Annotated in this window: 110 protein-coding genes and 6 tRNA genes (2 of these 116 only partly in view); 68 read left to right on the top strand and 48 right to left on the bottom strand. The window is 63.3% G+C overall.

The features are described from left to right. A protein-coding gene (locus ATN38_RS32350; protein ID WP_003942159.1) for an acetoin utilization protein AcuC crosses the window boundary here: on the top strand, positions 1–229 show its 3' end. The gene continues 1043 nt to the left of window position 1, outside the view; 229 of the gene's 1272 nt are visible here — the last part of the coding sequence; the start codon falls outside the window, past its left edge; the stop codon is at positions 227–229. Next, on the top strand, positions 222–2933 hold the full coding sequence (locus ATN38_RS32345; protein ID WP_030536893.1) for a bifunctional GNAT family N-acetyltransferase/acetate--CoA ligase family protein: 2712 nt from the start codon (positions 222–224) through the stop codon (positions 2931–2933). Before ATN38_RS32350 ends, ATN38_RS32345 begins: the two co-directional genes overlap by 8 nt. A gap of 124 nt (positions 2934–3057) precedes the next feature. Here ATN38_RS32345 and ATN38_RS32340 read toward each other — a convergent pair whose 3' ends face one another. The 3 genes from ATN38_RS32340 to ATN38_RS32330 all read right to left on the bottom strand — a co-directional run bounded on the left by ATN38_RS32340 (position 3058) and on the right by ATN38_RS32330 (position 6074). Further along, positions 3058–4029: a sigma-70 family RNA polymerase sigma factor gene (locus ATN38_RS32340; protein WP_003942639.1), complete on the bottom strand. Its 972-nt coding sequence runs from the start codon at positions 4027–4029 to the stop codon at positions 3058–3060. A 159-nt stretch (positions 4030–4188) separates the two neighbouring features. Then, positions 4189–5688 (bottom strand): class I SAM-dependent methyltransferase, encoded by a 1500-nt coding sequence (locus ATN38_RS32335; RefSeq protein ID WP_058038713.1) that lies wholly within the window; start codon positions 5686–5688, stop codon positions 4189–4191. A gap of 26 nt (positions 5689–5714) precedes the next feature. Continuing rightward, positions 5715–6074, bottom strand: coding sequence for a DUF3099 domain-containing protein (locus ATN38_RS32330; protein ID WP_003942638.1), 360 nt, complete (start codon positions 6072–6074; stop codon positions 5715–5717). Between the two features lie 83 nt (positions 6075–6157). Here ATN38_RS32330 and ATN38_RS32325 point away from each other — a divergent pair, with 83 nt between their 5' ends. After that, complete coding sequence (locus tag ATN38_RS32325; RefSeq protein WP_003942602.1) at positions 6158–6394, top strand: DUF3039 domain-containing protein; 237 nt, start codon at positions 6158–6160, stop codon at positions 6392–6394. On the opposite strand, the gene ATN38_RS32320 is transcribed toward ATN38_RS32325, so the two are convergent. After that, complete coding sequence (locus ATN38_RS32320; RefSeq protein ID WP_030536891.1) at positions 6367–7629, bottom strand: YihY/virulence factor BrkB family protein; 1263 nt, start codon at positions 7627–7629, stop codon at positions 6367–6369. The genes ATN38_RS32325 and ATN38_RS32320 overlap by 28 nt on opposite strands. Before the next feature lie 256 nt (positions 7630–7885). Between ATN38_RS32320 and ATN38_RS32315 the strand changes: the two genes are divergently transcribed. Beyond that, complete coding sequence (locus ATN38_RS32315) at positions 7886–9664, top strand: DEAD/DEAH box helicase (RefSeq protein WP_003942642.1); 1779 nt, start codon at positions 7886–7888, stop codon at positions 9662–9664. A gap of 133 nt (positions 9665–9797) precedes the next feature. On the opposite strand, the gene ATN38_RS32310 is transcribed toward ATN38_RS32315, so the two are convergent. Further along, positions 9798–9989, bottom strand: coding sequence for a hypothetical protein (locus tag ATN38_RS32310; RefSeq protein WP_003942643.1), 192 nt, complete (start codon positions 9987–9989; stop codon positions 9798–9800). Between the two features lie 234 nt (positions 9990–10223). Here ATN38_RS32310 and ATN38_RS32305 point away from each other — a divergent pair, with 234 nt between their 5' ends. From ATN38_RS32305 to ATN38_RS32290, 4 genes are all read left to right on the top strand, one after another. Continuing rightward, positions 10224–10601: a DUF952 domain-containing protein gene (locus tag ATN38_RS32305; RefSeq protein WP_070161439.1), complete on the top strand. Its 378-nt coding sequence runs from the start codon at positions 10224–10226 to the stop codon at positions 10599–10601. Positions 10602–10687: 86 nt separating this feature from the next. Continuing rightward, positions 10688–11170, top strand: a complete 483-nt coding sequence (locus ATN38_RS32300) for a cation:proton antiporter regulatory subunit (protein ID WP_021344116.1) — start codon at positions 10688–10690, stop codon at positions 11168–11170. A gap of 7 nt (positions 11171–11177) precedes the next feature. Next, on the top strand, positions 11178–12350 hold the full coding sequence (locus ATN38_RS32295; protein ID WP_003942634.1) for a cation:proton antiporter: 1173 nt from the start codon (positions 11178–11180) through the stop codon (positions 12348–12350). A 21-nt stretch (positions 12351–12371) separates the two neighbouring features. Further along, the gene (locus ATN38_RS32290) at positions 12372–13181 is read left to right on the top strand and encodes a tyrosine-protein phosphatase (RefSeq protein ID WP_030536889.1); all 810 of its coding nucleotides are present in this window, start codon (positions 12372–12374) and stop codon (positions 13179–13181) included. A 69-nt stretch (positions 13182–13250) separates the two neighbouring features. On the opposite strand, the gene ATN38_RS32285 is transcribed toward ATN38_RS32290, so the two are convergent. Continuing rightward, a complete protein-coding gene (locus tag ATN38_RS32285; protein WP_370333980.1) occupies positions 13251–14675 on the bottom strand; it encodes an RNA polymerase sigma factor in 1425 nt (474 codons plus the stop codon). 112 nt (positions 14676–14787) lie between these two features. Beyond that, positions 14788–15555, bottom strand: a complete 768-nt coding sequence (ppgK, locus tag ATN38_RS32280) for a polyphosphate--glucose phosphotransferase (RefSeq protein WP_042449945.1) — start codon at positions 15553–15555, stop codon at positions 14788–14790. 169 nt (positions 15556–15724) lie between these two features. On the opposite strand from ppgK, the gene ATN38_RS32275 reads away from it, so the two are divergent. After that, positions 15725–16603: an inositol monophosphatase family protein gene (locus tag ATN38_RS32275; protein ID WP_047269355.1), complete on the top strand. Its 879-nt coding sequence runs from the start codon at positions 15725–15727 to the stop codon at positions 16601–16603. A 6-nt stretch (positions 16604–16609) separates the two neighbouring features. Here ATN38_RS32275 and cei read toward each other — a convergent pair whose 3' ends face one another. Next, positions 16610–17293, bottom strand: a complete 684-nt coding sequence (gene cei / locus ATN38_RS32270; protein WP_003942618.1) for an envelope integrity protein Cei — start codon at positions 17291–17293, stop codon at positions 16610–16612. A 533-nt stretch (positions 17294–17826) separates the two neighbouring features. Between cei and ATN38_RS32265 the strand changes: the two genes are divergently transcribed. Then, complete coding sequence (locus ATN38_RS32265) at positions 17827–18129, top strand: DUF4193 domain-containing protein (RefSeq protein WP_003942593.1); 303 nt, start codon at positions 17827–17829, stop codon at positions 18127–18129. A gap of 80 nt (positions 18130–18209) precedes the next feature. Here the strand turns inward: ATN38_RS32265 and ATN38_RS32260 are convergent, their stop codons facing one another. After that, complete coding sequence (locus ATN38_RS32260; protein ID WP_003942596.1) at positions 18210–18707, bottom strand: DUF3093 domain-containing protein; 498 nt, start codon at positions 18705–18707, stop codon at positions 18210–18212. A gap of 41 nt (positions 18708–18748) precedes the next feature. On the opposite strand from ATN38_RS32260, the gene dut reads away from it, so the two are divergent. Together dut and ATN38_RS32250 are read left to right on the top strand one after the other, a co-directional pair. Continuing rightward, complete coding sequence (dut, locus tag ATN38_RS32255; protein WP_003942635.1) at positions 18749–19243, top strand: dUTP diphosphatase; 495 nt, start codon at positions 18749–18751, stop codon at positions 19241–19243. Positions 19244–19246: 3 nt separating this feature from the next. After that, positions 19247–20086 carry a DUF3710 domain-containing protein gene (locus ATN38_RS32250; protein WP_003942585.1) on the top strand — a complete coding sequence of 280 codons (840 nt, stop codon included), beginning with the start codon at positions 19247–19249 and terminating at the stop codon, positions 20084–20086. Positions 20087–20097: 11 nt separating this feature from the next. On the opposite strand, the gene ATN38_RS32245 is transcribed toward ATN38_RS32250, so the two are convergent. Then, a complete protein-coding gene (locus ATN38_RS32245) occupies positions 20098–20823 on the bottom strand; it encodes an alpha/beta fold hydrolase (protein ID WP_030536884.1) in 726 nt (241 codons plus the stop codon). A gap of 138 nt (positions 20824–20961) precedes the next feature. On the opposite strand from ATN38_RS32245, the gene ATN38_RS32240 reads away from it, so the two are divergent. Beyond that, on the top strand, positions 20962–21336 hold the full coding sequence (locus tag ATN38_RS32240; RefSeq protein WP_003942613.1) for an OB-fold nucleic acid binding domain-containing protein: 375 nt from the start codon (positions 20962–20964) through the stop codon (positions 21334–21336). A gap of 52 nt (positions 21337–21388) precedes the next feature. Then, positions 21389–22102 carry a DUF3159 domain-containing protein gene (locus tag ATN38_RS32235; RefSeq protein WP_003942611.1) on the top strand — a complete coding sequence of 238 codons (714 nt, stop codon included), beginning with the start codon at positions 21389–21391 and terminating at the stop codon, positions 22100–22102. On the opposite strand, the gene ATN38_RS32230 is transcribed toward ATN38_RS32235, so the two are convergent. From ATN38_RS32230 to ATN38_RS32220, 3 genes are all read right to left on the bottom strand, one after another. After that, positions 22095–22388 (bottom strand): GNAT family N-acetyltransferase, encoded by a 294-nt coding sequence (locus ATN38_RS32230; RefSeq protein WP_003942641.1) that lies wholly within the window; start codon positions 22386–22388, stop codon positions 22095–22097. The two genes, ATN38_RS32235 and ATN38_RS32230, sit on opposite strands and share 8 nt — an antisense overlap. Before the next feature lie 33 nt (positions 22389–22421). Next, the gene (locus ATN38_RS32225) at positions 22422–23084 is read right to left on the bottom strand and encodes a TrkA family potassium uptake protein (protein ID WP_003942632.1); all 663 of its coding nucleotides are present in this window, start codon (positions 23082–23084) and stop codon (positions 22422–22424) included. Between the two features lie 86 nt (positions 23085–23170). After that, the gene (locus tag ATN38_RS32220; protein WP_003942587.1) at positions 23171–23836 is read right to left on the bottom strand and encodes a TrkA family potassium uptake protein; all 666 of its coding nucleotides are present in this window, start codon (positions 23834–23836) and stop codon (positions 23171–23173) included. Positions 23837–24007: 171 nt separating this feature from the next. On the opposite strand from ATN38_RS32220, the gene ATN38_RS32215 reads away from it, so the two are divergent. The 4 genes from ATN38_RS32215 (at position 24008) to ATN38_RS32200 (ending at position 29614) form a co-directional block, all read left to right on the top strand. Beyond that, positions 24008–26002, top strand: a complete 1995-nt coding sequence (locus ATN38_RS32215; RefSeq protein WP_007732857.1) for an APC family permease — start codon at positions 24008–24010, stop codon at positions 26000–26002. 48 nt (positions 26003–26050) lie between these two features. Further along, positions 26051–27319 carry a class I SAM-dependent RNA methyltransferase gene (locus ATN38_RS32210; RefSeq protein ID WP_050656625.1) on the top strand — a complete coding sequence of 423 codons (1269 nt, stop codon included), beginning with the start codon at positions 26051–26053 and terminating at the stop codon, positions 27317–27319. A gap of 154 nt (positions 27320–27473) precedes the next feature. Then, positions 27474–27962 (top strand): MarR family winged helix-turn-helix transcriptional regulator, encoded by a 489-nt coding sequence (locus tag ATN38_RS32205; protein ID WP_003942624.1) that lies wholly within the window; start codon positions 27474–27476, stop codon positions 27960–27962. A 5-nt stretch (positions 27963–27967) separates the two neighbouring features. Next, the gene (locus tag ATN38_RS32200; protein ID WP_007732863.1) at positions 27968–29614 is read left to right on the top strand and encodes an MDR family MFS transporter; all 1647 of its coding nucleotides are present in this window, start codon (positions 27968–27970) and stop codon (positions 29612–29614) included. Positions 29615–29665: 51 nt separating this feature from the next. Here the strand turns inward: ATN38_RS32200 and ATN38_RS32195 are convergent, their stop codons facing one another. Both ATN38_RS32195 and glsA read right to left on the bottom strand, forming a co-directional pair. Beyond that, on the bottom strand, positions 29666–30295 hold the full coding sequence (locus ATN38_RS32195; protein WP_218749371.1) for an SIMPL domain-containing protein: 630 nt from the start codon (positions 30293–30295) through the stop codon (positions 29666–29668). Between the two features lie 9 nt (positions 30296–30304). Next, entirely contained in the window at positions 30305–32131 is a 1827-nt protein-coding gene (gene glsA, locus ATN38_RS32190; RefSeq protein ID WP_218749370.1) for a glutaminase A, read from the bottom strand. 252 nt (positions 32132–32383) lie between these two features. On the opposite strand from glsA, the gene dxs reads away from it, so the two are divergent. Further along, positions 32384–34330, top strand: coding sequence for a 1-deoxy-D-xylulose-5-phosphate synthase (gene dxs, locus ATN38_RS32185; protein ID WP_007732868.1), 1947 nt, complete (start codon positions 32384–32386; stop codon positions 34328–34330). An 88-nt stretch (positions 34331–34418) separates the two neighbouring features. On the opposite strand, the gene ATN38_RS32180 is transcribed toward dxs, so the two are convergent. Together ATN38_RS32180 and ATN38_RS32175 are read right to left on the bottom strand one after the other, a co-directional pair. Continuing rightward, positions 34419–35861, bottom strand: a complete 1443-nt coding sequence (locus tag ATN38_RS32180; protein WP_003942633.1) for a sugar porter family MFS transporter — start codon at positions 35859–35861, stop codon at positions 34419–34421. Between the two features lie 350 nt (positions 35862–36211). After that, entirely contained in the window at positions 36212–37228 is a 1017-nt protein-coding gene (locus ATN38_RS32175; protein WP_073513390.1) for an iron-siderophore ABC transporter substrate-binding protein, read from the bottom strand. A gap of 125 nt (positions 37229–37353) precedes the next feature. Here ATN38_RS32175 and ATN38_RS32170 point away from each other — a divergent pair, with 125 nt between their 5' ends. Then, the gene (locus ATN38_RS32170) at positions 37354–37905 is read left to right on the top strand and encodes a TetR/AcrR family transcriptional regulator (RefSeq protein WP_030536878.1); all 552 of its coding nucleotides are present in this window, start codon (positions 37354–37356) and stop codon (positions 37903–37905) included. A gap of 102 nt (positions 37906–38007) precedes the next feature. Beyond that, the gene (locus ATN38_RS32165) at positions 38008–39579 is read left to right on the top strand and encodes a GMC oxidoreductase (RefSeq protein ID WP_030536877.1); all 1572 of its coding nucleotides are present in this window, start codon (positions 38008–38010) and stop codon (positions 39577–39579) included. Positions 39580–39644: 65 nt separating this feature from the next. On the opposite strand, the gene ATN38_RS32160 is transcribed toward ATN38_RS32165, so the two are convergent. The 5 genes from ATN38_RS32160 to ATN38_RS32140 form a co-directional block, all read right to left on the bottom strand. After that, complete coding sequence (locus ATN38_RS32160) at positions 39645–41750, bottom strand: 3-hydroxyacyl-CoA dehydrogenase NAD-binding domain-containing protein (RefSeq protein ID WP_007732875.1); 2106 nt, start codon at positions 41748–41750, stop codon at positions 39645–39647. Continuing rightward, on the bottom strand, positions 41751–42971 hold the full coding sequence (locus tag ATN38_RS32155; RefSeq protein ID WP_003942598.1) for a thiolase family protein: 1221 nt from the start codon (positions 42969–42971) through the stop codon (positions 41751–41753). A gap of 161 nt (positions 42972–43132) precedes the next feature. After that, the gene (locus ATN38_RS32150) at positions 43133–44422 is read right to left on the bottom strand and encodes a ribonuclease D (protein ID WP_050656618.1); all 1290 of its coding nucleotides are present in this window, start codon (positions 44420–44422) and stop codon (positions 43133–43135) included. Between the two features lie 11 nt (positions 44423–44433). Next, the gene (locus tag ATN38_RS32145) at positions 44434–45840 is read right to left on the bottom strand and encodes a wax ester/triacylglycerol synthase family O-acyltransferase (protein WP_003942594.1); all 1407 of its coding nucleotides are present in this window, start codon (positions 45838–45840) and stop codon (positions 44434–44436) included. Positions 45841–45900: 60 nt separating this feature from the next. Then, positions 45901–46491, bottom strand: coding sequence for a DUF3000 domain-containing protein (locus ATN38_RS32140; protein ID WP_003942604.1), 591 nt, complete (start codon positions 46489–46491; stop codon positions 45901–45903). 168 nt (positions 46492–46659) lie between these two features. On the opposite strand from ATN38_RS32140, the gene hemE reads away from it, so the two are divergent. The 7 genes from hemE (at position 46660) to ATN38_RS32105 (ending at position 53926) form a co-directional block, all read left to right on the top strand. Further along, positions 46660–47757, top strand: coding sequence for a uroporphyrinogen decarboxylase (gene hemE / locus ATN38_RS32135; protein ID WP_030536874.1), 1098 nt, complete (start codon positions 46660–46662; stop codon positions 47755–47757). Further along, on the top strand, positions 47754–49115 hold the full coding sequence (locus ATN38_RS32130) for a protoporphyrinogen oxidase (protein WP_073513389.1): 1362 nt from the start codon (positions 47754–47756) through the stop codon (positions 49113–49115). The genes hemE and ATN38_RS32130 overlap by 4 nt, the downstream gene beginning before the upstream one ends. A 4-nt stretch (positions 49116–49119) precedes the next feature. Further along, entirely contained in the window at positions 49120–49815 is a 696-nt protein-coding gene (gene hemQ / locus ATN38_RS32125) for a hydrogen peroxide-dependent heme synthase (protein ID WP_003942644.1), read from the top strand. Positions 49816–49869: 54 nt separating this feature from the next. Next, entirely contained in the window at positions 49870–52146 is a 2277-nt protein-coding gene (locus ATN38_RS32120; protein WP_073513388.1) for a molybdopterin guanine dinucleotide-containing S/N-oxide reductase, read from the top strand. Positions 52147–52228: 82 nt separating this feature from the next. Then, on the top strand, positions 52229–52702 hold the full coding sequence (locus ATN38_RS32115; RefSeq protein WP_228402223.1) for a YbaB/EbfC family nucleoid-associated protein: 474 nt from the start codon (positions 52229–52231) through the stop codon (positions 52700–52702). Further along, positions 52695–53006 (top strand): hypothetical protein, encoded by a 312-nt coding sequence (locus tag ATN38_RS32110; protein WP_003942588.1) that lies wholly within the window; start codon positions 52695–52697, stop codon positions 53004–53006. The genes ATN38_RS32115 and ATN38_RS32110 overlap by 8 nt, the downstream gene beginning before the upstream one ends. Continuing rightward, positions 53006–53926 (top strand): hypothetical protein, encoded by a 921-nt coding sequence (locus tag ATN38_RS32105; protein ID WP_003942627.1) that lies wholly within the window; start codon positions 53006–53008, stop codon positions 53924–53926. Before ATN38_RS32110 ends, ATN38_RS32105 begins: the two co-directional genes overlap by 1 nt. A gap of 54 nt (positions 53927–53980) precedes the next feature. Here the strand turns inward: ATN38_RS32105 and msrB are convergent, their stop codons facing one another. From msrB to ATN38_RS32085, 4 genes are read right to left on the bottom strand one after another with little or no spacing between them, the layout of a single operon-like run. Beyond that, positions 53981–54412, bottom strand: a complete 432-nt coding sequence (gene msrB, locus ATN38_RS32100; RefSeq protein WP_003942631.1) for a peptide-methionine (R)-S-oxide reductase MsrB — start codon at positions 54410–54412, stop codon at positions 53981–53983. A 9-nt stretch (positions 54413–54421) separates the two neighbouring features. Then, a complete protein-coding gene (locus tag ATN38_RS32095) occupies positions 54422–55705 on the bottom strand; it encodes a glycosyltransferase family 87 protein (protein WP_007732903.1) in 1284 nt (427 codons plus the stop codon). A gap of 60 nt (positions 55706–55765) precedes the next feature. Then, complete coding sequence (locus ATN38_RS32090; protein ID WP_073513386.1) at positions 55766–57319, bottom strand: alpha/beta hydrolase; 1554 nt, start codon at positions 57317–57319, stop codon at positions 55766–55768. A gap of 19 nt (positions 57320–57338) precedes the next feature. Next, positions 57339–58088 carry a pyrimidine reductase family protein gene (locus tag ATN38_RS32085; protein ID WP_007732907.1) on the bottom strand — a complete coding sequence of 250 codons (750 nt, stop codon included), beginning with the start codon at positions 58086–58088 and terminating at the stop codon, positions 57339–57341. 43 nt (positions 58089–58131) lie between these two features. Between ATN38_RS32085 and zapE the strand changes: the two genes are divergently transcribed. Then, the gene (zapE, locus tag ATN38_RS32080) at positions 58132–59148 is read left to right on the top strand and encodes a cell division protein ZapE (RefSeq protein ID WP_003942629.1); all 1017 of its coding nucleotides are present in this window, start codon (positions 58132–58134) and stop codon (positions 59146–59148) included. 12 nt (positions 59149–59160) lie between these two features. Here the strand turns inward: zapE and ATN38_RS32075 are convergent, their stop codons facing one another. After that, a complete protein-coding gene (locus ATN38_RS32075; RefSeq protein WP_007732909.1) occupies positions 59161–59694 on the bottom strand; it encodes an N-acetyltransferase in 534 nt (177 codons plus the stop codon). 67 nt (positions 59695–59761) lie between these two features. After that, positions 59762–60958 (bottom strand): MFS transporter, encoded by a 1197-nt coding sequence (locus ATN38_RS32070; protein ID WP_007732911.1) that lies wholly within the window; start codon positions 60956–60958, stop codon positions 59762–59764. 116 nt (positions 60959–61074) lie between these two features. Here ATN38_RS32070 and ATN38_RS32065 point away from each other — a divergent pair, with 116 nt between their 5' ends. Beyond that, positions 61075–62460, top strand: coding sequence for a GH1 family beta-glucosidase (locus tag ATN38_RS32065; protein ID WP_050656610.1), 1386 nt, complete (start codon positions 61075–61077; stop codon positions 62458–62460). A gap of 174 nt (positions 62461–62634) precedes the next feature. Further along, a complete protein-coding gene (locus ATN38_RS32060; protein WP_003942597.1) occupies positions 62635–63111 on the top strand; it encodes an alpha-isopropylmalate synthase regulatory domain-containing protein in 477 nt (158 codons plus the stop codon). A 146-nt stretch (positions 63112–63257) separates the two neighbouring features. Here ATN38_RS32060 and ATN38_RS32055 read toward each other — a convergent pair. The 5 genes from ATN38_RS32055 to ATN38_RS32035 form a co-directional block, all read right to left on the bottom strand. Next, positions 63258–63332, bottom strand: a tRNA-Val gene (locus tag ATN38_RS32055). 16 nt (positions 63333–63348) lie between these two features. Further along, positions 63349–63424 (bottom strand) — tRNA-Gly (locus ATN38_RS32050). A 92-nt stretch (positions 63425–63516) separates the two neighbouring features. After that, positions 63517–63591, bottom strand: a tRNA-Val gene (locus ATN38_RS32045). Between the two features lies 1 nt (position 63592). Next, a tRNA-Cys gene (locus ATN38_RS32040) sits at positions 63593–63663 on the bottom strand. A 25-nt stretch (positions 63664–63688) separates the two neighbouring features. After that, positions 63689–63761, bottom strand: a tRNA-Gly gene (locus ATN38_RS32035). 293 nt (positions 63762–64054) lie between these two features. Here ATN38_RS32035 and ATN38_RS32030 point away from each other — a divergent pair. The 9 genes from ATN38_RS32030 to pdxS all read left to right on the top strand — a co-directional run bounded on the left by ATN38_RS32030 (position 64055) and on the right by pdxS (position 72372). Beyond that, a tRNA-Val gene (locus ATN38_RS32030) sits at positions 64055–64126 on the top strand. A 212-nt stretch (positions 64127–64338) separates the two neighbouring features. Then, positions 64339–64749, top strand: a complete 411-nt coding sequence (locus tag ATN38_RS32025) for a TIGR02611 family protein (RefSeq protein ID WP_085989954.1) — start codon at positions 64339–64341, stop codon at positions 64747–64749. Between the two features lie 133 nt (positions 64750–64882). Beyond that, positions 64883–66940, top strand: a complete 2058-nt coding sequence (gene thrS, locus ATN38_RS32020; protein WP_007732914.1) for a threonine--tRNA ligase — start codon at positions 64883–64885, stop codon at positions 66938–66940. Further along, the gene (locus tag ATN38_RS32015) at positions 66937–67491 is read left to right on the top strand and encodes an HIT domain-containing protein (RefSeq protein WP_003943307.1); all 555 of its coding nucleotides are present in this window, start codon (positions 66937–66939) and stop codon (positions 67489–67491) included. Before thrS ends, ATN38_RS32015 begins: the two co-directional genes overlap by 4 nt. Positions 67492–67572: 81 nt before the next feature. Beyond that, the gene (pgsA, locus tag ATN38_RS32010; RefSeq protein ID WP_037130749.1) at positions 67573–68250 is read left to right on the top strand and encodes a phosphatidylinositol phosphate synthase; all 678 of its coding nucleotides are present in this window, start codon (positions 67573–67575) and stop codon (positions 68248–68250) included. Then, complete coding sequence (locus tag ATN38_RS32005; protein ID WP_030536867.1) at positions 68247–69149, top strand: phosphatidylinositol mannoside acyltransferase; 903 nt, start codon at positions 68247–68249, stop codon at positions 69147–69149. The genes pgsA and ATN38_RS32005 overlap by 4 nt, the downstream gene beginning before the upstream one ends. Beyond that, positions 69146–70273 (top strand): glycosyltransferase family 4 protein, encoded by a 1128-nt coding sequence (locus tag ATN38_RS32000; RefSeq protein ID WP_003943332.1) that lies wholly within the window; start codon positions 69146–69148, stop codon positions 70271–70273. Before ATN38_RS32005 ends, ATN38_RS32000 begins: the two co-directional genes overlap by 4 nt. Further along, positions 70270–71292 (top strand): NUDIX domain-containing protein, encoded by a 1023-nt coding sequence (locus ATN38_RS31995; protein ID WP_042951805.1) that lies wholly within the window; start codon positions 70270–70272, stop codon positions 71290–71292. Before ATN38_RS32000 ends, ATN38_RS31995 begins: the two co-directional genes overlap by 4 nt. Before the next feature lie 171 nt (positions 71293–71463). Then, positions 71464–72372, top strand: a complete 909-nt coding sequence (gene pdxS, locus ATN38_RS31990) for a pyridoxal 5'-phosphate synthase lyase subunit PdxS (protein ID WP_003943338.1) — start codon at positions 71464–71466, stop codon at positions 72370–72372. A 101-nt stretch (positions 72373–72473) separates the two neighbouring features. Here the strand turns inward: pdxS and ATN38_RS31985 are convergent, their stop codons facing one another. Continuing rightward, on the bottom strand, positions 72474–72950 hold the full coding sequence (locus ATN38_RS31985) for a RidA family protein (protein WP_020969521.1): 477 nt from the start codon (positions 72948–72950) through the stop codon (positions 72474–72476). A gap of 197 nt (positions 72951–73147) precedes the next feature. Here ATN38_RS31985 and ATN38_RS31980 point away from each other — a divergent pair, with 197 nt between their 5' ends. Both ATN38_RS31980 and ATN38_RS31975 read left to right on the top strand, forming a co-directional pair. Continuing rightward, positions 73148–74659, top strand: coding sequence for an HNH endonuclease signature motif containing protein (locus tag ATN38_RS31980; protein WP_218749369.1), 1512 nt, complete (start codon positions 73148–73150; stop codon positions 74657–74659). A 113-nt stretch (positions 74660–74772) separates the two neighbouring features. After that, complete coding sequence (locus ATN38_RS31975; RefSeq protein ID WP_003943337.1) at positions 74773–75594, top strand: acyl-CoA thioesterase II; 822 nt, start codon at positions 74773–74775, stop codon at positions 75592–75594. A gap of 35 nt (positions 75595–75629) precedes the next feature. Here ATN38_RS31975 and ATN38_RS31970 read toward each other — a convergent pair whose 3' ends face one another. Next, on the bottom strand, positions 75630–76295 hold the full coding sequence (locus ATN38_RS31970; protein WP_256932260.1) for a hypothetical protein: 666 nt from the start codon (positions 76293–76295) through the stop codon (positions 75630–75632). 37 nt (positions 76296–76332) lie between these two features. Between ATN38_RS31970 and tesB the strand changes: the two genes are divergently transcribed. Further along, the gene (tesB, locus tag ATN38_RS31965; RefSeq protein ID WP_007732935.1) at positions 76333–77202 is read left to right on the top strand and encodes an acyl-CoA thioesterase II; all 870 of its coding nucleotides are present in this window, start codon (positions 76333–76335) and stop codon (positions 77200–77202) included. Continuing rightward, complete coding sequence (gene pdxT, locus ATN38_RS31960; protein WP_047269319.1) at positions 77202–77807, top strand: pyridoxal 5'-phosphate synthase glutaminase subunit PdxT; 606 nt, start codon at positions 77202–77204, stop codon at positions 77805–77807. Before tesB ends, pdxT begins: the two co-directional genes overlap by 1 nt. 25 nt (positions 77808–77832) lie before the next feature. Here pdxT and ATN38_RS31955 read toward each other — a convergent pair whose 3' ends face one another. Together ATN38_RS31955 and ATN38_RS31950 are read right to left on the bottom strand one after the other, a co-directional pair. Beyond that, positions 77833–78510: a response regulator transcription factor gene (locus tag ATN38_RS31955; protein WP_218749368.1), complete on the bottom strand. Its 678-nt coding sequence runs from the start codon at positions 78508–78510 to the stop codon at positions 77833–77835. Further along, positions 78465–79679 carry a sensor histidine kinase gene (locus ATN38_RS31950; protein ID WP_231917339.1) on the bottom strand — a complete coding sequence of 405 codons (1215 nt, stop codon included), beginning with the start codon at positions 79677–79679 and terminating at the stop codon, positions 78465–78467. Before ATN38_RS31950 ends, ATN38_RS31955 begins: the two co-directional genes overlap by 46 nt. Positions 79680–79790: 111 nt before the next feature. Here ATN38_RS31950 and ATN38_RS31945 point away from each other — a divergent pair, with 111 nt between their 5' ends. Next, complete coding sequence (locus ATN38_RS31945) at positions 79791–79991, top strand: hypothetical protein (RefSeq protein WP_218749367.1); 201 nt, start codon at positions 79791–79793, stop codon at positions 79989–79991. Position 79992: 1 nt separating this feature from the next. Then, positions 79993–80694, top strand: coding sequence for a GAP family protein (locus ATN38_RS31940; RefSeq protein WP_065352435.1), 702 nt, complete (start codon positions 79993–79995; stop codon positions 80692–80694). Between the two features lie 13 nt (positions 80695–80707). Here the strand turns inward: ATN38_RS31940 and ATN38_RS31935 are convergent, their stop codons facing one another. Together ATN38_RS31935 and ATN38_RS31930 are read right to left on the bottom strand one after the other, a co-directional pair. Then, positions 80708–81628 carry a hypothetical protein gene (locus ATN38_RS31935; protein WP_218749366.1) on the bottom strand — a complete coding sequence of 307 codons (921 nt, stop codon included), beginning with the start codon at positions 81626–81628 and terminating at the stop codon, positions 80708–80710. Then, complete coding sequence (locus tag ATN38_RS31930; protein WP_030536855.1) at positions 81625–81981, bottom strand: GntR family transcriptional regulator; 357 nt, start codon at positions 81979–81981, stop codon at positions 81625–81627. Before ATN38_RS31930 ends, ATN38_RS31935 begins: the two co-directional genes overlap by 4 nt. A 145-nt stretch (positions 81982–82126) precedes the next feature. On the opposite strand from ATN38_RS31930, the gene ATN38_RS31925 reads away from it, so the two are divergent. The 10 genes from ATN38_RS31925 (at position 82127) to ATN38_RS31880 (ending at position 93706) form a co-directional block, all read left to right on the top strand. Next, positions 82127–82879: a YebC/PmpR family DNA-binding transcriptional regulator gene (locus tag ATN38_RS31925; protein ID WP_007732951.1), complete on the top strand. Its 753-nt coding sequence runs from the start codon at positions 82127–82129 to the stop codon at positions 82877–82879. A 124-nt stretch (positions 82880–83003) separates the two neighbouring features. Then, positions 83004–83573 (top strand): crossover junction endodeoxyribonuclease RuvC, encoded by a 570-nt coding sequence (gene ruvC / locus ATN38_RS31920; RefSeq protein ID WP_003943325.1) that lies wholly within the window; start codon positions 83004–83006, stop codon positions 83571–83573. Beyond that, a complete protein-coding gene (gene ruvA / locus ATN38_RS31915; RefSeq protein ID WP_007732953.1) occupies positions 83570–84169 on the top strand; it encodes a Holliday junction branch migration protein RuvA in 600 nt (199 codons plus the stop codon). The genes ruvC and ruvA overlap by 4 nt, the downstream gene beginning before the upstream one ends. After that, on the top strand, positions 84166–85263 hold the full coding sequence (gene ruvB, locus ATN38_RS31910; protein ID WP_218749365.1) for a Holliday junction branch migration DNA helicase RuvB: 1098 nt from the start codon (positions 84166–84168) through the stop codon (positions 85261–85263). The genes ruvA and ruvB overlap by 4 nt, the downstream gene beginning before the upstream one ends. A gap of 138 nt (positions 85264–85401) precedes the next feature. Next, positions 85402–85749, top strand: coding sequence for a preprotein translocase subunit YajC (gene yajC, locus ATN38_RS31905; RefSeq protein WP_003943339.1), 348 nt, complete (start codon positions 85402–85404; stop codon positions 85747–85749). Between the two features lie 197 nt (positions 85750–85946). Then, positions 85947–87668 carry a protein translocase subunit SecD gene (gene secD / locus ATN38_RS31900; RefSeq protein ID WP_007732956.1) on the top strand — a complete coding sequence of 574 codons (1722 nt, stop codon included), beginning with the start codon at positions 85947–85949 and terminating at the stop codon, positions 87666–87668. Further along, positions 87665–88888: a protein translocase subunit SecF gene (secF, locus tag ATN38_RS31895; protein WP_007732958.1), complete on the top strand. Its 1224-nt coding sequence runs from the start codon at positions 87665–87667 to the stop codon at positions 88886–88888. The genes secD and secF overlap by 4 nt, the downstream gene beginning before the upstream one ends. A 2-nt stretch (positions 88889–88890) precedes the next feature. After that, positions 88891–90621: an ABC transporter substrate-binding protein gene (locus tag ATN38_RS31890; protein ID WP_218749364.1), complete on the top strand. Its 1731-nt coding sequence runs from the start codon at positions 88891–88893 to the stop codon at positions 90619–90621. Further along, on the top strand, positions 90618–91196 hold the full coding sequence (locus ATN38_RS31885; protein ID WP_007732962.1) for an adenine phosphoribosyltransferase: 579 nt from the start codon (positions 90618–90620) through the stop codon (positions 91194–91196). Before ATN38_RS31890 ends, ATN38_RS31885 begins: the two co-directional genes overlap by 4 nt. Positions 91197–91294: 98 nt before the next feature. Continuing rightward, positions 91295–93706, top strand: a complete 2412-nt coding sequence (locus tag ATN38_RS31880; protein WP_003943344.1) for a bifunctional (p)ppGpp synthetase/guanosine-3',5'-bis(diphosphate) 3'-pyrophosphohydrolase — start codon at positions 91295–91297, stop codon at positions 93704–93706. A gap of 52 nt (positions 93707–93758) precedes the next feature. Here the strand turns inward: ATN38_RS31880 and ATN38_RS31875 are convergent, their stop codons facing one another. Beyond that, complete coding sequence (locus tag ATN38_RS31875; protein WP_370333875.1) at positions 93759–94571, bottom strand: peptidylprolyl isomerase; 813 nt, start codon at positions 94569–94571, stop codon at positions 93759–93761. After that, on the bottom strand, positions 94571–95452 hold the full coding sequence (locus ATN38_RS31870) for a peptidylprolyl isomerase (protein ID WP_003943303.1): 882 nt from the start codon (positions 95450–95452) through the stop codon (positions 94571–94573). Before ATN38_RS31870 ends, ATN38_RS31875 begins: the two co-directional genes overlap by 1 nt. Before the next feature lie 195 nt (positions 95453–95647). Between ATN38_RS31870 and ATN38_RS31865 the strand changes: the two genes are divergently transcribed. The 4 genes from ATN38_RS31865 (at position 95648) to ATN38_RS31850 (ending at position 99290) form a co-directional block, all read left to right on the top strand. Continuing rightward, entirely contained in the window at positions 95648–96328 is a 681-nt protein-coding gene (locus tag ATN38_RS31865) for an MBL fold metallo-hydrolase (RefSeq protein WP_065455700.1), read from the top strand. 15 nt (positions 96329–96343) lie between these two features. Next, positions 96344–97615 carry a histidine--tRNA ligase gene (gene hisS / locus ATN38_RS31860; RefSeq protein WP_218749363.1) on the top strand — a complete coding sequence of 424 codons (1272 nt, stop codon included), beginning with the start codon at positions 96344–96346 and terminating at the stop codon, positions 97613–97615. After that, the gene (locus tag ATN38_RS31855) at positions 97605–98234 is read left to right on the top strand and encodes a hypothetical protein (RefSeq protein ID WP_007732974.1); all 630 of its coding nucleotides are present in this window, start codon (positions 97605–97607) and stop codon (positions 98232–98234) included. Before hisS ends, ATN38_RS31855 begins: the two co-directional genes overlap by 11 nt. Before the next feature lie 66 nt (positions 98235–98300). Continuing rightward, positions 98301–99290 carry a malate dehydrogenase gene (locus ATN38_RS31850; RefSeq protein WP_204855792.1) on the top strand — a complete coding sequence of 330 codons (990 nt, stop codon included), beginning with the start codon at positions 98301–98303 and terminating at the stop codon, positions 99288–99290. A 12-nt stretch (positions 99291–99302) separates the two neighbouring features. On the opposite strand, the gene ATN38_RS31845 is transcribed toward ATN38_RS31850, so the two are convergent. Further along, positions 99303–100538, bottom strand: a complete 1236-nt coding sequence (locus ATN38_RS31845; protein WP_308256719.1) for a hypothetical protein — start codon at positions 100536–100538, stop codon at positions 99303–99305. Further along, entirely contained in the window at positions 100535–100864 is a 330-nt protein-coding gene (locus tag ATN38_RS31840) for a type VII secretion target (RefSeq protein WP_037130770.1), read from the bottom strand. Before ATN38_RS31840 ends, ATN38_RS31845 begins: the two co-directional genes overlap by 4 nt. Before the next feature lie 173 nt (positions 100865–101037). Here ATN38_RS31840 and otsB point away from each other — a divergent pair, with 173 nt between their 5' ends. Beyond that, the gene (otsB, locus tag ATN38_RS31835) at positions 101038–101826 is read left to right on the top strand and encodes a trehalose-phosphatase (RefSeq protein WP_218960102.1); all 789 of its coding nucleotides are present in this window, start codon (positions 101038–101040) and stop codon (positions 101824–101826) included. 199 nt (positions 101827–102025) lie between these two features. Here otsB and ATN38_RS31830 read toward each other — a convergent pair whose 3' ends face one another. From ATN38_RS31830 to ATN38_RS31820, 3 genes are all read right to left on the bottom strand, one after another. After that, the gene (locus ATN38_RS31830) at positions 102026–102817 is read right to left on the bottom strand and encodes an ABC transporter permease subunit (protein ID WP_007732982.1); all 792 of its coding nucleotides are present in this window, start codon (positions 102815–102817) and stop codon (positions 102026–102028) included. After that, positions 102817–103791 (bottom strand): ABC transporter ATP-binding protein, encoded by a 975-nt coding sequence (locus ATN38_RS31825; RefSeq protein WP_218749362.1) that lies wholly within the window; start codon positions 103789–103791, stop codon positions 102817–102819. The genes ATN38_RS31830 and ATN38_RS31825 overlap by 1 nt, the downstream gene beginning before the upstream one ends. An 81-nt stretch (positions 103792–103872) precedes the next feature. Further along, on the bottom strand, positions 103873–104928 hold the full coding sequence (locus ATN38_RS31820) for a serine/threonine protein phosphatase (protein ID WP_065455701.1): 1056 nt from the start codon (positions 104926–104928) through the stop codon (positions 103873–103875). 466 nt (positions 104929–105394) lie between these two features. On the opposite strand from ATN38_RS31820, the gene ATN38_RS31815 reads away from it, so the two are divergent. Genes ATN38_RS31815 through ATN38_RS31805 form a run of 3 tightly spaced genes read left to right on the top strand, consistent with a single transcriptional unit; the run spans position 105395 to position 109476 of the window. Next, positions 105395–106015 (top strand): TetR/AcrR family transcriptional regulator, encoded by a 621-nt coding sequence (locus tag ATN38_RS31815; protein ID WP_039972893.1) that lies wholly within the window; start codon positions 105395–105397, stop codon positions 106013–106015. After that, positions 106015–107778 (top strand): 3-oxosteroid 1-dehydrogenase, encoded by a 1764-nt coding sequence (gene kstD / locus ATN38_RS31810; protein ID WP_218749361.1) that lies wholly within the window; start codon positions 106015–106017, stop codon positions 107776–107778. The genes ATN38_RS31815 and kstD overlap by 1 nt, the downstream gene beginning before the upstream one ends. Positions 107779–107793: 15 nt before the next feature. After that, positions 107794–109476: an ATP-binding cassette domain-containing protein gene (locus ATN38_RS31805; protein WP_081557828.1), complete on the top strand. Its 1683-nt coding sequence runs from the start codon at positions 107794–107796 to the stop codon at positions 109474–109476. A gap of 13 nt (positions 109477–109489) precedes the next feature. Here ATN38_RS31805 and ATN38_RS31800 read toward each other — a convergent pair whose 3' ends face one another. Continuing rightward, positions 109490–110137 carry a hypothetical protein gene (locus tag ATN38_RS31800; protein WP_054188192.1) on the bottom strand — a complete coding sequence of 216 codons (648 nt, stop codon included), beginning with the start codon at positions 110135–110137 and terminating at the stop codon, positions 109490–109492. A 440-nt stretch (positions 110138–110577) separates the two neighbouring features. Here ATN38_RS31800 and ATN38_RS31795 point away from each other — a divergent pair, with 440 nt between their 5' ends. Continuing rightward, on the top strand, positions 110578–111132 hold the full coding sequence (locus ATN38_RS31795) for a transglycosylase family protein (RefSeq protein ID WP_003944949.1): 555 nt from the start codon (positions 110578–110580) through the stop codon (positions 111130–111132). A 12-nt stretch (positions 111133–111144) separates the two neighbouring features. On the opposite strand, the gene ATN38_RS31790 is transcribed toward ATN38_RS31795, so the two are convergent. Beyond that, entirely contained in the window at positions 111145–111876 is a 732-nt protein-coding gene (locus tag ATN38_RS31790; protein WP_054188193.1) for a TetR/AcrR family transcriptional regulator, read from the bottom strand. Positions 111877–112073: 197 nt separating this feature from the next. Between ATN38_RS31790 and ATN38_RS31785 the strand changes: the two genes are divergently transcribed. The 3 genes in view from ATN38_RS31785 to ATN38_RS31775 are tightly spaced (at most 2 nt apart) and all read left to right on the top strand, a layout consistent with a single transcriptional unit that may run on beyond the window. Beyond that, the gene (locus ATN38_RS31785; protein WP_042951823.1) at positions 112074–113633 is read left to right on the top strand and encodes an amino acid permease; all 1560 of its coding nucleotides are present in this window, start codon (positions 112074–112076) and stop codon (positions 113631–113633) included. Positions 113634–113635: 2 nt separating this feature from the next. Further along, positions 113636–114469, top strand: a complete 834-nt coding sequence (locus ATN38_RS31780) for an urea amidolyase associated protein UAAP1 (RefSeq protein WP_064075360.1) — start codon at positions 113636–113638, stop codon at positions 114467–114469. Continuing rightward, positions 114466–114493, top strand: the 5' end (the start) of a protein-coding gene (locus tag ATN38_RS31775) for an urea amidolyase associated protein UAAP2 (protein WP_204855796.1). Its footprint extends 626 nt past the window's final position; only the first 28 of its 654 coding nucleotides appear in the window; it begins with the start codon at positions 114466–114468; the stop codon falls past the right edge of the window. Before ATN38_RS31780 ends, ATN38_RS31775 begins: the two co-directional genes overlap by 4 nt.

Here is a 114493-nt window from a genome sequence, read left to right as displayed (position 1 = left end):
AGACTGGAAGGAATCGACGAAGCTGCGAGCGCCGAGCGTCGACCTCCCGCCGACCATGGGGGACGGCGGCGATGTCGCCTACACGCCGTGGGACGGCCCGGGTGGTACACCGGAGACAGGTGTCGCCTCGGTGGACCGTGCACTCACCCGTATCGACTCGGCGATCATCGCGACACGTCGCGCTTCGTTCCCGCTACTCGGACTCGACCCGGAGGATCCCCGTGACTGAACAGTCCGATACCGAAGCTGCCGGCGGCGAGGCGAGCGGCCAGGCGCCGAAGACCGACCCCGCTCACACCTATCCCCATTCCTGGGTAGTCGATGTTCTCGCCTCCGACGGCGGAGCGGTGGCGTTGCGACCCATCGTTCCCGAAGACGCGGACAAGCTCGTCGAATTCCACGGCAAACTCTCCGAGCGCACCCGGTATCTGCGCTACTTCGGCCCGTACCCCACGATGTCGGCGCGCGACGTCAAGAACTTCACGACGGTCGACCACCACAACCGTGTGGCGTTCGTGATGATGCTCGGCGACGAGATCATCGCGGTGGGTCGATACGAGCGACTGCTCGACGTCGGTGACGGAAAGTCTGCCGAGGTCGCCTTCGTCGTCGCCGACGCACACCAGGGGCGCGGCCTCGGCCCGATCCTGCTCGAGTACCTGGCAGCGGCAGCGGCCGAGAACGGTCTGACGATGTTCGTCGCCGAGGTCCTCTCCGAGAACCGCAACATGGTGACGGTGTTCCGTGAGGCGGGGTATCAGGTGAGCCGCTCTTTCGACGGTGGCGTGCTGAGACTCGAATTCGCGATCGACCCGACGGAAGCGCTTGTTTCAGTACGCAATTCGCGTGAGCGGGCAGCTGAGGCCCGCAGCATGGGAAACGTGCTCAGCCCGCGATCGGTGGCGGTGATCGGCGCATCAGCGGACCCGGCCAAAGTGGGTAACGCGGTGTTGACCAACCTGCTGCGCGGCGGATTCACCGGACCGGTCTATCCCGTCAACGCGGAGCATCGTTCGGTACACGGCGTTCGGGCATATCCGACGGTTCGTGACATCCCCGACGACGTCGATCTCGCCGTCGTGGCTGTACCTGCAGAATCGATCAATTCGGTACTCGACGACTGCCTCGACAAGGGCGTCAAAGCGCTGGTGGTCGTCTCGTCGGGCTTCAGTGAGAGTGGTCCGGACGGGCGCTCGTCCGAACGCAAACTGGTCCATGCAGCGCGCGCTCACGGTATGCGCCTCATCGGCCCGAATGCGCTGGGTGTCGCGAACAACGACCCGGCGATTTCGTTGAATGCGACGCTCGCGCCGGTCTTGCCGGTGGCAGGCAACGTCGGCTTCTTCTGTCAGTCCGGCGCGCTCGGTATCGCCATTCTCGACGAAGCCGCTCGCAGCCGAATCGGATTGTCCGCCTTCGTTTCCGCCGGTAACCGTGCGGACGTCTCGGGTAACGACCTTCTGCAGTACTGGGATTCCGACCAGTCCACCGAAGTGGTCCTTCTCTATCTGGAGAGCTTCGGCAACCCACGGAAGTTCTCTCGCATCGCGCGTCGAGTTGCGCGGAAGAAGCCGATCGTCGCGGTGAAGAGCGGTCGGCACGCGGTTCCGCCGGTGCTCGCCGCCACCGGAGTCGAGATCGACGATTCGATCGTCCGCGCCCTCTTCGAACAGGCGGGCGTCATTCAGGTCGGGTCCATTTCACAATTGTTCGACTGCGCCTTGCTCTTCGGATACCAACCGTTGCCCGCCGGCCCCCGGCTTGCGGTCATCGGCAACTCGACCGCGCTCGGTGTCCTCGCTGCGGACGCGGCCCGCAGTGAAGGTCTGCAGGTCAGCGACCCGGTCGACCTCGGCGCCCAGGCGAGTCCGGAACTCTTCGCCACTGCCGTGCGCGACGCTTTGGCGTCGTTCGACGTCGATGCCGTCATCGCCGTCTTCGTTCCTCCGGTCGCCATTCCGGTCGAGCCGTTCGCGAAAGCACTCAAGGACGCCGTCGCAGGCTCGGACAAGCCGATTCTCACCACGTTCCTCGCAGCTGAGGGTGTGCCGGACGTCCTGGCAGTTCGTGACGAAGTCGGTAACCCGACCCGCGGTTCGGTGCCGTCCTACCCGGGGCCGGAGCGTGCCGCCCTGGCGTTGGCGAGGGCTTGGCGATATGCGGAGTGGCGCAGCAAGCCTGCGTCGAAGGTGGTTCGCCCCGTGGGTATCGACTCCGAGCGAGCCCAGAAGATGGTGGCAGATTGGCTTGAAAACTCTCCTGGCCGTTGGCTTTCAGATGTGGAAGCGGCGGCGCTGCTCGAGTGTTACGGGGTCGCCGTCGTCGAATTCCGTTCGGTCCTGAGCGAAGACGAAGCAGTAGAGGCAGCGGATGCTGTCGGCTACCCGGTCGCGGTCAAGGCAACCGGCGAAATGTGGCGACACCGACCGGATCTGGGCGGCGTCAGGCTGGATCTGAGTGGACCGGAATCGGTGCGCCTCGCTTACCGAGATCTTGCGGCCGCGTCGGGTGAACCGCTGCTGCACGTGCAGAAAATGGCAACCAAGGGCATCGGATGTGTGGTTGGTGTCCAAGACGACCCGTCGTTCGGTTCGCTGATCTCGTTCGGGCTTGCCGGTGTGATCTCCGATCTCCTCGGTGACCGTGCCTATCGCGTACTGCCTCTCACCGAGGACGCTGCTACGGAATTGATCGACGCGCCCAAGGCCGCGCCGCTTCTCTCCGGATACCGCAACGCCGTTCCGGTCAACAAGGGTGCGTTGGTTGATCTAGTTCAGCGCATCTCGGCGCTGGCCGACGACATTCCCGAAGTCCGCGAACTGGCCTGTGAGCCGGTACTCGCTTCGGCTACCGGCGCGGAGATCACCGATTCACGTGTCCGAATCGGACCTGAGCCGAGCGCAATCGACCTGGGGCCCAGGCGGCTGCGGTAGACACAGCGAACAACACCGGCCACCGCACATTCCCGAGGGGGAGGGAAGTAGCGGTGGCCGGTGCTTTGTGCGGTGCGTCAGCGCGAGTGGTGTGGCGCGCTGACGCACGTGCTGTGTTGTTTGATCAGCTCGCGTAGGACCGCAATTTCTCGGCGCGATCGCCGACGCGGAGCTTGCCCATGACCTCACGCTCGATCTGACGAACCCGCTCACGCGAGAGGCCGAAGAGCTTGCCGATCTGATCGAGGGTGCGGGGCTGGCCGTCGTCGAGACCGTAGCGAAGTCGGATGACCTGCTGCTCCCGCTCGTCGAGCGTCCCGAGCACGCTGCGCACATCGCTGTGCAGCAGACCGGCGATGACGGCGTTCTCGGCCGAGGTCGCCTCGGAATCTTCGATGAAATCGCCCAAGGGCGCTTCTTCGTCGTTGCCCACAGGCATGTCCAGGCTTACCGGGTCGCGGCTGTGGTCGAGCAGGTCGGCAATCTTGTGCGCCGGGATGCCCGACTCTTCGGCCAACTCGTCGTCCGTGGCTTCTCGCCCGAGCTGCTGGTGCAGTTCGCGCTTGATGCGGGCGAGCTTGTTGACCTGCTCCACGAGGTGGACTGGGAGCCGGATGGTGCGGCTCTGATCAGCCATTCCGCGGGTGATCGCCTGACGGATCCACCAGGTGGCGTACGTCGAGAACTTGAAGCCCTTGGCGTAGTCGAACTTCTCCATCGCACGGATGAGTCCGAGGTTGCCTTCTTGAATCAGATCGAGGAGCGGCATGCCGCGGCCGGTGTAGCGCTTGGCCAGCGACACGACGAGTCGCAGGTTCGCTTCCAGGAGGTGGCTACGTGCCGACTGTCCCTCGCGAACGATCGTTGCGAGATCCCTCTTCTTGGCGACTGTCAGGCGCTTTCCCGTGGCAAGGACGTGGCTGGCGTACAGCCCCGCTTCGATTCGCTTCGCCAGTTCGACCTCGTCTGCTGCTGTCAGCAGTGCAGTACGACCGATCCCGTTCAGGTAGACGCGGACCAGGTCTGCGGCCGGGCTCTGGGCGTCCAGATCTGCGGCGCTCGGACGAATGCGAGTAGTGGTGCTGGGGCTTGTCATGACTTGCCTCCCTATCGGCGGTCTCTCACACAGTTCAACGTGTGAGAGTTCCGGGAAAGTTCCCGTGCCGATTTCCGCTAAATCGCCGTGACCTGCAGTTATTTCCCAGTCGTCCTGAGAAGTTGCTGAGAACACAAAAATCTGCAACTCACCGGGAACTCAGTTCGTGACGGGAAGCACCAACCCGTGTCGAACCAGCGAGACCATCATTGTGACGACGGCCTCACGTAGCTGGTTCGGGTCTTCGCCGTTCGCCGCGGCAAGAAGTTCGATCAATTCGTCGACCACCAGTCCATCCGCTCGGAGTCCGGCCAACAGCGCAGCACCGAGCTCGTCGATCTCGTGCTGCCAGTGCGGTCCGTTGCCGCGGTGCACACGCGTGACCACTTGTTGCCATCCCTCGTCACCGGGGAGGTAGACGCGTTCGAGAGCCGTGTCCGGATCGAGGACGAAGCGTTCCTCGAGGACGTCGTGTTCACGCAACCAGGCAAGACGGTCGAAGTAAGCGAGCGCCTCGGCCCCGAGCGGGTCCGAGAAGCCGTGCATGAGGTCCTCGGCCATCAGGTCGGTGGGGGAGTCGGTGCGGCGAAGGAACACGAAACCGAAGCCGACGCCCTCGACGTCGGATTCTTCGAGGTGATCCAGCCAGGCGTTTGCTCTCGATGCCGTTTCAGGATCTCGCGGATCCTGCCCGCCGTCCTTGAGCCACGTACCGACGTACAGAGCCGGATCCGCGACATCGCGCTGGACCACCCAGGCATCGACGCCGTGGGCCGGCAGCCACGACGCGATCCGCGACCGCCAGTCCTGGCCTTCGACGTGCACCCAGGACGCCAGCAGAGCTGCCGTGCCGCCGGGGTTCAGGTAGTCGATCGATTGCGAGATCATCAATTCGCTCGCACCGTCGAGATCGAGGCCGGAATCGCGGTACGTGTGATGGACGCGTGCCTCGCCGACGACAAACGGCGGATTGGCGACCACCTGGTCGAAGGTTCGACCCTCGACGGGTTCGAACCAGGACCCTTGAAGGAGTTCGACGTCCAGTCCGTTGAGGGCCATGGTTGCTGCCGTGAGGTCGACAGCGCGTTGATTGATGTCGGTTGCGGTGACCGAATCGGCGTACGTGTTCGCGTGCAGGGCTTGGATGCCGCATCCCGTACCGAGGTCGAGCACGCTGCCGACCCTCGCGGTGGGCGTGGCCTGCAGCAAGGACAGTGACGCATGCCCGACGCCCAGCACATGATCGGCCGTGGCCTTCTTGGGACGGATTCCGCCGTCGAGATCCGAGATCACCCAACGATCGCCGTCGCCGACGTCGATGGGGCGAAGATCCACCGCGGCCCGCACGAGCGGATTCTCACTGTCGAAGTTCTCACCTTCGAGCAGACCGGCGTCGACGCACTGCGCGATTGTCAGCGGAGCCAGCGCCGCGGCGACGTCGCCCGCCGGGCAGTCATCGGCGAGAAGGAACAGTCTGATGAGAACGCCCAGGTCCCCGAGTTCTCGGGTGGCGCGGCGCACGGGCACCGGCTCACTTCGACCGAGAGCAGCGTGAACTTCGGGACCCAACGCCTCGAGCATGGTTCCGGTGTCGAATCGATTGCGAAGCAGAGCCTCACGCAGCGCAGGGGTGATGGACAGGAGCGTTTCGCTTCTCACCCTGTCATTCTCGCAGGCGGAACTTGTCAGCCTTCGATGGTGTGGTGCGTCGCGGATTCGATCTCGCCTGCGGTCTTCTTTCGTCCGTCGTATCGACTCGGTTCGTCCTTGGTGCGCGGTGGTCGGTCGTTGGCGATCAGGACGGCGATCCAGGGAAGCGGAATGGATGCACCGATGATGAGCATCGAGATCCAGGCGTTGGCCCAGATGCCGTACGCGATCGCCGCGAGGATCAACGCCGGGAACCGGAAGGACATGATGATCATGTACTTGCGCACTCGGGCTTTGTGCTGTTCTTCGACGGACTGCTGCGCTTCGGTGATCAGTACGGGATTGTCGGGAGTCCCGGCCTCGTCGGACCTGCCGAACGCGCCATTTCGTGCCATGACTCCACTGTTCCACTCTCGGCCGACAATTGCACACGACCCGTGGGTCGCACCGCTGTGACGGAGACGGCATTATTGGAGGGGTGAGCACTCAAACCAAGGAACGTCCCGACGTCTCCACCGACGAAACGACCGACGACGACACCCCGAAGTTCTTCCACTACGTGAAGAAGAACAAGATCGCCGAGAGCGCCGTCATGGGAACCCATGTCGTCGCGCTGTGCGGTGAGGTGTTTCCCGTGACGAAGTCCGCCAAGCCGGGATCACCGGTGTGCCCGGACTGCAAGAAGATTTACGAAGGACTCCGTAAGGGCGACTGACCTCGGGTCAGGCGAGCGGGAGTACTTCCGGAGCTCGGCGGATCGACAGCCTCGACGCAGTCGGCCGCCGGGCTCTTCGCGTCTGCGTGCGGTTCATCGCAGGGATCTTGGTCGACGCACGAGTTCTGGCGCGACTCCGATTGTCTGCTCTCGGTTTGTCTGCTGCGGGGCCGCCCGTACGAGGGGACCGTGGCCGGGTCCGCTTTGTCGCCCGAGATGCGGATCGGGCTGGTGGCCAGGTGCCAGGTCAGGTTGGTGACCGGACCGGTCTTTTCGTCGGTGTTCTGAGCCGCAAGCCACTCTCGCATCTGCTCCATCCGAGTGGCACGAGCGGGCCAGAACTCCTGAACCGTCGCGTTGAACTCGGCGCCGAGCACGACGGCAAAACCGAGGAAGAACGTGAAGAGCAGAAACGCGATCGGCGTTGCCAGTGCGCCGTACGTGTAGCCGGTGCTGGTGACGAATCCCAGGTACCAGCGCAATCCGGTGCTGGCGGCCATGAAGAACACACCGGCGACCAGGGCGCCCGCGAGCAGCCGATGCCACGGCAGCGACTTCGGCAGAGCGACTTTGTAGAGCGTCGTGAGGCCGATGATCACCAGCAGACCGACAGCGGGGTAGTAGAACGTGTCGACCAGATTCGATCCGACCACGTACCAGGAGGCCGGCAGTGCTCGCCCGACGAGCGTCGGCCCCAGAGCTACTAGCGGCAGGATGAACACCGCCATCACCAGGAACATCACGTAGAGCAGCAGGGCGAAGATGCGCTGCCAGATGGGATTGCGGGCATCCTGCTGCCCGTGTGCTTCCACGATCGAGTCGACGAACGTACTGATCGCCGATGATCCCGCCCACAGGGACAGCAGGAAGCCCACGGAGATGATCTCCGGGCGTCCGCGCTGAAGGACGTCCGTCACCGTCGGGCGGATGATCTGGTCGACGACGCTTTCGCTGAAGATCGTTCCGCTGAACGTGACGATCTTGGATTCGATGATCTCGACGGTGTTGGGTCCGAACCACCCACCGATGTAGCCGATCATTCCCAGAAGGCCGAGCAGCAGGGGAGCAAGCGACAGCGTTTGCCAGAACGCGGCCGTAGCCGCCTTTCCGAAGATGGAATCGTCCCAGGCCTTGCTCAGGGTTCGACCGATCAACTGCCCGGTGCGGCGTAGCGGATGCCATCTGCGGTGGTGCAGATCACTTCCGCTCGACTTCTCGCCTCGCGCTTCACTCATGATGTCTCCAGCATCCCTGACGACACACCCGGTTGCCCAACCATGGCGCCGACGTGTCGCACATTTCTGAGACAATTCGCGTGCAGGTCGGCAGGATGCGAGAGAAGCGAAACCTCGCCGGCCGGAGTGAGAACGGCCATGAGTACGCGCTTCGAGTGCGGCTTTCGTCGGTGGCGGCGGCTAGGCTCGTCGCCGGACATTGATGAAAATTCGAGGAGCGCGAGACAACAGTGCGATTCCAGTGGAGGCGCGGCCTATGACGTCTGAGACCGTGGCAGCCGAGTTCGGCAAGTCGCCCGAACCCGCCGGAGCTCAATCCGCGGGAACCCAACCTGGCGCCCCTACCGGTTCCCTTCGTGCATGGCAGCGCCGTGCACTGACCAAGTACCTTTCCAGCAGTCCGCGTGACTTTCTGGCGGTCGCAACGCCGGGAGCAGGTAAGACCACTTTCGCTCTGCGGGTAGCTTCGGAATTGCTCCGTGACCGGACGGTCGACCAGATAACCGTCGTGGCGCCGACCGAGCACCTCAAGCACCAGTGGGCGGAGTCCGCTCAGCGCTCCGGCCTCGCATTGGACTCGCGGTTCTCCAACTCGACTGGCCAGACCTCGAGTGACTATCACGGCGTCGTGCTGACCTACGCCCAGGTTGCCTCGCACCCGTCGAAGCATCGTGTGCGCACCGAGGGCCGCAAGACGCTGGTCATCCTCGACGAGATCCACCACGGCGGCGACGCCAAGAGCTGGGGCGACGCCATTCGTGAAGCTTTCGGCGACGCGACCAGGCGTCTCGCACTGACCGGAACCCCGTTCCGCAGTGACGACAGTGCCATTCCTTTTGTCGAGTACGAGCCGGACAAGGAAGGTCTGCTCCGCTCGAAAGCCGACCACTCCTACGGATATTCGGATGCCCTCAAGGACGGCGTGGTTCGCCCCGTCGTGTTTCTCGCCTACTCGGGCGAGGCACGGTGGCGAAACAACGCCGGCGAGGAATTCACCGCTCGACTCGGCGAGCCGCTGAGCGCCGAGCAGACGACTCGGGCCTGGCGTACGGCCTTGGACCCTGCCGGCGACTGGATTCCTGCCGTGCTGCAAGCAGCAGACACCCGTTTGGCGCAGCTGCGCAGTACCGGTATGCCCGATGCCGGCGGACTTGTCATCGCGACGGACCAGACAGTGGCCCGCGAGTACGCGAAGGCCCTGACCGCGATCACCGGCGAACAGCCGGCTGTCGTGCTGTCCGACGACCCCACCGCGTCCAAGCGAATCGCCGAATTCGGTGCGAGCGACCAGAAATGGATGGTCGCGGTCCGCATGGTGTCCGAGGGCGTCGACGTTCCCCGTCTGGCGGTCGGTGTGTACGCGACCAGCGCGTCGACTCCGCTGTACTTCGCTCAGGCGATCGGGCGCTTCGTACGTTCGCGTCGTAAGGGCGAAACTGCCAGCGTCTTCCTGCCGTCGGTGCCGGTGCTTCTCGACCTTGCCGCACAGCTCGAGGCCCAGCGTGATCACGTACTCGGCAAGCCGCATCGTGAGAAGGACGGCCTCGAAGACGACCTGCTCGCCGATGCGAACAAGCAGAAGGACGAGCTGGGCGAGGAGGAGAAGGCGTTCACGTCCCTGGGCGCCGATGCCGAACTCGACCAGGTGATCTACGACGGATCGTCCTTCGGTACCGCGACATTCGCCGGAAGTGACGAGGAAGCCGACTACCTCGGTCTGCCAGGTCTACTCGACGCCGATCAGATGCGGGCATTGCTGCGTCAACGCCAGCAGACGCAGGTCGAGGCCAACTCGGCCAAGGCCGCCGCCCCGCAACCCACGGCGGCAGTGGTATCCGATCGAGCGGCCACGGCAGATCAGCTCGGTGCGCTCCGCAAGGAGCTCAACGGGTTGGTGGCGATGAACGTTCACCGCACTGGTAAGCCGCACGGCATCATTCACGCGGAACTGCGCCGGGTGTGCGGCGGTCCGCCGACGGCCATCGCTACTGTCGATCAGCTGACCGAACGCATCGCGATTCTCCGCAGCTGGTAGCAGCCGATACCGGTCCCGCACGCTTCGCGTGCTTGCGGCCCCGGAACGGCAGAACGGGCGATCACAGTGACTGTGATCGCCCGTTCTGGCGTTCATGGCGCGCCTCGTGAAGAGGCCACCCCCGGCTGACAGGTCAGATTGCGGGTTCGCTTTCGGAGACGACGGCATTCATCTCGCGAAGTCGATCCGCGTGTTCGGTTGCGTGGTGTCCGCAGAAGAGAAGCTCGCCGCCGGTGGGAAGCACGGCGCGTACGCGTGCTCCGGCACCGCACCGGTCGCACCGGTCGGCAGCGGTCAACTGTGGGCTGGTCAGTGTTCCGGGCATGACTCCTCCGTACTGGCTTTGCGGCATTCGGGCCGCGTGCCTGGGGCCTGGTCCGCCGCGTCGGAATGGCGCGGTAGATCCACTCTTACAGACGTTTGGGGTTTACGGGTTGTTCCCGAAGGCGTTTCTTAGTGTTGTGTCTCACTGGAAATGCGCTGGGCAGGCATTCTCGGGTGAGGATTGTTCGCTGACAGCTGATTCGGATCGCCGACCTCAGCCCGATATTCTGGGCGGATGAACCCGGGACGCGAACCACTTGTCGACGAGAGCGTCGAGTTGCTCCACATGTGCACGCGCGAGGAGTGGGCGCGGGCACAACAGCTCGGTGAACGTATCCCCGACGGATTCGAGGCGGAGGGATTTGTCCACATGTCGACTCCGGCGCAAGTTCATCTCCCGGCCAATCGGATCTTTGCCGGCCGTGACGACATAGTCCTTCTGGCTATCGATCCGGCCTTGCTCGGCGGTCAGGTCAAGTACGAACCGGGTGTCCCCTCGGACCCGGAATCGATGCGATTCCCGCATCTGTACGCCCCGATTCCCGTCGCAGCCGTCACCGCTGTCGTCGAGTATTTTCCGGGCGAGAACGGCGCGTTTTCGCCGGTTCGGTAGGTCGCCGGTTGGCCGGTCGTGAACTGTGCCCCGCGGATTACGGCCCTCCCGCGATGCAGGTCACCGATCGGCGCTACCGTTGGTATATGAACGTAGAAGTCACCCCACTACCGGGGATCGGGACGCGCAAGGATTTTGTTCTGTCTTCCGGTCGTCGCGTGGGTGTCGTCACCCATCGGGACGGTCATACCGACCTCATCGTTTCCAAGGCAGACGACCCTGACGCGTGTGCTGCTTCGCTGCCTCTGACCACCGAGGAAGCGGCAGCGCTCAGCAATCTCCTGGGTGCCCCACAGCTCGTTGCTCAGCTCGAGGAAGAGCACCGTGATCTTCCGGGCATTCGAACCAAACAGCTCTACATCAAGGACGGTTCTCGCTACGACGGACAGACCCTCGGGGACACCGGCATGCGCACGCGTACCGGAGTGTCCATCGTCGCCGTCATGCGGGCAGGACAGGTGAGCCCGTCTCCGAACCCCGACTTCACGTTCACCGGGGGAGACCTTCTCGTGGCAGTCGGAACGCCGGACGGTTTGGCTGCAGCGGCAAAAATCTTGGCCAACGGCTGACTGGCGCGTGGACACAACCACCCTCGCACTGATCGAACTCGGCGCGGTCTTCTTCGCGCTCGGACTGCTCGGACGGCTCGCTGCTCGCGTCGGCATGTCGCCGATCCCGTTCTACCTGATCGGCGGCCTGTGCTTCGGACAGGGCGGTTTCATCCAGCTCGGCGACATCGGCGAGTTCTCCCATCTGGCAAGTGAGATCGGGATCGTCCTGCTCTTGCTGCTGTTGGGGCTCGAATACACTGCGGCCGAGCTCGTCACCGGTCTCAAACGCTCGCGGGTAGCCGGCATCGTCGACATCGTCCTCAACGCCACACCTGGCGCGGTTGTCGGCTTGATGCTCGGCTGGGGCGTCGTGGGGGCGACGGTCATGGCCGGCGTCACCTACATCTCGTCTTCGGGAATCATCGCCAAGGTGCTCAGCGACCTGGGGCGCCTCGGTAACCGCGAGACACCGGTCGTGCTGTCGATTCTGGTGTTCGAAGACCTGGCGATGGCGCTGTACCTGCCGATTCTGACCGCGATGCTCGCGGGCGTGAGCTTCATGGGCGGGCTCGAAGCGGTCGGGATCTCGTTGTTGGTCATCACCGTGGTTCTTGTCGTGGCCCTCCGATACGGACGGTACGTCTCCGCCCTCCTCGACAGTCCCGACAGTGAGACGCTCCTGCTCAAGCTGCTCGGTGCCGCACTGTTGGTCGCCGGCATCAGTTCGGCGATGCAGGTGTCGGCGGCTGTGGGCGCATTCCTCCTCGGAATCGCGATCTCGGGGTCGACGGCGCACAATGCCAGTCGCGTGCTCGAGCCCCTTCGAGATCTGTTCGCCGCAATGTTCTTCGTGGTCTTCGGTCTCAACACCGATCCCAGTTCCATTCCGCCAGTCCTCGGATGGGCCGCGATCCTGGCAGTGGTCACGGCGATCACGAAGCTGGTAACCGGCGCTTGGGCGGCCAGACGTCAGGGTGTCGCGCGAATGGGTCAGGCGCGCGCCGGTGCCGCTCTGATCGCCCGCGGTGAGTTCTCCATCATCATCGCAGGCCTCGCGGTGTCCGCAGGCGCCGTCGACGCCGAACTTGCCGCATTGGCAACTGCTTACGTGCTCCTGATGGCGGTCATCGGCCCGGTGGCGGCAAGAGTTATCGAACCGGTCGCCTCGTTGTACATCAAGGTTCGTACGAAGTCCTGATTGCGGTCCTATTCTGTCCGGATGTCGAACAGAATCGCCCGTCCCGCCGCGACCGCTCTGTGTGCGCTGATCATCTCGTGTGCACCGGTCCCGGCGCTCGCCGGTGGAATTCCCGCTCTCGACCACGCCGGACCCACAGCTGCGCAGGTTGCCGCGGATCGATCGCTACACCTCGAGGGTGCGTCGAACGCGCGTGACATCGGTGGCTACGACGCCGCGGACGGGCAGACCGTTCGGTGGGGGAAGGTATTTCGCTCGAATGCCCTCGACAAGCTGACACCGTCGGATCTCGCGTCGTTGAGCGAACGCGGAGTGGAATCGGTCGACGACTTCCGTACGGTCGTCGAACGAACGCTCTCGCAGGATCGCCTTCCGAACGGGGCGCGAAGCAACTGGTTCGACGTCATCGGAACCAACCCCGCCAACCTCCCGGCGCTGGTGGACATGCCGACGATGTACGCGTTGATGGTGACCGATCCGGGGGCGAGCCGCGCATTCCACGACGCGCTGGTGAACGTCGCGAACACCGACGGTTCAGTCCTCTACCACTGCTCGGCGGGCAAGGACCGTACCGGTTGGATGACCGCAGTTCTCCTGACCGTCCTCGGCGTGAGTCGCACCGACGTGAACGCCGATTACATGCTCAGCAATCAGTACCTCACCGGACCCCGCACGGGGAGCGCGTTCATCGACGGCGTCGAACAGTCTTGGCTGGACACGTCTTTCGCCACGGTGGATCGGGTGTACGGCAACTTCGACAACTACGTCCGGGACGGCCTTCAGTTGAGCGAGGACGATGTCGCACAACTCCGGGACACACTCTTGGTCTGAGGCGGCAAACGCACAAGAGCCGCTCTCCGGCGATCCGGAGAGCGGCTCTTGTGTGCATAGCTGGTGTGACTAGTCGAGGTAGTCGCGCAGAACCTGCGAACGCGACGGGTGGCGCAGCTTCGACATCGTCTTCGATTCGATCTGGCGGATACGCTCACGCGTGACGCCGTAGACCTGTCCGATTTCGTCTAAAGTCCTCGGCTGACCGTCGGTGAGACCGAAGCGGAGGCGAACCACGCCGGCTTCGCGCTCGGACAGCGTCTCGAGTACCGACTGCAGCTGATCCTGCAGCAAGGTGAACGAGACGGCATCGACTGCGACAACAGCTTCGGAGTCCTCGATGAAGTCACCGAGCTGGCTGTCGCCCTCGTCGCCGATGGTCTGGTCGAGAGAGATCGGCTCACGCGCGTACTGCTGGATTTCCAGCACCTTCTCCGGCGTGATGTCCATTTCCTTGGCGAGCTCTTCCGGCGTGGGCTCACGGCCCAGGTCCTGGAGCAGCTCACGCTGGATACGGCCGAGCTTGTTGATGACCTCGACCATGTGCACCGGGATACGGATGGTGCGAGCCTGGTCGGCCATTGCGCGGGTGATGGCCTGACGGATCCACCACGTGGCGTAGGTCGAGAACTTGTAACCCTTGGTGTAGTCGAACTTCTCGACTGCACGGATCAGACCGAGGTTGCCTTCCTGGATGAGGTCCAGGAACGCCATGCCGCGGCCCGTGTAGCGCTTGGCCAGCGAGACGACCAGGCGGAGGTTGGCCTCGAGGAGGTGGTTCTTGGCGCGGTTGCCGTCGCGGCAGATCCAGCTCATGTCGCGTCGCTGAGCCGCAGGCAACTTCTCGCCCTTGTCAGCGAGGTCCTGCATGATCTGCACGGCGTAGAGGCCGGCCTCGATGCGCTTGGCCAGTTCGACTTCCTCTTCGGCGTTGAGGAGTGCGACCTTGCCGATCTGCTTGAGGTAGGCGCGAACCGAGTCGGCGGACGCCGTCAGTTCGGCATCCTTGCGTGCCTGACGGAGAGCTTCGGACTCTTCCTCGTCCCAGACGAAGTCGCCGGAAGCCTTGTCCTTCTCGGACGGCTCTGCAGCGGTCTCTTCGTCTTCGCCGACTGCTACGACCTCGACGACATCGGACTCGACCTCGGCAAGGTCGCCGTCCGTGATGTCGATGTCTTCCAACTCGACATCGCCGTCTTCGGCGTCAGGATCGCCGGCCTTCTTGGGGCTGGCCTTCTTAGCTGCTGCCTTCTTGGCCGGAGCTTTCTTGGCCGGAGCTTTCTTTGCTGCTGCCTTCTTGGCGGGGGCCTTTTTCGCCGGAGCCTTCTTGGCTGCCGGAGCGGTGACGGTGGCCGCCTCCACGGCTGGAGATTGTGGCTCTGACTCTGATGGAGAATCAGCAGTCTGACGTGTATCGGTGGCTGCCACGTACGCCCTTTCGTGACGGTGTCGTGCGGCGTCACGCCAGAGTGGTGATCCGGCGGAGAGGTCAATGGTTGTTGGCCGGCGCGCAGCCGGACTTCACCATTGTAACGACTCTCAGGAAACTCTTACGTCACGGCGGGCCGTAACAGGTAGATTTTCCGCTTTTCACGTGCGGGTTTTCTCATCCGGCGACGGAGGCCGGCCTAGTCAGTCCGACCGATGCGAGCGCAGCTCCGGCAATTCCCGCGGTGTTGAGAAGGGTGGCGGGGACGACCTTGGTGCGGTTGGTCAGATGCGGAATCCACTTCTCGTGCTTGCGGCTTATACCGCCTCCGGCGATGAAGAGGTCTGGCCAGAGCAGGTTCTCGAAGGTGGTCAGAACTCGCGAGACCTCGACGGCCCACTCCTTGTAGCTCCAGTCCTTCTTCTCCTTCACCGACGACGCCGCCCGGTGCTCGGCTTCCTTGCCGTCGACCTCGAGGTGACCGAACTCGGTGTTGGGCAACAGAACTCCGTTGTGCAGCACGGCAGATCCGATTCCGGTGCCGAAGGTCAACAAGATCACGACGCCGGAGGTGTCCTTACCCGCTCCGAACGAGTCCTCGGCGATTCCGGCAGCGTCGGCGTCGTTGAGGACGGTGACCTCGCGCCCGCCCAGCGCCTTGCCGAACAGAGCGGCGGCGTCGGTGTCGATCCAGGACTTGTCGATATTCGCGGCGCTTCGCGCGACGCCGCCGGTCACGACAGCGGGCAAGGTGATGCCGACCGGACCGGTCCACTTGGCCTGCTCGACGATCTCGGCGACAGTGCCCGCGATCGCATCGGGTGTGGACGGCTGCGGGGTCAGGATCTTGATGCGGTCACCGATCATTTCCCCGGTGCTCAGGTCGATCGTGCCGCCCTTGACGCCGCTGCCGCCGACGTCGATCCCGAAACCTGTGGTTGTCATCGTCCTGCGCTCCTGAGTGTCGAATTCGAGGTCACGATCTACCGTTGCAAACACTAACCCGAACAAGGACCCGGGCGCGTCCTCTCGAACCGTCCACCTCGAGACGTTCGAGTGGTGCCCCTCGGTAGAGATGTGTTGCGATGGTCCGGTGCGCCCTTCAGAAAGAACGTTGCCCGACTTTTCCGCTGATTCTCTGGACCCCGCACAGTTGCGGGAAGTAGCCGTAGCCGTCGCCGAACGCGCAGCCGAACACGTCCGCTTGCGTCGGCCCGAGGTATTCGGCCTGGTGGGTTCCGGTGCCGCCGAGGGTGGTTCGGTTGCGGCGAAGAGCACACCCACCGATCCCGTCACGGTGGTCGATACCGAAACCGAACAAGTGATTCGCGACCTTCTGGCGCAATTGCGCCCTGCAGATTCGATCCTGGGTGAGGAAGGTGGCGGAGACACCGACGATTCCGCGGGAGTTCGATGGGTTGTCGATCCCATCGACGGCACGGTGAATTTTCTCTACGGAATCCCCGCGTTCGCCATCTCGGTGGCCGTACAGATCGACGGGGTCTCGGTAGCCGGGGCTGTCGTCGACGTGTCGTTGGAAACCACGTACGCCGCGCATCGGGGCGGCGGTGCAACCATGACCACGGCCGACGGCGTCGTCAGCGACCTGCAAGCCAATGAGGTGACCGAGCTGTCAATGGCGCTGTTGGCCACCGGCTTCGGTTACGGAGCGGATCGCCGGAAGGTGCAGGGCACGTTGATCGGGCAGATCCTGCCGCAGGTCCGCGACATCCGACGCATCGGTTCGGCTGCGTTGGATCTGTGCATGGTTGCCACCGGCCGGGTCGACGCTCACTTCGAACACGGACTGAGTCCGTGGGACTGGGCAGCCGGCTCCTTGATCGCTTCCGAAGCGGGCGCCGTGATCAACGTCCCGGCGCCCAATTCCACGTCCGCCGACGGCGATGTCGTTTACGCAGTCGCTCCGGCGATCGCCGAGCAGTTCGCGCACATGCTCAGTTCGATCGGCGCAGATCAGCCGATTCCGAGCTGAGGCCTGTCAGCAGCGCGCCGTGCGCGCTGCTTTGAGCAGTGCGATGTCCATCGGAGCGACTTCGGCGTTTGCGGGCTGCTCGGCCAGAGCATGCAAGATCGCGGTGGCGTCGGTGTTGGGGGTCAGGGCGCCCTTGTTGTAGGTGCCGAGAGCCAGGTCGACGGTGTCGTCGCCGCGGCCGTCCTGGACCAGTTCGGCGCAGGGGGCGACCAGCCAGACGGAACTAGCGGCGGCGAGGCCGTTCGCTCCGAATCGGATCTGACCCTGGCACTCCATGTTCTGGTCGACGTAGACGGGGTCGTTTCCGACCTGGACGTCCGGCGCGCTGGAGAAGCCGAACTCGCTCAGTTGCGCTGCCACCTGGGCCGCCTGGCCGTGTTCACCGTTGGCGTTGAACACACGAACCTTGGTGGCGGCGAGGGGAGCGGGATCCACGTCGAGCAGCTTCGAGCGGTCGACGACGGTTCCCAGCGGTAGTGGCGCCGCTGCCGAAGGATCGGACGAAGGTTGCGGCAGGTTGCAGGCGACGGTGTCACTGACTTCCGCCTCGGCGCTCAGGATGCGGACCCACAAGACACTGCCGATCAATGCGAGTACCGCGAACACGGCGATCACCGGCCACGCGCGCCGACGGCGGAACGGACGTCCCTGGTCATCGGTAGAGCTGCCTTCGGTGATCAGAGAAACCACGGTATCCCTCGACTTTCTTGACGAAACTTCTACTTCGCCATCGGGCCGAGCGGCGCCGGCATGACGTTCGGTGCCTACCTTAGAGGGCCTGTGTGACGAGACAGCCGAAGCGAGGCTCGACGCGTCGAGTCCTTGTCGATTGCGAAACGGCAGTTGGCCGATTACCGGCCTGTTTCTACCCGGATTCGGCCCGAAAACATCGTGGAAAGGTCACAGCTTGCTCTTGCCTTGGTGACAATTCGCAGTCATTTTTCGGAAATTTCCGATTCGGTTACTACTTTCGTGCTCACGTCGGCTACTGTCTGGCGGCCCAGGTCGTTCAACTGGGCATCGGCCGGACGCCGAAATGACAACCAAATGAGGCGCAGATCACGTTCTCGGAAGGAACTTCCGGGCACTAATTCCGGTCCTGCAGCGTTATGCAGCGACAGGGAATGATCTGGATGCCACGGCGGTTTCCATGCGCATCAAGGATCTACCGGATTCTCGGCGCACACGGGACCGGGATACACGAAGAGGATGGGGTAGACGAGATGGCAACTGACTACGACGCACCGAGGCGTACAGAGTCCGACGAGGTTTCGGAGGACTCGCTCGAGGAGCTGAAGGCGCGACGCAACGAAGCGCAGTCAGCCGTCGTCGACATCGACGAGACGGACACCGCGGAGTCCTTCGAGCTGCCGGGTGCCGACCTTTCCGGCGAGGAACTCTCGGTTCGAGTTGTTCCGAAGCAGGCAGACGAGTTCACGTGTTCGAGCTGCTTCCTGGTTCATCACCGCAGCCGCCTGGCCAGTGATGCCAACGGACAGCTCGTATGCATGGACTGCGCTGCCTGATCTCCCTTCCCGGTGGTCGACCCGTCAGCGCGAGGGTCGACCAAGGGTCGGGAAGTACTGCTTTGCTGTGACCGCGCTGGTCAGAGATCCAGCGCAGCCAGCAGATCAGCGGGACGACGTGTGCTCACCAACCAGTACGGCGTGGGATCCTCCGGGTCGTCGAGCACGATCAACACCATTGTCTTGACCCATGGGCGATGCTGGACGAACGCCGACGGATCGAGTTGGCGCCCCATCGCAGCACTCTTCGCGGAAGCCGGCACTGCTGCCGCCCGTGAAATCAATTCGACCGGCAGGTGGGCTCTACCCACGTGCAGTTCCTTCACCCCTGCTGTCTCCACCACCTCGACGCGCATCCGGCTGAGCCAGAATGCCGCCCAGATCGGGATCGGGAGTAGTACGACGTACGCCAGGTACGAGAGAAGCCCCGGGCGGCCCATGTGGACCTCGGCCGCGAGGAGTCCGGCTACGGCCAACCCGGCGATCCACCACCAGATCGGCACCCACAGGCGCTCGGAGTACAGCGTCGTGGACGGGGGCGTTGTGGTGGCGACGTCAGGTCGAGATGTTTCGGGCACCTGTCAAGGATAGTCCGTCGCTACGAGTAGTCTTGGCCCACGTGAGCGACCATCTCTCCATCGCCTTGAAGCGACTGGATCCAGACCTGCCCGTTCCACAGCGTGCGCATCCCGGAGATGCGGGTGTGGATCTGTGCTCCACCAGCGACGTCACCATCGAACCCGGACACCGAACACTGGTCGGAACGGGGATCGCGATCGCTTTGCCGGTGGGCACCGTCGGGTTGATCCATCCGCGTTCCGGACTCGCCGCCAAATCGGGACTGTCGATCGTGAATGCGCCCGGAACCGTGGACGCGGGATACCGGGGCGAACTCAAGGTCTGCTTGATCAATCTCGATCCGGCCACAGCCATCGACATCCGCCGCGGTGACCGAATCGCTCAGCTCGTGGTTCAACGAGTCGAACTTCCGGTTTTCGAGGAAGTCGAATCGCTGGACGACACGACCAGAGGAACCGGAGGCTACGGTTCCAGCGGCGGGCACGCGATACTCGATACCGATGCGCCTGGCGCGGTAGTCGGAGAGGGAGTCTGAATCATGTTCGGACGCAAGAAGAAGACAGATGTCGACGAGGAAACCACCAGCTTCTTCGGTGACGAGAACGACGAGTCGGTGGAGATCGACGAGGTCGAAGACGATCTCGAAGTCACCGGCGACGAGTTCGGTGACGAATCGGAAGGCCCTTACGACATCTCGGAGATCGATTCCGACGATCCGACGGCAGGCCGTGACGGTCAGCGTCTTGATCTCGGTTCCGTTCTGGTGCCGATGCCGACCGGCGGGCAGTTGCAGGTCGAGATGGCGCCCAACGGTTCGCCGCAGGCCGTGCACCTGGTCACCGAGCACGGCCGCATCACGGTTGCTGCCTACGCCGCCCCGAAATCGCCCGGTCAGTGGCGTGAGGTCGTTGCCGAGCTCGCGCAGTCGCTTCGCGACGACAATTCCGCGGTGAGCGTCGAGAACGGCCCGTGGGGCCGTGAACTGGCTGCTGTGACGGCCAACATGGACCTGCGGTTCATCGGCGTCGACGGTCCCCGGTGGATGGTGCGCTGCGTGGTCGCGGGTCCGAGTGGATCCACCGCCGCGAACGCCCCTCTGGTGGCAATCGCACGGGACATCTTGCGTGACACCGTCGTCAACCGAGGATCAGAGCCGCATCCGGTGCGGACACCGCTGCCCGTGGTGCTCCCGCAGGTGCTCGCCGAGCAGTTGGCGGCCGCACACGAGCAGCAGTTGGCGGCAGCGCAGCAGCAACAGGTCGCCGCCCAGCAGCAACAGCAGTCAGCACCGCCCGCTCCGCCGGCACCTCCAGCACGGCCGACCCCGCCGCCTCGTAGCGGCGAATCCGGTTCTGCCATGCAGCAATTGGGTCAGTAACAGGATTTTCTTCAGGCGCTCGCGGTGGTATCGGATTCGATCGCCGCGAGCGCTTTGATGCAGGTGGACCCGAGAACCGCGGGGTCGCGCCCGATCATGTCGAGCGTCGTCGTGGCGACTGCGCCGCGGGGGAGTGAAGCCGCCCAGGCCTGCGCCACTGACGCGGGATGAACCGGATCGTCCACCGCCGACGCAATGCCGACCGGAACGCCTACCGCGCGTAGCGCGCTCTCGCCGAGTGAGTGGTACGACGCCGCCTCGTCGAGCGCAGCCGGGAGATCGGGCCACTGAGAGCGCCAGGAGCGCTCGAGTTCGGCTCCGAGCCACGCCGGACTCGACGCGAGCATCGCAGCGATCACCGACTCCAAGCCTTCGGAGCGCAGTTGCCCGGCGGTGAACCGCGCGCTCGCTGCTGCGGGGGCGTCGTCGGCCGAGCCCGTCCAGGCCGGAAGCGCTGCCAACACACTCACGGTTCGATCGGGATTGTCGGCGGCCCACTGGAGTGCAACGGCCGCTCCGATCGAGACCCCTCCGACGATGATTCGGCCGTGCGTGTCCGCGGCTCTGTCCATCGCGTCCAGATAGCCGTCCACGACACGCCGAGGGTCCGGTTCAATTGCGACGATGCGCACACCCAGAGCCTCCAGCGGCGCCCGGAATGCGCGGTCCGCGAAGTGGGCGTCAGAGCCTGTACCTGGGAGAACGACGGCAACGGTCGCCAATTCCGAGTTCTGCATCTCTTGATCTTGCCCGGTGCCCCCGAGACGCGGACTGACCGGTGTGGTTACACGCTCGTAATGGGTCTACAGTGGCGATCACACAGCCCTTCACGTGACGCGAAACCCTTGCGTCACACATGTTCGCAGGAGCGCGCAATGGCACCCGCCGCCGCAGGATATTTTCGTCGACTGACCCAGCGTCTGACCGAGGACGTCGACCAGTTGGACGCCCAGGAGATGGCCGAGTCCAACAAGGCTTCCGGAGGTCAGAAGGCATGCGATTGTCGTCGCGGTGAAGAAGTCACGATGGTGGGCCGACTCCGCAGCGTCGACGCGTGTCCCAAGTCGGGAAATGCCAGTATCGAGGCCGAGTTCTTCGATGGCACCGAGGTGATCAATCTCGTCTGGATCGGGCGTCGCCGGATCCCGGGAATCGAGACCGGTAAGACCCTGCTGATCCGCGGTCGTGTGGGCGAGCGCGACGGTCGCAAGGCGATCTTCAACCCTTACTACGAACTGCGCGGCGAATAGGCGCGTTTCCCGCATTTACCGTGCAACTCGGTGACTGTGGCACCCTCGACAGGTGACTGAAACACAACAGCGATCGGTAATCGACCAACTCGGCGGGCTGAGTGGTCTGATCTATTCGTCTTTGCCGATTCTGATTTTTGTCCCGGTCAACAGCATCTGGAATCTCACCGCGGCAATCTGGGCCGCATTGGGCGTCGCTGTCGCTATCGCGGCCTGGCGCCTCTTCCGCAAGGATTCACTCCAACCCGCTATTTCCGGTTTTCTCGGAGTCGGAGTTTCCGCATTCATCGCCTACCGCACCGGCGACGCCAAAGGATATTTCCTCTTCGGTATCTACACGAGCCTCGCCTACGGTGCGGTCTTCCTGATTTCGATCCTCGTACGCTGGCCCCTCGTCGGAATCATCTGGGGTTATCTCAACGGGCACGGCAATCTCTGGCGCAAGCACAGCTCCGCCGTCCGGCTCTACGACGTCGCGACGGCAGCGTGGGCGTTGGTCTTCGGTGCGCGGTATCTCGTTCAGTCACAGCTCTACGACACCGACCACACCGGATGGCTCGCAGTCGCGCGTATCGGCATGGGGTGGCCGTTGACCGGTTTGGTGCTGCTCGTGACGGTCTGGGCTGTGCGTAAGGCCGATCGCATCGTCGAGCCTGAACCGGTTGTGGAGCCCGAAAGCAGCGAGCCCACCGCCACGGACGCAGGGTCCGAAGAGGTGGGCTCGGTGAATCTGACGAAGCCGCGCGAAGACCGCGATCTCAGCTGATCAGGTCCTGGTACTCGGGGTGCTTGTCGAGGAACTTCACGACGTACGGGCACACCGGATGAACCTTGAGGCCGCGTGCTCGTAGGTCGTCCAGAGCCTGGCGGACGAGAACCCCGGCCAATCCGAAACCTTCGAAGGCGGGGTAGATCTCGGTGTGGTTGAACGAGACGACGTCACCGGAGGTGGTGTAGTCCTCGATCCCGGCGAGGTCGCCGTCGGCATGGATCTCGTACCGGCTCTGGGCCGGATTGTCGGTGACTACGGTGTTTTCGGGCGCTTGTGCCATGTGATTCCCTTTCGTCGTCAGTGTGTTCGTCGGTCAATTCTCCAGGCGGAGTGCAACGCGCAACTGATCCTCGGCGTCGACGGCCGCAACGAAGAGCAGTTCGTCCCCGCCTTCGATGGGATCGTCCATCTGCGGGACGATCACGCGTCCGCCACGCAGGATGGTGACCAGTGCGCAGTCTCGCGGAAGTTCGAGTTTCTTGACGGCTTTTCCGGCAAGAGGTGTGTTGTCGGGCAACGTGATCTCGACGAGGTTGGCCTGTCCCTGCCGCAGTGTCATCAGTTTGACCAGGTCACCGACCGAGACGGCCTCTTCGACGAGCGAAGCGAGCATCCGCGGTGTCGAGACGGCGACGTCCACGCCCCAGGACTCGTCGAAGAGCCACTCGTTGCGGGGATCGTTGACGCGGGCGACAACTCGGCGAACACCGAACTCGGTTTTCGCGAGCAGACTGAGGACCAGGTTTGCCTTGTCGTCTCCGGTCGCGGCAATCACGACCTCGTACGACTCCATCGACGCGTCCTCGAGTCTGCTGAGTTCGCAGGCGTCCGCGTGCACCCACTTCGCCTCGGGCACCGACTCCGGTTCGATGTGATCGAGTTTGCGTTCGATCAGCATGACGTCATGTGAGCTTCGAATCAGCTCTCGCGCAATGGAACGGCCTACGGCGCCGGCTCCGGCGATGGCGACCTTCATCGAGAACTTCCAATCACGTTGTAGTGCAACACAGTCGCAGTCTTGTTGTGGGGGGCGGCGTACGGATCAGTCATCTGCGGCCTCCCTCAGTCGTCGCTCGGCGGCGGGTTGCCGGCCAGTGCGACAGCTTCGGCGACGGTTCCCGACACGGCGGCGATGTAGACCTGATCGTCGGCCTGGATGACAGTCTTGCGGTCGGGGAGAATGCCGGTCCCGAAGCGGATGATGAAGGCGACTCTCGAACTGGTCGCGCCCTCGAGGAGCGCGATCGGCTTGCCCGCCCAATCCTCGTGCAGGGCAAGTTCGGTGATGGCGACAGTGCCCGAAGGATCGCGCCACTTCGCAGTCTGACTTTCCTTGGTCAACGTGTGCAGGAAACGATCCGTCGACCACGGCACGGTGGCGACCGTGGGAATGCCGAGTCGCTCGTAAACGGCGGCACGCTTGGCGTCGTAAATACGTGCGACGACGCGTTCGACGCCGAAAGTCTCGCGTGCGACTCGCGCTGCGATGATGTTGGAATTGTCTCCCGAGGACACCGCGGCAAAGGCGTCGGCCCGCTCGATTCCCGCCCGGACCAGCACGTCACGGTCGAACCCCATTCCCAGAACCTTGGTTCCCGGGAAGTCGAGATCGAGACGCAGAAACGCACTCTGATCGCGGTCGATGACGGCGACCTCATGTCCGATCCTGGTCAGAGACGCGGCGAGGGAAGAACCCACTCGACCGCACCCCATGATGACGACATACACGCCCTACTCCGTTCATGGACCCTCATGGCGCGATTGCACGCCGAATCGAACGGTACAGCCCCTCACGGGAAGAGCAAGTACAACGGTCGCTCGCGTGCCGGTTGTCACGACAAAAGGTGAAGTTGGGGCTCTGATGACTCCGAATCGGGCGAGACGGCTTACGCTTTGCACGTGTCTAAGCTCTCGACCGCTACCAAGCGGCTCCTGCTCGGTCGGCCGTTCCGAAGCGACAAACTCGGGCACACGCTGCTACCCAAGCGAATTGCACTACCGGTCTTCGCGTCCGACGCGATGTCGTCCGTCGCGTATGCCCCCGAAGAAATCTTCCTGGTTCTCTCCGTCGCGGGTATTTCCGCGTATGCGTACACACCCTGGATCGGATTGTCCGTCGCCATCGTCATGGCTGTGGTGGTGGCGAGCTACCGCCAGAACGTCCACGCATACCCCTCCGGTGGCGGCGACTACGAGGTCGCGACGGTCAACCTCGGCCCGACCGCCGGTCTGACCGTCGGTAGTGCGCTGATGGTCGACTACGTGCTGACGGTCGCCGTGTCGATCTCGTCGGCGGCGTCGAACATCGGCTCGGCTCTGCCGTTCGTCGCGCAGCACAAGGTGTTGTTCGCGGTTGCGGCGATCGTGTTGCTGACCGCGGTCAACCTTCGCGGTATCCGTGAATCGGGGACCGCGTTCGCAATTCCGACCTACGCATTCATCGTCGGCATGTTCCTGATGCTCGGGTGGGGATTCTTCCGGATCTACGTCCTCGGTGAGGATGTGCACGCGGAATCGTCGTCGTTCACGCTCAACGCCGAGGATTCGCATCTGTACGGAATTGCCTTCGCGTTCCTGATCGCCCGCGCATTCTCCTCGGGCTGTGCCGCACTGACCGGCGTCGAGGCCATCAGCAACGGCGTACCGGCGTTCCAGAAGCCGAAGTCGCGCAACGCTGCCACGACCTTGCTGCTGCTCGGGTCGATCGCCATCGTCCTGCTGATGGGCATCATCATCCTGGCTCAGAAGATCGGCATCGTCTACGCACACAATCCGCAGGAACAGCTGGTCGGAGCGCCGGAGGGCTACCATCAGAAGACCTTGATCGCGCAGATCGCCGAAGCCGTGTTCAGTGGTTTCCCGATCGGTTTCTTCTTCATGGCGATCGTCACGGCACTGATCCTGGTTCTGGCCGCGAACACCGCGTTCAACGGATTTCCGGTACTCGGATCGATCCTGGCGCAGGATCGGTACCTACCGCGTCAGCTGCACACGCGCGGCGACCGACTGGCATTCAGCAACGGAATCCTCTTCCTCTCCGGTGCTGCCATCGCATTCGTCGTGGTGTTCGGCGCCGAGGTCACCAAGCTCATCCAGTTGTACATCGTCGGCGTCTTCGTCTCGTTCGTGCTCAGCCAGACGGGCATGATCAAGCACTGGACTCGGCATCTGAAGTCCGAGACCGACAAGGCGCAACGGGCCCGTATGCAGCGCTCGCGAGTGATCAATTCGATCGGTCTGGCAATGACCGCCACCGTCTTGATCATCGTTCTGATCACCAAGTTCGCTGCCGGCGCATGGATCGCCATCGTCGCGATGGTCGCGATCTTCATCGTGATGAAGATGATCCGCAAGCACTACGACAGCGTCGCAGCCGAGCTCGAGGAGCAGGAGTGGGACGGCGTACTGCCCAGCCGCACGCACTCGATCGTGCTCGTCTCGAAGTTGCACATGCCGACGATGCGAGCTCTCGCCTACGCGCGAGCCACGCGACCGGACACCCTCGAAGCCATCACGGTCAACGTCGACGAGCCGGACACCCGTGCACTCGTGCGTGAGTGGGAGAAGAGCGACGTGACGGTTCCGCTCAAGGTGATCGAGTCGCCGTACCGCGAAATCACCAAGCCGGTTCTCGATTACGTCAAGCGTGTACGACGCGATGCTCCGCGTGACGTCGTCACCGTCTTCATTCCCGAGTACGTCGTCGGACACTGGTGGGAGCAGATCCTGCACAATCAGAGCGCGCTTCGTCTGAAGAGTCGTCTGCTTTTCCAGCCCGGCGTGATGGTGACCAGCGTTCCGTGGCAGCTGAGTTCGTCGGCAAAGGCGAAGCCGCTCGACATCGAGAAGACCGCAGGCGCCACGCGTCGCGGTTACGACACCGGCGAGAAATGATCACCGGCGAAAAATGATCGGCAACATCGAAATGGCAGGCGTAGTTCGTTGAGTGAGAATTGGACCGGACAGACCTTCGAGGTCGATCTGGGCAACCCCGGTCACGGCGGGTTCGTCGTCGCCCGGCACGAGGGGCGGGTCGTGTTCGTCCGTCACGGTTTGCCGGGGGAGCGTGCGCTGGTCCGGGTGACCGAGGACAAGGGCGGATCGTTTTGCCGCGCCGACGCGATCACCGTTCTCGACGCTTCTCCGCATCGGATCGATCCGACATGCCCGATCTCCGGCCCGGGCGGGGCGGGCTGCTGCGACTACTCGCATGCGGATCTGAGCGTCCAACGTGAGATGAAGACCTCGGTCGTGCGGGAGCAGCTTCTGCGACTGGCTCGTGTCGAATCGGACGTCGAGGTAGAGGAACTGCCCGGAACCGGAGGCGGAACGGGTTGGCGCACGCGAGTCCGGTTGGCGGTGGACGGGCACGGTGTCGCCGGATACCACGCGTACCGCAGCAACCGGATCGTCACAGACCTGCGGTGCACCCAGATCGATCAGAGCGCGTACGACGGTCTCGGCGGTGCGCAGTGGGCGCCAGGTAGCGAGCTGCAGGTCGTTCTCGACGCTGCGGGCGAGCGGCACGTCGTGGAAATCGCGGCACCCGCGGTGTCCAAGACGGGACGGCGGACGCCCGGGCGACGCGGCGCGATGGCACGCCGAGCGGCAAGCGGCGGCCCGCGAAAGACCCGAGTTGCCATCGGATCGGACACAGTGACCGAGCGCGTCGGCAGTCGAGAATGGGCGCTGGCCGCGACCGGTTTCTGGCAGGCCCATCGCGGCGCTGCGGCCGCGTACTCACAGGTGGTCGGGGAGTGGGCCGGAGCCGCTACCGCGGACACGGCCTGGGATCTCTACGGCGGTGTCGGCGTGTTCGCAGCTGTGCTCGCCGAGCTTGTCGGGCCGTCCGGCGTGGTGGAGTCCGTCGAATCTTCGGCGCGTGCAGTCGCGGACGGGCAGGCAGCGCTGTCCGATCTCGGTCAGGTGCGCTTCCACAGCGCCCGCGTCGAGAACATCATCGCGGATCTGGAGCGTTCGCCTGCTGTCGTCGTGCTCGACCCGCCACGTGCGGGGGCCGGCCGTCCGGTCGTGGAAGCTCTCGCCTCAACGGGCGCTGAGCGGATAGTCCACATCGGGTGCGACCCGGCGTCGTTCGGTCGCGATATCGGCCTCTACCTGGAGCAGGGCTTCAGAATCGGTGGCCTCCGGGCGTTCGACGCGTTCCCCCAGACTCACCACATGGAGTGCATCGCGCTCCTCGAACGCTGAGACGTCCCGAAATCTTTCCCTGAAACGGTGTGACGCTTCTCGCGTTCACAACAGTTGCTTGCATTACGCAACTAATCGTATAGTTTCGTTCTGCAAGTAGTTTTCCGTTTTCAAGTCACGGCTCGTTCGGGCCACTCGAATTCAGGGGTAGGCAATGTCGGTACAGCCGGAGACGGCCCAAGCGCTCGTCGACACGATCTTCATGTTCGGCAGATCGCTGCGAGCCGCGGTCACCACCGGTGCAGACAGCCTGCTGCCGCCTGCGCTGGTCAGTGTGTTGTTCATGCTGGCGGCGCGTGGGGAGTGCCGACAGAACGAATTGGCCGTCGATCTGTGTGTCAGTCAGTCGTCGCTCAGCCGACAAATGTCGGATCTGGTCGACGCTGGGTATGTCGAGAGAAATCCCGATCCGGCTGACAAGCGGGCGTTCCGCATCCGAGTATCGGAAGAGGGACACGACGTTTTACGGAGAACCACGCAGCGGCGTGCGGCGCGTTTGCGCAACATGCTCGAAGACTGGAGCCAGGAAGAGGCCATGGCCGCAGTGACATCGCTGCAACGTCTCAACGAGACGTTCGGCGCATCGAATCGGCAGGCCTCACCGGCAGTTCCGCACACGGGCGTAGAAAGTATTGGGAGATAAGGCACATGGCAGCAACAGTAGGAGAAACCCGGGCAAGTACCGGAGGTGACGGATCGGCTCGCGAAGCGGGCGCGATGACTCACCGCGAAATTCTCGAAGCACTCACCGGACTCATCGCAGCGCTGTTCACCGCGCTGCTCAGTAGCACCATCGTTTCCACAGCGCTTCCCACGATCATCGGTGAACTGCACGGAACTCAGACGCAGTACGCCTGGATCATCACGACAGCGTTGCTCGCCACCGCGGCGTCGACGCCGATCTGGGGCAAGCTTGCCGACCTCTACAACAAGAAGGTCCTGGTCCAGACCGCGATCGTCATCTTCGTGATCGGCTCGGTCATCGCCGGCGCGGCGCACAACGTTCCGTTGCTGCTCGGTGCGCGTGTCATCCAGGGCATCGGTATGGGCGGTCTGACCGCTCTCGTCGTAGCCATCATCGGCACGATCATCCCGCCGCGAGATCGCGGTCGCTACTCCGGATACATGGGTGCGGCCATGGCCGTCTCGATGTCCGGTGGACCGATCCTCGGCGGCGTCCTCGTGGACACTGCCGGCTGGCGCTGGTGCTTCTACGTATGTGTTCCGCTGGCAGTCATCGCATTGTTCCTGCTTCAGCGCACACTGCACGTCGAGACCGTGAAGAAGGACAACGTCTCCATCGACTGGATGGGCGCCACCTTGCTCACCGCCGGTGTCAGCGTGCTGCTGATCTGGGTTTCGTTTGCCGGTCAGGACGACTACTACGCCTGGTTCTCGAAGGAGTCGGCCTTCTTCGTCATCGGTGGTCTGGCCCTGCTCGGCCTGACGATGTTCGTCGAATCCAAGGTCAAGGATCCGATCCTGCCGATCAAGATCATCACCGAGCGCACCACGGCTCTCGCGATCATCGCCTCGATCGCAGTTGGTGTCGGCCTCTTCGGCGCGACGACGTTCCTGACGCAGTACTTCCAGACCGCACGCGGATTCGATCCCACCGAAGCCGGATTGCTCACCATTCCGATGGTCGCAGGCATGCTCGTCGCCTCGGTCGGCTCGGGCCAGCTGATCACCAAGTTCGGTCAGTGGAAGCCCTTCATCGTCGCCGGCGCAGTTCTGCTGCTGGTCGGTTTCGGGCTGCTGTCGACGATCGACCACGCAACCAGCCTCTGGACCATCGGAATCTTCATCGCCATCGTGGGTCTCGGTACCGGCATGCTGATGCAGAACATCGTGCTCGCCGTGCAGAACACGGTCAGCGTCGAGAACATCGGCGCGGCCAGCAGTATCGTGGCGTTCTTCCGCACCTTCGGCGGCGCGATCGGCGTGTCGGTGCTCGGTTCGATTCTTGCGACCCGCGTCAAGACACTGACAGTCGATTCGGTCTCCACCTTGCCGCCCGAGCAGCAGGCAGTAGCTGGCAAGAGCCTCCAGGACGGCCTCGACCTGAGCAATATGCCTGACTTCGTCTCGCAGATCGTTCGGTTCGCCTACGGCGACGCAACAGGACGGATCTTCCTGGTCGCAGCGGTCGTCGCCGTGGTCACGCTCGTGTCGGTCATCTTCATCCCGAACCGTCCGTTGCGCACCACCATCGACATGGCAACCCCCGACGCCGAGCAGAAGTTCGAAGAAGAACGCGAAGAGAAGAACGAGGAGAAGAACCTCACTCGCTGATCCGCAAGCCCGGCTGGTCTACTGCCGGCCGCGTCTTCTGAATTACTGTTGTCACGCCATAGCCCATCGAACGCGGACCGAGATCGATTCTTCGATCTCTCCGCGTTCGACGGCTATCGGGGCCGAATCCGCTTTCATCGCCGCGACACGTCCGCGCATCGGCACGACCAGATCTTTGTCTGCCAGGTCTGCGAACTGTCTGGCCTTCGATTCGGCTGCCGTCCAGGCCAATTCGCGTGCTCTTGTCGCCAGATCGCTGCGGTCGTCGAGATCGAACTCCAGTCCGTCGAGCCGAATCGCGTCGCCACCCACCGATACACATGCCGCGATGACGGCAGCGGGGGAGTTCGCCGCTTCCGGCTCCAGCTCTCGCAGTACGACTCGGAAAGTTGTCGATGCCGTGAATCCTGTTGTCTCCTGGCGGCCTCCGTCGCTCCACTGAGTCTGCGGATGGACGCTCAGCCCGGCGGTGGTGAGGTCCGCTCCGCGCACACCGCGCGCGTGCAGGGTCTCGGTCAGCGCAGTGGACAGACGCGCGACGGCGTCGAATGCGTCGGAAACGGCCGTCTGTGTCACCGATACTCCGATCGTCAATCGCACGATGTCGGGAACAGCTGTTGCAGTGGCAGTTCCGGTCACCGTGACAGTGGACGGCTCCGAGGTGAAGGCGGTGGTGGGCACGTGTGGTTCCTATCCGATTCGTCCGGCGGATATGACACTCCGCAACATCAGGTCCAATTGCTCGTAGGCGCCCGCAGCCAGTCGTTCGAGAAGCGCAAGTTTCAACTCGGGTGCCTGTGCGGTCAGTTCTGCATATCGCTCCGGAGTCAGCACGGCCACGGTGACCGTGGAATCGGCGCGGATGTCGTTGAGGAACGGAGTGTCGAGGAACATCGTCATCTCGCCGAACGTCATTCCGGCGGAGAGCGTCGTGATGCGGTGCTCGACCCCGTGCGCGTCGGTGAACATGGTGCTGACCTGGCCACTGAGAATCAGATAGAACCCCGAGGCCGCTTCGCCTCGGCGGGCGATCTTCTCGCCGCGGGCATAGGTTCGCGTCTCCAACTCTGCGGAGAATCCCTCGATCTGCGCCGCGGACAGAGCATCGAGAACTGGGTGGTTCTCGATCGAGATCGTCGACGCCTGCCGATCGGCCTCACAATGCACCGCAAGCAGCGTGTCTTCGCACCACTGCATGGCGGAATCGAGATCCGCAAAAACCCGACCACTTCTTCTGGCGGGGTCGATGCTCGAACTTCGTTGTCCCAGCAGTCCTTGCGGATCGACGACGGCCACCGCACAAGCCTGCTCGGCCAGTTGAACCTGCAGTGCAGTGATCATGCGCACCGCGACGTCGCTGGCGTCGTCGACGCGGCGGACGTCGATGACGACAACTTCGAGGCCCTCGTCCACCGAGCCGATTTCGCGGACCGCCGATTCGGCACCGGTGAAGAGGAGATCGCCGTGCAGTTCGTAGACCCGGCTGCGCTTGCCGACGTCGTCGAGCACGGCTTGTTCGGTCGGGGTGCGTCGTACTCGCGACGGTGATTCGATGACGCTGTATCTGGCCCGGATCGACGAGCGTGACGCCCGCGTCACGTGGAGGAAGTGCAGTTCGAGTTCCTTCGACAGTGCCCGGGCAGAAGCAACTCCGCGAACACTGTTGCCGTGAACGTCGAGCCTGGGGGAGTACACGGCGATGCCGATCTGGCCCGGCAGAACCGCCAGCACTCCGCCGCCGACACCGCTCTTGGCCGGCAATCCGACCTCTACCAGCCACTTGCCGGCGCCGTCGTACATCCCGCAGGTTGCCATGACACTGAGGACCTGTTCGACGCCTGCGGGTGCCAGCGCACGCTCGTGGGTGAGCGGATTGACGCCGTTGTTCGCCATCGTCGCAGCCATCAGACTCAGATCACGGCAGGTCACGTCGATCGAACACTGACGGAAGTACAGGTCGACGGCCTCGTCGGGATTGCCGGTGATGACGTCGAAGGATCGCAGCATGTGGCCGATCGCACGGTTGCGGTGACCGGTGCGGGCCTCGGAGGTGTAGACGGCTTCGTTGAAGGTCAGCTCGCGGCCTGCGTATCGCGAGTACGCCGAGCGGATGCGCTCGAAGCGGGCCTCGGGATTCGGTCCGGCAACCAGTGATGCAGCGGTGATCGCCCCGGCATTGATCATGGGGTTTCGTGGCCGTTCGGTGAGCGGGTCGAGGCTGATTTCGTTGAACGGCTCGCCGGATGGTTCGACGTCGATTTTCGCGGCAACCGCCTCGCTTCCTCGATCGGCGAGAGCCAAGGCGTAGGTGAAGGGCTTCGAGATCGACTGAATGGTGAACGGGATTCGCGAGTCACCGATCTCGTAGACGTAACCGTCTACGGTGGCGATGCAGATTCCGAACGAATCGGGGGCGACCGCCGCGAGTTCGGGGATGTAGTCGGCCAACTCGCCTTCGTCGAGTGATCGGACTTCGTCGAACACTCGCGTTATCAGGTCGTCGACCACAGTTCCCATACGTCGACCTTAAGCTGACATGGCGGTCGTTTTGTGGAAGAAGAGTTGCCGAGTCGATCGCGACGGATCCCATTTGTCTGTGATTGCGATCACGAGCGATCCGCGGGATTTCGCTGTTACGCGAAGTCACACCGGAATCGGGCCGAGTCCGCGTGTCGGTTCGCCGGAACGCTCCGTAGACTGGCAGCACTGTCGCGAAGACAGCCGCGGCGCGCACCGGTGCAGCTGTGAAGCACGGAGGGAGCGATCTCGTTGGGTGTTCTTGCCCGCATTCAGGGTCCTGACGATCTACGTCAGTTGAGCCACGCCGAGATGACGGAGTTGGCCGACGAGATTCGTGAGTTCCTCGTGCTGAAGGTCGCTGCGACCGGTGGTCACCTCGGGCCCAACTTGGGCGTCGTGGAGTTGACCCTCGCACTGCACCGAATTTTCGACTCGCCGCAGGACGCGATCATCTTCGACACGGGCCATCAGGCCTATGTACACAAGATCCTCACCGGTCGTCAGGATCAGTTCGACACTCTGCGTAAGCAGGGTGGACTGTCCGGGTATCCGTGCCGCGCCGAGAGCGAACACGACTGGGTCGAGTCCTCTCACGCTTCCGCCGCGTTGTCCTATGCCGACGGCCTCGCGAAGGCCTTCGCGCTGACGGGTCAGAATCGCCACGTAGTTGCCGTCGTCGGTGACGGCGCGCTGACCGGCGGAATGTGTTGGGAAGCTCTCAACAACATCGCGGCAGGCAAGGACCGTTCGGTGGTGATCGTCGTCAACGACAACGGTCGCTCGTACGCACCGACCATCGGCGGACTCGCCGACCATCTCTCGGCACTGCGCACTGCGCCGAGTTACGAGCGCGCCCTCGACAGTGGCCGACGCATGGTCAAGAGACTGCCCTGGGTGGGGCGCACCGCGTACTCCGTCCTGCACGGAATGAAGGCGGGTCTCAAAGACGCGGTCAGCCCTCAGGTCATGTTCACCGATCTGGGTATCAAGTATCTCGGACCGGTGGACGGACACGACGAAGCCGCCATGGAATCGGCATTGCGCCGGGCAAAGGCCTACGGCGGACCGGTCATCGTCCATGCCGTCACTCGTAAGGGCAACGGTTACGCACACGCCGAGAACGACGTGGCCGACCAGATGCATGCCACCGGTGTCATCGATCCCGTCACCGGTCGCGGCACCAAGTCGTCCGCGCCGGACTGGACGTCGGTCTTCTCGGCCGCGTTGATCGAGCAGGCTTCGCGTCGTGAGGACATCGTCGCCATCACCGCGGCGATGGCCGGGCCCACCGGCCTCGCGGCCTTCGGTGAGAAGTTCCCCGATCGGATCTTCGACGTCGGTATCGCCGAGCAGCATGCGATGACCTCGGCCGCCGGTCTTGCACTGGGCGGACTTCACCCCGTCGTTGCTATCTACTCGACCTTCCTCAATCGGGCTTTCGACCAGTTGTTGATGGACGTCGCTCTGCTCAAGCAACCGGTGACAGTCGTGCTCGACCGCGCCGGGGTCACCGGAGTCGACGGCGCCAGCCACAACGGCGTCTGGGATCTTTCGCTGCTCGGAATCATCCCCGGAATCCGCGTCGCGGCACCGCGTGACGCCGACACGCTGCGGGAAGAGCTGGACGAGGCGCTTCTCGTCGACGACGGCCCAACCGTCGTTCGTTTCCCGAAGGGCGCTGTACCCGAAGCGATTCCGGCCGTGAAGCGACTCGACGGAATGGTCGACGTTCTCAAGTCCAGCGAGGGTGAGCGCGGCGACGTGCTCCTCGTCGCGGTGGGCCCGTTTGCATCCCTGGCACTCGAGATTGCCGAGCGGCTCGACAAGCAGGGCATCTCGGTTGCCGTCGTTGATCCGCGATGGGTTCTGCCGGTCGCGGATTCGCTGGTGAAGATGGCGGACAAGTACGCCCTCGTGGTCACCATCGAAGACGGCGGTCTGCACGGCGGCATCGGTTCGACGGTCTCGGCCGCGATGCGTGCCGCCGGAGTGCACACGTCGTGCCGCGACATGGGCGTTCCCCAGCAGTTCCTCGATCACGCCAGCCGCGAAGCCATCCACAAGGAACTCGGACTCACGGCTCAGGACCTCTCCCGCAAGATCACCGGCTGGGTGGCGGGGATGGGCAGCGTCGGCGTCCACGTCCAGGAAGACGCGTCCTCGGCTTCGGCTCAGGGCGAAGTCGCGCAAGGCTGACGGCTCGTCTCACGATAATCTCGAAAAGCGGTGGCCCTCGGATCAATCCGAGGGCCACCGCTTTTCGGTGTGAAACCGTGAGATCTCGCTACTGGACGGATTCGAGTGTGCTGCCTCGCGTTTCCTTCACGAATCGCAGGACGACGAACAGTGACAACGCTGCCATGACGGCGTAGCCGGCGTAGGTGTACGACAGATTCCAATCGGCCAGTGCCGGGAACGTCCAGGACACCAGGAAGTTCGCGACCCAGTTGGTGGCGGTCGCAATTCCGACTGCTGCAGCACGCACGCGGTTGGGGAACATTTCGGAGATCAACACCCAGACGACCGGGCCCCAGGACAGAGCGAAGAAGAACACGAATGCGTTCGCCCCGATAAGAGCGATAGTGGCATTGGCTCCGGTCAGCGTGGCCACGGATTCGCCGATCTCGTTCTTGGTCACTGTTGCCGAATGGAAACAGAACGCTGCGGTGCCCAGTGAGATGGCCATACCGGCGGAACCGACCAGCAACAACGGCTTTCGACCGACCCGGTCGATGACGGCGATGGCGACGAACGTACCGACGATGTTGACCAAGGCGCTCACGACGCTGATCAGCAGGGACCGGTCGGCGCCGAATCCGACCGCCTGCCAGAGGGTGCTCGAGTAGTAGAAGATCACGTTGATACCGACCAACTGCTGCAATGCGGCGAGTGCAATACCGACCCACACCAGATGGGAGACCCCGAGCCGCTTCGAGAAGAGTTGGCGGACTGTGGTCTTGGCTTGCTTCTCCGTCAGAGATTCGCGGATCTCGTTCATGCGTTCGGTGACGGCGTCGTGATCTCCACCTTCGAGATCGGAGATGATCTTGCGAGCACGATCGTCCTTGCCCTGCGCCACGAGGAACCGTGGAGATTCGGGAATCGTGGTTGTCATGATCAGGTACAGGACTGCGGGAACCGCCTCGAGCATCAGCATCCACTGCCAGGCTTCGAGGCCTGCGATCTGATTGCGATCACCACCGGCCGCGGCCTGGAGGGCGTAATTGACCAACTGCGACACGGCGATTCCGAGAACGATCGCCAGTTGGTACATCGAGCCGAGACGTCCGCGAATCGCGGCGGGGGAGATCTCCGCGATATAGGCCGGGGCGATGACTGACGCGAAACCCACTGCCAGGCCGCCGACCACGCGCCAGAACGTGAGGTCGTAGACGCTGAACGGAATTGCGGAGCCTACGGCGCCGATGATGAACAACACCGCGGCTATCTGCATGACGCGGATGCGGCCGAGTCGGTCGGCGAGTGTGCCTGCGATCCAGGCGCCGAGTGCTGCGCCGAGCAGAGTCAGTGAGACCGTGAGCCCGGTGCCCGAGGCGCCGATGTCGTACTTGTCTCGGATCGCACCGACCGCCCCGTTGATGACGGCGGTGTCGTATCCGAACAGAAAACCGCCGAGCGCGGCGGCGCCGGCGAAGAGCACTGCATGTCCGACGTCGGCGCGAGTAGCGCCTGATCCTCCGCCGGAGGCGGTTCCGCTGAATGCCATTCCTGCCCCCTCAAAGGCCCTACGGTCGACACCCCGATGCGCCGATCCATCCGCGAGCACTCTGCACGCTACGCCCACCGGGACAGATTTGGCGGGGACTCACGCGCCGTTACCCAGCTGAGTCCATTCCCGCAGAGAATCAGCTTGACACAGTAATGTCGTATTGATTGCAGTTAGTATGCAAACAATATGGTAAGTGCAGGTGAGGGCGCTTTACTCGCCCGAGAGACGCTCGGCTTTTGCTGCGATGTCTTCGAGATCCTTCGCCATGAATTTCCGGGTCACCCGCCTCTCCGGCGAGCCGTTCGATACGGATCACGCCGGAGAGGGTTGTCGGGAAAATCTCGTTTCTAGGCCGAGGCGCGCTTTGCGGCTTCGCTCAACGTCGGTGTGATCTGGCCGAGGACCCACGGCGTGCTCAGGACGTTGACGTTGCTCAGTCCGCCGATGACCCGGGTGTCGCTGAGGAAGGCGGTGGATCCACGCTTGACCGCGCCGAGTCCACCGACTGCGGGTATGCCGGACGGATCACCGGAGCCGTCGGTGAAGCCGACGATCACATCGGCGTCGATGTCGGCGATGTTCTCGTAGGAGATCGTCTTGAAGAACGATCCACCTGCATTTTCCGCGGCTAGCTTCTCGACGCCCGGTGCGTTGACGAACCCGAGTTCGGTCAGCACCTGGACCCGCGGATCAGTGGGCAGATAGACGTTGATGTTGCTCGAATCGGTGTCGAAGTTGACCACTGCCAATGTCTTTCCGGCGAACTCCGGGTGGGCTGTGGCGGTATCGGCGAGAGTCGCGTCGAGGCCGTCGACGAGCTTGTCGGCCTCTTCGCTCTTGCCGACTGCCTTGCCGACGATGCGGGTCTGGTCCTGCCAGGATGTCTGCCAGGCCGCGCCGGGGTAGGCGGCCGTCGGTGCGATCTTGCTCAGTTGGTTGTAGACGGATTCCTCGAAGCCCTCGTACGGCGCGAGGATGACGTCGGGGGTCAACGACGCGATGGACTCGATCGGCGGTTCTCCGCTGGCCGGCATGTCGAAGAGCGTTGTCTTGTCCGCGTCGAAGTAGTCCTGCGCCCACGGCATGACGCCGTTGTCGTCCGCGCCGTAGGTGTACTTGGGCTGTCCGACCGGAGTCAGATCGAGTGCGTACAGGATGTCCTGCGCGTTCCATCCGAGGGTGACGAGGCGCTCGGGCTTCGAGTCGATGGTCGTGGTGCCGAAGGTGTTCTCGATGCTGACGGGGAATCCGCCCGTACCTTGGGATGGCGTGGATGTGCCTGAATCCGAGGAGCACGAGACAAGCGCGGTGACCGCGATTGCAGCCGCACCGAGGGCAGTGAAGCCCCGAATAGAAGTTTTCATGAAGGGCAGCCTAACCTACTGAATTTCGGCAGCCAAACGAAACCGATTGTGCCGTTTATGCAGGTGGGGAGTCGGATCTGGACCGCGTTTCTCAGTGCACCGTTTCGGTGGGCAATACTTTCCTCGTGCGATCACAGCAGAAGATTCTCGGTGCCGCCCTCGGACTGATCGAAGGTGGCGGATTCGAGGCTGTGAACATTGCCGCAGTTGCCACCGCGGCCGGTGTCTCGCGCCAGACGGTGTACTCGATTTTCGGCACACGTGAAGAGGTCGTCTCCCAGGCGATGGGCGGTCTCGCTGTCGAGGTTCTCGGGGAGATCACGGCACAGGTGGAGTCGGTCGACACGGCGTGTGAATACGTCGTCGAATTCATCGTTGCCGCGCGAACTGCCGTGCGTGCTCACCCGGTGCTCGCGACTCTGCTCCTCGCCGAGCGGGGAAACCCTGTCTTCGATCTCGAAATGATGAGTCGAGCAATACCTTTCGCTGGTCAGATGCTCACCCCTATGGTCGAACGTGGCCTCGCCACCGAGGCGGAGTTGGATGAGATAGTGGAAATTGCCGTGCGACTGGGGCTTTCGGTTGTTGCATTCGACAGTGACCTCGTACATTCCGACGACTCCTTGCGGGCCTTTCTCTTGAGGTGGCTCGGGCCCGCAATCCGGTCGACCTCGTAGTTCCTTGCCTGCTCCGCCAAAACCTTGACACTCGAGCGTCAGAGTGTCTAGTTTTGGCGTGCCCGGAATTCTCTGGCGACATTCTTCGAGGGAGCACCAGTCATGTCCGGAGTGAAACGTAGATCGTTCTTGGCCGGTACGGCCGCCGTGGGAGTCGCGATGATGGCGCCACGCACTGCCAGGGCTGCAACAGGGATTCCGCTGACACGTGAAGTGCACCGTGTCGTGGTTATCGGATCGGGGTTCGGCGGCGGGGTGACGGCACTTCGCCTGGCCGAGGCGGGGGTTCCGGTCACTTTGCTGGAGAGAGGGATTCGGTGGCAGACCGGGCCGAATGCCGAAACTTTTCCGCACCCAGCCAGTCCGGACAAGCGCATCCTCTGGCATCAGTCAAACCCGACTCTGTTCGGCAGGCCGGCGATCTTCGAGCCATACGCGGGTTTGTTGGAGACGGTGACCGGTGAGAACATGACCGCGATCTGCGCAGCCGGTGTGGGCGGCGGATCGCTTGTGTACCAAGGGATGACGCTGCAACCGGAAGAAGCGGTCTTCAACACGCACTTTCCGGAGGAGCTCGATTACGCACGAATGGACCGCGTCCATTACCCGCGGGTGGCGCGGATGCTGCAAGTGGAAACTGCACCAGACGAACTGATTTCCAGCCCGAACTACGAGGCGGCACGTGTATTCGCGCGTAACGCAACGCGTTCCGGTCTACCCGTGTCGAAGATTCCGATGCCGATCGACTGGAACTTCGCGTTGGCCGAACTGAGGGGTGAGATGAAGCCGTCTTACACCAACGGTGACGGCGCGCTCGGTGTCAACAACGGTGGCAAGCATTCGGTGGATGTCACCTACATTGCGGCTGCGGAAGCGACCGGATTGGTGAATGTGGAGACTCTGCACCAGGTCACCGATGTCGAGCGGGCTGCCGACGGACGGTGGCGCGTGTACGTGGACCGGACCGACATTTCCGGCAAGATTCTCGAGAACAAGATCTTGACGACGGATGCGCTCGTGATGGCTGCAGGCAGCATGAACACCACCAAACTCCTTGTCCGCGCCGCGGCGACGGGGCGGATCACGGATCTGCCGGACGAGCTCGGCGCAGGGTGGGGGACCAATGCCGATCGGATCTACATCTGGTCGGATCTCGCCGAGAACTTCGGTGCGACGCAGGGCGGGCCGGTCGTCTACGGCAGCCGGAACTGGGACGACCCGCATAACGCGTTCACCGTCATTCAGGCGTCGTTCCCGCCCGTTGCGTTCGACGCTCACAGCACGGTGATGGTCGGATTCGGTGTGAGCCGCGACCGAGGTCGGTTCGTGTACGACTCGGCGCGGGGTGAGGCGGTGCTCCGTTGGCCGAAGGACGGGGATTCGGCGATCCAGCAAGGCCACATCGGACCTGCGGCCCAGCAGATCGCGGCAGGAGGACTGCTCACCGACACCAACGCGTTACTGCCGTCCACCTGGCATCCCCTAGGCGGTGCCTGCATGAACTCGGTGTGCGATCTTGATGGGCGGGTTCTGGGCCAGCGGGGGTTGTACGTGCTCGACGGCGCTTTGCTGCCGGGAAACTCCGCTGCGTGCAATCCGTCGATGACTATCGCCGCAGTGGCGGAGCGCGCGCTCGAGAACATCGTGAAAGACGATGTGGGAACACTCTTCTGAGCCTGCAGAACGTCACGGACGGCGTACCCGAGGGCACGCCGTCCGTGACGGGTCGATCGACTGACTCAGACGCTGGCAACACCGGGCGCGAGGAAGCGCTTGCCGTTGACGGCCTCGGAGGTACCGGTCCGGTCCAGGTACGGCGTGATGCCGCCGTTCCAGAATCCGAATCCGCCGCCGAGCAGCAGGCAGAGGTCGATGTCCTCGGCTGCCGCGACGACGCCCTCGTCGAGCATGATCTGAATTTCCTCGGCAAATGCACGACGTGTGCGCTCGAGGACCTCTTCCGAGGTGGACACCTTGTCACCCTGCGGCCACAGTGCGGCGACCTCGGGGTCGACGGCCTGACCGTTCTCGCCCCAGGTCCACACGCCGGGCTTGCGGGCCTCGACGAGTGCTTCGAGTCCGGGTGAGCTCTTGAACCGGTCCGGGTACGACTCCTGCAGGGTCTCACCGGTGTGCAGTGCCACTGCGGGTCCGACGAGGGCCAGCAAGGTGAACGGCGACATGGGCATGCCGAGTTCGGCGATGGCATTGTCTGCGACGTCGAAGGGGGTGCCTTCGTCGACGGCGGACATGACCTCACCCAAGGTGCGGGTGACGAGGCGGTTGAAGACGAAGCCGGCCTTGTCGCCGCAGAGGACGGCGGACTTCTTCAGCGACTTCGCGGTGGCGAAAGCCGTTGCCAGAGTGGCATCATCGGTCTTGCTGCCCTTGATGATCTCGAGGAGGGGAAGAACGGCCACCGGGTTGAAGAAGTGGAAGCCGACCACACGCTCGGGATGTTCGAGGCCGGACGCCATCTCCGTGATGGAGAGCGAAGACGTGTTGGTGGCGAGGATGGTTTCGGGAGCGATGAACTGCTCGAGTTCCGCGAAGACCTTCTTCTTGACGTCCATGTTCTCGAAGACGGCTTCGATGACGAAGTCGGTCTTGGCGAACGCGGCCTTGTCGAGGGAGCCGGAGACGAGCGCCTTGAGGCGGTTCGCAGCGTCGGGGGACAGGCGTCCCTTGCCCTGGAGCTTCTCGATCTCGGTGTGGACGTAGCCGACACCCTTGTCGATGCGTTCCTGGTCGATGTCGGTCAGGATGACCGGCACCTTGAGCTGGCGGACGAAGAGCAGCGCGAGCTGGCTGGCCATGAGGCCGGCGCCGACGATGCCGACGCCGCTGACCTTACGAGCGAGCGAGCGGTCGGGTGCTCCGGCGGGACGCTTGGCGCGCTTGTTCACCAGATCGAAGGCGTACAGACCAGCCCGGAGCTCGTCCGTCAGCAGAAGATCGGCAAGAGCCTCGTCCTCGGCCGCGAAGCCCTTGTCGAGCGAGGCGGCATCGGTGATGTCGGTGCTGCGAGCCAGTTCGAGCAACTCGACGGCCTTGACGGCGCCGGGAGCGTTGCCCTTGGTCTTGCCGTCGACGATCGCCTTCGCACGAGCAATCGCGTCGTCCCAGCCCTGGCCACGATCGATCTCGGGGCGAGCGGGGGTCACTGTGCCGGCGAGGACCTGCGACGCCCAGGCGAGGGACTGCTCGATGAAGTCGGCAGAGTCGAGAACGACGTCGACGACGCCGAGTTCGAGTGCCTTCTTGGGGGAGAGCACCTTGTTCTGGTTCAGCGAGTTCTCGATAACCACGGTGACGGCGTTCGACGGGCCGACGAGGTTGGGGAGCAACTGCGTTCCGCCCCAACCGGGGACCAGACCGAGGAATGCTTCCGGAAGACCCAGTGCGCCCGCATTGGCGGCAACCGTGCGGTAGTGGCTGTGCAGTCCGACCTCGAGGCCGCCGCCCAGAGCGACACCGTTGATGAAGGCGAACGTGGGAACGGACGACTCACGCAGGCGTCGGAACACCTTGTGACCCAAGCGGCCCAGCTCGAGTCCCTGCTCACGAGAGGTGATCGCGGGAACACCCTTGAGATCCGCGCCGGCGGCGAAGATGAAGGGCTTGCCGGTGACGGCGATGGCAACCGGGTTGGCGGCAAAGGCTTCGTCGAGGGCGGCGTCGAATGCTGCGAGTCCGCCGGGACCGAAGGACGACGGCTTGGTGTGGTCGAAGCCGTTGTCGAGGGTGATCAGTGCAAACGGGCCCTCGATGCCGGGGACCGAGATGATCTTCGTGTAGGCGTTCGTCACGACCTCGTCGGCGAATGCTGTTGCAATATCAGACATTTAGTTAACTCCTGCCTGGTAGTCAGCGTGGTTCGGGTTCTCCCAGATGACGGTGCCGCCCATGCCGAGGCCGATGCACATGGTGGTCAAGCCGTAGCGCACGTCGGGACGCGTCGCGAACTGGCGGGAGAGCTGCGTCATCAGGCGAACGCCCGAGGAAGCGAGAGGGTGGCCACACGCGATGGCGCCGCCCCACTGGTTGACGCGCGGGTCGTCGTCGGCGATTCCGTAGTGCTCGAGGAACGCGAGGACCTGAACGGCGAACGCTTCGTTGATCTCGAAGAGTCCGATGTCCTCGATCTTGAGGCCGGTGCGTGCCAGCAGCTTCTCGGTGGCGGGAACCGGGCCGATGCCCATGACGGCGGGGTCGACGCCCTGGTAGGCGAAGCCCACCATGCGCATGCCGACCGGCAGGCCGAGCTCGGCTGCGGTGTCCTCACCGGCGAGCAGTGCTGCGGTGGCACCGTCGTTGAGTCCGGCTGCGTTACCGGCGGTGATGCGTCCGGCCGGGCGGAACGGCGTCTTGAGCTTCGCGAGATCTTCGACGGTGGTTCCGGGGCGCGGCGGCTCGTCTTCGGTGGCCAGACCCCAGCCCGCGGAACTGCGGGTGGCGACGGGGACCAGGGTGTCGGCGATGAAGCCGGCCTTCTTGGCAGCGTCGTACTTGTTCTGGCTGTTGACGGCGTAGGCGTCCGTGCGGTCCTTGGTGATGGTCGGGAACCGGTCGTGCAGGTTCTCGGCGGTGTTACCCATCACGAGGGCGCTCGGGTCGACCAGGCGGTCGGCGAGGAAACGCGGGTTGGGGTCTGCGCCCTCACCCATCGGGTGGTGACCCATGTGCTCGACGCCACCGGCGATCACGACGTCGTACTGGCCGAAGCCGATGCCCGACGCGGTCGTGGTGACGGCGGTCATCGCGCCGGCACACATGCGGTCGATGGCGAATCCTGGAACGGTTTCGGGGAGACCGGCGAGGATCGCAGCGGTGCGGCCGATGGTCAGGCCCTGGTCGCCGGTCTGCGTGGTGGCTGCAACGGCAACTTCGTCGATCCGTGCGGGATCGAGCTGCGGGTTGCGGCGAAGCAGCTCACGAATCGCCTTGACGACGAGATCGTCTGCGCGCGTGTCGGCGTACATGCCTTTCGGGCCGGCCTTGCCGAACGGGGTGCGAATGCCGTCGACGAAGACGACGTTGCGTTGGTTGTTTGTGGATGGAGCCACGCGAATTCCTCCTGATGGAGCTGCCCACCGCACCGAAGGGCGGTGAGACGTTGGTTCGGCGATCACGGCCAGGCGTCCGGCCTCGTATCGAGCGTACTACTGCCCATTACTGACCGGTAACTTAACGTGCCGAATTGCTCCAACCTCACACCGGGGTCAGGTCAGGATTCCGGCTCTTCCACTTCGGGCTCGGCCGGGACCACGGAGTTCAGTGCCTCGGCGAGGACGGGAACGGTCAAAGTGCGTTGCCAGCCACGTGCGCCACCGGAAGTGAGCTTGGTCTCGATCGCACTCTCGACTTCGGCGATGTCCGAGTCGGGTTCCAGTTTCCAGTCCCAGCACAGGCGCCTGACCAGGTCGGGTTGGAGCAGATTCTCCACGGGCACCGAAACCTCTTTGCTCAGGTCCGACAGTGCTGCGCGCGCCGCGGTCAACCGATCAGCCGCCGCTGGATCCTGGCGGGCCCAGCGGCCGGCAGCGGGCGGCCCGACGATGGGCGGGGTTTTCGGCGGAAGCTCGCTGTCGGGGAGCTTCCGCGCGGCTTCCAGTGCGTCCATCCAGATACGCGAATAACGGCGTTGACGTGGTCCGCCGAAGACGGGAAGCGAGCGGAGCGCGTCCAGCGACCGAGGATCTTTGAGAGCGGCATCGATGATCGCGGAGTCAGGAAGAACCCGACTCGGAGACACGTCGCGCTTGCGTGCGAGATCCTCGCGCGCCTGCCACAGCGCCCGTACTGCCGCCAACTGACGGGTGGTCTTGAGTGAGGTGATGTGCGACGTACGACGCCAGCGGTCCGGTTTGGGCTTGGGCGGGCCGGCCAGACGGATGTACTCGAACTCTTCCTTCGCCCACTCGAGCTTGCCTTGGGATTCGAGTTCGGCTTCCATTGCGTCGCGCAGTTCGAGAAGCACTTCGACGTCGAGGGCGGCGTAGTTCAACCAGGCGTCCGGCAGCGGACGTGTCGACCAGTCCGCAGCCCCGTGACCCTTGCGAAGTTCCACTCGCAGGGTTCGTTCCACGATCGCGGCGAGTCCGACTCGCTCGAACCCGGCCAGTCGTCCGGCCAGTTCGGTGTCGAACAGTTCGGCCGGCGTCAGGCCCAGTTCGGCGAGGCCGGGGAGATCCTGATCGGCAGAGTGCAGCACCCATTGCAACGGGTTGATCACCTCGGCCAACGGCTGCAGGTCTTGCGCTGTCGGAATCGGGTCGAGAAGGAACGATCCTGCTCCTTCGCGTCGAAGCTGGATCAGGTACGCCCGTGCCGAATAGCGGAATCCGGATGCGCGCTCGGCGTCCACGGCGAGCGGGCCGTGGCCGGAGGCCAGCGCGGCCGCGGCGTCGGCGACACCGGCGGCAGTGGTGATGACGTCCGGAACTCCGTCACGCGGAACGAGCAGCGGAACTACGTCGGAGGTGGGCTCGGTTGCATCATCGGTGACTTCGGACATGGTCACTGACTCTACGTCGCAGTCGGGGCCGGGGTTGTCACCTCAGCGTCGAACAGTTCGTCGAGTGCGGCTCCGAAACCTTGCGCGAGCTGGTCCAATTCGGGTGCCAGATCGGAGCAACTGACGATGCCGACGTCGAGTTTTCCGTCGAGAGACATCACCGTCACGTTGAGACCTGCTCCGTGAAAGATCGGGCCGAGCGGGAACATTCCCTTGATCTGGGCACCGAGGAAGTAGAGCGGGACCGGTGGTCCAGGCACATTCGACACGACCAGGTTGGACACGACGGGGTGACGCTCGGCGAGTTTGAGCGACGAGTACACGCGCATGGCGGCGCCGAACACCGCCGGCGAAGCGAACTGCGACCAGTCCTGGAGCATGTTCGCGCCCAGAGCCTCGTTGTGGTTCTTCGAGGTGGCGTTGTAATCGCTGATCGCGTGCAGGCGTTCGACCGGATCGGCGATCTGGGTGCCGAGTTGCGTGAACATGCCCGAGATCTGGTTCGTGCCCGGACGATCGGATTTGCCGTGGACCGACACCGGCACCATGGCGACGAGGGAGTCCTCCGGCAGTTCGTCCCGGTCCTCCAGATACTTACGCAGTGCCCCGGCGCAGAGCGCGAGAACCACGTCGTTGACCTTGACGCCGTGACGGTCCTTGACGGCTTTGACCTTCGCGAGATCGAGTTGGCTGAACGCGACGTTGCGGTGACCGGTGATCGCGCCGTTGAACGAGGTCCGCGGCGCGGTGAACGGAGCAGGCATCGCCTCACCCTTTCGCGCACGCGTCACCCACTTCGGGAGCATGGCGATTCCGCCGGGGACCAGACGGGCAATTCTTGCGGGTCGGGCGATGACGGCCATGAGTCCGCCGATGGCGATGTCCAGCGTTCCCGCGTCGCCCGCACCCTGTGCGGTGGGATCCACGAGCGCCGGTGAATCCGGTTCGAGACTGCACAGCTGAGCCAGGATGTTCGCGCCGGTGACACCGTCGGCAGCGCTGTGATGGATCTTCGACATGACGGCGATCTGTCCGTCGGCAAGTCCCTCGATCACCCACATCTCCCACAGCGGTCGGGAACGATCCAGCGGTTGGCTCGCGATGTGTCCGGCGAGCTCTGCCAGTTCCGCGTGTGTGCCGGGAGCAGGTACCGCGGTCCGGTGGCAGTGCCGCTCGATGTCGAAATCGTGATCGTCGACCCACACGGGGTAGTCGAGATTGAGACGGGAATCTTTGAGTTTGCGCCGGAAGGTCGGCATGGTGGCCATCCGCGAGTCCAACTCGCGAAGCAGCTTCCGGTAGTCGTAGCCGCCCGGGATGGTCGTGGGGTCGAGCAGGACAAGTCCACAAACGTGCAATAGCTGGGTCGGTGTTTCCAAGTAGAGGAAGGTCGCGTCGAGTCCGCTGAGACGTTGCATGACTCATTCTAGAACAGGTTCTAGTATTTTTCCGGAGGAATGCTCAAACGAATAGCAGAGTCAGTCGTTCTGCCGCGACAGCGTGGTTATCCCGGCAGGCGGAAGCCCCGCCGCGTACGCGAGAACCTCGCAGAAAGCCTCGACGTGGTGAGCCAATTCGGACGAAGTTGCAGTCCAGGACGCTCGCAACTCCAGTTGATGGGCTCGCGGAGGCCCGGCGATGTCGCCGTACCGCACGGAAGTTGTGGCTGTGACCGTACCGCCCAGGGCCACAAAAGGTTCCGGTCCGGCCTCCAAAGCGTCCACCAGCCAACTCCAGGCTACTTCGGGAAGTAGTGGATCCGCGGCGACGGCTTCGTCGAGATCGGCCTGGATATACGCCACCAACCGCATGGTGCCGTTCCACGCCTCGTCGCCGTCCGGATCGAACAACAGGATCAGGCGGCCGAAAGCGTCACCTTCGGACTGCTCGGCCACTACGTCGGAGTCCGGGTGGAGAACCTCGGCCCCCACCGCGTGGCTGTAAGGAGCGAGACGCTGCGGCGGGCGGATGGGACCGACCTCTATCTCGGGCCGAACCCGCGCAGCGGTCATCGCCTCCACGGCGGCACGGAACTCGGCCGGGTCGGCTGTCGATCCGGATGTCGTCACAGGTCAGGACGTTAGTCGGGGATGCGGGCGGGGAGGTGGAGGCGCGCCGACCGAGTGTGGCTCGGGTGTGTGGCCGCTCACGAACCGCTCGGGTGTCCGATCCCGAGTGTGGGACGTGGCAGCATTGAGTCGATCGAAGACACACGTTGGCGGAGAGCGCGAGGACTGATGAGCGGGTTGGACAACATGAATTCAGGCATTACCGGGTCGGCGGAATACAGCGCTCGGCGAGTCTTGCCCGACGCACCGTTGCTTGCCGCGGCGACCGGACGCACTCCGAGTCGACGGCCGGTGTGGTTCATGCGTCAGGCCGGGCGTTCGTTGCCGGAGTACCGCGAGATCCGCGCCGGGATCGGCATGTTGGAATCTTGTTTCGATCCGGCGCTGGTCTGTGAGATCACGATGCAACCGGTGCGCCGTCACGACGTGGACGCGGCAATCCTGTTCTCGGACATCGTCGTTCCACTCAAAGCCGCAGGAATCGATCTCGACATCGTTGCCGGCGTCGGACCGGTGGTCGCCAATCCGATTCGCTCCATCGCCGACGTTGCAGCACTTCCGCGACTGGTCCCCGAAGAGGTAGGCGCAATCGCGCAGGCCGTTCGGCTTCTCACTACCGAGTTGGGCTCCACGCCGCTGATCGGCTTTGCCGGAGCGCCGTTCACTCTGGCGTCGTATCTGGTCGAGGGTGGTCCGAGCCGGAACCACGAGAAGACCAAAGCGCTCATGCACTCCGATCCGAAGACCTGGCACGCGTTGCTCGGAAGTTTGGCCGACACCACGATCTGCTTCCTGCAGGCGCAGCTCAAGGCGGGCGTCGACGCGGTCCAGCTGTTCGACTCGTGGGCCGGCGCGCTCTCGCTGGCCGATTACCGGGAATTTGTTCTCCCGCATTCCGAGCGAGTGTTCGCCGAGGTTGCCGCTGCCGGCGTCCCGCGTATCCACTTCGGTGTCGGCACCGGTGAACTTCTCGGCGCGATGGGGGAGGCAGGCGCCGACGTCGTGGGTGTCGACTGGCGGATTCCGCTCGACGTCGCGGCTGGTCGTGTCGGTCCGGGTAAGGCGCTGCAGGGCAATCTCGATCCCGCCGTACTGTTCGCGGGCCCCGAGGTGATCGATCGTGAGGTGCGCCGGATCGCCGCCGAAGGGGACCGCGCGATCGAGGCCGGTGCCATCGGCCACATCTTCAACCTCGGCCACGGAGTTCTTCCCGACACCGATCCCACGGCGATCACCTCGGCGGTGGAGCTGGTGCACTCGCTGTGACAACGACTCGGCCGTCGGTCGCGGTGATCGGAGGCGGAATCTCCGGTCTGGTTGCCGCGTATCGGCTTCGGCGCAGTCTGGGCTCCGAAGCGGACATCACGATCGTCGACGACTCACCGCGGCTGGGCGGGAAGCTGCGAACGATTGATCTGGGCGGTGGCCCGATCGACATCGGTGCCGAGGCTTTCATCGCCCGTCGGCCGGAAGTTCCTGCGCTTCTCGCCGAGCTGGGACTGACCGATCAGATCGTCTATCCCGCGGGCCTGAGTCCGTTGATCTGGTCTCAGGGCTCACTGAATCGGTTGCCGACCGGAACCCTGATGGGAATCCCGGCTTCGGCGGAGTCGGTTCGAGATCTTGTCGACGAGCAGACCCTGGCGCGCATAGCGGCCGAGGCCGGCGTCCCGCTGGAGTGGACCCGCGGTTCCGATTGCAGTGTTGCCGAACTGGTTTCGCAGCGATTCGGTGATCAGGTGGTCAGCCGATCGGTGGATCCGCTTCTCGGTGGGGTGTACTCGGGGCTGGCGGAGACCATCGGCGTGCGTGCAGCTTTGCCGACACTCGCTGCGGCCCTCGATGCGGGCTCTCGGAGCCTCACGGATGCAGTCGCAGCCGCATTGCCGACGCCTGCACCGGGGCCGGTGTTCGGAGCGCTCAGAGACGGGTACGGCATCCTGCTCGATGCGCTGCAGCAGGCCGCCGACGCGACCTTCGTCCGTGGCGAGGCTTCTGGGTTGTGTAGCGACGGGGCTGGTTGGAACGTCGATCCGCTCGGAAGCGTCGACGCGGTGATTCTGGCCGTCCCGGCGCCGCGCGCGGCGGCGCTGTTGGCCGGAGTCGATGCGGATGTTGCGAGTACCGTCGCTCGGATCGAACTGGCGTCGTCCGCGGTGGTGGCGCTCCGGTTGTCCGGGCAGGTCGAACTTCCGCAGAATTCAGGGATCCTGGTAGCCACCGACGCCGACCTGACCGCCAAGGCGTTCACGCTGTCGAGCCGAAAGTGGACACACCTCGCTGATCGCGGTGAGCACCTCGTTCGGGTGTCGTTCGGTCGATTCGGTGCATCGGAGATCGTCGACCGGCCGGATGGTGAGTTGATCGACTTCGCGCGCGCCGATCTCGAGACCGTGACCGGAATCACCGAGGAGCCAGGCGCGACCTTCGTACAGCGGTGGCACGGAGGTCTTCCCCAATACGCCCCAGGTCACACGGAAATCGTGGCTGAAATCGAGTCCGGGATGACGCAGTTCGACGGCCTCGCCCTGGCCGGGTCGTGGCTGCACGGCGTCGGGGTTCCGGCGTGTGTCGCAGTCGGCACGACGGCGGCTACACGGATATTCGAGCGAGTGGCACGATAGACCCATGGCACGCCTTGATTTCGACAAACTGAACTCTGAAATCCGTTACCTCATGTTCTCCGTGTTCCAGGTGGAACCCGGTGTGCTGGGCGATGATCGGGAAGCTGCGGTCAAGGACGCCCGCTTGTTCTTCGAGGGTCTCGAAGACAAGGGCGTCGTGGTTCGCGGGATCTACGACGTCGCCGGCCTGCGCGCCGACGCGGACTTCATGATCTGGACCCACGCGGCCACCATCGAGGAACTGCAGGCCGCGTACGCGGATTTCCGTCGCACCACCGTCCTCGGACAGGCCAGTGCTCCCATCTGGAGCAACTCGGCGGTGCACCGCCCCGCGGAGTTCAACAAGAGCCACGTGCCCTCGTTCATCGCGGGTGAGGATCCGGGCGACTACATCTGCGTCTACCCGTTCGTCCGCTCGTACGAGTGGTACCTGCTCCCCGACGAGGAGCGTCGCAAGATGCTCGCCGATCACGGTATGGCTGCTCGTTCGTACAAGGACGTTCGCGCCAACACGGTCCCGGCCTTCGCCCTGGGGGACTACGAGTGGATTCTCGCGTTCGAAGCACCCGAGCTCATTCGTATCGTCGATCTGATGCGCGATCTACGTGCCACCGAAGCTCGCTTGCACGTTCGCGAAGAGGTGCCGTTCTTCACCGGCCCGCGCGTGGACATCGAGAAGCTGGTCCTTTCCCTTCCCTGATCTGCTTCGAAAGTAGTTCCTGTGACAACTGCACCGAACCGGCGTCGTCAACACATGTCCCATTGGGGAATGTTCACCGCCGAATCGGTCGCCGGCGAGGTGACCGCCGTGCATCCGTACGAGGGTGATGCGAATCCTTCGCCGATGCTCGGGAACCTCGCCGGTTCGGTGCGCAGTCGGGCTCGTGTTTCGGGCCCGGCGGTGCGTCGTGGTTGGCTCGAGAACGGGCCGGGTCCCAGCGACCGACGTGGAGCCGACGAATTCGTCTCGGTCTCCTGGGACGAACTGACCGAACTCCTCTCGCGTGAACTGCGTCGCGTGGTCGACGCGCACGGAAACAACGCGATCTTCGGCGGCTCGTACGGCTGGGCCAGCGCTGGCCGATTCCATCACGCGCAGAGCCAAGTTCACCGATTTCTGAATCAGCTGGGTGGATACACCAAGTCAGTTCACAGCTACTCGCTCGGTGCCACCGGTGTCATCATGCCGCGTGTGGTCGGAACGCACTGGAAGTTGTTCGCGCGCTCCACGTCGTGGGATGTCATCGCGAAGCACTCCGATCTCCTCGTCTCGTTCGGGGGAGTGCCGATCAAGAACACCGGAGTCAATGCCGGTGGTACGAGCGATCATCCGACGCGCGGGGCGCTCGACGCGTTTCGTGCCCGCGGCGGGAAGATCGTCTCCTTCAGTCCGTTGCGTGACGACGTCGAGGGTGACTGCGAGTGGATCGCACCCGTTCCGGGAACCGACGTTGCAATCATGCTTGCCCTGGCGTTTGTCCTGGCGTCGGAGGACCTGCACGATCGCGATTTCCTGGGCCGTTTCTGCGTCGGTTACGAACGCTTCGAGGATTACCTGCTCGGACGTTCCGACGGTGTACCGAAGGATCCGCGCTGGGCGCAGAAGATCTCCGGTGTGTCGGCGGAGTTCATCACCGACCTGGCTCGGAGAATGGCGTCTGGCCGGACGCTGGTGACCGTCACGTGGTCGTTGCAACGCATCAAACACGGTGAACAGGCACCGTGGATGGGCGTGACACTCGCAGCGATGCTCGGCCAATTCGGGCTTCCGGGTGGAGGTTTCGGGCACGGCTACGGTTCGATGAACGAGCCGGGTCTGGCTCCGGTGCCGTATCCCTTGCCGACCTTCTCGCAAGGTGTGAATCCGGTGTCGGATTTCATTCCGGTAGCCGCGATTTCCGACCTGCTGCTTTCGCCCGGGGAGGAGTTCGACTACGACGGCCGACGCCTGACCTATCCCGACATCCGGTTGGTCTATTGGGCCGGTGGCAATCCGTTTCACCACCATCAGGATCTCCCGAGGCTGCGACGGGCATTTTCGCGTCCGGACACGATCGTCGTTCACGATCCGTACTGGACGCCGATGGCCCGCAACGCCGACATCGTTGTCCCGTCGACCACCTCGCTCGAACGAAATGACCTGAGCTGCACTCGAAACGACCCGCTTCTGGTCGCGATGCAGCAGGTCGTTCCACCTTTCGAGAACTCGCGTGACGACTACGACACGTTTGCCGCTCTGGCGTCTGCGCTCGGATTCGGGGAACAGTTCACCGAAGGGCGATCCTCACAGGAGTGGATCGAGCATCTCTACGGTCAATGGCGGCCGTTCGTCGATGCAGACGGCGGCAACACACCGACGTTCGAGGACTTCTGGGCAGAAGGGCACTACCGGATGCGAACCGAAGACAACCTCGTGCTCTTCGGTGACTTCCGTGAGAATCCCGAGAAATATCCGCTCTCGACTCCGAGTGGGAAGATCGAGATCTTCTCCGAGACCATCGAGTCCTTCGGCTACGACGACTGCGCCGGCCATCCGCGCTGGTACGAGCCCGACGAGTGGCTGGGTGGACCGCGAGCCTCGCAATTCCCGCTTCACTTGATCGCCAATCAGCCCAAGACGCGTCTGCACAGCCAACTCGATCACGGCGCTGCGAGCCAGGCGTCGAAGATTCAGGGACGCGAGCCGATTCGTATGCACCCCGATGCAGCGGCCGCGCGCGGCGTCTCGGCAGGAGACGTGGTGCGGGTGTTCAACGATCGCGGAGCGTGCCTTGCTGGTGTGATCGTCGACTCGGACTTGCGGAGCGACGTCGTCCAACTTTCCACCGGTGCCTGGTACGACCCGCTCGATCCTGCCGATCCCGACTCTCTGTGCGTGCACGGCAATCCCAACGTTCTGACACCGGACATCGGTACGTCGTCACTCTCGCACGGGTGCACCGGCCAGCACGTTCTGGTGCAGATCGAGAAATTCGACGGGGCCCTGCCGCCGGTCAAGGCGTTCGATCCGCCCGTGCTTCGTTCACGCTGACGGAACCGATCGGCCACCTCTCGCGTCGAACCTCGTGAGCGCCTGAATCAGGTGTCACGATCTATCGAAGGTGGGGGCCATCGTGAGTGCAGCGGATGTTGGTTCGATGCGGGGGCAAGTCGAAGTACTTCGGGCTCAGATCGATTCGATGCAGCACGTTCTGTTGGAGCGGACTCGATCGCTGGCGGACTTGCAGGAGAGGATCGCTCGAGCGACGGCGAGCGCGCGTTCGAGTGACGGCAGCGTGGAAATCGTCGTCGACGCCTCGGGGGCGGTGGTGGGAGTCGATCTCTCGGGGAGTTCTTACGCCAAGCATTCGCCGGCAGCGTTGGGGAATCTGATTCTGGATACGGCCACCTCTGCGGCAGAAGACATGCGCCGACAGGTTTCCGAGATGACGAAGCCGCTCACGGAGGCGGCCGGAATCGATTTGCCGGACCTGGTTCCGGGCGTGCTCGGATTGCGCGAGATTCTCGAACCTCGTCCGAGCTCCACACCGGCTTCCTGCGACGAGAACTGGGACCGCACCGTTCTGAGGAGCTCCGGCAATGTCTGAGCTGGGCGTGAATGTGGCCGCGATGAAAAGTGCTGCACCAGCCTTCGCGGTGGTCGCTGCCGATCTCGACGAGGCGCGGAGCGCTCTCGACGCAGTGGTCGCCGCCGAAGAGGGTTGCTGGGGCACTGACCAGTTCGGATCCGCATTCTCAGGCGCATATGTTCCCGGTGCTGAGTCAGCAGTCGGTGGGATGACGCTGGTCGCGGGCGCGCTGCGCGAATTGACCGCCACGCTGATCGAGATCACCGATCGTTTCGAATCGATCGACACCTCGCTTGCCGACGACATGGCGGGTGGGCTCTGATGGGACTCGAGATTCCAGGCTGGTTACAGGCGGTTGCGTCGGTCGCGGTGGGCAGTGACTGGCCGCAAGGAGACGAAACGGCACTGTGGAGGTTGGGTGATGCCTGGTCAGGCGCGGCTGATCGGATCGAGGCTTCGGCCGCTGCCGGTGGTTACGGATTGCAGGCAGTACTGGCATCGATCGACGGTCGAGCCGGCGACTCGTTGTCGCGGTATTGGTCCGAGGCCGGGGGAGTTGCGGAGGTCTTCGAGCGGTTGTCCTCTGCCGCGGCCGAACTGGGTCAGTCATGCACCGATACCGGCACGGACATCGAGTACACCAAACTGTCGATCCTCGCGGCGCTGGGCGCACTGGCGCTCGAGATTGCCGCCATGGTGGCGGCTGCTGTCCCGACACTGGGTGTCAGTACCGCCGGGGTCGTGGCGGCTGAGGTCGCAACAACACTCACGGTCCGAATGTTGTTGCAGCAATTGTTGATACGAGTGATCGAGGCTGCGGCAGTGGAAGCTGCCGCTGCCGTCTTCTCCGGCCTCGCCATTCAACTCGGGCAGATGACGATGGATCATCGCCAGTCGATCGACGGTGGCAAGGTCGTGACCGAGGGGCGCGACGGTTTCATCAAGGGGCTTGCGAACGGAGGGTTGAAGACGACGCCGGATCGTGTCGGCCCTGACCCGAACCCGCTCCCGACCGGTTCGAGAGTGCAGGAGATCGCGCGGGGCGCCTTCGACGACGCGGTGTCGGGAGCGTCCGCTGCGATCGTGACGAAGGAAGTCACGGGCGGCGACGCCTCGTTGACTGACATCACTTCCGGCGCGATCGGTGGCGGGATCGGTTCCGTCAAAGACGGACTTGTCGCTCGCAACGAGGACCTGAATGCGGCCGGTCTGAGCCCGACTGCGCTGAACTGGGACTTCTGAGTTGAAAGTCTCGAATCGTGGGCTACCAGTGACACGGGGTAGCCCACGACCTGGCTACTGAGCGGGCTTGAGGACCAGCGAGATCGAGTTGATGCAGTACCGCTGATCGGTCGGCGTCGGGTACCCCTCACCCTCGAAGACGTGACCGAGGTGGCTGTGGCACTTCTTGCAGATGACCTCGACCCGGCGCATTCCGAGTGAGCTGTCTTCCTTCAGGATCACGGCATCCGAATCCGCCGGATCGAAGAAGGACGGCCACCCGCAGTGCGATTCGAACTTCTCGGTGCTGCGGAACAGCTCGGCTCCGCACGCCCGGCAGGAGTAGACACCTTCCGTGGTGGTGTCGGTGTACTCGCCGACGAAGGGGCGTTCGGTGCCGGCTTGGCGCAGGACGGCGAACTCCTCCGGCGTCAGTTTTTCGCGCCACTCGCTCTCGGTGTACGTGACCTCAGGTGTGCTGTCGATGCCATCGTGTGAAGAACTCATGCCTCCACGCTAATGCTTTGTCGCCGTTTCGGCTTCGTCGGCAGGTGAGACGGTATCGAGTGGGGGATCGAGGAGGTACGCGGGATCGATTCCCCGATCCAAGCGGCCCTCTCGACGCGCGACCAGATACCGGTATCCGAGGACACAGAAGATCACGATCAGCAGAAGGCTCCAGCCGAGGGTGCTCTTGGTGTATTCGGCCGCCCGGCCGAAGGTCGGCCAGCGGTTCGACCACCAGCTGTCGAACGTCATGAAGCCGTAGACGGCGAGCCAGGCCGGCCAGTTCCGCATGACCGAGTTCTTGAGCACCACGGACATCAGGAGCGGGAGCAGCATCATCGAGTAGTACATCTGGCCGAGCGAGGGCAGCAGGAACGACGCGGTCATGATCACACCGGTCGCGGTGGTGAGGAAGAAAAGTTCGTCGTTGCGGTAGTAGCGGTACAGAAGCCACAGAGAAACGACGACCATGGCGGCCAACACGACGCGCAAGAGCAGGATCAACCATTCGGGCAGACCGAAGTAAGCGCCGTTTCCGACAATCGAACTGTTGAAGTAGTCACGAGATTCGAGCAGGTACGGCACGGTGCGGCGGACGAAGTCCATCGGATCCGACGCCAGCGGCCATGCCACGACCGTGAGAATGAACGGGATGCCCAGGGCGGTGACGAACACCTTCCACTGACCGCGAACGAGTGGCAGCAGGAGCAGCGGCGCGAGAGTGGGTTTCACTGCGATGGTGAGACCGATCGCGGCGCCGGCCCACAGGTCCTTCTTGCGCATCAGCAACAGGAGGAAGGCAACTTCGCCGAGCAGGACGAGGCCGTTGATGTTGGTGAACACCAACGTGTTGGTGACCGTCTCCGACATGAACGCGCCGAGCACCAGAATCGGCGCCGCGATGGAACTGATCGTCAGGTCGAACAAGCGCAACAGCAGGTAGAGAGCCACGAGAATGGCGACGGCATTGACACCGATGAACAGCCACCGTGAGCGCTCGGGATCGAGGATCGCCAGGGGGGCCATCAACAAGGAACCCGATGGTGGGTACAGGTAATGGGGGTCTACGGAGTTGAAATCTGCGGTGTAGACGTCGCGCCCGTTCCAGAACGCCAGCGCGGCGTTGTAGACCGGTCGGAAGTCATCGGTGATGGCGCCGTTGACTGCTGTGACGATGACACGATTGAGCACTGTCATCACGGCGATCGGCCACAAAACGAAGTTGACGACTTGTTGGGTTGTCCGCCCGGTACGCGGCTCGAGCTGTCGAAGGAACACTTCGGCACGGTACACCGGAGCAGGGTGTGATCGGGGGATGCACCCCTTTTCGGTCGTGGTGGACGAGCGCCCGAGTCAGGCCGGGCACACGCTTCCGTTACTGGGCAGGGAGGCGTCGCTGAGGTAGAGGCGCATCGCCTGTTGAGCGCAGGTGGATTGTGCCGCGGGGTGACCCGCACCTTGCCAGTCCAGAGTTGCGAAGCGCGATCCTGCATTGGTCACGACGCCGGTGACGGTCGAGAGTCCGGAGTTCCCGACGGCCGGGTCACCCTGACCGCTCAGCACGAGGACTGGGGGCTTCAACTGATTCGGCAGGGGGGAGTTGGCGGTCGACGGCCAGCTGGCGCACGCCAGCAACCCGAGCGCGGCTTCTCGCCCGAACACCGGATAGTTGGTGCCCCAGGTGTCCGCAAGCTCGCGCGCACGCCCGATGCCCGGCCATTGCATGCCGTCGGTGCACCGTCCGATGAACTGGCCGTCGCCGTCCACCTCGTTCTCCGCCCGGGCGGCGCGCTCTCGAATCGGCGTAGCGTTGCCGGTACCGAGCGCGGACAGAGCGTCGGACAGTGAGCGGGTCTCCTGCTCACGGTTGGTTCCGGCAGTCCACAGGCTGGCCGAAATCGCGTTCGACACCGCAGCGGCGGACAGCGGCTGGAATTCATCGGCGCGAGCGCGCTCCATCAAGTCCGTGACCGATTTCTTCGGATCAGGTCCGAGCGAGCACCCCAGCGCCACACATCGCTGAGCGAATGCCGCCAATGCCGCTTCCTCGCCCTGCACGCGGCTTTCGGCCTCGGTCGCAGCGTCGGTGGCCACCGGAGCGGGAGAATCGAGGATCAATCTCGCGAGGTTGTTCGGGTGGGCTGCCGCATAGCTCAGCGCGATGTCCGAGCCGGACCCTGCAGACCACAGAGCGATGGTCTCGACGCCCCACCGTGTACGTAGAGCGTCGATGTCCTCGGCTGCGGAGTCGGCGCCGAACTTCAGTTCTTGAGGGTCGAGGTAGTCCGTGCAGGCAATGGTGGCGTCGTGACCGAGAGCCGCGACCGCATCGGCGGCGTCACCGGTGGAATCCGCGTCGAACTGGCCCAGATCGTGAAGGCCACGCCGAATTTCCGGCGTCATGCAGTCGATTGCGGTGGACCTGTCGATTCCGCGTCGATCGAGGGCAACCACGGGATGTTCGGTGAGAACCGTGTTCAAGCCGGATGCGGCGAGCATGGCCAGAGAGTTTCCCGACGAACGATCGGTGCCCGATGTGAACACGATCGGATACGCGTCGGCAGGCGTCGACGAGGTCCGAGCGCGGGTCAAGCCGGCAGTGAAGTTGCCGTCGATGGCGCCGGTCACGTCGATGGGGGCATTGAATTCCGCGCATTCGAGAATGACGCCGGCGCTCGACGCCGCGAGAGCCTGGTCGGCGAGTGACGTGCCGGTGCAGTCTCGCCACGGTATGTCATCGGTCGGGACGCCAGGGTCAACCGGCGGCGCATCGGGCGACGGTCCCTCGCTCTGGGCAGGGCTGCCGTCGGTGCGGCCTTCGACCGCGACGGCGGGCCGAAGCGACGGACCGGCGCCGCACGCACAACACGTCGCGAGGACGACGGCCATCAAAGCAACTCTGCGCATGCCGACCAGAGTGCCAGGTTCACCGACGTGGCTGCTGACGAACCCATCGAGTGAGGATCGTGCCGTCCGTATCACCGAGAATGTGCGCGGGACGCATGGCTGTGGGCATTGCGTTGGGGGAGAGTGAGATTCGGCCGACTTTGCTCCCCACCAGTTGAGGTGACGTGGTGATGCAGAGTTCGTCGACGGCATTGTCCTCGATCAACTGCCCGAAAAGTGACGGTCCGCCCTCGCACAGCACGTGACGGAGCTTGCGAGCCGACAAGGCCCTGTCGATGTCGCCGCTGGTGACGTTCGGTGAGTCCGTCACCTCCACCTGCGCTCCGGCAGATCTCAGCGCCGAAATTGCCGCGGAGTCCGCGTCGCGACCGACAACAAGGATCGGTGGAACTTCAGTATCGCGAAGGAGTCGGCTTTCGGGGTCGATCGACGCGTGCGCCGAGACGACGAGGATCGGTGGGACCGGAGCGAGGCCGTCGGCAGTGCGACGCGCCCGGGCTTCGTCCGAGACCTGCACACCCCCGTAGTTCTCGGCTCGCGCTGTGCCTGCGCCGACCACGACGACGTCACAAAGTTCGCGCAAGATCCCGAATACCGACTTGTCTGCCGGTGTGCCCAGTCCACCGCTCACTCCGTCGACGGCGACGCACCCGTCGATGCTGGAAACGAAGTTCACGCGCATCCAGGGTTGCGAGAGGTTCTCCGGATAGGCGTACAAGCCGCGGAGTTCGTCGTCGTGGCCTGGTGTGAAGTAGGTCGCAATATCCATACGGTGCACATGAGAGATCACATCACGTAGATACCCTTGACGGATGCATGAACGTCTTGTCGATCGCAGCCCGGTGGTACCCGCCGATCAACTGGTAGCTCAAATGGTGCCTCCCGCAATGTTCGACGAGGTGAGTTTTGCGTCCTACATTCCTGATCCGAAGGAACCGAGCCAGGCAGCTGCTGTCGCCAAGGCCGAGGAATTCTCCAAGCGCGTCACCAAGATCCGTAGTGGTGGACGCCGCGGACTGTTCGGCAAGAAGACCCAGGCGACCGGCGCCGGCCTGTACCTCGACGGCGGGTTCGGTGTCGGTAAGACTCACTTGCTGGCGTCGATCTTCCACAGCGTTCCGTCGCCGAAGGCTTTCGGAACCTTCGTCGAGCTGACACACGTCGTCGGCGCTCTCGGCTTCAACAAGGCGGTCGAAGCGCTCGCCGACCACAGCGTTCTCTGCATCGACGAGTTCGAGCTCGACGATCCGGGCGACACCATGCTCGTATCCCGCCTCCTTTCGGAGCTTTCCGCGCGCGGCGTGTCCATCGTCGCGACGTCGAACACGCTTCCCGGCCAGCTCGGGGAGGGTCGCTTCGCCGCCCAGGACTTCCTGCGCGAGATCAAGAAGCTCGGCTCGATCTTCGAGACGATTCGCGTCGACGGCCCCGACTACCGTCACCGCGATCTCCCGCCCGCACCCGAGCCCATCTCCTCGGAGGAGTTGGTTTCTCGGGCCGACGCCATCGACGGCGCCACGCTCGACAACTTCGACGAGCTGTGCAAGCACCTCAGCACCCTGCACCCGTCGCGGTACAACAAGCTGGTCGAGGGTGTGAAGGCCGTGTTCATCGACGGTGTCCACCCGGCAACGGATCAGTCCGTTGCACTGCGCATCGTGGTTCTCGCCGACCGCCTGTACGACGCGAGCATCCCGGTCACCGTTTCCGGCGCACGCCTCGACGAGATCTTCACTCCCGAGATGCTCGCCGGTGGGTACAAGAAGAAGTACTTGCGCGCGACCTCGCGCCTGCTCGCACTTTCTCGTTTCGAGGTCGCGGCCGGCTAGTCTGCACGCCTGTCAGCTGACGGGGCGCTCCATCACGAAATCGTGGTGGAGTTGTGCGCCCACGAGGAAAGTCTTCGTGCCGACCTGGGTGAAACCGTGCTTTGCGTAGAACTTCTGGGCGCGCAGGTTCTCCTGATTGACGCCCAGCCAGATGCCGGCACTTCCGCTGCGTCGTGCGTGGTCGACAACCGCGTCCATCAAGGATGCTGCCGCGCCGGTTCCGTGGTTACCCGGAAGCACGTACAACTTGCTCAGTTCCGTTGTCGGGCGAAGTGTCACAGCAGCTTTGACGTCCGGGTCGGAGGGCTCGTCGTCGACAAGCATCGCGTAGCCGACGATCGAACCGTCGCGAATGACCTTGAGAACGGTTCGCGTCGGATCGGTCAGGTACTCGGAGAACTTGTCGACGGAGAGAACGTTGTCGATGAAGGCACTGATGTCGTCGTCCGACGCGTCGGGCGGACACGCCAGTGGAAATGTCACCGCTGCCACGTCGGCGATTGCTTCGGAATCCCAGATCCCGGCCCGGTCAACGGTGATCGTCACGTCAGTTTCTGCCTCTCGCGCACACAATTCGGTCGATCAAGTACACCACTTTCCTCGGGCGCAATGCTCAAGCGGCGTTCTCGGCGACCGGAGTTGTGGCTCGTTTCGGTGCGAACGCGGGAGCAAGAACTATCAAGATCGCGCAGAACGCCAGCGGAATCAGGAACCCGATTCGAAGGTCACTGAAGGCAGCGACCGCGCCGACGATGCCGCCGCCGACGACTGTGCCGACGTAGTTGAAGAGGTTGATGCGTGCGATCACCGCATCGACCTGATCCGGGGGAGCCATCCTGCCGGCAGCGCTGAAGCAGATCGGAGCGATCACCGGTACCCCGAGCCCGACGATGAGGAACCCGGCGATGGCAACGGCGGGAGATTGCGCGAGGACGACAACTGTCATACCGACTACACCGATGAGAGAGCCGATCCGCACGACGGTGGTCTCACCGAATTTCCCGACCCAGTAGTCCCCGGTCAGTCGTGCGACAAGTGCCGCGATCTGATACGCCGCCACGGAAAGGGCAGCGGTCCCGGCGTCGGCGAGCAGTTCGTCCTTGACGTACAGAGTCGACCAGTTTCCGACGCTGAAGTCGACCGCGTAGAACAATGCCATCGCGACGCCGAGGAGGACGAAGGCGCGGGTGGGTACCGCGAATTTCGCGGTGCTCGTGATGTTTGCCTCGGCAACCGGAGACTCGGACCGATCGAGCAGTTGCGGGCCGAAGGCCAGAAGCATCAGTCCGACAACAACTCCCGCGATCACCTGCGTGACGCGGATCGAAATGTCGAGGCCTGCGGTAGCAGAGATGAACAGGGCGCCGACAATCGCTCCGACGCTCCAGGAAGCATGGAACGAGGAGAGGATGAAGCGGCCCTTGGCGTGTTGGATCGAGACTGCCTGCATGTTGGCGGCCGCGTCGACCATGCCGAGTCCGATGCCGTAGATCGCCAGGAAGACGAAGAACATCGCTGCGTTGGGCGCAATTCCGGTTGCCCCGCCGAAGACTGCGATGACGGCGAGCCCAGTTCGCAGGGTCATCTTGCTCGACGTTCTCACGGCCAGCATCTCGGCGAGCACGCTGCCGAGCCCGGCGATGACGGACACGGTGACAACCGCAACCACAACCAGTGTCTCGCTCAGCTCGAACAAGTCCTTGTACTGCGGCAGCTGCGTCAGAATGGCGGCGAGCAGAAATCCTTGAAGTCCGAAGGCCACCGAAGTGGCGATCCGAGCCCTCGTCAGGGTGCGGGTGTTATCCGTCATCAAGCAGGGCCTTTGTCTCGTTCGTTCGGTTAGGCCGAACGGTACTGGATCTTGATACTGGTCGAGTGTCCAACAAAGCTGCGTGTTTTGCACGGTTCTTTGATTAACTGACCGACATGACTCGGCAGCCGACACCAGAATTTCCGACTTCCTTCGTCTGGGGAACCGCCACTGCGGCCTATCAAATCGAAGGAGCAGTGGCCGAAGACGGTCGCGGACCGTCGATCTGGGACGAGTTCTGTGACCGTCCCGGTGTTGTCGTCGGGGGCGACACCGGGACGGTCGCTGCCGATCATTATCACCGCTGGGAGTCGGACATCGAGCTGATGAATCAGCTCGGGCTCGACGCTTATCGGCTGTCTCTGTCGTGGTCGCGCATTCTGCCCACCGGATCGGGGGCAGTGAATACGAAGGGGCTCGACTTCTACGACCGCCTGATCGACCGACTGTGTTCGGCGGGAATTACTGCCGCTGTCACGCTCTTTCACTGGGATCTGCCCCTTGCCTTGCAGGAGCAGGGCGGCTGGATGAACCGCGACACCTCGTATCGGCTGGGGGAGTATGCGCAGGTCGTCGGCGAGCGGCTGTCGGATCGGGTCGGAATGTGGATGCCGCTCAACGAACCAGTTGTGCACACGCTTTACGGGCATGCCCTCGGAGTTCACGCCCCCGGACTGGCCTTGGGGTTCGAGGCTTTCCAAGCCGCACATCACCAGCTGCTCGGGCATGGCCTCGCTGTCGAAGCGCTTCGGGCAACCGGATGCACGAACATCGGAATCGCCTCGAACCATGCTCCGGTGCGTGCCGCTTCGGATTCGCCGGAAGACGTGATGGCTGCCGACATCTACGACCACGTCGTCAATTGGATGTTCGCCGACCCGGTTCTGGTCGGGAAGTACCCGGCCGACGAATTCGCTCAGCTGCTCAGCGGTCCTGTCGACGAGGACTTGAAAATCATCGGGGCGCCGCTCGACTGGTACGGGATCAACTACTACGAGCCGACGATGATTGCTGCTCCGGTGGAAGGCCAGGGGACCGAAGGTGTGCTCGAAGTCGACCTGCCCCCGGGCCTGCCCTTTGCCCCTGTCGCGATTACCGGTTATCCCACAACCGATTTCGGTTGGCCGATCGTTCCCGAGGGGCTGGGCGAGATCTTGCGGACGTTCCACGCCCGCTTCGGTGACGCACTGCCGCCGATCTACATCACCGAAAGCGGATGTTCATTCCACGACGCCCCGGATGCCGCAGGCGTCGTCGACGACGAAGCACGAATCGACTACCACGATGCGCACCTTCGCGCCCTCCGATCGGCAATGGACGACGGTGTCGACGTCCGCGGTTATTTTGTGTGGTCACTTCTCGACAACTTCGAATGGGCTGCGGGATACAAAGAGCGATTCGGCCTGGTGCACGTCGATTTCGACACCCAGAAGCGCACTCCGAAGACCTCGTTCGAGTGGTATCGCGCCCTCATCGCCGAGCACAAAGCGGCTCAGGTCTGACCTGTGCGGAGGCGGTCTGGGTTGCATTCTCGAACCGGGCCGCCTAGCCTCGTCTCTCATGAAGCGAATTCTCGTAGTAAGCCGCCGTAGCGGGGTCTGAATCGGACCGACCCCTCGCTGCGGGTCGTCTTGCTACCAGTTGGTCCTCCACTTCATTCCAGGAAGACCACGATCATGACTTACAACTTCGCTTTCGCTTCTGATTCTTCTTCTGCTGCTGATCCCTTCGCGGCGCGTCACGGCAAATCTCTGCCCGCCGGCTTGCGTGCCGAATGCTCAGCGATGTCGTGGACCGAGTTCGAGTCCACGTATGCGGCTATGAGCGGCCCGATCCGTCTGGGTGCGTGGTCCTCCGAGAAGATTGCGCCGGGTCGTTGGACCTTCGAAGCGACTCTCGGTCTGGGGGAGCGTATCCAGAAAGCGTCCGCCACCTCGACCGGCGCGATCTCGGCCATGACGTCGATGCTGCACGACGCGGGAATCTCGCTCGAGATCCTGTCTTTCCATCAGCACCAGATCGGCCACCGCACTGCGACGTTCATCTTCACCGAGTGCGACGGCCGTCGGAGCTGGGCGATGGGTATCGCGGAGTCGTCGACGGAGTCCTCGCTGCGCGCGATGACTTCGGCAGCGAACCGCTTCTCTCACTGAGCAGTTACAACAATCTGATCAGCTACATCAACCGCAGTACTGACGTGGATTCCCGAGGGGGCTCGCGTCAGTACTGCGGTTGATGTGTTCGGCGCTCGAACGCAAAAAGCCGAAACCCTGAGGTTCCGGCTTCTTGCATTCTCAAATGGTGCGCGATACTGGGATTGAACCAGTGACCTCTTCCGTGTCAGGGAAGCGCTCTCCCGCTGAGCTAATCGCGCGGGTTCTGGAGAAAAATGGAGCGGACGACGGGATTCGAACCCGCGACCCCAACCTTGGCAAGGTTGTGCGCTACCAGCTGCGCCACGTCCGCATGAGCAATGAACTCCGTTACCGGAACTCAGTACTTTTCTAACTTATCAGACCTGCAAGCAGGTCTTGACCATCAGGCCCTAGGGCCTGACGTGGTGCGCGATACTGGGATTGAACCAGTGACCTCTTCCGTGTCAGGGAAGCGCTCTCCCGCTGAGCTAATCGCGCGAGGTGGAGACGGGAATCGAACCCGTGTGCACGGCTTTGCAGGCCGTTGCCTCACCACTCGGCCACTCCACCGTAAAAGGTTGAGTCACACCTCTCGAGCGGACGACGGGATTCGAACCCGCGACCCCAACCTTGGCAAGGTTGTGCGCTACCAGCTGCGCCACGTCCGCATCGCACCGTGTTGCTTGGGGAGCTGCTCGCTCTCCTCGGTGCGTTGGAAACATTAGCCGACCGTGTCGGATACACACAAATCACCAGCTCAGTGGCGTGTTCGGAGTCGAATCGGCCCGTTGTGCGCGTTGCAACTGTCCGTCTTGGCGATGAATACGGTCTGAAATCAGCTCGAATTCGTAGATTTCGGGGTCGCCTGGAGCAAAACGAATGCCAACCTGGTGATTCGTATTCATCGCGCAGCCGTGTTAATGTTCCAACTCGTTCGAGCGCATGCGCTCGGATGACTTACGGTCCCGTGGCTCAGTGGGAGAGCGTCCGCTTCACACGCGGAAGGTCGCTGGTTCGATCCCAGCCGGGACCACAGAAAACACTGAAGGCGTTCCCGATCATCGGGGACGCCTTCAGTAGTTTGCGAGCACAGCTGTTCGAGGGCACGGTTATTTCGGGATGCAGACCGTCGTCGCAGGTCGCCGGGCGACGATTTCGGTAGCCTGGTCGAAGAGACATTTCGCGACCGAAAAGGTGACTGCTTTGAGTACCGAAAAGGTCGATTCTTCCGTCGACGATTCAGACCTGTCCGTCTTCCAGGACGCAGAGTCCCGCTGGGAGCGGTGGCGCGCGGGAATCGCCGCGCGGCCCACCCTCAATCTTGCGTACCGCATCGGCGTCGGAGTCGTGGGCACGATCGTGTTCGCCGCCGGCATCGTGGCTATTCCGTACCCCGGGCCCGGTTGGCTCATCGTTTTCGCCGGCCTCGGCATCCTGGCGTCGGAGTTCGCGTGGGCACATCGACTCCTTCATTTCGCGAAGGCTCGATACGACCGGTTCATGGAATGGTTCGGCAAGCAGTCGCTGTTCGTCAAAGGGTTGGGCGTTCTGTTCACCACAGTGATCGTCTTGGCGACTTTGTGGGTGCTCGGCACTTTCGGCCTGATCGGGACATGGGTGGGCCTGGACTACTCGTGGCTCGAGTCGCCGCTGTGAGTTGAACGCGGCCCGGTTTCCTTCACTCGGTTGTCTCACCATGTCGGTAGGGCCGATAACATGATCGTGCGCGTGCTCGCAGTGGGTACGACGCCTGTCTAACTTGTCGCAATACCTTTAGGAGCACATCGCCGTGACCAGTCCCGCGCCAGAGCACTCAGCCGCCCCACTTCGGGTGCCCGCGGGGACGACCGCCGGGACTGCAGTGCGCGAAGCCGGATACCCCACGAAGGGGCCCGACGTGATCGTCGTTGTCCGCGATGGCGAGGGAACGCTCAAGGATCTGTCGTGGACACCTGAGGTCGATGTCGACGTCGAGCCGGTGGCAGCATCCACCGAGGACGGCCGCAGCGTCATCCGGCACTCCGCGGCCCACGTCCTCGCGCAGGCGGTTCAGAAAGAATTCCCCGACGCGAAGCTCGGCATCGGTCCGCCGATCAAGGACGGCTTCTACTACGACTTCGCGGTGGACCGCCCGTTCACTCCGGAGGATCTGGCCAAGCTCGAAAAGCGTATGAAGCAGATCATCAAGGGATCACAGCGCTTTTCGCGTCGAGTCGTCGATTCGATCGAGGACGCTCGGGTCGAGTTGGCCGACGAGCCCTTCAAGCTCGAATTGATCGACGACAAGTCCGGTATCGACGATCCCGAGATCATGGAGGTGGGCGGCAACGAGCTGACCATCTACGACAATCTCGATCCTCGTACCGGCGACAAGATCTGGTCCGATCTGTGCCGCGGCCCGCACATTCCGACCACCAAGCACATCCCGGCCTTCAAGTTGACCCGAAGCTCCGCCGCCTACTGGCGTGGCAACCAGGACAACGCCGATCTTCAGCGTGTCTACGGCACCGCGTGGGAGTCCACCGAGGCTCAGGACGAATACCTCGAACTGCTCGCCGAGGCCGAGCGTCGTGATCACCGCAAGCTCGGTACCGAACTGGACCTCTTCAGCTTCCCCGACGAGCTTGGTTCGGGTCTGCCGGTGTTCCATCCCAAGGGCGGCATCATCCGCACCGAGATGGAGAACTACTCGCGCAGCCGCCACATCGAGGCGGGCTACGAGTTCGTCAACACTCCGCACATCACCAAGGGGCATCTGTACGAGGTTTCCGGTCACCTCGACTGGTACCGCGACGGCATGTTCCCGGCGATGCACGTCGACGAGGAACTGAACGAGGACGGCACCGTGCGCAAGCCGGGCCAGGACTACTACCTCAAGCCGATGAACTGCCCGATGCACAACCTGATCTTCCGTGCTCGCGGACGCTCGTACCGTGAATTGCCGTTGCGGCTCTTCGAATTCGGCTCGGTCTACCGCTACGAGAAGTCCGGCGTCATCCACGGCCTGACCCGCGTGCGCGGCATGACCCAGGACGACGCTCACATCTACTGCACCCGTGAGCAGATGCGCGACGAGCTGACCACCACCCTGCAGTTCGTTCTGAACCTGCTCAAGGACTACGGCCTCGACGACTTCTACCTCGAACTGTCCACCAAAAACCCGGACAAGTTCGTCGGTAGCGACGACGTCTGGGAAGAGGCGACCGCAACGCTCGCCGAGGTCGGCGAAGCTTCCGGCCTGACTCTGGTGCCGGATCCGGGCGGAGCCGCATTCTACGGTCCCAAGATCTCCGTTCAGGTCAAGGACGCACTCGGCCGCACCTGGCAGATGTCGACCATCCAGCTCGACTTCAACCTGCCCGAGCGGTTCGAGCTCGAATACACCGGCAACGACGGCGTCAAGACTCGTCCGGTCATGATCCACCGCGCGCTGTTCGGCTCGATCGAGCGGTTCTTCGGTGTCCTGACCGAGCACTACGCGGGCGCGTTCCCGGCGTGGCTGGCGCCGGTGCAGGTCGTCGGAATCCCGGTGGCCGAGGCGTTCGCCGATCACCTGTTCGACGTCACGAAGAAGCTCAAGGCAGCCGGTGTTCGCGCCGAGGTCGACTTCAGTGACGACCGTATGCAGAAGAAGATCCGTAACCACACCACGCAAAAGGTCCCGTTCATGCTCCTCGCGGGCGAGCGTGACGTGGAGGCTGGCGCGGTCAGCTTCCGTTTCCGTGACGGCACGCAGATCAACGGCATTCCCGTCGACGACGCCGTCCGGATCATCACCGAGTGGATCGGCCGCCGCGAGAACGCCTCGCCGACAGCCGAACTGGTGCAGCCAAGCGTGGCGCAGTGAGCGCCCCCGGTGACGACGGTCCGGGTTCGCTGATCGACCACGGCGTCGGTGACCCTGACCATTTGCAGCGCATTTGGTCGCCGCATCGGATGTCGTACATCACCGAGGCGCCCAACACCCCGGGCACGACAGGTGAACCGTTCATCGACATTCCGAAGATGTCGGACGAAGAAGGACTGATCGTTGCCCGCGGTGAGCATGTCTATGCGGTTCTGAACCTGTATCCGTACAACCCGGGGCACCTGATGGTGGTTCCGTACCGCAAGGTCGCGGCACTCGAAGACCTGACGCCGGAGGAGAGCGCCGAGTTGATGGCGTTCACCCAGCAGGCGTTGCGGGTGATCAAGAGCGTGTCGAATCCTCACGGATTCAACGTCGGCCTGAATCTCGGTGCCGCTGCGGGCGGTTCGCTGTCCGAGCACCTTCACCAACACGTAGTGCCACGTTGGGGCGGCGACGCCAACTTCATCACCGTGCTCGGTGGGGTCAAGGTGATGCCGCAATTGCTGCGGGAGACCAGGGGACTACTCGCCGGTGCCTGGCAACAATAGGTTGACGCATCCGGCTTCATGGCAGGATGCATTGCTGCAACGAGTTCCGAACCGGAACTCACGACGGGGAGGGTTCCTGCGGTGTTGAGCTTCTTCGGGCGCGCATCGGTGTCCAAGGTGACGGCACCTATGGGGAAGGCGCTGGTCAAGACCGGTCTGACGCCGGACTCGGTGACGGTGATCGGCACGGTGGCAAGCGTCGCCGGTGCGGTGACGCTGTTTCCGTCCGGACATCTGTTCTGGGGAACCATGTTCATCTGGTTCTTCGTCATGTTCGACATGCTCGACGGCGCAATGGCTCGTGCTCGCGGCGGCGGAACGCGGTACGGGGCGGTACTGGACGCGACCTGCGACCGCGTCGCCGACGGCGCGATTTTTGCCGGCCTGGCCTGGTGGGCGGTCTACCACGAGAACAGCAAGTGGCTGCTCGTCGCGACGCTCATCTGCCTCGTCACCTCGCAGGTCATCTCGTACGCGAAGGCGCGCGCGGAGGCGAGCGGGCTGACTGCGGACGGCGGGTGGATCGAGCGCCCGGACCGATTGATCATCGTGTTGGTCGGATCCGGCCTGACGGGTATGGGTCTTCCGTGGGCAATCCACATCGCGATGTGGGTACTTGCCGCCGGAAGCATCGTGACGGTCTTCCAGCGAGTGCTCGCGGTGCGCAATTCCCCTGGCGCCCGGGAACTTCTGCCGATCGCCCCGGCCGCATCGACGGTCGAAGGTGCGCCGAACACGGACGGCGAGGCAGAGAAATGAGCTTTGCCGAGCGTGCAACCGACCTGGGATACGCCGCGGGTTGGCGTCTGGTGCGAAGCCTGCCGGAATCGGTGGCGGTCAAGCTGTTCGACGCCGGAGCGGATTTCGCGGTACGCAAGGGCGGACCCGAACAACTCAGGAAGAACCTCGCGAGAGTTCTGGGCACGACGCCGGAGCAAGTTCCGGATCAGTTGATCAAGGATTCGATGCGCTCGTACGCCCGGTATTGGCGTGAGGCGTTTCGTCTTCCGTCGATGGACCTGGTCGCTACAGGTAAGGCGCTGCATGCGCTGGTCGAGGGCCAAGAACATCTGGAAAAGGCAATGGCGGCAGGTCATGGCGCGGTATTGGCGTTGCCTCACAGCGGTAATTGGGACATGGCCGGCGTGTGGTGCGTTCAGCAGTGGGGCGGGTTGACCTCCGTTGCCGAGCGGCTCAAGCCCGAATCCCTGTACGAACGGTTCGTCGACTATCGCGAGAGTCTCGGCTTCGAGATCTTCCCGCTCAGCGGCGGGGAGCATCCTCCGTTCGTCGAACTCTCCAAGCATCTGCGTGAGAACAAGATCGTGTGCCTGTTGGGGGAGCGCGATCTGGCGAAGAAGGGTGTGCCAGTCACGTTCTTCGGAGAACCCACTCGCATGCCCGCCGGCCCGGCGAAGCTCGCGATCGACACCGGCGCGCCGCTGCTACCGGTCCACTGCTGGTTCACACCCGACGGATGGGGCTTCAAGATCGACCCGCCGATCGACGTATCCGGCGGAGTCGGCCCGGCCACGCAAGCACTTGCCGACCGTTTTGCGGTCAACATCGCAGCGCACCCCGCTGACTGGCACATGCTTCAACCGCTGTGGCGCTCGGACCTTTCCGAATCGCGGCTCGCCCGCATGGAGGGTGAATGAAAATCGGCATGATCTGCCCGTACTCCTTCGACGTCCCCGGCGGCGTCCAGGCGCACGTGGTGGATCTGGCCGAGGTGCTGATCGAACGTGGTCACAAAGTGAGTGTGCTTGCGCCGTCGTCCGATGACGACGAGTTGCCGGATTTTGTGGTTTCCGCAGGTAAAGCCGTCGCGATTCCCTACAACGGTTCTGTTGCGCGGTTGTCTTTCGGCCCGACGGCGAACAACCGCCTCCGCAAGTTCATCGCGGAAGGTGACTTCGACGTTCTACATATCCACGAACCCAATGCGCCGAGTCTGTCCATGCTCGCGTTGCGTATCGCGGAAGGCCCGATCGTCGCCACCTTCCACACGTCGACCACGAAGTCGTTGGTGCTGAGCACGTTTCAGGGTGTCTTGGCTCCGTATCTCGAGAAGATCAGTGGCCGGATCGCAGTCTCGGAGTTGGCGCGTCGTTGGCAGGTCGAGTCCCTCGGATCCGACGCGGTCGAGATCCCCAACGGCGTCGATGTCGCAGCGTTTGCCGAGGCCGATCTGTTGCCCGGCTACCCGCGCGAAGGTGGAACCATTCTGTTCCTCGGTCGCTACGACGAACCGCGCAAGGGGATGGCCGTCCTCCTCGGCGCACTGCCGGAGTTGGTCGAGCGTCACCCGGATCTCGAAGTGATCGTGGTCGGACGCGGCGACGAGGAGAAACTCCGCAAAGAGGCGGGCAAGTACTTCAAGCATCTCCGCCTGCTCGGGCAGGTCAGTGACGAGGAGAAAGCGTCGGCGCTTCGCAGTGCGGACGTCTACTGCGCGCCCAATCTCGGCGGTGAGAGCTTCGGGATCGTGCTGGTCGAGGCCATGGCGGCTGGCACTGCCGTCGTGGCCAGTGAGTTGGACGCTTTTCGCCGTGTTCTTCGCGACGGTCAGGCCGGCTTGCTGGTCCCCATCGGGAACTCCGATGCCTTGGCCGAGGCAATCGATTCCGTTCTCGGTGACCCGGATCGACGACGCGCGCTGGTCAACACCGCGACAAGTGTTGTTGCCGAATACGACTGGCCGGTGGTGGCCGAACAGATCCTGCGTGTCTACGAGACCGTCACGGTTGGCGGCACCGGCGTACGCGTGGTGGGTTCATGACCTTCTCCGCTCTGACAATCTTCATTCTCGGGCTCGTCGCTGCCGTCGTCCTGGTCGTCGGACTGTGGGCGTACGGGACGGCGAACCGACTCGATCGACTGCATGTGCGTTCGGATCAGTCGTGGTTGGCGCTCGATGCGGCTCTGTCCCGTCGTGCCGCGGTTGTCCGCGCGGCGGCTGTGGACATGAGCGCCGACGACGCCCGCAGATTCGTCACCTTGGCGGACGCCGCCGAACGTGCGGATCGTCAGGATCGCGAGCTTGCCGAGAACCGGCTGTCCAATGCTCTCGCTGCCTACGGCACGACGTCGCTGCGACCTCAACTGGTGGCCGAGTTGGCCGATGCCGAGGCGAGGGTCCTGATCGCTCGGCGGTTCCACAACGACGCGGTGCGCGACACTCTCGCGTTGCGTACGCGTCGACTTGTTCGCTGGCTGCACCTCGGGGGAACGGCACCGCTACCTCAGTACTTCGAGATATCGGAGCGCACGACCGCGGCGGCGGTGCCCGAGGGCATCACCGTGGATACGTCACGGACCTCTGCCCGCGTGGTGATGCTGGACGAGGAAGATCGGGTGCTGCTGTTGCGCGGGCACGATCCCAAGATCCCGAACACTTACTTCTGGTTCACCGTCGGCGGCGGGCTCGAACGCGGCGAACATCTGCGAGCGGCCGCGGTTCGTGAGATCGAGGAGGAAACGGGGTTCAAGGTAGCGCCGGAGAATCTGCGAGGTCCGCTTTGGCGTCGGGTGGCGATCTTCCCGTTCGACGGTGAGCTGATCCGTTCGGAAGAGCTGTTCTTCGCTACGCGCACTCACGGCTTCGAGCCGGTCTTCCAAGGCCACACGGAATTGGAACAGCGTGCCATCACCGGCCATCGCTGGTGCAGCGCCGACGAGATCCGCCGACTGGCCAAGTCCGGTGAGCCCGTCTACCCGTTGGATCTGGCAAACCTCCTGGTGGAGGCCGCGACGATTGCGGACGGTTCCGAGGATCCGGAAGTGCGTTCCATCCGCTGATCGTTCGGTCGTTCAGTGCTCGCGGGCAGTTTAAGGCCAGCAATGGCAAATTGGATACGGAATCGAAGGCCGGTTCGTCCTAGAGTTCTGGCCAGAGGCCTCCGCGCGAATGAACTCGTGTGTTCGCCGTGCCTTGTTTCTTTCGTCACGCCACTACTGCAGGAGTTTGCTGTGAGCACCCCCGACTCTGCCCCCACCACCGCCATCGGCACCGCCCGCGTCAAGCGCGGCATGGCTGAAATGCTCAAGGGCGGTGTGATCATGGACGTGGTCACCGCTGAGCAGGCCAAGATCGCCGAAGACGCCGGCGCCGTCGCCGTCATGGCACTCGAGCGGGTCCCCGCAGACATTCGCGCACAGGGCGGCGTCTCGCGCATGAGTGACCCGGACATGATCGACAGCATCATCTCCACCGTCAGCATCCCCGTCATGGCGAAGGCACGCATCGGTCACTTCGTCGAAGCGCAGATCCTGCAGAGCCTCGGCGTCGACTACATCGACGAGTCCGAGGTCCTGACCCCGGCCGACTACGCCAACCACATCGACAAGTGGAAGTTCACCGCTCCCTTCGTCTGTGGCGCCACCAACCTCGGCGAAGCGCTCCGTCGCATCAACGAAGGCGCGGCCATGATTCGCTCGAAGGGTGAAGCAGGCACCGGAGACGTCTCCAACGCCACCACCCATATGCGCACCATCCGCGGCGAGATCCGCCGGTTGACCTCGCTGAGCGAGGACGAACTGTACGTAGCCGCCAAGGAACTGCAGGCCCCGTACGAACTGGTCGTCGAGGTCGCCAAGGCCGGCAAGCTGCCGGTCACCATGTTCACCGCGGGCGGCATCGCCACCCCGGCAGACGCTGCCATGATGATGCAGCTCGGCGCCGAGGGCGTGTTCGTCGGATCGGGCATCTTCAAGTCCGGCAACCCGAAGCAGCGCGCCGAGGCCATCGTCAAGGCCACCACGTTCTACGACGACCCGGACGTGCTCGCCAAGGTCTCGCGCGGACTCGGCGAGGCAATGGTCGGTATCAACGTCGACGACCTGCCCGTCGGACACCGCCTCGCAGAGCGCGGTTGGTGACAGCAGGTTCGACGACCGGGCTCAGTGCCTGAAAGTCCTCACAGACGAAGGGGCGGCGGTTGCGTTGGCAACCGCCGCCCCTTCGGGGTGTGGCAGACCGATCAGATGCTGTCCGATACCTCGAACACGAACTCGACCTCGACGGCACTGTTTCGGGGTAGTTCGGCGACGCCGATCGCAGAGCGGGCATGTTGTCCAGCGGTACCGAAGATCTCGGCCAGCAGGTCGGACGCACCGTTGATCACCTGAGGTTGCTGCGAGAATCCCGATCCGGAAGCAACAAATCCAACGACCTTGACGACACGAACGATGCGATCGAGCCCGACTAAGGCATCGACTGCCGCGAGTCCGTTGAGAGTGCACAACCGCGCCGCCTGGGCGGCGTCTTCGACGGAGACGCCCTCGCCCAACTTACCGATGCACGTCGTAGTGCCGTCGACGAGCGGCAATTGCCCCGACGTGTAGACGTATGACCCCGTCTGAACGGCGGGAAGGTATGAGCCTGCGGGGGTGGCAACAGGCGGGAGCGTCAGGTCGAGTGCGGCGAGTCGTGCGGTCCAGGTACTGGCGTCGTTCATCGGTTCCTCAATGGGTTCTTTTGTCCGGGAATGGTGTTCGAGTCTGTCATCGGGGCTCTCTGCAAGTCCAAGTCGTATTTGTGCCCACCCCATCACTTTTGGTGATATTGGCCGTGGATTTTCGATCAAACGGGATTCTTCGGACTGATTTCTGGAAACTGCAGAGATTCGAACATAGTTTCGAATATTGTGTAGGAATGTTTGATCACGGAGTAGGTAGTTCGGGTACCGCAGCGCAGCTGTCCGGTGCTGAATCCGACTGCGCCCTCATCGATCTCATCGCCGATCTGCATGCGCGCGAATCGATGCTCGTGGAACGGAAACTGGCTGCCATTGCCGAGTTTTTCGAGCGTCGCAGCGCTGACCACACTGATATCGGTGCTTGGTCGTCTACCGCTCACGAACTGGCTGAGGCCGAGCTCGGCGCGGCATTGACCATGGGCCGTGCCGCAGCGGGAAAGTTGATCGGTCTCGGCTTTTCTCTCAAGACTCGCCTCCATCGCACGCGTGCCGCCATGGCGCGCGGAGAACTGGATCTGTATCGAGTCGGATTGATCGACTCCGCTACGGCCAACGTAGCCGACGATTTGATCGACGAGGTGGAACGGCAACTCCTCGAAAAGATCTCGGCGCCCCCGATGCCTGGCGGTACCGGCTTGACGGGTCGCCGATTGACAGCGGCTATCGACCGGATCGTCGTCGTGGTGGATCCCGAGGGGATACGCGAACGTCGACGCCGCGCCCTGGCTGATCGGTTCGTGGGTGTGAGCGCTGCCGAGGACGGAATGGCGCGGATATTGGGGAGTATTCCGGCGGAGGAAGCACGGGCTTTCGACCGTCGGTTGCGGGAGTTGGCAATGTCGGTGTGTCGACACGATTCCCGTAAGTACGAGCAACGACGAGCTGACGCATTGGGAGCGTTGGTATCCGGGTCGACGATTCTGCCGTGCGATTGCGGCCGGGACGAGTGCCCACAAGATCGAAGCGGGATTGTGGTGGTGCGTCGGCCGTTGGTTCACGTGGTCATGCTGGAATCAACGCTTCAGGGCGGTGACGCACTAGGTGCAGACGAACCCGCTCACCTCGACGGTTATGGAGTGATCAGTGCAGAGCATGCGCGTGACATCGCCGCGGGTGCGCTGATTCGGAAGGTGAAGTTACCAGCCGATGCCGCGCTCGAGTCTTCCGGTGAGGGCGAGCCAGTACCTTCGCCCGTCGTTCCTTCTGCGTTCGTGTACCGCCCGGGCGCTGTCCTCGACACCTGGGTGCGGGTGATCGCAGGAAGCTGCCAGTGGTTGCACTGCGATGTCGCTGCGTGGAATTCAGATCTCGATCACACTGAACCCTTTGATCATCGCGATCCCACTCGTGGTGGAAAGACCGTGGCCTCGAACTTGAGCGCCTATTGTCGAAACCATCACCGCCTCAAGCACTCCGGTCAGTGGGTGCACACCTCGAACCCGGACCGCAGCGTCATGCTGACCTCGCCGACCGGACATTGCTACCGAACGAGGCCGTCAGGTCTGCTGGCGGGAATGCTCGAGCCTGTACTGCCCGAGGGTGGTCGGCGTCGGCGCACACGTCTGAAAAACAAGGCCGCTCGTGTGCGGGGTGAACGCCGGCGGCAGCGGTTACGAATGCACTTCCGAATTAAGAAGAAGGCCCGGAGGAGGACCTTCGACGGCGGAGGCGATCCACCCCCATTCTGAGTAGGGCGGCGTGCAACTCCATGATTTTGTATGCCCACTTTGGTGGCCGGGGGTGCGTCAGGCATTGTGTGAAGGTCGGTAGACGTCGGTACACGGGAAGATGTGGAGCATCGATGGCGAGGATCGAAGAAATTCTGGAGTTGGAACGCCTCGAGCGGGACATCTTTCGAGGAATCATCGCGGAGACTACCCTGACCCGCACTTTCGGCGGCCAGGTCGCCGGACAGGCATTGGTGTCGGCGGTACGCACGGTCGATCCGGCCTACTCGGTTCATTCGTTGCACGGATATTTCCTGCGTCCGGGAAATCCGATGGAGCCCACGGTTTTTCTGGTTGATCGTGTTCGGGACGGTCGATCGTTCGCGACCCGCTTGGTCACCGGAATTCAAGACGGGCAAGCCATTTTCACGATGTCGGCGTCCTTCCACGTCCAAGACGAAGGCATCGAGCACCAGGACGAGATGCCACCCGTTCCTGACCCCGAGACCTTGGCCATCGCCCAGGATTCGGAGGATCCCGAGACTGCGTGGCTGGCGCGTGAGTGGTCCGATTGGGACCTTCGAATGGTGCCGAAGGCCGACATCGACAAACGTCCGGGCGCTGCCGCGCAGCAGCAAGTGTGGTTCCGTTCCCGCGAGGCACTCCCGGACGACCCGGTATTTCACGTGTGCACGCTTGCCTACATGAGCGACATGACGCTGCTCGGATCTTCTCGCGGCCCCCACATGGACGTCGCCATGCAAAGCGCTTCGCTCGATCACGCCATGTGGTTCCTGCGGCCGTTCCGCGCCGACGAGTGGCTGTTGTACGACCAGACGTCGCCGTCAGCGGGCTTCGGTCGCGCACTGACGCAGGGACGAATCTTCGACAGCCGAGGAAATATGGTTGCTGCAGTCGTCCAGGAGGGTCTGACCAGGCTGTATCGCCCGAAGTGAGGTCGGCCGACGTGAGATCAATCGCAGTGAGACCTTCACTGGCGAGACCGCACCGCAGGCCGGGCCGGATGGTCGTATCTGACCTCGAAATCGACCTCCTCGGACACTTCTGATCGGTGTTCGAGGAGTGCCTCGACGGTCCACAGATCTGCCTCCGGTGTGTGCCGCCGCATGGCAGGTTCGCTCATGTCCAGGCGGACGCTGACGTCGAACTCCAGCCCGCGCCCGAGCAACATCGGACCGGCGATCACGATGACCGCGCGCTCATGGACGGGGATACGGGTCGACCGAGCCGATCGATCGGTGGGTTCGTCCCAGAGTTTCGGCAAGAACGCCCGTTTTGTGCGGGCTGCGGTGATCACTTCACGATCGAGTGCCGGATAGTCGAACCAGATAGTGCGGTAACTCAGCGCATCCTCGTGGCCGAACTCGTATCGCAGCGAAGCCGGCCGCACGTAGTCGTGCAGTGACACAACAGCACTCGGCCTGTTGCGCGACTCGACGGCGGTGCCGACCAGTTCCGCGAGCCGAGACGGCTGTGCACAATCAGGTCCGTCGATCGCTACTACCGCCACCGACGTAAACGATCCGCTCAGCGTTGCAATCTGCTCGGCCAAGGCGAGGGGACTGGACGGGATGAATGTACTCACGCCCACCATGGTGCCGTGCCCGCTCGCCGAGGCGATATTGTGAACCGTCATCGCGCCCAGTGCGGCGGTCTATGTTTTCGGAGGACTCATGGTTGGTATCGAGGAGATCCTCGCGCTCGAACACCTGGAGAAGGACATCTTCCGTGGTGCGGTCCATCCCACCGCACTTCAACGGACGTTCGGCGGGCAGGTTGCCGGGCAGTCGTTGGTTTCTGCCGTGAGCACCGTTGACGAGAGCTACCACGTGCACTCGTTGCACGGATATTTCCTGCGCCCGGGCAATCCGAAGATTCCGACGGTCTACCTGGTGGACCGCATCCGCGACGGGCGTTCGTTCTGTACGCGTCGGGTCAATGCAGTCCAGGACGGTAAGACGATCTTCACGATGTCGGCCTCGTTCCACGTCGACGACGAAGGTATCGAGCACCAGGATCGGATGCCCTCCGTTCCGGCGCCGGAGGACTTGCCGGACGCGCAGACCGTTCCGAAGTTGGCTGAATCACAGTTCTATCAGGAGTGGAAGAACTGGGACATCAGAATTGTGCCCGCTGAGCAGAGCGCGTCAGCGCCGGATCTCGCCGCGCAACAACGCGTGTGGATGCGCTACCGCGAGGCTCTGCCGGATCGTCCGCTGCTGCACATCTGCACCCTCGCGTACCTCAGTGACATGACCCTGCTCGGAACTTCCAAAGTCCCGCACCGCGGCGTGAAGACGCAGACTGCTTCGCTCGATCACGCGATGTGGTTCCTGCGTCCGTTCCGGGCCGACGAGTGGTTGCTCTACGACCAGACGTCGCCGTCGGCAGGTTTTGGTCGCGCGCTCACTCAGGGGCGTATCTACGATCGCGATGGCAACATGGTGGCGGCGGTGGTTCAGGAGGGTTTGACGCGTCTCGAACGCGAACCCGACAGCCATGAGAGCAAGAACAGCCGTGAGAACAAGACAGGAACTGTGTGATGACGCGTCCGTTGATCGGTGTACTCGCCCTCCAAGGTGATGTTCGCGAACACCTTGCCGCACTCGATGATTCGGGAGCGGATGCGGTGGGTATCCGGCGCCCGGAGGAACTCGACAAGGTCGACGGCATCGTGATCCCCGGTGGCGAATCCACCACCATGAGCCGGCTTCTGCAGGTGTTCGAACTGTTGGATCCGCTTCGTGAGCGTCTTCGCGGGGGGCTGCCGGCCTACGGTTCGTGTGCCGGCATGATTCTGCTGGCGAGCGAGGTACTCGACACCCGGCCGGACGCCGAGCATCTCGGCGCCATCGACATGACGGTGCGCCGCAACGCTTTCGGCAGACAGGTCGATTCTTTCGAGTCCGACTTGGAGTTCGAGGGCATCATCGGAGATCCCATCCGCGCCGTCTTCATCCGCGCGCCGTGGGTGGAGCGAGTTGGACCGGGCGTGGAGGTTCTTGCGCAGGTTCCCGCCGCCGCGGGGGAGGCCGCGGGCCGGATCGTCGCGGTTCGGCAGGGCTCGGTGATCGCCACTTCTTTCCATCCCGAGGTAACCGGTGACCGTCGAGTGCACGAGATGTTCGTCGATCTGGTTCGCGGATAACTGGAGTAGTCAGCCTCGGCCGAACCTACAGCTCCAGTTCGCGGGCAAGGATCGCCGCCTGGACGCGTGAGGTGAGGTGCAACTTCGACAGAACTCGCGACACATGCGACTTCACAGTCGGAGCACCGACACCGAGTTCACGCGACAGTTCGGCATTGGACAGACCCGTCCCCAACAGCGCGAGCACCTCGCGTTCACGATCGGTGAGCTCGCTCAATCCCAGCGGTTCGGTGGGTTTGGGTGCACGCTGAACGAACTCGCCGATCAGGACACGCGCCGCGCGAGGGGCGAGCACTGCATCTCCGGCCGCGACATTGCGGATAGCGCGGGTCAGTTCGTCCGCGGTCGCAGTCTTGAGCAGGAATCCCGACGCACCGGCGCGCAGGGCCGCGAAGACGTATTCGTCGAGATCGAAGGTGGTCAACACCAATACGTGGCTTCGGGTCGTTCCGACGATCTGACGTGTCGCTTCGATGCCGTCGGTGCCTGGCATCCGGACGTCCATGAGTACGACGTCGGGTTGATGCGTGCGGGTGACGGTGATCGCCGACGCTCCGTCACCGGCTTCTGCAACGACATCGATGTCGTCGTGCTGCCGCAGGATCATCGCGAGTCCGGACCGGATCGCGGCGTGGTCGTCGACCAGGGCGACGGTGATCACTGATCCGTTCCGTTCGGCGCGGGGACCGGTAGCTGTGCGCATACCGTCCATTCTCCGTCGACCGGAAGTGCGTCGAGTGAACCGCCCAGCAGTTCGGCGCGGTGACGCATGTTTGCAAGTCCGTGCGTTCCCGCCCGAAAACTGGATGTGTCGCGACCGACGGGGTTTCGGATCTCGATCTGTAATGCATTGTGCTGGAGAGAGATCGACATCGAGATCGGTGCACCAGGCGCATGCTTGAGTGCGTTGGTCAACGCTTCCTGGGTGATCCGATACGCCGTGTGATCGACCACGCTCGGCAGGTCGGCAGCATCGACGTCGATCGCAACGTGTACAGTGCCGCCGGCTGCCCGAACTGCGTCCAGGACGACGGGCAACTCGGTCAGCCGCGGGGGAGAGGAACGCGGGTCCGGGGTCTCGTCGTCCCCGGCGTGGAGCAGTTCGATCATCGAGCGCATCTCGGAAAGGCCCGCAAGACTGCTCGATCTGATCGCCCCGATCATCTCCCGCAAGCCGTCGTCTGGTTCGCCCCGTTCACCGGAGAGAGCTGAGGTGGACAGTGCCGCCTCCGAGTGGATGGCGATGGCGGAGAGGTGGCTTGCGATCACGTCGTGCAGATCGCGCGCCATGGTCGCGCGTTCGTGAGCGACCGCGGCCTCGCGGTCCAGAGCGGCGAGTGCTTCGTGGACTCTGGAACGCTCGCGTTCGGCCTCGGTCAGTTCGACTTGTCGACGGATGACCAGTGCCCACCACACCGGCGTACCGAAGAACAGAGCGGTCACGACGCCCGCCCCAGCCGCAGCGCGGACGTCCTGGGTGGACAGGTAGACGAGTGCGGTGAGCGCGGCAACCGTCACCGCGGTCAGAGAACACACCACTCGGCCCAGCCGCGCCGTCCCGTACAGAACTGCGGCGTAGGTGAGATCCGAGAGGACCAGCCACATCGGCAGAGTCGGGCCAAGGGCGGCGTCGACCGCGACGATGACGGCCCCCGCCGCCAAGGCCGTTGCCGGACGCACCCGCCGGAACGAGTCGATCGCACACAGCAGAGCCAGCATCCCGATCCGAACCCCGGCGGGAACGTCGGCGACACCTCCGACATCTGTCCACATTTGGTACAGGCCGACCAGGTAGAGGAGTACCCCGATCGCGAACAGGCCGAAGGCGATGAGCGGATCGTTCCACTTGCCGACACTCCGACTTCTGGTCACCACAGACTTATCAGAGCACATCGGGGCGCCTGACTTGTCATACCAAATGATGAGGTCGGCGTTGTTCCGATGGCTGATGTGCGGATTCGAGAGAGAAGACAGGCTCGACGTATGAAGATTCGTTTCGAGTTGATGATCGGCATTCTCTTGGTCGTCGGTGGCGGCTGTCTGTGGCTGTTCGCGCGTGACGCCGAGTTCTTCTGGTTTCGCGGCGGACCACTCGGCGTGATCCTCGCGATCATCGGTGCCTTCGACATCGTGAATGCAGTCCGAACGCGGGAGGAAGCGATACCCGAGCGCCGAAACGACTGACGTGGAACTCGTCCTGCTCACCACGCTGGGCGGGCTCGCCCTGCTGGACAGTACGAGCATCGGAACATTGGTCGTCCCGGTCTGGATGTTGTTGATGCCGGGACGACCGCAGGTTCGCAGGCTGCTGACGTATCTGGTGGTCATCACGACGTTCTATTTTGTTGTCGGGGTGGCCGTCTGGACGACGGCACGGGTAGGCATGCCAGTCGTCGCCCCGCTACTCGACACCCCCGCCGCCCGCGTTGCGCAGTTGATTCTCGGTATCGCGTTGTTCGCGTGGAGCTTTCGATTCGATTCCGAGAAGAGACGCACATCCGGTCAGGCCGATCGAACCCATGTTTGGCGAGAGCGGGTGCTCGGCTCGGCCAGTTCCGCGAGAAGTGTTGTACTTCTGGCGATTGCTGCCGGAACCGCCGAATTGGTGACGATGCTGCCCTACTTGGCGGCGATCGCGATGATCACCGCTGCTGGGCTGTCCTCATTCACGTCTGCGTCGATACTTGCCGGATACTGCCTGATCATGGCCACTCCGGCAGTCCTTCTGTTGTGTGGGCGGATCGTGGCCGGCGACCGACTGGACAAGCCGCTGCGCGGGGTGGATTCGTTCATCTCACGCCACGGCGACAGCGCGATGGGTTGGGTGTTCGGCATTGCCGGCTTCTACCTCGCCGGCAATGCCGCTGCCGTGTTGTTCGTGAATTGACGTTGTTCGTGAATCAACCAGCCTGAACCAACGAATTGATCAGCTTCACACCGTCTTCCGGGTGATCGACGGTCACGGCGAACAGTCGTCCGTTCTCGAGAGTGACCACGATGGCCTCACCCGAGCGGAGAGTGACGGCTGTTCCGCGCGGTGTCATTCGGTAACCCCATCCGCCCCATTCGGCCGGACGTATCGCGTCGACCGATGCGGACTTCACCTTCGAGATGGGGATCTTCTTCCATCGAACGCCCCAGGAACTGATGCCGACACTGTGACGGTCGACGCGCACGGTGACCGACGCGAATGCTGTGACGGCGAGGGTGGACACACCCAGGATCACGGCAACCCACCAATCCGAGTACGCGGCAGTCGCGATCACGAGAACTACGAGGCCGGCGGTAACGATCCACGGCCAGATGCTGCGGACCTGCCCGACCCACACTGCACGTTCGGAGGCCGTGAGTGGAGTGTCGAGCGTCGGGGTCGGCAGTGGCGACTCCGGGCCGCTTCGTTGCTGGTCAGGCAGCGCGTATGCCAGAACTCCTACGAGTACCGCCGCGATCGGCGCAAGAATCCACCAGCCGATGCGCGCGTCCTCCGGCGACCCGGCGTCGATCGTCAGGGCGACGCTCAGAATCCAGATCGTCGCCAGTGTCGCACTCGAGATCGAGGTTACGGCGAGAAACAAGGGCGCGTTGTCGCTCGAACGGGCCGCGACGACACACGCGCAAACGACTGCCACCAGTGAAATCGCCAGCGCGATGAAGAAAAAGGTCGTCGTGGTGCTGAACCCGTCCGGGCTTGATCCGGACCAATGGCTCGCGACGGTCTCGGGTAGGCGGTCACCCCACGCGAAGCGTGCGATAACCAGGATCAGGGTCGGGAGCAGAGTCAGCGAAGCTGCTGTCCAGAGTCGGATCTTGCTGGTCGTCATTGTGTGCTGGTCTCCTTGATGAGGTCGAGCATGTGCGCGGTGTCGAGTCCGAGATTTCGGGCTTGCCGTACGAACTCGCGCGCAGATTCGTTGAGAGCTGTTCTTCCCGAGTCGAATTCGGCGCGAATGACGGCGCCACGTCCGCGTCGGAGGTCGAGCAGGCCTTCGTCGCGCAGTGTTGCGTACGCACGAAGAACCGTGTGGAGATTGACGTCGATCGACTCGGCAAGGGCGCGAGCGGACGGCAGGCGGTCACCTGGTCCGATCTCACCGCGGATGACCGAGCCACGAACCCCGGCTGCAATCTGCTCCGCGAGTGGAGTTGTGGAGGCGTGATCTATTCGGACCAACATGTTTGCATTCTATGCAAACAATGCGCGGTTTGACTAATTCGTGTCGGGGGATGCAGCGAGTTGTGACGTGGGACGGGTAACATCGGCAGAGCTGAAAGACGCGCATTCGGCGTGCGCAACGCAGCAGGAAAGGGGCTTGAATCGCATGAGCGGCCACTCAAAATGGGCCACCACCAAGCACAAGAAGGCTGTGATCGACGCACGTCGTGGCAAATCCTTCGCGAAGCTGATCAAGAACATCGAGGTGGCGGCACGAACCGGCGGTGGCGATCCCACGGGCAACCCCACCTTGTACGACGCCATCCAGAAGGCGAAGAAGACGTCTGTTCCCAATGACAACATCGAGCGTGCGCGCAAGCGCGGCGCCGGTGAAGAAGCGGGCGGCGCAGACTGGCAGACCATCATGTACGAGGGCTATGGACCCAACGGCGTCGCCGTTCTGATCGAGTGCCTCACCGACAACCGCAACCGCGCAGCCGGTGAAGTTCGCACCGCGATGACCCGTAACGGTGGCAACCTCGCTGACCCGGGTTCCGTCTCCTACCTGTTTGCTCGCAAGGGTGTCGTCACGCTCGAGAAGAACGGCCAGTCGGAGGACGACGTCCTGATGGCTGTGCTCGACGCCGGTGCCGAGGAAGTCACCGATCTCGGTGAAACCTTCGAAATCGTCAGTGAGCCACAGGATCTGGTTGCCGTACGTTCGGCACTTCAGGAAGCCGGCATCGACTACGACTCCGCCGAAGCCGATTTCCGCGCTTCCGTCGAGGTTCCCTTGGATGTCGACGGCGCACGCAAGATCTTCAAGCTCGTCGACGCGCTCGAAGATTCTGACGACGTGCAGAACGTCTACACCAACATCGATCTTTCCGACGAGGTTCTCGCGGCTCTCGAAGACTGATTGTTTTTCAACTCAACCCGGTCCTGACGTCCGCGTCCGGGCCGGGTTGCGTGTTGATGCGGGGTAGTAGTCCCGCGCACCGCTAAGCTATCGAACAGCTGTTCGGTATGGAGAGGTGTGACAAGTGCGCGTGCTCGGAGTGGACCCAGGCTTGACTCGCTGCGGGTTGGGAGTGGTCGACGGGAGCAACGGCAGGAAAGTGCGCCCCATTGCGGTCGACGTGGTGCGGACTCCGGCCGAGATGGACCTCGGTTCTCGGCTTCTGCGGATCTCCGATGCGGCTGAACTGTGGATCGAGCAGTACAAGCCGGAGGTGGTCGCGATCGAGCGCGTGTTCGCGCAGCACAACGTCAGTACCGCGATGGGGACGGCGCAAGCAGGCGGAGTTGTCGCGCTCGCTGCCGCCAGACGCGGCATTCCGGTGTGTTTCCACACGCCCAGCGAGGTGAAGGCCGCCGTCACCGGCAGCGGTAACGCCGACAAGGCGCAGGTCACTGCGATGGTGACGCGAATTCTGAATTTGAAGACGGCGCCGAAACCGGCTGACGCTGCCGACGCTCTGGCGCTGGCGATCTGTCACTGCTGGCGAGCACCGATGATCGAGCGGATGGCCCGCGCCGAGGCGATGGCCGCTGAACAAATGCGTAAGTATCAGGCAAAATTGGCCGAGACGAAGAAGGCAGGTTCACGATGATCGCGTCGGTACGCGGCGAGGTACTCGATATTGCGCTCGATCACGCGGTCATCGAAGCGTCAGGTGTCGGCTATCGGGTCAATGCCACCCCGGTGACTCTCGGTGCGCTGCACCGGGGAAGCGAAGCGCGACTGTTCACGACGATGATCGTTCGCGAAGACTCGATGACGCTGTACGGTTTTTCCGATACCGAGTCGAAGGACCTGTTCAGCCTCCTGCAGACGGTTTCCGGAGTCGGACCGCGCCTGGCGATGGCAACTCTCGCAGTTCTCGAACCGGACGCGCTGCGGCGGGCGCTCTCGGAAGGCAACCTGACGGCGTTGACGAGGGTGCCCGGTATCGGAAAACGCGGCGCCGAGCGCATGGTTGTCGAACTGCGTGACAAGGTCGACGCCGTCGCGACGACGGCCGGCGCGGCGTCCGGTGTCGTCGTCGGCAGTTCGATCCGTGATCAGATCGTCGAGGCTCTCGAAGGTCTGGGCTTCCCGATCAAGCAGGCTGAGCAGGCCACGGATTCGGTTCTGGCGGAATCGCCCGAGGCCACCACGTCGGTCGCACTGCGTTCTGCTCTGTCGCTGCTCGGTAAGACTCGATGAACTTCGACCCGATCGACGATTTCGACGACGAGTCGCAGGTCTCTGCCGAATTGGTGGCGGGAGACGGTGATGTCGAAGCGAGTCTGCGCCCCAAGAGTCTCGACGACTTCATCGGTCAACCTCGTGTTCGCGAACAACTGCAGCTCGTGCTCACCGGAGCAAAACTTCGCGGCAGCACGCCTGATCACATCCTGATGTCCGGTCCCCCCGGGCTCGGCAAGACGTCGATGGCGATGATCATCGCGGAGGAGTTGGGCTCTTCTCTACGGTTGACGTCCGGACCGGCGCTCGAACGCGCCGGAGACCTGGCCGCGATGCTGAGCAACCTCGTCGAGGGCGACGTGTTGTTCATCGACGAGATTCACCGAATCGCTCGTCCGGCCGAGGAGATGTTGTACCTGGCGATGGAAGACTTCCGTGTCGACGTCGTCGTCGGTAAGGGGCCGGGTGCCACGTCGATTCCTCTGGAGGTTGCACCGTTCACGCTGGTCGGTGCGACTACGCGGTCGGGTGCGCTGACCGGTCCGTTGCGCGACCGCTTCGGGTTCACCGCTCACATGGATTTCTACGAACCCGAAGAGCTGCAACAGATTCTGATGCGTTCGGCCGGAATTCTGGGCGTCGATCTCGAAGTTGACGCCGGCGCCGAAATCGCACGACGCTCGCGGGGGACACCGCGTATCGCGAACCGATTGCTGCGCCGGGTTCGCGACTTCGCCGAGGTGCGCGCCGACGGAATCGTCACCATGGACGTCGCTCAGGCGGCCTTGGCCGTCTACGACGTGGACCAGTTGGGCTTGGACCGTCTCGACCGATCCGTACTGAGTGCTTTGGTGCGGTCGTTCGGCGGCGGGCCCGTCGGCGTGTCGACGCTGGCGGTGGCCGTCGGCGAGGAACCGTCGACGGTGGAAGAAGTGTGCGAGCCGTTCCTGGTCCGGGCCGGGATGATCGCCCGGACGCCGCGAGGACGTGTGGCTACCGCCGCTGCCTGGACTCAACTCGGAATGACACCGCCGCCGGATGCCGCAGCGGGCGGTATCGAGGTTCGTGTCAACGAACCGCAGGCCACGTTGTTCGATCCGAACGGCGAGTGAATTTCGACTGGAAAGGCCTACTTGAACGGCCGATCTGTCAGGAATCCTCAGCAACTAATGGCACACTGGTGTATTGCGTAGGTCCATCCGGGACCATCGCGGCGTAAAACGTGCAACACAACCGAGGTTGATCAACACATGTCGAGTTTGCTTTTCCCCCTCTTGATCCTCGCACTGCTGGTGCCCATGTTCCTGGGCATGCGCAAGCAGAAGAAGGCCTTGGCCGCGACTTCCGAGATGCAGGACTCGCTGCAGGTCGGCGATCGGGTGCAGACCACGGCCGGGCTCTACGCCACGATCGCTTCCCTGGACGACGACACCGTGGACCTCGAGATCGCGGACGGTGTCATCACCACCTGGTCGCGTCTGGTCATCCGTGAGCGCGTCGTCGAGACGACCGAGACCGACGAGTACGACGACGACTCGATTTCCGAGATCGAAGAGTCTGCTGCCGACACCGAAATCCGGCTCACCAAGGAGTCCTGACTTCGTCGACCTGGTACGTGTTCTAGAGTTGTGAACTCGGACACACGTCCAGATTGTCTTGTCCGCTCTTACACCAGCAGCTCAGTTCACCCCGTTGATCAATCGTTGCAGTTCGAACGCCGCAGCTCGGGTGGTCGTCGACCACCCGAGCCGTGCACTTACTGAAGCTCTGCACCTACCGAGGAGACTTAAAGATCGTGGCACCTTCCACCGGAACGGTGCATCCGGTCCGCTACCTGGCCCTTTTCGGGGTCCTGGTAGTGGCACTGTATGCCCTGGTGTTCTTCACTGGAGACAAGTCGGCCACGCCGAAGCTCGGCATCGACCTGCAGGGTGGAACGCGCGTCACGTTGACCGCTCGTACCCCGGACGGCAGCGCTCCCAGTCAGGACAGTCTCAAGCAGGCTCAGGAAATCATCGAGACCCGCGTCAACGGTCTCGGCGTTTCCGGTTCCGAGGTCGTTGTCGACGGTGACAACCTCGTCATCACCGTTCCCGGCGACGACAGTGCGCAGGCTCGCTCGCTCGGCCAGACCGCTCGTCTGTACATCCGCCCGGTGACGGGTTCGATCGACGTCGCCACCCGTGACGCGAATCGGACAGCTACGCCTGAGGCGCCGGCGGCCGAAACTCCGGCCACTGATGCACCGGCCCCCGAAGCACCCGCTGACGGGACGCAGACGCCGCAGAACCGTCCGTTCCTGGCTCAGGACCCGACTACTCCCGAGGCAACGCCCGCGCCGCAGACAACGACTCCGGCCCCCACCGGGGACGCGCCGAGCGACGGCACCGACGAAGGCGACGCAGCAGCAGCGGAAATCGCCGCAGCGCGCGCCCTCCGGCAGAGCAGCGATCCGACAGTGCAGCAGCAAGCAGTGGCGAACCTCGACTGCTCCGTCGCGGATCCGCTCCGTGGAAACGACGACCCGACCCTGCCGCTGGTCGCGTGCTCGCAAGACGGACTGAACATCTATCTCCTCGGTCCTTCGATCATCGACGGCCAGGAGATTGCCGACGCGTCTTCGGTCTTCAACTCGCAGCAGTCGCGCCACGAGATCAGCCTCTCGTTCAAGACGACCGGCAGCAACACCTGGGCCGAGTTCACCTCAGCCAACATCGGCAAGCAGGCAGCGTTCACGCTCGACTCGAAGGTCGTCAGCGCTCCCACGATTCAAGGTGCAACGCCTGCGGGTAGCGCCACCTCGATCACGGGCAGTTTCACTGCCGAGAGTGCCAAAGAACTTGCCAACACACTGAAGTACGGTTCGCTTCCGCTCTCGTTCGCAGCCTCTGAGGCCGAGACGGTCTCGGCCACGCTCGGCCTGGCCTCACTGCAGGCGGCATTGATCGCCGGCGCGGTCGGTCTCGTTCTCGTTCTGCTGTACTGCCTCGTCTACTACCGCATGCTCGGCGTCCTGACGGCGTTGTCGCTGATTCTCTCCGGAGTCATGGTCTACGCGATCATGGTTCTGCTCGGCAGATACATCGGCTTCACGCTCGACTTGGCCGGCATGGCTGGTCTGATCATCGGTATCGGTATGACCGCCGACTCGTTCGTCGTGTTCTTCGAACGCATCAAGGACGAAATGCGTGAGGGCCGTAGCTTCCGCTCGGCGGTGCCACGCGGTTGGGCAAGAGCACGCCGAACAATTCTTTCCGGCAACGCGGTGAGCTTCATCGCCGCTGCAGTTCTGTACGTGCTGGCGGTCGGACAGGTGCGAGGCTTCGCCTTCACCTTGGGTCTGACGACCATTCTCGACGTGATTGTCGTGTTCCTCGTGACGTGGCCACTGGTCAGCATGGCGTCCCGTTCGGCGTTCTGGTCCAAGCCCAGCGTCAACGGTCTCGGCGCAGTGCAAGAGGTTGCCCGCGAACGTAAGGTTGCCGCCGCTGCGTCGGCTAAGGAGACACGAGCATGAGCGAGTCCAACAACTCCCCGGTGGGGTCCACCAACAGTTCCGCCGCCGAGTCCGCCGATGCGGCGGCCCGGTCGGAGATCACCGACTCAGGCGTCGATCAGGGCGCGATGCCCAAGCACAGCTGGCTCTCGCGGTTGTACACCGGAACGGGTGCGTTCGAGGTCGTCGGCAAGCGTCGCTTCTACTACGGACTGACCGGCGCTCTGGTCGCCATTGCGCTGCTGAGCATCATCCTGCGCGGCTTCACCTTCGGTATCGATTTCGAAGGCGGATCACGCATTCAGTTCCCGGCCGAGGGCGGAGTCGAGACGTCGGCGGTGGAAACCGTCTACTCCGACACACTCGGGTTCGAACCGGTCAGCGTGCAGACAGTCGGCTCGGGTGCCAGCGCAACCGTGCAGATCCGGTCGGAGACGTTGAACGCGACGCAGATCAACGATCTTCAGTCGGCTCTCTTCGACGAGTTCCAGCCCAAGGACAAGAACGGGAACCCGTCGGCGCAAGCCATCAGTTTTGCGGACGTGAGTGAAACCTGGGGCGGCCAGATCACCAAGAAGGCGCTGATCGCGCTGATTGTGTTCCTGGTGATCGTGAGTATCTACATCGCCATCCGCTTCGAGCGGGACATGGCGGTAGCTGCGATCGTTGCGTTGTTCTTCGACATCATCGTCACTGCCGGCGTCTACTCGCTCGTCGGTTTCGAGGTGACGCCCGCGACGGTGATCGGTTTGCTCACCATTCTCGGCTTCTCGCTGTACGACACCGTGGTGGTGTTCGACAAGGTCGAAGAGAACACCCGCGGTGTTCTGCATCTGACGCGCCGGACGTACGGCGAGCAGGCCAACCTCGCGGTGAATCAGACCTTGATGCGATCGATCAACACGACGGTCATCAGCGTGCTCCCGGTGATCGCTCTGATGGTTGTCGCGGTCTGGATGCTCGGCGTCGGCACACTCAAGGACCTTGCGCTCGTTCAGCTCGTCGGCATCATCGTGGGTGCGTACTCCTCGATCTTCTTCGCGACGCCGCTCCTGGTGTCGATGAAGGAACGCTGGGGACCCGTTGCCGCGCACACTCGTAAGGTGCTCTCGCGCCGGGCTACGCTGGCCGAGAAAGGTACGCAGACGGTTGCCGTCGGCGCACCAGTTGCACGCCGTGCTCCGGTTGCTCCGCAGCCGGGTGCGCGGCCGACCGGAAAGCGAAACAAGAAGGGGCACTGAACATGCTCCCAAGAACACGCACACTGGTTCGATCGATGACGTTCGTTGCGGCCACCGCTGTGGCTGCGGGTTCGTTGGCGGCCTGCTCGGAAAGCGCCGAGCAGGTTCCGTCCATCGGATATGCCATCGACAACTCCATCTCCACGTACAACGCCAACACGACAGCTGGATCGGTGTCCGGGGCGATGGCCGCGTTCGGCCGGGTGCTTCCCGGCTTCACGTTCACCGGCCCGGCCGGAGCACCTGTCTCCGACACCGACATCGGAACGGCGTCTGAGTTGCCCGGTGACGTGCTCACGGTCTCGTACAAGCTCAATCCGGCGTCCGTGTACTCCGATGGGATTCCGATGTCCTGTGACGATCTCGTCCTCACCTGGGCGGCGTCGAGTGGCAAGTTCACCGAAGACGTCGATGGTGCCGTGAAGCCCATGTTCGACACGGCGAACAATCTCGGATACGCGGACATCGACCGGATCGACTGCCAGAGCGGGGCGAAGGACGCGACGGTGTTCTTCAAACCCGGGCGATCGTTCACCGATTGGCGGTCGTTGTTCGGTGCGACTGCGTTGATGCCTTCACACGTCGTGACGCAGCGCACGGGTGTCAGCGACGTGGTGAGCGCGGTGAATGTCGGTGACACCGAAGCGTTGTCGAAGATCGCGGACTTCTGGAACACCGGGTGGAACCTGACTCCAGGTCAGGTGGACACCTCCGTACTGCCCTCCGCTGGTCCGTATCGAATCGACTCGTACAGTACCGACGACGGCCTGGTGCTGGTCGCGAACGAGCGGTGGTGGGGCAACAAGCCGGCGACCGATCGCATCGTCGTCTGGCCACGTGGTGTGAATCTGACCGAGGATCTCGACAAGAACTCGATCGAGGTAGTCGACGTCGCTTCCGGCTCGGCTGGCGAACTCGGTACTCCGTCCGGGTTCGACGTCCAACAGATTCCGTCGCGGTCGATCGAGCAGTTCGTTCTCGCGACCTCTGGTTCGCTGGGCGACGAAGCCGCCCGTCGAGCGTTCGCGCATTGTGTTCCGCGTACGACTCTGTTCGAGAAGTTCGGGCAGACGGAGAATGCGCCGCAGGCGGGTTTGGGTTCCGGCGTGGTCGATTCGCGACTGATGGCGCCGGATTCACTCGTTTACAGCGACGCCGCTGCGGTCGACGGTGATCGGTACGCCAATGCCGACATCGAGGCTGCGAAGACGTCGTTGTCGGAAGCCGACCTCGACCAGTTGACCGTCCGGGTCGGGTACCTCGCACCGGACCCGGTGCGGGCGCAGATCGTCTCCGAAGCGAAAGCCGCGTGTGCTCCGGCGGGAATCACGGTCGAGGACGCAAGTAGCGACAGCTTCGATCCCGCGAGTCTGCAGAGTGGGGGAGTCGACGCCGTGCTCTCCGGCATGGCAGGCAAAGTCGGCGCAGGCGGAACAGCGAGCATGATCGACGCGCGCGGAGCGCTGCGATCGGGCAACGGCGCAAACCTCGGTACGTACGGAAATGCCAGGATCGATCAGATCATCGATCAGTTGAACGTGGATGCGAGCACGAGTGCGCAATTGGGACTCTCGGTGGAGGCGGAGAACATCCTGTGGACCCAGGTGCCTACGATTCCACTGTTCAATCAACTACGAACTGTCGCTGTAGCTCCAGGCATGTCGGCAGTGTTGGTCAATCCGACTCGGGCCGCTACCGGCTGGAACATGGACAGATGGGTACTACGCAGATGAGCGTCTCGAATGGTGTTGCCTTGCACACGACTGAAGAATTGATCGCAATCCACCGGGCTGCCGGGGACGCCGTTGTTCGGCTGACCCGCTGGGCGGACAACTTTCCCGGTCCCGGTGTTCGGTTCGCCGATCTGACTCCGGTGTTCGCCGACGCCGAGGGGTTCGGGGCCGTGCTCGATGCCCTTGTCGCCTGTGCTCCGGACGCCGACACGATCGCCGCCGTCGATGCTCGCGGTTTCCTGCTCGGTGCCGGTGCGGCCGCGAAGATGGGTGCGGGAGTCGTTGCCGTGCGGAAGGTCGGCAAACTGCCGCCGCCGGTGCTCTCTCGTTCGTACAGCCTCGAGTACGGATCCTCGACTCTCGAGATTCCCGCAAACGGCTTCGATCTCACGGGGCGGAATGTTCTGGTGATCGACGACGTTCTGGCTACCGGAGGGACACTCGAGGCGGCTGTACAGTTGGTCGAGTTGGGTGGAGCGAACGTCGTCGGCGTCGCAGTGGTGCTCGAGATCGAGGAACTGCGCGGTCGAGATCGCTTCTTGAAGTACCCACTGACATCACTGGTGAAGGTCTGAGTATTAAAGTTGTCTCCTGGGGGTCGAGTTAGACCTCCAGGGCAATTACCCGATGCAGGGCGGTTGCCTCAACCAACTCGGTGGTAGGAGGTGGCGACATGACGTCGAATCTTGATCGATCACAGAACTCGGGTGCAGTGTCGCAGGAGACGGGTGCAGTTCCGGCTCCGGAGACGACACCATCGAAGTCCGCGGTGCCCGACGATTCGGGATCTGCGCAAACTACCGGCAATCGGGGTGGGCAGAATCTGGCCGTGCCCGCTTCCGCCTCCCGTAGGGTGCGCGCTCGGCTTGCTCGACGCATCACCGGTCAGCGCAACGCCACCATCCGCCCGGTGCTCGAGCCGTTGGTCAGCCTCCACCGTGAGCTGTATCCGAAGGCCGACCTCGCGCTGCTCCAGCGTGCGTACGACGTCGCCGAGGACAGACATTCGAGCCAGCGGCGCAAGTCCGGCGATCCGTACATCACGCATCCGTTGGCCGTCGCAAGCATTCTGGCCGAGTTGGGTATGGACACCACCACCCTCGTCGCAGCCCTGCTGCACGACACCGTCGAGGACACCGGGTACTCACTCGAAGAGTTGACCAAGGACTTCGGTGACGAGGTCGCTCACCTCGTCGACGGCGTCACCAAACTCGACAAGGTCGTTCTGGGCACCGCCGCCGAGGGCGAAACCATCCGCAAGATGATCATCGCGATGGCGCGGGACCCGCGCGTGCTCGTGATCAAGGTCGCGGATCGTCTGCACAACATGCGCACGATGCGATTCCTGCCGCCAGAAAAGCAGGCACGTAAGGCGCGAGAGACTCTCGAAGTCATTGCGCCACTTGCACATCGACTTGGAATGGCGACCGTCAAGTGGGAACTCGAGGACCTCTCATTCGCCATCTTGCACCCGAAGAAGTATGACGAGATCGTTCGACTGGTCGCCGATCGCGCGCCTTCTCGTGACACCTATCTGGCCAAGGTTCGCGCCGAGATCAACTCGACCCTGTCCGCCTCGCGGATCAACGCCATCGTCGAAGGCAGGCCCAAGCATTACTGGTCGATCTATCAGAAGATGATCGTCAAGGGCCGCGATTTCGACGACATCCACGATCTGGTCGGCGTCCGCATCCTGTGTGAAGAAGTGCGTGACTGTTACGCCGCGGTCGGCGTTGTCCACTCACTGTGGCAGCCGATGGCCGGACGCTTCAAGGACTACATCGCACAGCCGCGCTACGGCGTCTACCAGTCGCTGCACACCACCGTCGTGGGACCGGAAGGCAAGCCCCTGGAGGTCCAGATCCGGACCCAGGACATGCACCGGACCGCGGAGTTCGGTATCGCCGCGCACTGGCGGTACAAGGAGACCAAGGGCAAGCACGCGGGCGACATCGCCGAGGTCGACGACATGGCGTGGATGCGTCAGCTACTCGACTGGCAACGTGAAGCGGCCGATCCGGGGGAGTTCCTCGAATCGTTGCGTTACGACCTCGCGGTCAAGGAGATCTTCGTCTTCACGCCGAAGGGCGACGTCATCACGTTGCCTGCCGGATCGACCCCCGTCGATTTCGCGTATGCGGTGCACACCGAGGTCGGGCACCGATGCATCGGTGCCAGGGTCAACGGCCGACTGGTCGCGCTGGAACGAACTCTCGAAAACGGCGAAGTGGTGGAGGTCTTCACGTCGAAGGCTGCCACCGCCGGGCCGAGCCGAGATTGGCAGACGTTTGTCGTCTCGCCGCGTGCCAAGGCGAAGATCCGTCAGTGGTTCGCGAAGGAACGCCGCGAGGAGGCGCTCGAGTCCGGCAAGGATCAGATCGCGAAGGAGGTCCGCCGTGTGGGACTTCCGTTGCAGCGGTTGATGAACGCCGAATCGATGAGCACGATCGCGCACGAACTTCGCTATCCCGACGTCTCGGCGTTGTACACGGCCGTAGGCGAGAGTCAGGTGTCGGCGCACCACGTCGTGCAGCGACTGGTTGCTCATCTGGGCGGCGTCGGCGCAGTCGAGGAGGAACTGGCCGAGCGTTCGACACCGTCGACCATGCCGGTGCGCACCCGCAGTACGGGTGACTCCGGAATTCTGGTTCCCGGAGCACCGGGCACGGTGGCAAAACTCGCGAAGTGTTGCACGCCGGTACCGGGCGATTCGATTCTGGGCTTCGTCACGCGTGGCGGCGCGGTCAGCGTGCACCGTACCGACTGCACCAACGCCAACTCGCTCCACGATCAGTCGGAGCGAATCATCGACGTCGAATGGGCACCGTCAGCGACATCGGTGTTCCTGGTCGCGATCCAGATCGAGGCACTCGATCGTCATCGGTTGCTTTCCGACGTCACCAAGGCGTTGGCAGACGAGAAGGTGAACATCCTGTCGGCCTCGGTCACCACGTCCGGCGACCGGGTGGCGATCAGCAAGTTCACCTTCGAGATGGGCGACCCGAAGCACTTGGGTCATGTTCTCAACGTGGTTCGTAACGTGGAAGGCGTCTACGACGTCTACCGCGTGACCTCTGCCTCGTAAACTGCTGTGCGCCTTTATTAACCGCGGGCGGTTAATAAAGGCGCACAGGTGGTCAGGCGACTACTGCAGTCTCGATGGTGATCGGGGTGTTGGGTGCACCGCCGCCGGTTGCTCCCATGCCACCGTCGTCGCCGTCGGCCGCGATCTTCTCGATCGTCGCCAGGCCGGCGTCGTCGATCTTTCCGAAGACCGTGTAGTTGGGCGGCAAGACCGAATCCTCGTAGACGAGGAAGAACTGACTGCCGTTGCTGCCCGGTTTACCCGAGTTGGCCATTGCCAGCGTGCCGCGGGGGTAGACGGCAGGCAAGGAGAGTGCCGGATCGTTAGCCGGGTAGGCAGTGGTCGGGTACTCGTTGTCGAAGCCGTAGCCCGGTCCGCCCGTGCCCTTGCCCGAGGGATCGCCGCACTGCAGGATCTGTAGACCGGGTGTGGTGACGAGTCGATGGCACGGGGTGTCGTCGAAGTACTTCTGCTCGGTCAAGCTCACGATGCTGTTGACCGTGCAGGGGGCTTCCGCCCGGTTCAGTTCCATCCCGATCGGGCCGGCCGTAGTCGTGAGCGCGACGTTGACGGTTCCCTCGGTGGACACACCCGTGGAGTTCGGCGGATTGACGGTTTTTGCTGCACCCGCCGCGCTCGGGTACGAGCAGTCGACGGTCGCCGAGGCCGGAGTCGGGACAGGCGGGAGTGCGTCGAACTGTGACATGTCGAGCGGCGGCATGGCAGCCGTTGTCGTCTTCGCCTTGGAGGTGCTGGACGGCGAGTCCGAGCTACCGGAATCACTGGAACAACCAGCCAGAAGCAGCGCCGCGGCGCTTGCGGCGGCAATAACTACAGGAAAGCGCATCACAGGATTACGTCGCATCAGTCGAGCCTTACTGTCTTGATGTCGGTGGTCAGATTCGGCTTGCCGTCACCCTCTGGCGTCGATCCGCCGGCCGCGACCTTGTCCAAAGTGGCGAGCCCGGTTTCGTCGATCGTGCCGAAAACCGTGTACTGCGGGGGGAGTTGTGAGTCGCCGTAGACGAGGAAGAACTGGCTGCCGTTGCTACCGGGTGCCCCGGTGTTGGCCATCGCAACCGTGCCGCGCGCGTAGGTGACGGGCTCCTGCGCTGCCGGGTCGGTGGTGGAATACGCCGTGGTGGGGAATTCGTTGTCGAAGCCGTAGCCCGGTCCGCCGGTGCCGGTGCCCGACGGGTCACCGCACTGCAGCACCTGGAGCGAGGGGCTCGTCGTCATGCGGTGGCAGGTGGTGTCGTTGAAGTAGTCCTGCTGCGCCAAGCTCACGAAGCTGTTGACCGTGCACGGAGACTTCGTTCCGTCGAGTGTGAGCCCGATGTTTCCCTGCGAGGTCTCGACGCTGATGCTCGGCGTCGCGTCCGGCGCGGTGGTGGGAATCCCGTCGGTACGAGGAGGGTTGTTGGCCTTGGACGCGGTAGCGCCGTCGGCTGGATACGAGCAGGAGACCGTGTCGGCCAGTGGCGTCGACAGACCGGCCGGCATTGCACCCGCGGTCTGTGGCGTGAGGCTCGAGTCGTCGGCAGCAGTGTTGGTGGTGTTCGCGTCGTCGTCACTGCGATTGCTCAGCCAGATGAGTCCACCGACGACGCCGACTACGACGACCACGCCGAGCGCAGTTCCGGCTATCGTCATCTGCTTGCGCTTGCGGGCACGTTCTGCGCGACGTTCGAGCTGACGCTCGAGCTTGCGTTTCGCCGCCTCGCGGCGTTGCTCGTTACTCGGCACTGCTGTAGTCCTCCGTATCGCGGGTGGATCGTGGTCGGCCGGCCGAGCGACACCCTGGGGGTCGGCTTCGGCAAGCGGCTCTACTCGTCGTCAGAGTCTCCCATTGCAACCTGAGAACTTACTGGCGGGGCAGCAGCTTAGGCTGTAACCGACACCGTGTTGTTTGTTTCCACCCTTCGAAGAGGAGTTGCCCCCGTGCTCGTCACTGGTTTTCCGGCCGGGATGTTCCAAACCAACTGCTACATACTCGCTCAGGACGACGCGTGCGAGTGCGTAGTCGTAGATCCGGGTCAGGATGCAGCTGAGCCGCTCTTCGAATATCTGGACTCCAAGGACATGTCGGTCATGGCGGTCCTCCTGACGCACGGTCATCTCGATCACGTGTGGTCGGCCCGCGAGGTCTGTGAGCGGTATTCCGTACCCGCGTACATCCATCCCGAGGATCGCTACATGCTCAGCGATCCGGCACGGGGGATCGGCCCGACGATGAAGGAATTCATTCAAGGCATGACGTTCGTGGAGCCGGACGAGGTGATCGAACTGGCCGACGGAGACAAGATCACCGAGGCCGGAATGACGTTCGTCGTGGACCACACACCCGGGCACACGCAGGGATCGGTGGTGTTCCGCACCCAGGCGAACACCGAGAGCGGGCCCGTGGATTTGGCGTTCACCGGTGACACCCTGTTCCAGGGTTCCATCGGGCGCAGCGACCTGCCCGGCGGAAATCACGAGCAGTTGCTCGCTTCGATCGCCCGCAAGCTATTGGTACTCGGTGACGAGACAGTGGTCCTGCCCGGGCACGGCGGCAACAGTTCGATCGGCGCCGAGCGAAGCTCGAATCCGTTTCTCGTTGGACTCAGCGCACAAGAATAAGGAAAAGTACCTCTCGTGAGTAAAGCCAGCACCTTCTCTGCACCCAAGGGCATTCCGGACTACGTTCCGCCGCAGTCAGCCGAATTCGTCGCCGTTCGTGACGGTTTGACGCGCGCCGCGAGGTTGGCCGGATACGGCCACATCGAATTGCCGATCTTCGAGGACACCGGCCTGTTCGCTCGCGGTGTCGGTGAGTCGACCGACGTCGTCAGCAAAGAGATGTACACATTCGCCGACCGCGGTGACCGTTCGGTGACGTTGCGTCCCGAGGGAACCGCCGGAGTCATGCGTGCGGTCATCGAGCACAGCCTCGATCGTGGACAGTTGCCGGTCAAGGTCAGCTACGCGGGCCCGTTCTTCCGCTACGAGCGCCCGCAGGCCGGTCGCTACCGCCAGTTGCAGCAGGTTGGCGTCGAAGCCATCGGGATCGACGACCCCGCGCTCGACGCTGAGGTCATCGCGATCGCCGACGCCGGATTCCGGTCGTTGGGGCTCGACGGCTTCCGCCTCGAAATCACCTCTCTCGGTGACGACACCTGCCGGCCGCAGTATCGCGAACTGCTGCAGGAGTTTCTCTTTGCACTCCCACTCGACGAAGACACGCGTCGACGCGCCGAGATCAACCCGCTCCGCGTGCTCGACGACAAGCGCCCGGATGTACGCGAGATGACGGCCGGCGCACCGCTCATGCTGGATCACCTGTCCGAGAGCTGCAAGGCGCACTTCGGCGAGGTGCTAGCGCACCTGGACGCATTGGGCGTTCCGTACGTCGTCAACCCGCGCATGGTCCGCGGCCTCGACTACTACACCAAGACAACCTTCGAATTCGTGCACGACGGACTGGGTGCGCAGTCCGGAATCGGTGGTGGTGGTCGTTACGACGGTCTGATGGAACAGCTGGGTGGACAGCCGCTCTCGGGCATCGGGTTCGGAATCGGCGTCGACCGCACGGTTCTCGCGCTCGAGGCCGAGGGCAAGTCCGTTGCGCCAGCGGCGCGTGTCGACGTCTTCTGTGTACCGATGGGTGCCGAGGCGAAGGCTGCACTGGTGAAGATCGCACATCAGTTGCGTGCCAATGGGATTCGCGTCGACCTGGCGTACGGAAACCGTGGCGTGAAGGGCTCGATGAAGGCAGCTGATCGTTCGGGTGCCGCGATCGCTTTGGTTCTCGGCGAGCGTGAACTCGAAGAGGGCGTTGTCGTTGTCAAACAGTTGGCAACAGGTGAGCAGGAGACAGTGGCGCTCGACCAGGTTGTCGACAAGCTCGGGGAACTCGTTGAGCACTGAGGCCGAACCGGTTTCGCTCGATCTGGTTCCCGTGGCGTTGATCGCGCCGCGGTTGAAGAAATTCGCCGTTGTTGTCGTGGTGTTCGGTGTGGTCGTCGGGTTGATCGTCAGTGTGTTCTCGACGGCGACCGTTGGAGTGATCGTCGGTGCCGTCATCGCGGTGCCGACGTCACTTGCGATCCTGATGACGCTGCGCCGGCACATCACGTTGTACGGCAACAGAGTTCGTGCGCAAGCTGGTTTTCGAACCAACGTCGTCGACGTGGCCGAGGTACTCACGGCGGCATTGACGGTGAGATCCGGCCGGATCAGCGAAGTCAGCTTGACGCTCGGCGACGGACGGTCCACCGTGCGGATCCCGCTCGCGCTGTATACCGCGGGGGGTGGGCGCGAGTTGGAGATCCTTGCACTCCGCAAGCTCGCCGACGCGCTGGCAGCCAGCGAGTTGGTACCGGCTGCCGCGTTGTCCTCGGTGCTGATCGAACAGTTGCGTGCCGAAGCCCGCGGAGCCGGACTCGCCGAGCGTCCGCTCTACCGCGCCGTCGAACTCGTGACGGCGGAGGGACGAGTGCCGAGAACCACACTGACAGACCACGAAGTGGCCGGTTTACTCGACTAGCGTGGAAACCGTTCTTACAGCGTTGTAGAACGGACAGTCGTGAAAACGGCAGGTGAGGAGTCGGCAATGAGTATTGCGCCCGTAACCGTCACGGTAACCGGAGCGTCGGGTCAGATCGCATACGGAATGCTTTTCCGCATAGCTGCGGGGGAGATGCTCGGCGCTGACGTCCCGATCAAACTTCGACTGCTCGAGATTCCTGCCGCCGTGTCCGCTGCCGAAGGCGTTGCGATGGAACTCGAAGACGGCGCATTTCCGTTGCTGAGCTCCATCGACATCACCGACGATCCCGATGTCGCCTTCTCCGGCGCGAACGTCGGGATGCTGGTCGGCGCACGTCCGCGGAGCAAGGGGATGGAGCGTGCCGACTTGCTGAGTGCGAACGGCGCGATATTCACAGCCCACGGGAAGGCGATCAACAACAACGCAGCCTCGGACGTCAAGGTGCTGGTCGTGGGAAATCCGGCCAACACCAACGCGCTCATCGCGATGAACAATGCACCGGATGTGCCCGATACTCGGTTCAGTGCACTGACGCGTCTCGACCACAACCGAGCGATCGCGCAGGTGGTGAAGAAGACCGGGGTTCGTGCGTCGTCGGTGCGCAAGGTGTCCGTCTGGGGAAACCATTCGGCGACGCAGTACCCGGACCTGTCCCACGCGACTGTCGCAGGTGAGCCTGCACTCGCGGTGATCGACGACCGCGACTGGGTGGAGAACGATTTCATCCCGACTGTGCAGGTGCGAGGCACCGCCATCATCGCTGCGCGTGGATCGTCCTCTGCGGCGAGTGCGGCCAGCGCGTCGATCGACCACGTCCGCGACTGGGTGATCGGTACCGCCGAGGACGACTGGGTATCCATGGCCGTCTGTTCGGACGGTTCCTACGGGGTGCCCGAAGGATTGATCTCGTCCTTCCCTGTGACCTGTGCCGATGGCGAGTTCGCTATCGTGCCCGACCTCGCGATCGACGACTTCTCACGCGAACGGGTCGACCTGTCCGTCAGCGAACTGGAGCAGGAGCGTGCGGCGGTGCGGGAGTTGGGCTTCGTCTGAGGTTTGTCTTGATCAGAGATCTCGGAACAGGTACTGATCGGGATCGTCAGCCCCGAGCACGGGCGGCGACACCATCGGCAGATCGTCGACCATCGAATTCTCGTCGCCGGCAGTGACGAGATACCTCGGGGTAGTGCGTGACGACTCGTCGTCCCGAGATCCGCGGGGTCCACCGCCCAGCATGCCGCCCGGCGACATGCCGCTACTGCCGACTGTCGACGATGGTGCACCCAGGCCGGGCGTTGCTACCGGAACCGGTTGAACTGCAGCTACTCCCGCTGCACCCCTCACCATTCCGCCGGTAGTGCCACCGCTTCCGCTCACCCATGCTCCGCCAGAGCTTGCCGTCGCACTGGGTGACGGCGACGCGCCGGCTGCGAGTGACGTCGACGGATTGCCTGCGCCCGACAGCCTGTCGACGCCGGTCGGAAGCCCGGCGCCGGCCTGTGCAGCCGAGGTTCGAACAGCCTCGGTGCCTGGCTGAGTGGAGTCCGGGTGGGTGGAGTACGGCGCATCACCGGCATCGGTTGAGGCAGACAGAGGTTGGGCGATCTGACGGGCGGCGTTGTTGATTGCCTCCGCAGTGACCAGGTTGGAGAGTGCCTCACTGGTCGGTGGGGTCGGCACGGGGATCGGTCCGGCAAGGGCGTTCATGGCTGCGGTGTGCCCGAGCATCTCCCCACGCGTCCGAGTCACCGCCGCGACGGCTGCCTGCATGTGTTCAGCTGCCGAGGCAAGCAACATCGCCTGTCCTGGTGGTGTCCACGCGATGGGCGCGGCAGCTGCAACCGTGGTGGCGAAGGACTGCGCGATTGCCGCGAGATTCGCGTTGCCTCGCTGCACCGATTCCGCGGCGGCGGCAGCAGTTTTCGATATCGCGGTTCCGCGTTCGCTCAATTCTGCGCCGCTGCTCTGGGCGGATCGCGACAGTTCGGTCGCGGCGTCACTGCCGGTGCTGTTCCAGGTCTGGCCCACGTCGGCGACCGCGCTTCGGGACAGTCCCATGGCGTGGTCGATGAGAGTGGACGCCTGATCGAAGATGCCGACGGGATCGATGCCCGCAAAAGTGCCTGTGCCGAGACTCTTCCCGAGTTCGATCAAGGGCGCGAACAGATCTTCGATTCCGGGGAGTGCCGGTACCGGTATGCCGGCGAGCATCGATTCGACCACATTGTTCGGCAGTACCGGGGCAGGAGCGCCACCGTGAGGGAATTCGATGACGGTCGTCGAGTCGTCTTCGGTGCTCACGCGGTCGCGCCCGTCGATCCGGCCGCAGCGGTCAGATCTGTTGCGATTGCATGATCTGTGGTGTCGTAGGCCTGCGCGGCTGCACCGGCCGTCGCGGCGTTGCCGGCGTAGAACGTGGCGAGTGCTGCAACATCTTTGGTGTGTGTGGCCTGAGCGCGCGCGAATGCTTCGAGAAATTCGATCCCGACGGGGCCCACGGCCGGTGCGACTGCTGCGATGTTTGCACCCAGATCGACGGCGGCGGCCTGCGCGATGCGTCCTGCCGCTTCGGTCGACGTCGAGCCGTACTTTCGGATGCCGTCAGTGGCGACAGTCAATTCGCTCATCATTACCCCCCAGTTGGTAAGCGTCGTGAGAACTTTAGCGGACCACTGTGGGCCCTTACAGGGAGACGACGCGACCTACTCAGCGGTTCCGGACAACCTGGACGAAGTGGCAGAGATTACATTCGGCTCCGGTGTTGGTATTGCGAGTGCGATCGATTTGGCACACTCGAACCATGCGAACCGCTTCGGACGTCATCCTCCGACTCACGTCCGATCCAGCTCGCTGTGGACTGGTGATGGATTTCGACGGCGTGCTTGCACCCATCGTCGACGATCCGTCGGCGAGTGCGCTACTGCCCGGCGCCGAAGACGTGCTTGCGACCCTGGCCGAGCATCTCGGTGTTGTCGGCTTGCTCTCGGGACGGCCGGTGTCGTTCTTGCGAGAGCGGCTCAGCTTGAATTCCGTTGTGCTCATGGGTTCCTACGGCGTCGAGACCTGGACGGACGACGGAATCCACGTGCTTCCGGCCGTCGCGGCGTTCAGTGATGCTGTCGCCGAAGCAGAAGCCGAATTGCGACGCTTGTTCGACTCTCCGGCAATTCCTGGCATCCATGTCGAGAGCAAAGGCCTTGCGGTGGCCGTGCATTGGCGTCGGGCCGCGGATCGTGCGGTCGCGCAGCGCCTGGTGGAAGCAGCGACGACAGAAATCGCGAGCCGGACCGGGTTGCGGCGTGAGCCCGGCAAGTTGGTCGAGGAATTGCGCCCACCCGTTGAGGAGGACAAGGGGACAGGCCTCCTTCGCGCGATCGCGGCCGCAGGGGTCGACGTCGTCGCGTACGCGGGCGACGACCGGGGTGACCTACCGGCCTTTGCCGCTGTCCTTGCCTCGGGTGGAGAAGCGTTGGTGGTCAAGGGCGACGACATCGCACCGGAAGTGGCTGCTGTCGACGGCGTCCAGTTCGACGGCCCGCAGGCATTCCTCGATTGGATGAAAGAGCTTGCCGCGCAACTGGAACGCTGACGCGTAAGGTCAGTCTGCCAGGAACTCGACCAGGTCTTATTTCGAGGTGCCGCGTCCGCGGGGCAGAGTGACGCGAACCCGCGCGTGCCCTGTTCCTTGGCGTGATCGACAAGCGCTGCGGGTTCTGTCAACGCGAAACTGGCCGCACCGGAAGGGCTCCGGTGCGGCCAGTTTTGGTCTTGGTCGGTTTGCGACTCGGTCAGGCGTCGCGCTTGTTGACGACGGCGATGCTGATTCCGAATATCACCAGCACAAACGCTGCGAAGTAGAACAAGCTTCCCCAAGGGCCCCAATGGAAATTGGTGCTCGAACCCGAAGAGAGGAAGTGGTCGGCGTTGGCGAACGGGAGGAACGGTGTGACGTTTCTGCCGAAGGATCCGAACATGCCGAACAGGCTCTCGATGAGCAGTGGCCACAGCAGCAGTAGTGCAATGGCGCCGGCGGACTGACGAAGGAGTGCTCCGACGGCGATGGCAAGGGCAACGCAGAGGAACGCGAAGATCGGTACGCCGTAAACGGCGCGCCAGGCGTCGGCGTTGTCCAGTGCCAGATTGGTGGAACCTTCAGAGCCTGCCGCAGCTTTGGTGATGAATACCGCGCCGAGCATGAGAACGAAGGACAGCACCGCGCCGAAAGCCCCGATCAGGCAGGCTTTGGCGATCAGAACCGAAGCCCGACTCGGGATGGCCTGGAAGGTGGTACGGATGATGCCGAAGCGGTACTCGCTGGTGATCGCGAGCGCCGCCATGATCATCAGGACCATGACGCCGAATCCGGATACTCCTAGCCCCGCGTCGTTGAACGTGGGGAGGAATTTCTCGAAATCAGGAGTTCCTGATGCGGCTTCGTCGTTGTACGCCTGAATGCTCGAACTCGACGAACGCCCGATCATCCAGGCGACGCCCAACCCTAGGACGATGATTGTGATCGTGCACCACAGCGGCGACTTGGTCGTGGTGATCTTGATACGTTCAGCACTGAGAACAGCCATTACAGTGCACCTCCCATAGCGTGCTGTGTGTTTGCGTGGTGGGCTCCGGCGCCCGGATCGATACCGGATGCGTGGTACTGGACATCGTCTCCGGTCAACTTCATGAACGCATCCTCGAGCGATCCCTGCACAGAAGCCAACTCGTGCAACACGATTCCCTGCGAACCAGCCAAACCACCGATCACATCGGTGGTCGAATCCACGACCACCAACACCGGCTCCGATCCTGAATGTTCCTCGCGGACAGTCAGTCCCTGGGCAGTCAATGCGGCATGGAGAGCGTCCAATTGTGGGCTGCGCACGCGCACCGTCGACTCCGACGAACGATCCACGAACTCCGCGACCGTCGAATCCGAAATCAACCGACCCCGACCGATCACCACCAACTGCTCCGCCGTGAGCGCCATCTCCGACAGGAGGTGACTCGACACCAGCACCGTGCGGCCCTCGGCCGCCAACCGCTGCATGAACTTACGAATCCAGACGATGCCCTCCGGATCGAGACCGTTGACCGGCTCGTCGAACAACAACACCTTCGGATCCCCCAACAACGCACCCGCCAACCCGAGACGCTGCGACATACCGAGCGAGAACCCGCCGGCCTTCTTGCCCGCCACCTCGGACAATCCGACCAACCCGAGCACCTCGTCGACGCGGCACTTCGGGATCCCGTTCGAAGCGGCCATCCACTGCAGATGCGCCCGCGCACTGCGATTGGGGTGCACCCACTTCGCATCCAGCAACGCGCCGACAGTCCGCAATGGCGTCTTGAGCTCGCGGTACGGCTTGCCCTCGATCAACGCCGCACCCGACGTCGGCTGATCCAAACCCAGGATCATCCGCATCGTCGTCGACTTGCCTGCACCGTTCGGGCCCAGGAAGCCCGTCACGATGCCCGGCTTGACCGTGAACGACAAGTCGTCCACCGCTTTCGTCGGTCCGTAAACCTTGGTCAATCCCCTCAGTTCAATCATGAGGAGAACTGTGCCCTACCGGCACTGACCAGCACATCGGTCCCGAGGATGACATGAACCCTGAGATGTGAATACGGCAGTTCAGGGAAAACCCTGTGCTCGACCGGAAGTCGGAACTGGCGCGGCATGCGGGTAGGGCGCATCGAAGTCGCCGTCGAACAATCGCCAGTAGAAGTCGTTCATCCTCGCAGCGACGGGCGCGTGCCGTGTCACGATCGCGGCCACCTCTGGTGTCACATCACCTGGAATATGACCTGTGGCGCATCGTCGTACGTACTGGTTGCGGGCGACTGGTCCGCCGCTCGTCGGCCTCGGTACCCCGCAGACCTCGGTCACCAGCCAGTTGACCAGAAGCATGGCGGCGTAGTCGGCGTCATGAGTGGCGTGGCGCCGGACGAAGTCGTGCTCGGCAGTCGACAGGTCGAAGTGTGGGGATGTGGCCAGTCCGAAGTCGGTGAGATAGATCCGCTCCATGTCGGTGCGCATGTTGCCGAAATGTCCGTCCATGTGCAGCAACTGTCGATCGCGCAAGAATGCCACGATCTCCGAAAACTGTCGCTCGACTTCGGCAGCTTTGGCGGACGGGTTGTCTTCCAGCCAATTCGAGATCGGGTGTTCGATGTACTCGCAGAACAGTACGAGGCTGCACGGCGCAGCGGCAAGCGCTTCGAGACGGGTCCGCACTTCACGGCTGGCGCCGGCGGTGTGAACGGAATCGATGTCGGCGTGTTCGGCCGCAACGGGCGAACGTCCGGGAAGTATCCGCCAGTGGTAAAGCATTGGGAACGACTGTGTTTCGCCGGCCAGAACGGCATCGGTGACCACGATGTTCGCGGCCAGTTCTCGCCAGGCGTTGAAGCTTGGGCCACCAATGCCGTACTGGCAGAACGTCGGCAGATCGAAATGGTTGGAAGTAGAGCCCACCTCGGCGATTTCCCGCACGCTCAGTGGGATGCGTTTGGTGAATACCGGAACGCCGTTGAGCCTGTTGTCATAGACCCTGATCACTCCTGCGGCGCCACCTACGCCGACACTCGAGATTTGAACGGTGTCGACCAGTCGGGCCAGTTCGACATCGTTCTGGGAAGACAGGAACGCCGACAGCATTCGGTGGCGGTCAATCCTGACGTCTGTCATTCCACGACTGTGCCACAGGCTCGTCCGGCTTCGATTTCGCGGAGCCGCCTGTCGAAGTCACCGATTCTGGCGGTGTCCTCGTAGTAGTCCTCTTGCTCGATGATCTTTCCCACTTGGTCCGAACGAGAAGCACTGTTCGATTTCGATAGATGACGGCGCCGTCGGGGCCGAGGGCTCGGTCGTCGAAACGGGCGAGCAGGGTCATGCGCCAGAGTGGACCACCGAAATACGCTTCGGTGACCGCGCCTTGAAGCCCCGCATCGACAAATTCTTGGAGAAACGTCTCGATTCGGTCCCCATCGTTTCATCTTCGAAGCTTGTCGTGGCATCGAATGCCCTGTCAACGAAATGCCCGGGTCTGCTGATATCTGACAGAGAATTGGATATTGACAGTGACTGTCACAATAGGTGAGACTCGCATTATCGAGAACGGCCGGATCTCGGCCGAGGCGGGAGGACGTTGCTGATGTCACTACGGGAGAGACAGCGGTTGCAGGTGCGAGCAGACATTCAACGTGCGGCATTCGATCTGTTCGCGCGTGACGGTTTCGAGGACGTGACCACCGAGCAGATTGCGGCGGCAGCGGGGGTGTCGGCGAGTACGTACTTTCGGCACGTTCGTAACAAGGAGGATCTGCTGTTGGATCCGGTCAGGCAGGGCGGTGCCGGAATCGTGACGTTGCTCGAGGATCGCCCACCGACCGAGTCGGCTGATCTTGCGATATCACGGGCAATCCTCGAGCGTTCCAATGCTTTCGAGTCCGCGGAGATCGATCAGTGGCGATCGGCGTTCCGTACCGCGCCGCACCTGATGGATCGTGTCGCTCTGATCGCGCCCGAGCATCGTGATCGGTTGGTCGAGTTGGTGGCGCAACGTATGCAACTCGATCCGGAAAACGACAGCCGCCCAGGACTTCTCGTTCATTTGATGTTGGCGGCGGCGGAGTTCGGTTATCGGCAATGGATACGTAACCCTCACAAGCGCGGGGCATCACTTCCCGTGTGCGTCGAGGGGGCGCTCGACGCTGTTCGAGGATCCCGGTGGCACACGCAGGACGAAGATGACACGAAAGGTCGTGACCAGTGATGGACGAGAACCCTCAGGACGCCGTGCCGCCCGTAGTAGATGTGCCCGTAGTGGATGTCGTTGTTGTCGGATCGGGGGCTGCCGGCATGTCTGCAGCCATCACCGCAGCCCGCAACGGACTCTCGACGATACTCGTGGAGAAGTCCGAATACTGGGGCGGTTCGTCGTCCCGGTCCGGGGGCGGCGTGTGGATTCCGGGAAACTCGATACTTCGCCGCGAGGCACCGACAGATGATATCGACTCTGCGCGAACATATCTGAAGAGCATTGTCGGAGAGGATGCAGACGCCGACCGAATCGACACGTATATCGATCGGGGTCCGGAAGCCCTCGATTTCCTGATTCGTCACTCTGCGTTGGAGCTCGAATGGGTGAAGGGGTACTCCGACTACTTTCCCGAGGCACCTGGCGGACGTGCAAGCGGCCGCTCGTGCGAGCCGCGCCCGTTCGACGCGCGAGCTCTGGGCGACGATCTTGCGACACTTCATCCGCCGTACATGAAGGTTCCGCTCAACATGGTTGTCCAACAATCTGATTACCGTTGGCTGAGCACGGGGATCCGGCATTGGCGGGGTCCGGTGCGGATGCTTCGGGTAGGAATGAGATCCCTGGCCGCAAGAGCTCGGAGGAAGAAGCTGATCGGGCTCGGGCCGGCGCTCATGGCCGAACTGATGCTCGGAGTTCGGGACGCCGGAGTGACGGTGGAGCTCGGGACGAGGCTTGTGGATTTGGTGACCGACTGTGATCGTGTCGTGGGTGTGCGACTCGAGTCCGGGGGAGTGCAGACCACCATGCACGCTCGATGCGGTGTCATCCTCGCGTGTGGCGGGTTCGACAACAACGACGACATGCGAGGCGAGTACCAGCGACGGCCGAGTAGCGCGCAGTGGACTCTCGGGGCACCGACCAATACCGGGGATGGCATCCGTGCAGCTCTACGCGTCGACGCCGCAATTTCGTACATGGACGACGCGTGGTGGGCCCCGTCGATTCCACTGCCCAAAGGCCCGTGGTTCGCCTTGGCGGAACGCTCGTTGCCTCGCAGCCTCATGGTCAACGCCAGCGGTCAGCGCTTCATGAACGAGTCACTTCCCTATGTCGAAGCGGCACACGCCATGTTCGGCGGAAAGTACGGCCGAGGTGAAGGACCCGCTGAGAACATCCCGGCTTGGCTGATCTTCGATCAGACGTACCGTGACCGTTATCTGTTCGCGGGGGTTCCGGCGCGCAGGCCGATACCTCGGTCGTGGATCGAATCGGGTGCGATCGTGCGAGCTGGATCGATTGCCGAACTCGCTGCCGAGATCGGAGTGCCGGGCGATGCGCTGTCCGCGACCATCACACGATTCAACAGTCACGCGCGCGACGGAGTCGATCGCGACTTCGGCCGTGGGACAAGCAGATACGACCACTACTACGGCGACTGCACCAACAAGCCCAACCCCAGCCTCGGAGAACTCACGAAGGGTCCGTTCTATGCCGCGAAGATGGTGCCTGGAGACCTGGGGACCAAAGGCGGCATCAACACGGACGCTCGCGCGCGAGCGTTGCGCGCCGACGGTTCGGTCATCGACGGGCTCTATGCAGCAGGTAACACCAGCTCACCGGTGATGGGTCATACCTATGCCGGTCCAGGTGCAACTATCGGTCCCGCAATGGTTTTCGGATATCTGGCGGCGCTCGATGCGGTCGGACGATCCCGCGACGGTAGTGAGCTCGAGACCGAAGGCAGGAATAATGGTTTGGCAGATCGCCGTGGGTAGGGTTCTCTTGACAGCGTGACCCACCTCAACATCGCCGACGTCGACTACTTTCTCCCTGATGGTCGGCAACTGCTCAGCGGTGTCAGCTTTCGGGTCGGCAACGGTGCAAAAACTGCACTGATAGGCCCCAACGGGACTGGTAAGACGACGTTGCTCCGCATTGTCGCCGGAGACGTCGTCGCCGACGAGGGCGCTGTCACTCGATCCGGAACACTGGGCGTGATGCGGCAATTCGTCGGCCAGGTTCGCGACGAGTCCACCGTGCGCGATCTTCTGTTGTCCGTCTCGCCGGCACGGATCCGGGACGCAGCACTGGCGCTCGATACGGCAGAAAACGCGATGATCGAGCGCGACGAGGAATCAACTCAAATGAAGTATTCGCATGCGCTGGCCGATTGGGCCGACGTGGGCGGCTACGAGACCGAAGACTTCTGGGACAAGGTCACTACCGCGGCTCTCGGTGTTCCCTATGACCGTGCGAAGTGGCGCGCGGCCAACTCCCTCAGTGGTGGCGAGCAGAAACGGTTGGTTCTCGAAGCACTGTTCGCTGGGCCCGACGACGCACTCCTGCTGGACGAGCCGGACAACTACCTCGATGTTCCGGGCAAGCGATGGCTGGAAAAGACGATCTCGGAATCGTCGAAAGTGGTTTTGTTCGTCAGCCACGACCGCGAACTGATCGCCAACGCGGCCACCCACATCGTGACGCTCGAGCCCGGAATCAGCGGCGCAACGTCGTGGACGCACGGCGCTGGGCTGGCCAGCTACCACCAGGCCCGCGAGGATCGCAACGCTCGATTCGAAGAACTGCGTCGACGCTGGGACGAGGAGCACGCGAAATTACGTGCCCTGGTTCTGCGATTGCGTGAAAAGGCCAAGTTCAACGACGGCGTCGCTGCGCGGTATCACGCCTCGCAAACCAGGTTGGCGAAGTTCGAGGAGGCAGGGCCACCCGAAGCGATTCCACTTCAGCAGAAGGTGACGGTTCGGCTGGCGGGCGGGCGAACCGCCAAGCGCGCGTTGGTATGTCAAGATCTCGAGCTGACCGGATTGATGAAGCCTTTCGACACCGAGATCTGGTACGGAGATCGGGTTGCCGTGCTGGGCTCCAATGGATCCGGAAAGTCGCATTTCCTTCGGCTCTTGGCGGGTGGGGGGACCGATCCGGGGAGCGAGCATCTGCCCGTCGAGGCGCTCGACATCGCGCCGGTCGAGCACGGGGGTACTGCGACGCTGGGTGCCCGGGTACGTCCCGGATTGTTTGCGCAGACACACTCCAGGCCCGATCTGACCGGAAACACGCTGCTCGAGATCCTGCACATGGGCGACGAACACCGCAGCGGAATGGGACGCGAAGCGGCGAGCCGCGCGCTGGACCGTTACGGATTGTCCCAAGCTGCGGAACAGAAGTACGACGACCTGTCCGGCGGTCAGCAGGCACGATTGCAGATTCTGCTCCTCGAGCTCTCCGGCGCCACGATGTTGTTGCTCGACGAACCGACCGACAACCTCGACCTTCATTCGGCGGATGCGCTCGAGCAGGGCATTGCTCAGTTTGCCGGCACGGTCATCTCGGTCACGCACGATCGCTGGTTCGCGCGCGCGTTCGACAGGTTCCTGGTATTCGGATCGGACGGGAACGTGTACGAGAGCGAGTCTCCGGTGTGGGACGAGGCCAGGGTCGAACGAGCGCGCTGAGATCGAGCAGCCGCTACCTGGGGAGAGGCGGCAATTCGTCGATCACGGCGCGAAGAAGGCCCAGATCGCTGCGATCCGATCGAGGTGGGGGACAGCGCGAAAGATCGAGCTGTGTCGGAAAGCGCCACACAACGCGACCTGGATCTACCCTGTTCACCGCCGAGTACCAGTGGGTGAGGGGCTCGGCGAGCGCCGCGTGAAGCTCGAAATGCCGTCGGCGGCGGCTGGGGTCACCTTCGCGCTGAAGTAGAAGCTGCTCCGGTGACGGTATCGAGATGACGGTCAGATCCGCGAAACCCAGTTCGAGGTGCTCGAAAGCTGTCTCGACTGCCGCGAGCTCGTACTCGAATCGCTCCCGAGGTGCTGCGCCCACCGCAGCGAGACACCAGCTGTAGTGCAGTTTCAGCGGGTCGCTGTCGCAGAGCGCGATACCGGTTCTCGATTCGAGATCTTCCGCTTGCGACCATCGCTTCGAATTGACCGTTGTCCAGTAACTTGCCTGCACTTCGAGGTTGGTTCCATCCGGTTCGAACCCGGTGGGCTGATATTCGGCCACGAATTCCTCGACGACCGATTCATTCGTCATCTGGGCTCGGCACCAAGTGGTCTTGCCGGCGGCGCTGGGTCCTTCTACTGCGATGATCACCAGTTCATTCTCCATAATGATTGGGGCGGTTGGTTTTTGCTCGTTGCCAGGACTCTCTTAACATTTGAATGGGGCTGTTTTGCGTTCCGACACGGTCTGTTTCGGTGCGGTGGGTCACAAAATTGCAGTGACGGTTACCACATAGCGGACGGATAACGATCGGTATGGTTGAAGCTCGAATCAACTAGTTGACCTGTGGTTATCTTTTCAATCTCGACTGGATCTGGTACGGCAGTGCCGGAAAACCGCCCCGTGACCAATCCGTGACCATCGCCTACGGTCGTTGACAGCCCGAAACCACCGGGCAAACGCCGACCCGCAACTGCGTGCTTCTGCCCCGCGGGTCCGGTACTCCCGAAACCTTCGCGGGGCAGGAGTGAAACAGACGAGTCGATCGACGAGACGTGAAAGCGTCCGGGCCGACCTCGTCCGCGGTAGCGGAGAGGATTTACCCAATGACCAGCATCACCTTCAAGCGCGCCCTCGGCGCAGTTGCAACCGCAGGCGCAGTCGTCGCGATCCCGCTCGCCATGAGCACCGGCACCGCTTCGGCAGCCGGCCACGACTGGTCCGGAGTCGCAAACTGCGAGTCCTCCGGTAACTGGGCCGCCAACACCGGAAACGGCTTCTACGGTGGTCTGCAGTTCACGCAGAGCACCTGGAACGCATTCGGTGGATCGGGCAACGCTGCCAACGCCAGCCAGGCCGAGCAGATCCGTGTCGCCGAGAACGTTCTCGCAGGCCAGGGCGTCGGCGCATGGCCCGTCTGCGGTCAGTACCTGACCACCGGCACCACCGCAGGCAACTACGAGGCCGCAGCCGCCCCCGTCACCGCTGAGGCTTCCGTCGAGTCGGCTCCGGCAGCAAGCACCGGAAGCGGCAACTACGTGGTCAAGGCAGGCGACACCCTGTCGAAGATCGCTGCTGCACACGGCATCTCGCTCGAGAACCTCGCCAGCCAGGTTCCGAACATCAACCTGATCTTCCCGGGACAGTCCCTCTCGGTCTAGTCTCGTGGCCGTTTAGGTCCTCAATGCGTCGAAATTGTCCGGAGCTGATGCAGCCCCGGACAGTTTCGGCGTTTCTGCGTTCGCAATGATCGTTGCCGCTTCCGTATGGATGGGGTCAAGATCCTGGCGCCACCCAAGAATGTGCAGCGCCGACCCGGCGATGACGGCGGCGTCGGGAATCGGGGTGCCTTCGAGCGCGTCGGCTCGCGCGCTGATCACACTTTCTACCAGGCGAAACGGAAGCTCGGCCAGGTGCGTTGATGATGGATCGTCAATCGCGTCGAGCACATCCTGGGCGAGTGCCCGGTATTGCTCGCGAAGCCGATCGCGATCGGCTCGGAACGACATGAACCTGTCACTTCTCAGTTCCGGTAAGAGATAAAGGACGCCGAGGTTCCACCGTCCGGTGATCAGTTGTGCCGCGTCGATGTACGAAAGTGCGTACAGCTTGACCTCGGGTGCGGTGTCGAGTGGCCTGAGATTCTCCGCGAAGTCGAGCGCCGGCGTCACGGTGTCGGCGAGCAGTGCAACCAGAATGTCGTCCTTGGTGGCGAAATGGTTGTACAGCGACGCCTGACGCATTCCGACTGCTTCGGCGATGTGGCGTGTGGACGTCGCGGCGAAGCCTCGGGTGGTGAACAGTTCAGCGGCTGCATCCAAGATCTCCGCCCGGGCAGTGCCACCCGGGCGTCGGCGAGCGGTCAGGCGGGGTCGTCCGGGGCCGGCGTTGGTCACGCCTTCCATAGTGGCAGGCTGCGGCCTTACGTGCGGGATGGCCGCCGCTGTGAGCATTCGGTCACGTGCTCGAAACGTACTCAACGAGCCTGTTACAGAATCAGGCGAATCGTATACGCGGGCGTCACCTGCGGCGAGTGGATTTCGCGAAAACTATCAATCGACAGTTATTCGCCTCTGAATCGCTTCGCCGAAGGAGTACGCCGTTGAGTGCAACAACCCCGGCTGCGCAGCCCACCACCGCTTCCGCACTCGCCTCTTCGCCTCACGACGACGGTGACCTCGCGGAGTTCGGCTACGAGCAGCAGCTGCATCGATCGCTGGGAAAGTTCGCGTCTTTCGCCGCGGGCTTCTCCTTCGTCTCCATCCTCACCACGATCTTCCAATTGTTCGGCCTCGGTTTCGGTTTCGCGGGTCCGGCATTCTTCTGGACGTGGCCGGTCGTCTTCATCGGTCAGTTCATGGTCGCTCTCAACTTCGCGGAACTTGCTGCCAGATATCCGATTTCGGGTGCCATCTACCAGTGGTCGCGGCGGATGGGTGGTGAGATCGTCGGCTGGTTCGCCGGTTGGTTCATGATTCTCGCTCAGATCGTCACTGCATCGGCCGCCGCGATCGCCTTGCAGGTCGTGCTCCCCAATGTGTGGAGCGGGTTCCAGATCATCGGCGAGGACAGCGCACTCACCTCATCGAGTGGTGCCGCCAACGCCGTGCTGCTCGGATCGGTACTTCTGGTTCTGACCACCTTCATCAACTGCATCGGCGTCAACTGGATGTCGCGTATCAACAACATCGGCGTGACCTGCGAAATCGTCGGTGTCATCGCAGTGATCGGGATGTTCTTCACCCACGCTCAGCGCGGACCGGACGTCGTCTTCGACACCGGCAGTGCCGGTGGTCAGCCCGGATACGCCTGGGCGTGGATCATGTCCGGACTGATGGCTGCCTACGTCATGGTCGGCTTCGGTTCGGCAGGCGAACTGGCCGAGGAGACCCGCAACCCCCGACGCGTCGCACCTCGTACGATCCGGCTTGCACTGTCCGCTTCCGCGCTCGGCGGCGGCTTGATGATCCTCGGCGCGTTGATGGCAGCGCCCTCACTCACCGACGGACGCCTGGCCACGGAAGGTTTGCCGTACGTACTGACATCGATTCTCAGTTCCCCGTGGGGCACGGTCTTGTTGATCGACGTCTCGATCGCAGTGTTCGTGTGCACCTTGGCCATTCAGACTGCTGCTTCACGGCTGATGTTCTCGATGGCCCGCGACGGGCGGCTTCCTGCCTCGCAGGTACTGGCAAAGGTCAACCCCCGCACCGGAACACCTATCGCGCCGTCCGTCCTCATCGGTCTGGTCTGCATTGCCGTCCTGGCCGTCAACGTGGGCAACTCGGCAATTTTTGCAACCCTGTCCAGCGTATGCATCATCTTGATCTACTTGGCCTACCTCATGGTGACCGTGCCGCTGCTGGTTCAGCGTCTCAAGGGATGGCCTCGCACGGCAGTCGGCCCCAAGTTCGACGCCGAAGGCAAAAAGCTTTTCTCCCTGGGCATCTGGGGAGTTCCGGTCAACATCGCCGCGGTTGTGTACGGCGCGCTGATGGTGATCAACCTGTCCTGGCCACGAGCCGAGATCTTCAACCCCACCGGGGAGTACCCCATTCTGCAGTGGGCCGCGCCCATCACGGTAGCGCTGGTCGTGGGGCTGGGAGTCGCTTGCTTCCCACGTGGCCGCGCCACCCCGAATCCCGTCACGATCGGAGCCTGACCATGAGTACTCAGACCACCGCCGGAGCGCGCGAGCATGCCCGGTCCCAAGCTGGAACGATCACCGATTCCATGCCCGTATTGCCGGCAACGCGTTGGCCGAACCCACCCGAAGACGTCGCGCCCGAACGTCTGACCTGGGCTGAGACCGTGCCGGGTGGGCGGTACACGACCAAGGTTCTCGCACGTGGAACCCGATTGCGACTTCGCGACATCGCTGGCAGCGCCTGCGCAAACATCTTGCTCTATCGCGCCGACGCCCCCTGGGAGCGTCTCAACGTCGCCGATACCGTCAAGGTGCCATGGCAGGCCTATCTCGGCGTCGGGCACCCGTTGCTCTCCGATCAGGGGCGAGTACTTGCGACCGTGGTCGCAGACACGTCGGGTCACCACGACGCGTTCTGCGGAACGACGTCACGCGCCACCAACGAGGCGAAGTACGGGCAGGGTTCGCTGCACAGTGCCTCGCCCGCCGGTCGTGAACTGTTCACCGTCGCTGCCGCGAAGAACGGGCTCGGGCCGCAGGACATTGCGCCGCCGTTGTCCTTCTTCCATGGTGTCCGCGTCGAGGCGGACGGCGCTCTCACCAGTACGGGGTCCGCCGGCTCAGGCGCAACGGTCGACCTTCTGATCCACCTGCCCGTCATCGTGATGATCGCCAACACCGCGCACCCACTCGATCCGGCGCCGCAGTTTCCCACCACGTCCCTCGAAGTGCTCGCGTGGAACGCGGCCGACGAACTCGGCGGCCTTGACGATCTCGGTCCGGAATACCAACGCGCAGTGCTCAATACCGAAGATGCCTGGACGGCTTCGAACCTGGAGGAGATCGCATGACCACCACCTTGGATGTCCCCGCCC

It is taken from the genome of Rhodococcus sp. FH8, assembly GCF_019266085.1.
In the GTDB taxonomy this organism is placed as follows: domain Bacteria; phylum Actinomycetota; class Actinomycetes; order Mycobacteriales; family Mycobacteriaceae; genus Rhodococcus_F; species Rhodococcus_F qingshengii.
The sequence above is the reverse complement of the archived record's forward strand: the minus strand, read 5'-3'. Positions and strand labels throughout refer to the sequence as shown.

Coding starts and splice junctions, on each gene's coding strand:
- ATN38_RS31800 (WP_054188192.1), bottom strand. CDS start 110,137: ATGGAGAATGAACTGGTGATCATCGCAGTAGAAGGACCCAGCGCCGCC.
- ATN38_RS31795 (WP_003944949.1), top strand. CDS start 110,578: ATGACCAGCATCACCTTCAAGCGCGCCCTCGGCGCAGTTGCAACCGCA.
- secF (WP_007732958.1), top strand. CDS start 87,665: ATGAGCGAGTCCAACAACTCCCCGGTGGGGTCCACCAACAGTTCCGCC.
- ATN38_RS31955 (WP_218749368.1), bottom strand. CDS start 78,510: ATGCGCACAGCTACCGGTCCCCGCGCCGAACGGAACGGATCAGTGATC.
- ATN38_RS31790 (WP_054188193.1), bottom strand. CDS start 111,876: ATGGAAGGCGTGACCAACGCCGGCCCCGGACGACCCCGCCTGACCGCT.
- ATN38_RS31815 (WP_039972893.1), top strand. CDS start 105,395: ATGTCACTACGGGAGAGACAGCGGTTGCAGGTGCGAGCAGACATTCAA.
- hemE (WP_030536874.1), top strand. CDS start 46,660: ATGAGCGGGTTGGACAACATGAATTCAGGCATTACCGGGTCGGCGGAA.
- ATN38_RS31850 (WP_204855792.1), top strand. CDS start 98,301: ATGAGTATTGCGCCCGTAACCGTCACGGTAACCGGAGCGTCGGGTCAG.
- ATN38_RS32065 (WP_050656610.1), top strand. CDS start 61,075: ATGACTCGGCAGCCGACACCAGAATTTCCGACTTCCTTCGTCTGGGGA.
- ATN38_RS31945 (WP_218749367.1), top strand. CDS start 79,791: ATGAAGATTCGTTTCGAGTTGATGATCGGCATTCTCTTGGTCGTCGGT.
- ruvB (WP_218749365.1), top strand. CDS start 84,166: ATGAACTTCGACCCGATCGACGATTTCGACGACGAGTCGCAGGTCTCT.
- ATN38_RS32205 (WP_003942624.1), top strand. CDS start 27,474: ATGTCGGTACAGCCGGAGACGGCCCAAGCGCTCGTCGACACGATCTTC.
- ATN38_RS32320 (WP_030536891.1), bottom strand. CDS start 7,629: ATGAGTGAAGCGCGAGGCGAGAAGTCGAGCGGAAGTGATCTGCACCAC.
- ATN38_RS31885 (WP_007732962.1), top strand. CDS start 90,618: ATGAGCGTCTCGAATGGTGTTGCCTTGCACACGACTGAAGAATTGATC.
- ATN38_RS31975 (WP_003943337.1), top strand. CDS start 74,773: ATGGCGAGGATCGAAGAAATTCTGGAGTTGGAACGCCTCGAGCGGGAC.
- ATN38_RS32340 (WP_003942639.1), bottom strand. CDS start 4,029: ATGACAAGCCCCAGCACCACTACTCGCATTCGTCCGAGCGCCGCAGAT.
- ATN38_RS32330 (WP_003942638.1), bottom strand. CDS start 6,074: ATGGCACGAAATGGCGCGTTCGGCAGGTCCGACGAGGCCGGGACTCCC.
- ATN38_RS31780 (WP_064075360.1), top strand. CDS start 113,636: ATGAGTACTCAGACCACCGCCGGAGCGCGCGAGCATGCCCGGTCCCAA.
- ATN38_RS31890 (WP_218749364.1), top strand. CDS start 88,891: ATGCTCCCAAGAACACGCACACTGGTTCGATCGATGACGTTCGTTGCG.
- ATN38_RS31825 (WP_218749362.1), bottom strand. CDS start 103,791: ATGATTGAACTGAGGGGATTGACCAAGGTTTACGGACCGACGAAAGCG.
- ppgK (WP_042449945.1), bottom strand. CDS start 15,555: ATGACAACCACAGGTTTCGGGATCGACGTCGGCGGCAGCGGCGTCAAG.
- ATN38_RS31930 (WP_030536855.1), bottom strand. CDS start 81,981: ATGTTGGTCCGAATAGATCACGCCTCCACAACTCCACTCGCGGAGCAG.
- ATN38_RS32160 (WP_007732875.1), bottom strand. CDS start 41,750: ATGTCTGATATTGCAACAGCATTCGCCGACGAGGTCGTGACGAACGCC.
- ATN38_RS31995 (WP_042951805.1), top strand. CDS start 70,270: ATGACCTTCTCCGCTCTGACAATCTTCATTCTCGGGCTCGTCGCTGCC.
- ATN38_RS32070 (WP_007732911.1), bottom strand. CDS start 60,958: ATGACGGATAACACCCGCACCCTGACGAGGGCTCGGATCGCCACTTCG.
- ATN38_RS31880 (WP_003943344.1), top strand. CDS start 91,295: ATGACGTCGAATCTTGATCGATCACAGAACTCGGGTGCAGTGTCGCAG.
- ATN38_RS32000 (WP_003943332.1), top strand. CDS start 69,146: ATGAAAATCGGCATGATCTGCCCGTACTCCTTCGACGTCCCCGGCGGC.
- ATN38_RS32230 (WP_003942641.1), bottom strand. CDS start 22,388: ATGGCACAAGCGCCCGAAAACACCGTAGTCACCGACAATCCGGCCCAG.
- msrB (WP_003942631.1), bottom strand. CDS start 54,412: ATGAGTTCTTCACACGATGGCATCGACAGCACACCTGAGGTCACGTAC.
- ATN38_RS32090 (WP_073513386.1), bottom strand. CDS start 57,319: ATGCGCAGAGTTGCTTTGATGGCCGTCGTCCTCGCGACGTGTTGTGCG.
- ATN38_RS32305 (WP_070161439.1), top strand. CDS start 10,224: ATGAACCCGGGACGCGAACCACTTGTCGACGAGAGCGTCGAGTTGCTC.
- ruvA (WP_007732953.1), top strand. CDS start 83,570: ATGATCGCGTCGGTACGCGGCGAGGTACTCGATATTGCGCTCGATCAC.
- yajC (WP_003943339.1), top strand. CDS start 85,402: ATGTCGAGTTTGCTTTTCCCCCTCTTGATCCTCGCACTGCTGGTGCCC.
- ATN38_RS32175 (WP_073513390.1), bottom strand. CDS start 37,228: ATGAAAACTTCTATTCGGGGCTTCACTGCCCTCGGTGCGGCTGCAATC.
- ATN38_RS32150 (WP_050656618.1), bottom strand. CDS start 44,422: ATGTCCGAAGTCACCGATGATGCAACCGAGCCCACCTCCGACGTAGTT.
- ATN38_RS32145 (WP_003942594.1), bottom strand. CDS start 45,840: ATGCAACGTCTCAGCGGACTCGACGCGACCTTCCTCTACTTGGAAACA.
- ATN38_RS31875 (WP_370333875.1), bottom strand. CDS start 94,571: ATGCGACGTAATCCTGTGATGCGCTTTCCTGTAGTTATTGCCGCCGCA.
- ATN38_RS32290 (WP_030536889.1), top strand. CDS start 12,372: ATGTCGAACAGAATCGCCCGTCCCGCCGCGACCGCTCTGTGTGCGCTG.
- ATN38_RS31925 (WP_007732951.1), top strand. CDS start 82,127: ATGAGCGGCCACTCAAAATGGGCCACCACCAAGCACAAGAAGGCTGTG.
- ATN38_RS32060 (WP_003942597.1), top strand. CDS start 62,635: ATGACTTACAACTTCGCTTTCGCTTCTGATTCTTCTTCTGCTGCTGAT.
- ATN38_RS32250 (WP_003942585.1), top strand. CDS start 19,247: ATGTTCGGACGCAAGAAGAAGACAGATGTCGACGAGGAAACCACCAGC.
- ATN38_RS31840 (WP_037130770.1), bottom strand. CDS start 100,864: ATGAGCGAATTGACTGTCGCCACTGACGGCATCCGAAAGTACGGCTCG.
- ATN38_RS32240 (WP_003942613.1), top strand. CDS start 20,962: ATGGCACCCGCCGCCGCAGGATATTTTCGTCGACTGACCCAGCGTCTG.
- hemQ (WP_003942644.1), top strand. CDS start 49,120: ATGGCACGCCTTGATTTCGACAAACTGAACTCTGAAATCCGTTACCTC.
- ATN38_RS31985 (WP_020969521.1), bottom strand. CDS start 72,950: ATGAACGACGCCAGTACCTGGACCGCACGACTCGCCGCACTCGACCTG.
- glsA (WP_218749370.1), bottom strand. CDS start 32,131: ATGGGAACTGTGGTCGACGACCTGATAACGCGAGTGTTCGACGAAGTC.
- kstD (WP_218749361.1), top strand. CDS start 106,015: ATGGACGAGAACCCTCAGGACGCCGTGCCGCCCGTAGTAGATGTGCCC.
- ATN38_RS32120 (WP_073513388.1), top strand. CDS start 49,870: ATGTCCCATTGGGGAATGTTCACCGCCGAATCGGTCGCCGGCGAGGTG.
- ATN38_RS32315 (WP_003942642.1), top strand. CDS start 7,886: ATGACGTCTGAGACCGTGGCAGCCGAGTTCGGCAAGTCGCCCGAACCC.
- ATN38_RS32110 (WP_003942588.1), top strand. CDS start 52,695: ATGTCTGAGCTGGGCGTGAATGTGGCCGCGATGAAAAGTGCTGCACCA.
- ATN38_RS32300 (WP_021344116.1), top strand. CDS start 10,688: ATGAACGTAGAAGTCACCCCACTACCGGGGATCGGGACGCGCAAGGAT.
- tesB (WP_007732935.1), top strand. CDS start 76,333: ATGGTTGGTATCGAGGAGATCCTCGCGCTCGAACACCTGGAGAAGGAC.
- ATN38_RS32200 (WP_007732863.1), top strand. CDS start 27,968: ATGGCAGCAACAGTAGGAGAAACCCGGGCAAGTACCGGAGGTGACGGA.
- ATN38_RS32245 (WP_030536884.1), bottom strand. CDS start 20,823: ATGCAGAACTCGGAATTGGCGACCGTTGCCGTCGTTCTCCCAGGTACA.
- ATN38_RS32165 (WP_030536877.1), top strand. CDS start 38,008: ATGTCCGGAGTGAAACGTAGATCGTTCTTGGCCGGTACGGCCGCCGTG.
- ATN38_RS32105 (WP_003942627.1), top strand. CDS start 53,006: ATGGGACTCGAGATTCCAGGCTGGTTACAGGCGGTTGCGTCGGTCGCG.
- ATN38_RS31970 (WP_256932260.1), bottom strand. CDS start 76,295: ATGACGGTTCACAATATCGCCTCGGCGAGCGGGCACGGCACCATGGTG.
- ATN38_RS32225 (WP_003942632.1), bottom strand. CDS start 23,084: ATGAAGGTCGCCATCGCCGGAGCCGGCGCCGTAGGCCGTTCCATTGCG.
- ATN38_RS31935 (WP_218749366.1), bottom strand. CDS start 81,628: ATGACGACCAGCAAGATCCGACTCTGGACAGCAGCTTCGCTGACTCTG.
- zapE (WP_003942629.1), top strand. CDS start 58,132: ATGCATGAACGTCTTGTCGATCGCAGCCCGGTGGTACCCGCCGATCAA.
- ATN38_RS32265 (WP_003942593.1), top strand. CDS start 17,827: ATGGCAACTGACTACGACGCACCGAGGCGTACAGAGTCCGACGAGGTT.
- ATN38_RS31830 (WP_007732982.1), bottom strand. CDS start 102,817: ATGGCTGTTCTCAGTGCTGAACGTATCAAGATCACCACGACCAAGTCG.
- ATN38_RS32085 (WP_007732907.1), bottom strand. CDS start 58,088: ATGGATATTGCGACCTACTTCACACCAGGCCACGACGACGAACTCCGC.
- ATN38_RS31980 (WP_218749369.1), top strand. CDS start 73,148: ATGTTTGATCACGGAGTAGGTAGTTCGGGTACCGCAGCGCAGCTGTCC.
- pdxT (WP_047269319.1), top strand. CDS start 77,202: ATGACGCGTCCGTTGATCGGTGTACTCGCCCTCCAAGGTGATGTTCGC.
- otsB (WP_218960102.1), top strand. CDS start 101,038: ATGCGAACCGCTTCGGACGTCATCCTCCGACTCACGTCCGATCCAGCT.
- ATN38_RS31820 (WP_065455701.1), bottom strand. CDS start 104,928: ATGACAGACGTCAGGATTGACCGCCACCGAATGCTGTCGGCGTTCCTG.
- ATN38_RS32005 (WP_030536867.1), top strand. CDS start 68,247: ATGAGCTTTGCCGAGCGTGCAACCGACCTGGGATACGCCGCGGGTTGG.
- ATN38_RS32310 (WP_003942643.1), bottom strand. CDS start 9,989: ATGCCCGGAACACTGACCAGCCCACAGTTGACCGCTGCCGACCGGTGC.
- ATN38_RS32180 (WP_003942633.1), bottom strand. CDS start 35,861: ATGGCATTCAGCGGAACCGCCTCCGGCGGAGGATCAGGCGCTACTCGC.